Genomic DNA, 115,343 nt, shown 5'->3' with positions numbered 1-115,343 from the left:
CTTTTCCATTTTGCGGAACGAAATCCTCTTCGTGTTTGGTGAGGGAGTTATAGAGGCGGAGCGGGTTTGAGGAAGGCATGTTTGTAGTATGAATGGAGAATGAGGAATTGAGAATGGAGAATTGAAAAGGGTATTGGTGTATTGGTAATTGGTTATTGGTAATTGGTTATTGGTGTATTGGCTCCTGCAATGAGCGTTTCTGGTGCTTATAATCCTGTTTATTTACATATTTAGTAAATTATTGTATAATATTTATGTAAGGATGATCTTTCAAAACATACAGATACAAACAATGACCTGCGTTCTGTCCATAGCGGTGGATAGAAGATGCAGGGAAAAAGTGTCAGCCTAATGGAGAATTGGCCATGACAGTACTACTCCCCGCCCATCCGAATCGTTCACATGCTTCGCATCTTCCAGGATGTCAACGCCGTGAGCAGCAGTCGGAATTGCCCCCGCGAGGCCCCGCACGTTTGCCCGGTGAAGAGCGCCACATTCAACACGGTCGTGTTCATGTTGTGCTGAAAGGCATGTCATTCGCTTCGGCCGGTGGTCGACGCTGACATCGTCCGGCGTTTCTTTTTTTAGAAACGCCGGACCACTTTGAATGCAGATCATTGTTCGTAAAGATGCCGCTCGCAACTTCCAGAGGGAAGTTGGAGCGGCGGGATCAATTCAGGCGACAATCGCCATGCGACTGAGGCCAGGACGGCGCGAGATTTTTTTTCCTCACGCCATAGAGGTGTATCTGCTCCTGAATAATCAACTTGTAGTCATCGGGCTTCAGGCTGTCTGCATACGGGCCAAGACACGCGTTGATCATTGCAATAAGCAATCGATAATCCATGAGAGATCCTCCATGAAGAGACCCATTCCACTGATACCAATGACCCCATGTCACTGGCCGGGAACTGGGGGGATGATAAGAATATTTAACAGCCTGTCCAGTGTTTTAAGTCTTTTTAGAGCCATTTTTCAAGAAATATTGACAACACCATAACCCGGCGTAGCATCGCCGCAATGACTCACCGCTTCGCCATCATCGTCATTTGCAAGGATACCTGCGATTGCGGGGGCCTTGAGTGATGCGCGGACGCTGTAAACCGCACTTCAAAAAGCCCCCCTCCACAAGACCGGGGCTTTTTTTGAGCCAACTTGATCCTTTCACACCATCACTCAGCAGTAACCGATCCGCATTCATGCCATAACCGATAGCTGGAACTATCGGGCATGCGTGCAGAGTCAGAAAGGAGGGTCAACATGCATGAACGTATAAAAGTAAAAGACATGCGTGGTGGCGTTCGAGGCACATCCATTCCCATCGTAAGGAAGTGATTTCTGACAAAGGGCTCCAGATCAAAAAGGATGATCTGGAGCCCATCCTTTGAATGCGGATCAGTCTCTGTTGATCATTGAAATCACCGTTTGAGTAAAAACCGACCTGCTTTTCGTAGGGTGTGCACGGAGCACACCCATAGTGAAAAGTAGTTCCGTCAACGCAAAGGAAAAATGCGCTATGTGTGAAAATCCGAACAACGAACATGGATTCGATCCAAACGTGCCCGAACCCACAACTCCACAAGTTCCGAAAGGACCACCGAAATCGGACGCCAATGATGACCAAGATACGACTGGCTTTGGAGAATAAGGAGCAATGCGCATGGATGCGCTGACGGTCTTTCCGGAATCCCATCATTGGGGTTCCGGAAAATTTTGAAGAAAGCAGATCGGTTTTTGTTCCTCCCCTTTTTTGTATGCAGAACCGTCTTCAGGAATTCTTCCCGGATGTAAGTGACCCTCAATGTTGTGCTGTCGTGGTGATGGCGCAGACCGTTGTGTCGGATGGAGGATCTCTCCCCTACTACGAACCCGCGATTCACATTGCAGAATCCCGCGCAGACTGCCGCAGGCTTGTTGCTGATGCACTGGCAGGCGGATATCTGCTCCGGGTGGTAACGGATCTGACACTATGGGATGCACGAAAGCTTTCGGAGAGAATAGACATGGATCTGGGGGACCAACACATCTATACGGCACAAAGCGGCATAGCCAGAAACCTGCGTTCTTTGCCTGTATTCAGCCAAAAAACCTGAATTGTCAGATTCTCTTTGCACCGTCCGAAAAAGGACTAAAATGCCCGCAATCTTGTAACGGTACGGAGAAGGTTGGTCCTTCAAAACATCAGAGAATAGAAAATGATGTGCTCTCTGCGTTTTACGTATGGTCATGGAGACTCTACCCGCGGAAGCACATTTGGGTTGAAAGGGAAGTGATGAATCAACGACGTGGTTTGGCACTGGCTGCAAGCGCGGCATTCGCGGAAAAGAAACATCGTTCACCCGCCACCGGCACGGAATTTCAGAAGTTTCTGAAAAAGTTCCAGCCGGGACAGACAGAGCAGACGGAAAACAATACTCCTGAAAGCTCTGCTCCGCCGAAGGGTAAAACGAGGAAGTCTGCAAAGACTACGCGAACCCGCAAAGGCCGCCGCCAAACAGCAATCATTGGTCGCTAGTCCCTCCCGCATTTAGGCATCTCGTTGATGCCTCCCACCCAATTTTTCCGGAGAGCGCTGTATCTACTTACAGTGCTCTCCGGATCCTCTTGTAGAAAGCACATCAGTTTCTATTTAAAAAAAACCGTCTGGAGGAAAACTCCTCAAGACGGTGTCGACACAGTATGCGCGCTGGGCTCTGGCTCTAGGCCATTTTTAGAGCAGTTCGGACTTGATCCTGTGTCAGTCCTTCCCGAACGACTGCTCGTGCAACGGGCCGTGATGCGCCTTCCGGATAGATTGTCACTTCGATGTCTCCACCCTTCAAGACAGCATCGACAAGATGATTGTCCCACACGCCTTTGCCTTTGGGACAATCCACTCTGACATTATTCATGTTCAGAATGATCTTGCTGGTGGCAACGACTTCGATAGTGAGTCCATCTTCGACGTACGGCTCGCGGCGTTGTACAAGAACAGTGCGCTTCTCTGTGATCATGGTGCGATTCCTTTTTTCTATGCACCTTTGCTCTTCTGCGTCCGTATGCCTCTGCATATGTTCCACCGCTGAAAAGCCGCGGCATTATCTGCGGCTACCACAAATTGTCAATCATTCTTAGCATATCTACACCGGTATTTCGCTTTGAGGGGCAATCTGCTAGCCTTTGGCGTGATCCTTTTCCCCCGCACTCATGCTGCAATACACTGACATCGAATCCCTCCTTGGAGACAAGAAAAGCCTCCTCACCCATGTGTCCACGACATTTGCCAAAGAGAAACTCCACATCCCGAGCATGCAGACCGTGCAGGAAGTGTTTGAAATCTCTGACCGCCCGAATAAGGTCATCAACAATCTCCTCGCGTTATACGGCCACGGAAGGCTGGCAAACACAGGATATTTGAGCATCCTGCCCGTCGACCAGGGCATTGAGCATGCGGGGGGTGCGAGTTTTGCGAAGAACCCGGATTATTTTGATCCGGAGAATCTTGTGAAGCTGGCAATCGATGGAGGCTGCAACGCGTTTGCATCCACGCTCGGCGGCATGGGAATCATTGCGAAGAAATACGCAGACAAGATTCCGTTTATCGTCAAAATCAACCACAACGAACTCCTCACCTACCCGAACATCGCCAACCAGGTGATGTTTGCCGACGTGCAGCAGGCAAAAGACATGGGTGCACTCGGCGTTGGTGCGACGATCTACTTTGGCTCCCCGGAATCCGGACGCCAGATTGTGGAGGTGTCGAAGGCCTTCGCGGAGGCCCACAGACTCGGTATGTTTACGGTGCTGTGGTGCTACCTCCGAAACTCCGCCTTTAAAAAAGACGGTGTGGACTATCACCTCGCAGCGGATTTGACCGGACAAGCCAATCACTTGGGCGTCACGATTGAAGCAGACATCATCAAGCAGAAGTTGCCGGAAACAAACGGCGGTTACACAGTGCTCAATCAGGAAAGCAGCTACGGCAAAACCGACAAGCGCATTTACGAAAACCTCACGACAGATAATCCGATTGATCTCACCCGTTACCAGGTGGCGAACTGTTACATGGGACGCATCGGCCTGATCAACTCCGGTGGAGCCTCCGGCGAGAACGATCTGCAGCAGGCAGTGATGACCGCAGTTATCAACAAGCGCGCAGGTGGAGCTGGTCTCATCTCCGGCCGCAAAGCATTCCAGAAGCCGATGGATCAGGGAATTGAGATTCTGAATGCCATTCAGGATGTGTATCTCTGTCCAGAGGTCACGGTCGCCTAATCATGAAACTTCTCCATATCCGCAGCCGCAAAGCGTGTGATGTCATCATGCGCAAAGGCTCTGTGTGGAAAGGAAAAACGATGATTGTGCGCTGGTTACCGGGAGCGCCGAAGAAAGAAGGTCCCCAGCCTGCCGGGTTGTATCTGGGGACATACGCATCCGCGAAGCTGGATAAATCTGCCGTGAAGCGCAACCGCATGCGCAGACGGTGCCGCGAAGCGTTTCGCAGGCTCGTGAAAAATCAGGACGATCTGGTGACCGCACAGTTGTTGGTTACGCCAAAAATCGGTACGCTGGTGACTCCTTTTGAACAGATAGAATCCGACGTTCGGACATTCCTTTCCGCAACCAACACATGGCAGAATCCAAAAAGCGTTCCTCCCGCCTCCTCGACTTCGCGATAGCATTTGCTCTCGTGTACGCCATTGTGCAGCTGGTGATGTACCAGTTCTTTCCTGCAAACAAAGAAGGTGCTCCAACGGGCGTGCAATTGCAGGCATCGAACGTCCGCTTGGGTGCAGGTGGCGTGATTGTCACAATCAAAAACGATACCGATCAGACTTTCACACTCCCCTCCCGCTGTCCGCAGCTCCCGTTTGATGTCTTCACAGTATCCGGCGACACAGGAAACAGTACGACGACACCTGTAAGTGCGAGTGGTACCGCAATCCCCTGCGCAGATATTCCGGTTGTGGAGCCTATTGCTCCGGGCGACTCAGCAAAAGTGGATCTGAATCCGTGGAAATATTCCGCATTCTCAAAAACAGGTATCTATGAAATCAGACTCCCGGAGGGCTCCATGCTTGGAGATGCAGAGATGACGAATGGTTCTGGCAGTGCGATTATGGCTCGTTTCTCCGTGAATGAACCGAACATGTTCATCAAACTCTTCCGCTCGCTCATCACAAAGCCATTCCTGAATTTCCTCATCCTGACGGCGTCTGTTATTCCAGGGCATAACCTGGGGCTCGGCATTATTATCCTGACACTCATTGTGAAACTCCTGCTCTTTATCCCCACGCAGCATGCACTGGAAGGTCAGAAGAAAATGCAGCTCCTGCAGCCGAAACTGGAGGCCGTGAAGAAGCAGTACAAAGACAACCCCGAACAGATGCAGAAGGAAACCATGCGCCTCTGGAAAGAGCACGGCGTGAATCCCCTGCAGTCCTGCCTGCCGATTCTGGTGCAGTTTCCGGTCCTGATCGGTCTCTTCTATGTGATCCGTGATGGATCGAACCTTGCACTCTCCAAAGACCTCATTTACCCGGTGTACCAACACCTGGACTGGAACTTCAGCACGAACTTCCTGGGACTCGATCTCACCCAGCCGCACATGTGGATCTTCCCGCCATTGCTGGTGGTACTGCAGTTCCTGCAGATGTGGCTGAGCTTCAAAATTGCAGACAAGAAAAAGGCGAAGCAGATTGAGAAAGCCGAAGCGGCGACCGGTATGGAACTCCAGCAAAAGGTTATGCTCTACGCATTGCCACTGATGATCGGATACTTTGCCCTGCAATTCCCATCCGCCGTGTCGCTCTATTGGGGTATTTCGACCCTGTTTGCAATTGGTCAGCAGATCATTGTGAACCGCGAGCACATCAAGGCGTAAGCGGTTTCCTTGGACTCTTTCGGAACATCTTAGTATCCTGCGTCCCAACATGGCTTCCCTGACACCAGAACAGGTCCGGCATATCGCAAAACTCGCACGGCTCCAGCTGACAGACAGCGAAGCTGAGCGGTACACAGGCGAGCTCACGAAGATTATTGGCTATATCGATCTCCTGAGCGAAGTCGATACCACAGGCGTCGAGCCTACGGAGCAGGTAACAGGACTCACAAACAGCCTCCGACCTGACACCATCACGGAACAGATCGCCACGCCTGATGCATTACTTGCAACAAGTCCTCTGCCAATTGTCGATCATCAAATCGAAACTCCTTCTGCCCACGGATAATCTTTCTACGGTGATCCCATAACCCATAACCGATAACTCATAACCCGTCGATGTTAAACGCCCTCACCATCACCGAAGCTCATAAGAAGCTAGCCTCCAAAGAGATCAGCGCGGAGGACATCGTGAAGGACTCCATTGCACGCATTGAGGCAGTCGATGAAAAGATCAACGCAGTGGTATACCGGAATTTCGAGAGAGCCCTTGATGAAGCCAAAAAAGTGGATGCAAGCGGCGACTTTTCGCATCCCCTCTCGGGTATTCCCTATCTGGCGAAAGATGTGTACTGCGAAGAGGGTGTTCCAACCACGGCTTGCAGCAACGTGCTGCGGAATAAGACGTACACTCCCCCCTTCGACTCCACCACCACCAAGCGCCTGAAGGCCGTCGGTGCCATCAGTCTGGGAAAAGTGAATACCGATGAGTTCACCATGGGAGCCTCCACGGAGACCTCCTGCTACGGTGTGACCAGAAACCCATTCGATACATCACGCGTTGCCGGTGGATCGTCCGGCGGATCAGCAGCTGCGGTGAGTGCGGATGAATGTATCTTTGCACTGGGAACAGACACAGGAGGATCGATCCGTCAGCCTGCGGGATACTGCGGTATCGCAGGTATTCGCACGACCTACGGCCGCACCAGCCGCTTTGGCGTGATGAGCATGGCGAGCTCACTGGATACAATCGGCCCGATGGCCAAGAGCGTGGAGGATCTCGCGATCATTCTGCAGGCGATTGCCGGCAAAGATCCGATGGATGGCACAACAGGCGATGTGGCGGTCCCCGACTACCGTGCCGCGCTCACAGGCGATGTGAAAGGCATGAAGATCGGACTCCCCCGCGAATACTTTGCGGACGGTATTGATCCGGAAGTGGAAAAGGCTGTGCGCGAGGCGGCAAAGCAGTATGAATCGATGGGCGCAGAGATTGTCGACATCAGCCTCCCCTACACCAAGTACGCTGTTGCTACCTACTACGTGATTACCCCGTGCGAAGTGAGCTCCAATATGGCCCGCTACGACGGCATCCGGTACGGACATACTACTGACAACCCTGCATCCCTGATTGATTACTACGAGAAGACCCGCAGCGAAGGATTTGGAGCCGAGGTGAAGCGTCGCATCATGATCGGCACCTACGCGCTCTCTGCAGGCTATTTTGACGCGTATTACCGCCAGGCACAGAAAGTCCGCACGCTCATCAAGCAGGACTTCGCGGAGGCCTTCAAGAAGGTGGATGTCATCCTCTCACCTGTCTCCCCCACTCCTGCCTTCGCCGTCGGCGCCCATGCGAACGATCCCGTGGCAATGTACCTGGAAGACATATACCTCTGCGCCCAGCCGATGGCAGGAATCCCCTGTCTCTCCGTTCCGTGCGGCTTCAGCTCAAACAATCTCCCGATCGGTCTCCAGCTGATGGGTCCGCACTGGGGAGAAGCGACGATCCTGAAAGTGGCGGATGCGTATGAGAAAGCGACGGAGTGGCACACAAGGAAGCCTGTTTTATAAGATGAGACCCTGAGTGTGGAAGACGGGAAAGCTGGATTAAACAAAGCCTGAAGCCTTCTTGGAGGACTTAATTCTAATTTTCTTGGCATTTCTATAATTTTCATTATTATGCCCGCGCCCCTATTTCCCGTCCCTTTCTCACATTATGGCGTACTCCCTCCTCCGCCGCTTGTATCTCTTCTCAGATACCTACGGCCGCAGCAAGAACCCGTTTTTGCAGGATGACGCCGACGCACTCATTTCCACGGACTTCCGCAGCACTCCGCTCGAAACAGTCCGCCGTGAGTTCGACATTTACGGACGCGAAAGCATTGTGGAGCACATTCTCCGCATGACCCTCAGCCTTAACGAGAAAACCAAGAACTCTCCGTATCTGCCGCAGGCTGTGAAAGACGAATTCGCACAGACCACGACCGGTATTTTCATCAACTCCGCCCCCCGCCTCACCCGCGAGAACGGTAGCCCCTTCTACCTGGCGACGGTTGATAACATCCGCATCGTGACCACCAGCCTCACCTGCCTCTCGACCATCAAGGATAAAATTCAGAGCCTGAGCCACCTCGATAACGACAAGAACATTGTCTACGGAAACACTGAACAGTTCCGCTCCAGCTACACGCCGTTCCTGCTCCACCCGGATCACGGAATCGATATGGTGGAGGACTCCATCGATATCATCCCTGACTACCCGGAGGACAAGTGGGAACTCGCGTACGTCGACCGTTTCGGAAACATGGTGACCTACACGAAGGATGTCGAGAAGAAGTGGAAGGAAATCACCTCCCGTGCCGATGCCAATAACACCCTGAAGCTGATTGTTGGAAACGTCAGCCAGACTGTCTTCCTCGGAACCAGCCTGAAAGACGCAGATCCAGGAGCACTCGTGGTCTACAAGAACCATGACATCGATATCCTCCGCAAGTGGATGGCAGACGAAGACAGCTACACACGTCTGTACCGCAGCAGCTACCTGCAATTCAGCAAGCCGGATGTCGGTGCAACGATTAAGATTGCAGACTAATCCTCCTCTTTGATTCCAGAAAAGAGCTCCTGAAACGGGGCTCTTTTTATGTGTCCTCTTCAGCTCCGCTCAGAGTGACACAAGAGATGCGGTATATGCGGGAATATCCAAAGCCTTCCGTGCAACGCCGCTCTCCATGGAGGCCTGTGCGACAGCGGGCGATAAGACGCTAAGGAGGCGCGGATCGAAGGGCTTTGGCAGAATGTACTCAGAACCAAAGCTCAGGCTCTGGAGGCCGTAGGTTGCGAGAACAGAAGCCGGCACCTCCTCACGGACCAGTCCTGCAAGTGCATGGGCAGCAGCAACCTTCATTGCCTCGTTAATGGCCGTGGCACGCGTATCGAGGGCTCCACGGAAGAGGAAGGGGAAACAGAGGACGTTATTGATCTGATTCGGGTTATCACTCCGTCCGGTGGCCATAATCACATCCGGGCGCGCAGCCTTGGCAGTGTGATAGGGGATTTCAGGATCGGGATTCGCGAGCGCAAAGACAATCGGCTTCTCCGCCATACTGAGGAGCATGTCTTCTGTTAGTGCGCCTGCTTTTGAGACGCCGATAAAGACATCCGTGCCTTTCAGTGCATCGGCGAGACTGCGGGCACCTGTTTGACGGGCAAACGGTGCTTTGTATTCGTTGATGCCCTCCTGGCGGCCTTCATAAATCACGCCCTGTGAATCACAGAGTGTAATGCGATCCTTCGGGGAGCCCAGCGCCAAGAGCATTTCTGCAATCGCGATGCCGGCGGCACCGGCTCCATTAATGACAATGGAGGTCTCCTGGATGCTCCGGTTGGTCAGGTGGAGGGCATTGAGGAGGCCGGCACTGGCTACGACGGCGGTCCCGTGCTGGTCGTCGTGAAAGACAGGGATGTTCATCCGCTTTTTCAATTCACGTTCAATGATGAAGCACTCCGGTGCCTTGATGTCCTCCAGGTTGATGCCTCCAAAACTCGGCTCCAGTAATTCGACTGCATTGATAAATGCCTGCGGATCTTCGGTCTTCAGCTCAAGATCGATGCTATCAATGCCGGAAAAGCGCTTGAAGAGTACAGCCTTGCCCTCCATGACGGGCTTCGATGCGAGGGCTCCCAGATTGCCGAGGCCAAGAATCGCAGTACCGTTGCTGATAACAGCGACAAGATTGCCTTTGGCGGTATATTCATACGCAGCATCTGGATCGGCCGCTATCTCGCGACAAGGCTGCGCGACTCCGGGGCTGTAGGCGAGTGATAAATCACGCTGAGTGAGGAGTGGCTTCGTTGCGACAATCTCCAATTTTCCGGGCTTTCCAGTCTTATGAAACACCAATGAATCCTGATAAACGTCAGACATACAAAGAAAGTAAGAAACCTAAAATACCTAAAGAATCTAATGACCTTTATTTACGTCGCCACCCAAAGAGGCGACGCTTCTTGGTGGAGGACACCGTGGCGGGCTCCTTCGCGTCTGTGGTGGAGACATCAACAGGCTGCTCAATAGGGGATTCTGCTGGCGGGGGACCCAGACGCTGCTGCAGAGAGCCCATCAGGATATTTCCTTCGCGCAGACGGTCGTTCAGAGCGTGGATGACTTCCCACTGCTTCTCAATCTGCTGGTTTTTGAGCGAGAGCTCGTTCTGGAGAATATCGAGAATATTTGCACCCACCTGTGGTGCCGACTTTTTGTCTTGCACTGGGGCTGAACTGAAATGCTTGGTGATGATGTCTTCGCGCACCTTCCAGGTGAAGTTTTCCCCTTTTTTCTTGAAGGCAGCTACTTTCTTTGCATCTGGTTCAATGCCTTCACGATCAACGTGATTCTCTGTTTCCGTAATCGTGCGGATGAGACGGCGAATGGTGGATGCAGAGCGGCCCGTCTTCTCTGTCGCTTCTGCAATTGTGATGAAAGGGGTATCCATGGAGGGCACCATAGTACAAATGGAGGACTTCGTGAAGGAGTCTCTGGAGGACATGTATTGACCGCTTTATGAAAAAGGCGAATAGTATTTTTGTTGCAGGCTTTTCTGCACCATGAATAAACCGATCATTCAAAAGGAGAAACATCGTGGACGCTGCGGAACTGCGGGAATTCGATCTGGAAATGGAAAATAATGTCACAGTCCTTACCTTTCGCTCAAAGCAAATTCTGGATTCAGTATTAATTGGCCGGATCAAAACAGAGTTGTTGGGCTTGATTCAAGACGGCATCAAAATTGTGCTGGATTATAAGGGGGTCACCTATCAATCCAGCGAGATGCTCCAAGGTCTTATCCGAACAGATACTGCAATCAAGAAAGCAAAAGGCAAATGGAGGTTCTGCAACATGCATCCCGATATTTACGAAGTGCTGGCCGTTACCCGTCTTAACAAGCTCTTCGATATTAAGGCTACACGATACGACGCTCTGTTAGACTTCTGACTTACTGTTCTCTCCTGATCATTATTCTAGCCGATCTCATTTTTGGGATCGGCGATTTTTGATTGAAAAAGAAAAGATTCACAGAAAAAGTCTGCAAACAAAAGTTTGATGACTCATTGTGCCTGCTTACTGCTTTGCAGCCGCCAGTGCCTGCGCCTCCGCAGCCTCCATACCGGCCTTGATACGCATGGTAGCGATGATGCCCGCGCGCTCGGATTCATCCAGACGCATTTTGATGTACTTCACGGTCTGCTTCATGTCGGGAATGATCTTGTGCTCCAGTCCGTTCACACGGCGGCGGGTGGTCTCCAGTTCGATGGCCATGTTTTCCGCCTGCTTTTCAATCTGCGCGAGTTCAATGAGCAGCGCGAAGACGGAGTCGAACGAATCGATAGCAGTATCCAGCAGGGTATTGGTATGAGCGTATCCGTAGTTGCGGACGATTCCTTCTTTTTTCAGTTTGAAGAAGGGAATCTTCACACCCATCACGCTCTTGGTCTCCACATCCAGTTCTATGGTCGCCTGAGGGCTGCTGAGAGCGTTTTCGACCTCGGCATCGGATAACCAGGCTGAGGCCATCAAAAAGCTCATGAAGGCGTCTCCCAGTTCGTTTTCCACGCGCGTGCGCAGGTCCTTGGCCGTGCGGATGATCAGCAGGAACTGCTGCATGAGTCCGTCCTGCTTGTCTTTCAGCAGTTTGTGGCCGCGTTCAGCGGACTTCGTGGACCGTTTAAGGTCCATGAGTGCCATGCGCGTTGGGTTGACCTGGAGGATAGCCATGTGAGGTCGAGGTTAGGGGTTCGGATTATTATTCGGCGGACTTCAGATACTTCTCGATGTGTGCGCCCTTCACACGCTTGAGTTCGGACTTCGGCACAAGTGCGAGCAGTTTCCAGCCGATGTTCAGAGAATCGAAGATGGAACGGTTCTCGTGTTCGCCCTGCGCGATAAATTCTTTTTCGAAGGCTGTGGCAAATGTCAGGTACGCCTTGTCTGTATCATTCAAAGACGATTCACCGAGAATAACCGCGAGTTCGCGGACTTCGACACCGCGTGCGTAGCAGGCAGTGAGCTGAGCATCCATGCCGGAGTGATCTTCGCGTGTTCTGTCGCCCTGCGCCTTTCCTTTCAGACGGGAGAGGGAACCCATCGGGATGACGGATGGATACATTCCTTTCTGGTTGAGACCGCGATCCAGACGGATCTGACCTTCGGTAATATATCCGGTAAGGTCGGGGATCGGGTGGGTCACGTCATCTTCCGGCATCGTGAGGATCGGAATCTGGGTGATGGAACCCTTGCGTCCGCGGATGCGTCCTGCGCGCTCGTAAATGGTGGCAAGGTCGGTGTACATGTATCCAGGGTAACCGCGGCGTCCCGGCACTTCTTTGCGTGCAGCGGAGACTTCACGGAGGGCTTCACAGTAGTTGGTCATGTCGGTGAGGATCACGGTGACGTGGTAGTCCTTTTCGTAAGCGAGGTATTCCGCAACAGTCAGGGCCAGACGCGGTGTGGCAATACGTTCAACCACAGGGTCTCCAGCGGTGTTCAGGAAGAGCACAGCGCGGCTGAGGGCTCCTGTCTTTTCAAATTCCTGCTGGAAGAAGCGCGCCTCTTCGAACGTGACACCCATGGCAGCAAAGACGACAGCAAACTTTCCTTCTTCCTCTTCACCCATTTCCGCGCCCTGTGTATCCACTTCTTTCTGGGTGAGCACACGTGCCTGGCGGGCAATCTGTGCAGCAAGCTTGGAGTGTGGCAGACCGGCACCGGAGAAGATCGGAAGCTTCTGTCCGCGCACAAGCGTGTTGAGCACGTCGATGGTGGAAATTCCTGTCTGGATAAAGTCATCCGGGAATTCGCGGGAAGCAGGGTTGATCGGGTAACCGTTGATATCAATGCGCTTTTCCGGAAGCACAGCAGGTCCTCCATCAATCGGGTTTCCTGATCCGTTGAAAATGCGTCCAAGCATGTCTTCTGACACACCGAACTGGAACGTGCGTCCGAGGAAGCGGACAGTCGTGTCTTCCGTCTGCAGGCCCTGTGTCGCTTCGAAGAGCTGCACAACAGCCAGACCCTTGCGGGACTCGAGCACTTTACCAAGGCGCTTTTCGCCGTTCACGAGGGTGACTTCGCAGAGCTCATCGTAGGCGATGCCGTCGATGCCTTCCACCATCAGGAGGGGGCCGGCAACGCTCTTAACGGTCTTGTAAGCGGAGAGTGACATGGGATTGCGGGGGAGTTGTAGGAAGAGGAGAAAAGAATGCTTAGATTATCATGGAGCGCAGTTCGGTCTGGATAGCTGTCTCGAGCGCATCGAACTTATCGAGCTCTGTTTCTGCATAGAGGTGTGCCTTGGCCATTTCATCTTTGACTGCAACGGTGCGCAGTTTGCTGAACTCAAAGTCCTCCTGCTCGACCACCGGCAATGCTTCATCCATAAAGCCGAGAATAGCGCGGAGAATGCGGTACTGCTTCTTGATGGAGGTGTAGGCGTCGTTCGGGTCAAACGCGTTCTGGAAGAGGAAGTCTTCGCGGATCATGCGGGCGGTTTCGAGGGTGAGCTGCTCCTTTGGGGAGAGGGCGTCCGTTCCGACAAGGCGCACGATTTCCTCGAGCTTGCTTTCCTGCTGCAGAATCGTGAGAGCGCGTTCGCGGTTTTCCATGAAGTCCTGTGCAAACTGTGCATTGAATGTGTCTGCAAGGTTTTCGGTGTAGAGCGTGTAGCTCTGCAGCCAGTTGATGGCAGGGAAGTGGCGCTTGTACGCAAGCTTTGCATCCAGAGCCCAGAAGACTTTGGTCACGCGGAGGGTGTTTTGCGTGACAGGCTCCGAGAAGTCTCCACCGGGAGGGGACACCGCACCAATGACGGAGAGGGTTCCTTTGCGGTCATCAGCTCCCAGACAGTTCACAGCACCGGCACGCTCGTAGAATCCTGCCGTGCGGGAACCGAGGTACGCCGGATATCCTTCTTCACCAGGCATTTCTTCCAAGCGTCCGGACATTTCGCGCATAGCCTCCGCCCAGCGTGAGGTGGAGTCCGCCATGAGAGCCACGTCGTAGCCCATGTCGCGGTAGTATTCGGCGATGGTGATACCCGTGTAGACAGATGCTTCGCGGGCGGCGACCGGCATGTTCGATGTATTGGCAATCAGCACGGTGCGCTTCATGAGAGTTTCCCCCGTGTTCGGGTCAATGAGGTGCGGGAATTCCGTGAGCACTTCTGTCATTTCGTTTCCACGCTCTCCACAACCGATATACACAATCACCTGCGCGTTGCAGTACTTGGCGAGTGACTGCTGCGTCACTGTCTTTCCGGCTCCGAACGGTCCCGGGATTGCGCCGGCACCTCCTTTGGCCATCGGGAAGAGTGTGTCCAGAATGCGCATTCCTGTTGCCAGAATATCGGTCGGCACAGTCTTTCCTTTCACAGGGCGGGGGATACGGATCGGCCACTTCTGCAGCATGATCACTTTCTCCACCTTGCCGTCCGCAGATTCAATTTCTGCAATCGTTTCTTCAATCGTGAACTTGCCGGAAGAAATAGATTTGATAGTTCCGGAGACTCCGACCGGCACCATCACGCGGTGCTCGATGAGGGTTGTTTCCTGCACGGTTCCGAGGATATCGCCTTCGTTCACCACGTCCCCTTTGGAGGCCTTCGCAACGAAGTCCCACTTCGTAGAACGGTTCAAACTCGGCACTTCAATACCACGGGTGATGAACGGGCTGCCTGCCTTCTGTTCGATAAGCTCCAGCGGACGCTGAATACCGTCGAAGATGGAGGTCAGGAGACCCGGAGCAAGCTCTACAGACAGTGTCTGTCCCGTGAGCTCCACAGGCTCTCCCGGTTTCACACCGGATGTTTCTTCATAGACCTGGATGGAGGCGGTGTCGCCGTGCAGTTCAATAACTTCTCCGACGAGTTTTTCATTCGCCACGCGGACAACTTCGTACATTTTTGCCTGCTGCATACCGGAGGCAACAACGAGCGGTCCTGCGACTTTGGTGATGACTGCTTTGGACATAGAAGGATTGGGATTGATAATGAAGAATTGATAATTACTTGAGGATGTCTGAGCCAACAGCGCGTTCGACGATGGACTTCAGACGTGCGAGTCCATAGCCGGAGGAACCGTGATGACTGGGAAGGGGAATGACAGCAGGGAGAGCACCTTTGCTCAAACGCTTCATGTCTTCTGCGGGAAGTGACTGCAGCAGCTCTTCGGATACGAAGACAATACCGTAGGTGTTGCGCTCCTTACCGTTTTCCATGCGCAGAGACTTCTTGAGCCTGAAGAGTTCGGCAGGGACGTCGGTGTTGTCAGTGACAGCAACAACGTCCACACCGAGGAGTGCGAAGCCAGCAACGGCATCACGGGACCCGACAATGGCAATGCGGTAGGACATTTAGGCAACGAAAGGAGAGGCGGACAGGAAGGGCGGCAGCAGTCTCTGGAGTTCGTCCTTGGACAGATGTGCCGATTTGCCAACCAGAATGGTGCGCAGCAGTTTCATTTGGGATTGCGCAATGGCTGCAAACGCAAAGATAGGATCGAGTGTAAGGATCTTGGAGCGCATGCGGGCAATATCGACTGCAATCGCCTTTGCAAGACCGCGCTCAAGAATGATGGTTGAATCAGCGGCGGTCTGGATATTGTCTGCAAGTTCCGCACCCAAATGGGAAGCCCGCACCAGATCAGCAAGTTTTGCAGGATCGAGACTGAAGCGCGCGATATCAATTTCCCCACCGGAGATTAGATGCTCTGCAGGATTTTCGTCATTGCGCAAACGTCGCGCTGTACGGATGTTCTGCAGATCAATGTGATGCGCAACGTATAGGCGGATGGCTTCGCTTGATTTTTTTGCAAGAGCCAGCTGCTCATGTGCATTAAACTGCGCAACACGCGTATCAATCTGCTGGGGCGTAAGCGCTGCGTCCTCGCGCATTGTATCAATGAACTCAGTCAGAGATGCCGGCGCAGTAGAGACGTCACCGCCTTTCACAAGTAAACGGAGGTCTGCGGGATCGTAAGCTGTAGCTCCTACATGCGGCTCAGCACTGATATCAGATGTAAAACCATGCTGCTTTTTTAACAGGTAAGACAGAAGTGCAGCGTCATCTTTCAGCCAGAGAATATTGAATATCTCTTTTTCAGAATCTTTCACCATCGACTCTACTTCCTGCTTCAACCAGTGTTCGAGGTTATTGATAAAGCGGTGCGGGTTACTGTTGTACTCCACATGTGAACTAAGCTTCAGCTCGGTCAGGAGTCGGGCGAGTTCTGCGGTATCGCGTGCAGCAACCAATCTCTCAACATCCATCTGTGTCAGAAGATATTCCTGCAAGACACCCATGCGGCCATGGCCGTAGGCATGTGTCTGCCGTGACTGGAGGAAAGAAGAGGACATGTATTACGCGAAGAGTTGTGCAGCAATGGAAATTTCAGTTTCAGGACGCAGAACTTCCTGCACAATGAATTCAAATGTGCAGTCTCTGTTCTCTTTCTTGCCGACGTAGCGGAAGCCGCCTGTAGCAAGGATCGGATCTCCGAGTTCATACTTGCTGCCGCAGAGCTTTTTGAGAAGTGCTGCATGCGGCTTTGCCGGAAGGATGGTCCCTCCTTCAGGCAGGGTATCAATCCAGTTGCGCAGCATTTTTTCGAGGTCTGCCTCAGGCTGCTTTGCGAGCGATTCGGCAACGGATGTATAGAGATCGTTCAGGATCTCCTGCTTGCGTTGCAGAACAGCATGGCGTGTCAGCATGCCTGCATGTCCTTCAGCGCGTGAGCGCATCTGGTGCAGCTTCTGTGTTTTCTGCTGGAGCAGGGATGTACGCAGTGCCTGGAGACTCTGCTTGTGAGCGTCGTTGAGAGACTGAACAGCTGCGGCATGATCCGCTGCGAGCCTCTTGATAGTGGCATCTGCTTCGGATGTGATTGCCTGGCGGATGTGCGTGAGTGCCATGGGAGGTGAGGGTGGGAGATTAGCTCAGGAGAGAATCCTTGAGGGCGTTGAGCATGAAGAAGGAGATCAGGAATCCGAGAAGTGCGTATGTTTCCACAAGAGCGGCGAGTGTGATCACACGACCAGCAAGGCGGGAGTCACGTGCAAGCATGTGCATACCGGCAGCACAGACTTTTCCCTGTGCAGGAGCAGACATAGCAGCAGCGATCGTCACGGGCATGAATGCTGCGAAGAGAGCGATGCCAGCAGGCAGATCGAGGTTAATGTCTCCGGAGAGGAGCGGACCACCGAAGCTGAAGAGGAAGAGCAGGGAGATCACCATTCCGTACAGACCCTGGGAACCAGGAAGAACGGCGAGGGTAATGACCTTACCAGCCAACTCCGGCTTTTCTGTGAGCAGTCCGGAACCAGCCTGTCCTACAGTGGACACACCGATAGAGGAACCGATACACGGGAGGCTTGTTGCGAGCGCAGCACCGAGCAGGGCGAATGCCAGACCCCAGTAGTTGACAGTCTCAGTTGCAAGAACTGCATCCTGTGCAAAAGCGGCAACAGGCATGAGTGCGACTGCAGCAGCTGCGAAGGGAAGGAATTTCTTCATAGAAATATGGGGAAAAGAGAATAGGAGAATATTACAAAGATTTAGAACGTTTGAAAGGCGTGAACGGACGTCCGCCGCCTTCAAAGAACTGGCTGAAGAACTCGACGAACTGCAGACGACCAGAGTGAATGAAGGCTCCGAGTACGTTGAGGGCAATGTTAAGGGTATGTCCGCCGATATAGATAATAATAGCGATCGGAATACCGAGGATCGGCGGGAAGAATCCTCCGATCTGCTGGGCCACAAGGTTCACCGCGAGAGCGAGTGCACCGGTTACAAGACCAAGCGCAAGGAGGCGCAGATAGCTGAGGACGTTGCTCATCATGCCCATCACAAGGTTCAGCAGACCAAGCAATCCGAAAACCGGGCGGAGATACCATTTGGATCCGTAACCCTTACCCCAGATCACGAGTGCGAGGGAGGCATAGATGCCGATAAGCGCCATCTGCTGGAATTCGGCAGGAACAAAGAAATACGCAATGGCTGTCCCGATCAGGAAGAGGGGGGTCCAATCCATCCAGAAGCCTTCAATCCAACTGCCGCGCAATCCTTTGGAGACACCTCCAAGGAACATACCGAAGGAGAGGTGAATGAGACCGAGGACGAGTGAGAGATTTTGCAGGAAGGTGATACCCGGTGTTGCACCGAGGTTCCAGATCTGCCCCTTGAACCACATTAAGCCGTCTGCTCGGGTTTCCGTCATAAATGCAGGAGCCTGATCCGGTGTCATACCAAACCATCCTCCGAACGGAATAGAGACGAAGAATGTCAGGACTCCACCAATCATCAGGAGCCACCAGAGGGGTGAATCCTGTAGTTTGATTTTCTTTTTCCAGATAAAGAGCGCCATTACAATGGCGAGCACGAGTCCGTACCCCGCATCTGTGAGACACAATGCAAAGAAGAGAATGAAGAAGGGCGCCAGGAGCGGCGTCGGGTCGAGTTCACCGGACTGCGGCAAACCATAGAGCAGCGTAACGCTTTCAAACGGCTTGAGCCAGGCTGGGTTCTTGATGAGGATCGGCGCCTGTTCCCCTTCATCCGGCTGCACTTTCAACACAGCGGTTGCCGGGGAAATGGCGGCGAGCTTACGCTCCAGCGGTTCGAAGAGACTTTTTGCAATCCATCCGAAGAGCGTGACGGTGGAGTGTGTCACTTTGGTTGCTCTGCGCGCAGCCTCGATTTCATTCATCCAGCGGACAAACTGGCGTGCACGGGAAAGGAGAGGCAATTCAGCGGAGAGTTGAGCCAGTTCCTTGTGAAGCTTCTCCATCATTGTGTGCACTTCAGCAGAGCGAGCTGCAACAACCTGAGCAGATGCGGGAGCGGGAGCAGCATCTCCTCCGAATTTCGACAAATCTCCTTTTATTTTTGGTGAGGTGAAGTACGTTCCTTCATCTGCAGACGCAGCGAGCTTGGATGTGTCTTCCGGCAAACGTCCATGGTCAAGTTCGCTCAACTGCTGCTTCAATTCACTGTCCTGCTGTTCGATAGTGTGGATGCGGTCGATGATCGTGCGGACTTTGTCGCTCTTTCCCGCCTTGGCGATTTCTGCAGGCGTTGCAGGGTCGTTCAGAACGGCAATCGTCTCTTTCGCTGCGTGTGGCATTAAAAGCGCAATGACATGATCGAGCTCTGCAGTGTGATACGGCAGGGCATCGGTGTTGATCTGCGCGCTGTCGGGCAGTTCCGAAATTTCCATCACCCCTTCCTGGTGGAGAAGCTCCAGCAGTTCTGCCTCATGTGCCTTGTGGGCGACGACGGCAACTTTTTGCATTGGTACAATAGCCATAAGTAGAAAGAGAAAAAATTACTGAATAAGGGCGCCTGAGACTGCTTTGTCCAGAAGGGTGTTCAGCGCTTTGGGAAGCGCTTTCTTTGCATGTGACTCCACGTGGTTCAATGCCTCTGCGCGTGCGGCAGCAGACGCTTCGCCGATCTTCGAAAGCTCTTCATCCATAAAAGACTGCAGTTCTGCCTGCGCTTTTGCACGCTCGTCCTGCTCCAACTTCTTTTTCTCTTCATGCTGCATGTCGTGCAATGCGCTCATCTCCTGTGCATTCTTTGCCTCTGCCTGTTCGATACGATTGCGCTCGGCCGTTTCGTGGTTAAGAAGCGCAGAAACACTCTCTTCGTGCGACGAATGGGTCTGTGTGGACATAAAAAGATAGTAAAATGTAAGTGAAAATGAACTTGTTAGGCGCGTTAGTACCTTCTTTTCGGATAAAAATCAAGACTGTAAGGGGTGCCTTCCAAATGAATTATCATCCTCGTACAAAAAGGCAAATACCTGTTTTGGCTGAAATATTATTGCCTAAAAAGGCAAATGAAGTATGATACAGACTTCCCTTTTTCTTTTTTTCCCATGAGTTCTCATCACACCTGCGGAGCCTGCGGACTTGCGATTGAAACCTGTCCCGACTGCGGCGGACTTATTTGTTCAGACGGTTGTCCGGACAGGGCGGAAGACGGATGCGTCTGTATGATTGATACGGATAGCGATCCTGCTGAAGGCTAAAATAGCTGCACTGTATCAGTAGTATTGGTATTGTTGATCCACATTGACAACCCAAAACCGGAGGCGGATATTTTCGGAAGTGCAGAATTGTCTGCTTTACGAATTTTGTCTGATCATTGAAAGGATTGAACTCATGCAATCTGTTGCCGCCGCCCCAACAGTATTCGCTTTGCGAATGCAGGGGAAAATCGCCATTCTCACGATTCAGTTGAGAACGCTGGTCAGTGGTCGAACGGCAGGAAAGATGGATGAATTTCTGTCATCTTGCTTCATGGAGGACAATGTGACCCGCTTCATTGTGGACTTCACAGAAGTACAGCAGGTCAACCAGGAATGTTTTGCGCCTTTCTGTCGGCTCAAGACACATCTTGATCAGGTGTCGACAGGAAAAATGGTGCTGTGCGCCATAAGTCCTGACATCCTCGAGACGTTCACGTCACACGGTCTCCATACGCAATTCACAATCAAGGAGACGGTGGAGAAGGCGCTTGCAGACTTCTAGAGCCGCATCACGGAAGATACACCGATCAGACAAACTAGCCGGCCTCCCTCGTGGAGGCTGGCGCTTTTCTATTCTCTCTTCAGCGCACAACGGATCGTGCGGGCACAGACGACTTGCTGCTTTTGCGGACTGTTTTACGAAGCAAAACACGACTCGGTTTTGCAGACGAGGAGGAACGCTTGCGGAGAACAGGAGTAGGCATCGATCCATACATCGGCGTGGCCTGACCCTGGAGTGGCAGCATCTGGAAACGCTCAACGGCAAAGAGCGCTCCGACAAGCAGAACAGCGGTGGCAATCAGAAGAGCGGTTGCGTATTTCTCTGTAAAAGAAGGCTTCATGGAGTGGGTGTGGATGTTGTGTTTAGTATACTCTATTCCTGGCAATTTTTCTACGAGAAAAGGCAGTGCCACGTGATTGCACGGCGATTGTATATGGCGGTCCCGACGGGACTCGAACCCGCGACCTCTTCCGTGACAGGGAAGCGCTCTAACCAATTGAGCTACGGAACCATGATGTGAACGTTTCAAGGTGCTGTCCGGACGACAAAAACCGCGTCACCTGCTTTGTCAGAGCCCGGAAACAGTATCAGCAGCGTCAGGCTGCCGCAATATCAAATCATCACTTATAGGCTTCCTGCTGCCCACGCATTCGCCGCAAAAACACACAGGGCGCCAAGCATAACCCATACAATGCTTGCAACAAGCATTTCACGCTCAAGAGTGCGAATAGGGATCAGTTTCTGGGGTGTTTGTGTGGACATAGGTTCTTTATTATAATAACATATTTCTATATTTTTAGCAAATACTGAAAAGCTTCCGGCTTTCAGGAATGTTTGTTGTTGTTTTTTTGCCTCACCCCAGCCTCTCTCCAAACCACCCACTTGCCGCGGGAGAGGGGAGTTTTGTTTGTTCTCATAAAAATGAGCTGACAGAATACATAGTCTAAGAGGCACGAGGGGGGTTCCCGTCGCCAAGGAGGGGTGTTGCGGCAGGTGGAGAGGCGTTTGGCGACGGTGCGTTTCTTTGGTTCTTTCTTGTCGGGGAGACAAGAAAGAACAATCCCCGAGGGGGGGCAGATCAACAAACAAAACAACCACAAACAGCACACCCTTCGACGGGCTCAGGGTGACAACTACTTTAAATAGAGAAGCGGATTCTTCTTCTCTCCTTTCACCTGTACCTCAAAGTGCACGTGAATACCCGTCACACCATACACACGTCCACTATTTCCCATAGCACCAACGTTCTGGCCGCGGGTGACGGCGTCGCCCTTCTTCACGTACAGCTCTTTGTTATGTCCATAGAGCGTGACCAGGCCATTGCCGTGATCGATTTCAATCACGTTTCCGTAGCCTCCGTTCCAGCCGTAGTCCGCACGGATAACGGTTCCTGCTTCTGCAGCGTAGATAGGACCACCGCCTTTTTCCTGAATGTCGACCGCGTAGTGTCCCGGGCGGAAGTACTGCGTGAAGGAACACTTCTCACACGGCATCTGGAGGATGGTTCCTGTAGGCACTGCAGCATCTCCGGCCTTGGATGGCTTTGCGGGCTTTGTTGTGGTTGCAGGCTTTGTGGGGGTCCCGGGCTTCGGTGTCTGCGCAACGGTTGTCGGCTTGGCAACGATCGGTTTGCCGCCGGGGATAATCAGTTCCTGACCGGCAAGAATGAATCCGCCTTCAATGTTGTTCTGACTTGCAATCTCTGCAGATGCGATACTGTAGAGTTCTGCAATACGTCCGAGTGTCTGTCCGCGTGTGACCGTGTGCAGCACGCCATCCACAGGAAGAATCACGAGTTCCTGTCCGGGCTTAAGCTGTGCATTGTCTCCGAGATTATTCGCGAAGCGAATGGTTTCAGCTTTGATGTGATACTGCGCCGCAATCTTCTCCAGACTGTCGTTGTTCTGCACGGTGTAGAGGAGCCCCTGGGCGTACGCGCGGCGGGAGCCCTGTTCGGTGAGCGAACTGGATTTCATCAGGAATCCGTCTTCCACCAGCAGATACTGCGGTACGTCTCCCGTAAGATCCACGCCGGTCTGCGCGAGTGCTTCTTTGGGGATATACGGCGGCAGGAGTGCGCTGACCACAAAGATAAGAACACATGCCAAACGCACACGCAGAGACAGCCAATGGCGAAGGGGCGTATGGAGCACGGATTACTGTGAGGCAATAACAGAGCGGAGACCGGAGAGCACGCTGCGCATGTCAGCGTAACGGTCGCGTGAATGGAGCAGGACGACGACATAGCGGCGGCCTTCGACTTCGACGATGGAAAGAAGGCACTGGCCCGCCTCATCGGTTGTGCCGGTTTTTCCGGCGATGATAAAGCGGTCTTCGTGCAGAAGTTCGTGGGTATGGCTGAGGATCATCGAAAATCCGCTGATGCTTTTGATCTGCGTCTGGGCAATGCCCATTCTTGCACGGATGTCCGGATAGCGAAGCACGTACATTGCGAGCCACGCAAGATCCTGCGGCGTGGAATCCTGGAGTGGCGCATCGAAGCCGATCGGGTTTTCGTAGGATGTGTGGAGCAATCCGAGTGATGCGGCGCGGTCGTTCATCACGGTTGCGAAGTCTGCGATGGTACCGCTGTGGAATTTTGCGAGCGTCACGGCAGCATCATTCGATGAATTGATGAGCATGGCAGAGAGCAGATCACCGACGGTGAAGGTGTCTCCCGGGGGAAGATGTTCATAGTCATTGCCTGCCGTTTTTAAAATATCCATCGGCACTTTTACCAGCGTATCCAGCGGATGATTTTCGACGATGATGAGTGCCGTCATCAGCTTGGTCAGACTGGCCATCGGGCGGGAGATATCCGCGTTACGTTCAAACAGCACCTGACCGCTTTCGAGGTCCGTAATAATGACCCCCGAAGCGGAGAGCGATTGACCGATGGTCTGAAGGGCGATTCTGGCATCCGCAGAGAGTGCGGGCGGAGCGACGGACAATTCACGGGTGAGAGGGCGGACACTTGCCTGCAGCCCCCACACGGGAACCATCCCCATCAGCAGAACCGAAAGGAGTGGACCGTACATTGTTAGAGTTTACCAAGACCGGGAAGAGCTGGAAACCGGTTGCGGCAAATTAGATTTCATAAAAATTTTGTAGCTGCAAGGGGTTTAGGTCATAAAACTCTAAATTCGACATACTAAATTCTCGTCTTATTTGAGTATGTATTAGAGTTTCGAGTTTTCCGTCTCTTATCTATAAATCAGTTTTCCGGTGATCCTCAGGTCCACGTACTGCTTCGCCGTTCCTGCCGGCACCGTGTCCAAAAACAGACGATAGCGGGCGAGCTGTTCTTCAATCGGGCTCTTCATATCGAACCACAGCATGAGAGACTCTGTCTGCAAATGATACTCGCGTGCGCGCAGATACACGGTGCGGCTGCGGACGGTCTGCGTGAAATCTGTTGCGAGGGCGGCTTCTGTCTTTTGCATTGCACTCAGCACATCGGCGCCGACAAGCGGTTTCCAGGGATCAGGTTTTACACCCCAGTCCACAATCGTGAGCTGCGGCAACATCGTGCCACTTCCGGCCTGTGCTGCAGTGTAGGACACATAGAGTCCATCCTTCGTGAGGAAATCTGATCCACTCGCAGCAGACGGCGTGACGGGCGCCGTTGTCTGACCTGTGGTTTCGATGGACAGGCGATAGGCAAGCGGGCGTAGTGTCAGACGGATCTGCAGCGATGACGGATAATCTTTGCGGATGGTGACCGTTGCCAGATCGGGAACTGCACTTCTGTGCATATCCGGCAATTCCGTCGTGAGCAGCGAAGGAATTTCTTCGACAGACAGAAGTGGCAGGCGGCGGCCGAAGAGCGGACGGATGGCATCCTGAATGAGCACACTGTTGAGTCGCGGATCAGAACGTGCAACAACAATTTCGCGCACATCAAGAATGGGAGAGAAGAGCGCGAGACAGACAATGAGAATGAGGACCGCAACAACACAGCCGGCAAGAATACGTGTCAGAAACGGACGGAGCCGCGCGAGTTTTCGTTGCCACTGCTGCATCGCCCGTTTCCACCGCTGCCATTTATACTTGCGTCGCTCGGTATGTCTGCGCTGCACCAAACGGCGCGTTTGCGGCGTCACAGTACGATTAAACCGCTGAGGAAGAGGCTTTGGTTTGCGGAGCATCGGAGGGAATCATACTGTATCCTCTCCCTATGCGCATTGCACTTGTCGCAGATTGGCTCACTACATTCGGTGGAGCGGAACACGTCATCGCCGAATTCCACGCGATGTTTCCGCAGGCGCCGATTTTTACGACAGTCGCACGGCACGGCTCACTCGGCTTGCTGAATGACGCCGATATCCGCACGACATATTTGCAGCGCCTCTATACGCTCACACATCAGTACCAGATTTTACTGCCCTGGATGCCGCGCGCGATTGAGACGATTGATCTGCGCGGATACGACATTGTCCTGAGTTCGTCGCACGCCGTTGCAAAAGGAGTGATTGTCGATGCATCCACGCTGCACCTTTGTTACTGCCACACGCCCGTCCGCTACGCTTGGGAAATGGAAGATGAGTACCTGCGTGATTTCCGTGTGCCGCACTGGATACAGAAGCGCGTACGCAAAGAACTGAGCAAAATCCGCCGCTGGGATCTCACAAGCGCCAAGCGCGTTGATGCATATATTGCAAACTCAACAACAACACAGGAGCGCATCAAGAGGATTTACAACAGAGAGAGCGACGTGATTCCTCCTCCAGTTAGCGACAGATTTTTCAAAACTGAAAGCCGAACACTGAAAGCTGAACACTACTATCTTGCTGTCGGCCGTATGGTTCCATACAAGAGGTTCGATCTTCTTATCCAGGTTGCAAATGAATTGCAGCTCCCCTTAAAAATTGCAGGTAGAGGGCAGGATGAAAAGCGTCTCCGCGCCCTGGCCGGACCCACGGTGGAATTCCTCGGATTTGTGCCGGAAGCGGATCTGCCGGGACTGTACGCAAATGCGACTGCACTCTTTTTTCCGCAGTACGAAGACGCTGGCATCGTGCTGCTGGAAGCCCAGGCAACAGGCACTCCCGTCATCGCGTATAACGCGGGCGGTGCGAAAGATATGATTCACGACGGAAAGACCGGTATCTTTTTTGATGCGCAGACCACAGACAGCGTGCGTGATGCCGTCACACGTTTTTCGAATCACACCTGGAACCGCGAACTGATTCGCTCACACGCGATGCAGTTTTCCGAAGACCGCTTCCGTCGCGATATCCGTCAGATAGTAGAAACACAGTATCGTGCATTTTGTGATGGCTCGTTCCGCCGCCTATAGCTGATTGCAGACAGATACAGAGAGCGGTAGCATCCACCCCGTGCTTACAGATGCTTTTACACGCGCAAAAAAAGCCATACAGGCGAATCTGCTTTTTTCCGTTCTCTGTGTGGCATGGGCGGTTGCAACGTTCGCATTTCTGACACATGCACTCGAAAAAAATCCGCAGTACGACACGCAGGGTATCCGGTATGCCGGAGAATTTCTCGATGCCCTCGCGGAGAATAAAGCAGCAAAATGGCTGACGGATATGCCGCCACGCAAGTATCCGATGGGATACATTGCACCGTTTGCAGGTGTATACAAAGGATTGGAAATTGTGTTGAGAGGAGCAGATAACGTCACGTTGCCCATGTATCACCTTGCAGCACGCATCGTGACACTGCTGTATACACTTGGCACTATTCTGTTGCTGATACTGACTGCACGGTATGTGAAGCTGCGGCAGACCGATGTCCTGCTTCTGCTTTTTTCGAGCCTGCTCTTTTTTCTTTTTGCAACAGCAGTCCGTCCGCATGGCGCTGTGATGTTCTGGACTATCCTTTCGTACTACTGTTCGTTGCGGTTGCGTGACAGACTGTCGGTTGCACGGATTATTTTTTCATTCGCCGCAGCAGCTTGTGCTTTCATGACACTGCAAAGCGGTATTTTTGCCTTTCTCTTTCCGGTTTGGGCGGTGCTGCAGCACGGGTTCACAAAGAAAAACAGTGCAATCATTCTCTGTGCAGGGGCATTCTTTTTTCTGGTGGGCGCAATCGGCGGCTATCCGTTTTTACTTCATGGCATTTTGCACACACAGAGCGGTGCGCTCGATACCAGCCTGGGGCACGACATCGGATTTGCTTTTACGCCGGCACTGATTCCTGTGAAGCTCTGGTCGCTGTTTATATCCGAACTTGTGCTCGGTGTGTTTGTAGTGATGGGAAGCATACAACTTTTCAGACAACAGGCATTTCGCAGTCATCCGCTTTTTCCAGCAGTCTGTTACAGCGCTGTTTTCCTGTTGGCCTTCATTGCGCAGCCCATCACCGCGACGCGTTTCTTTCTTCCGCTTTTTCCGCTGTGGGCGCTCATCGGCAGCATGGCGTTTATCAGACTTCCCACATACGTGCGTCCAGCACTCACGGTGTGTTTTATTCTGGTCTACACACAGTGTGCGTACCTTGGATTCATGCCCGATACGTTTGATCGTGCGAGTGATTTCATGCGCGACAAAACCGGCATGATTGCGGTCACCATTCCGGGATATTTCCTCACACTGCCTGTAGAACGTTTTATCCAGTCAGATACACAGCTGCCGGATGCAACGTTTATTGTCAGTAATCAGGAAGAAAATCTTCCGGGTATTCCGCTCTGCGCATCGTTCATCTCTTCACGCTACGCCTATTATTTTGCGGAAAACAAAAGCCCCTTCCTCTGGAACGCCGTCGAGTGGCCGCTGGCCTTTGTCTTTGAAACCCGTATGCTCGGACCGAATCTCTATATTTATTGCAGATAATGCGCTCTCCATCCTCCCACAAAGGCGAAAACGGCAAAGTTGCAGTCATCGGCGGATCTCGCCGGATGCATGGTGCACCGATTTTTTCCGCGCTGGCTGCGGAGGCGAGCGGGGTGGATCTTGTATACATCGCGCTGCCCACTGCCCATGAGAATGTCGCCAAAAACGCATCCCTGAATTTTCAGGTATTCACGTTTGATGGCGAGGAACTTCTGAAAAAAGACGTGGGACCAATGCTCCAGATATTGGCGATTATGGACTGTGCAGTTGTCGGTCCGGGTTTGTCGCGTCATCCGGATACACTGAACGCCATCGAACAGGTGATAGGCGGCGCGCCGTGTCCGCTCGTGATTGATGCTACCGCTCTCCAGACATCCACACTCGCATCGGTTGCCGGCAGAGGCTCTGTGCTCACGCCGCACCTGGGCGAACTCGAACGCATGGGTCTGTTGCCGGAAGACATTGTGCAGCGTGCAAAAGTTGCAAACTCCACCTTCCTGCTGAAAGGTGTCACCGATCTGATCACGGGACCCGATGGTGAAACACATGAGAGTAAAGGCGGGAACGCCGGACTGACAGTCGGCGGAACAGGCGACGCACTTGCAGGACTGACTGCAGGGCTCATTGCACAACGGATGCAGCCGACTGATGCCGCGATTCTTGCGAGTAAAGTGATGAAAGCCGCGGGCGACAGACTGTTTGAGGAACAGGGCTTCCGCTATACGACGATGGATGTAATCGAACAGATTCCATTCCTCCTGCAGGAGTTCAGTCCGGATAGTCTATAATGCAAGTGTGATCCATCAGCCGTTCCCCCTCTTCGCCCCCTTCAGTGACCGCCTGCAGATTGATTTCCTGACGCGCAGAGACGGTATTAAAAGTGATGACGACGCTGCACGTATACTTGGTGTTGATTCTTTTGCATCCGCAGAACAGACACACAGCAATCACACGGCGATTGTCCGTGAACCACAGAGACGCGTGGCCGGCGCGGATGGGCTCATTACTGATACAAGTAATCTCACGCTGATGATCCGCATCGCAGATTGTCAGGCATTGGTCCTCTACGACGCGAAAAAGAATGTGGTGGGGAATCTGCATGCCGGATGGCGCGGCGTGCTCTGCGGGGCAATTCCTGCGTTTTTTGAAGTACTGAGAAAAGAATGGGGGAGCGATCCTGCTGATATTTTTGTGGGAGCGGCTCCATCACTCTGTAAAAACTGTGCACAGTTCAGAGATCCGATTGAAGAATTACCAGGGATTGATCCAACGTTTTTTGAGGGTCGACATGTGGATCTGTGCGGTATTGCAGATCAGCAACTTGCAGATGCAGGCGTCCTGCGCGAACACATCGAGCGCTCTCCCGACTGCACGAAATGCAGGCCTGATCTGTACTGGAGTTACCGCGAAGGGAATCCGGAAGCTGTGAGAGAGGGATACCGGAACGTACTGGCGTGCAGAATCCTCTGACATACGTAAAACTGATCTTGTTCCGGCAATAGCACCGGAACAAGATCGTAAGCCATACACATCACAACTTTGACTCAGTCCTTTTTCGTAAAGGTGATCAGGACACTCGTGGGATGACACTTTTCCAATTCAGTCATGACGATGCGCATGAACGCATCTTTGTCGGTAGCCGCCCCGGTCGCCCGCAGCAGGATGACGCCATCCTGAATGTAGAGAACCGGAGCAAGGTGCTCTGCCACAAAGTCTCCGCTCTGCAGCCGATTCATCAGGGAATTCTCGACCAGGCCGATTTGCCTCAGAATCTGAGCCGCAACTCCCTCTTTTTCCTGCATAAGGCCGAGAAGCAGATGTTCGGTGCCCACGTAGTTGTGGTGCAATGCCCTTGAGGCCTGCATCGCATTTTCCAGGACTGTTTTTGCGCGGGGCGTCATAGGCAATTTTTCGTCAGCTATTGGATCCGGACCCGGCAGCACGATCTTCATCGTTTCACCTTTCACCCGATCAGGCTCGACATCAAAGTACGAGAGGATGGAGACCACGTGTGCATCGGTGAGGATGCTGAGCAAAATGTGCTCCGTCCCGATGAATCCATGCTGCAGCCTGATTGCTTCCCGATTCGCACCCTGCATGACAGCACGGGCACCCTCTGTAAAACGTTCATACATGCTTCGAACTCCTTCTCCTTGGTTCAGTGAACTGAAATGCTGTGAAAGGCCAAATGGCTTAGTAGCTTTTTAGGCCTTTTTATAGGATATGTCAATTATTCTACACATCACTCTCCCAAGAGCTTTTTAATATTCGCCAGATGTTCCGCCGCCTTTTCGTACCGCGGATTGATGCGGACCAGCCGCTCCAGAAGTTCTGCTGCCTGCGGCAACTTTCCGGTCTGTGCGTAGACGGATGCGAGGTGATAAAGCGTGTCCGGCGTGTCGCCGCCGAGTTCGCGCGCGCGTTCCAGCGCCGGTGCCGCCTGGTCGAGCATGCCGTACTTCTCGAACTTCACGCCGAGGTTGTACTGCGCTGCTGCAAAAGACGGATCAAGGGCGATCGCTTTCTGCAGCTGCTCAAACATCAGTGCACGGTTTCCCTGCTCATCCAACAATTCTGCGTATTCAAACAAAAGCGCGATATCGTCTTCCGACGGATTCTTTTTTGCAGACAGGATCGGTAGTGCTTCCTGATAGATGGCCTGTTGCTTCACGGTGTCATGAACCTTCGCATGCAGCGCGGCAATGTTGCGGTAGGCAAGGAGAAACTCCGGATCGAGGGCGATTGCTTTGCGGAAATACATGATGGCTTCTGCGGGATCGGTTATGTCATTTGCGTAGTTGTTATAGGCAATCACAGCGCCGGGCTGACGTGCGATGACATTGCCAAAGAGTGATTTGGAATTCTGCCAGACATCAACCTGCTGGTGAGTCAGGAATACAAAAATGATGGTGATGATGACGCCAAGGATCGCGAGCGGGATACGGCTGACCCGCCAGCGCTGCCACAGGACATATGCGGCGAGCGCGACGATCAGAAATAATCCGATGGATGGGAGATATGCGTAACGCGCAGAGGCGAAATACAGATAGCCGTTTTTATTGAATGTGCTGAAACTTGGCAGCAGTAAGAGGAAATACCAGAGGATGCCCCCAGTGATCATCCGCGCGCGACTGCGTGCAAAAAAGGCGGTGATGAGTAGAGCGATCACGATAAAAATGGATGCGATGATGAGTGGGTCTTGCAGAGAGACTGCGGTGGTCTGCGGATACAGAATGGACAGATCCATCGGCCAGACAAGTTTCAGAACGTAGAACGCGGACGCCTTGAAGGAAAGCAGCAGCATCGTGATGGCGCTGATTCCTCCGAGCGCTGTGCTTTTTCCTGCAAGCGCGATAATGATGAAGACAATCGAGAGCAGATACAGCGGCCATTTGGTGATGATGGCTTTGCGATCGAGCGGTTTTTCCTGCATGTAATCAACAAGCACGAACAGCAGCGGGAACAAGACGATGGATACTTTTGCAAGCAGGCCAAGTGCGAATGTGACACTGCACCAGATCCAGAATCGGCGATCACCCGTGTCACGGAAACGTATGTAGAGCGCGAGCGAGAGAAGTCCGAGCGCTGTGGAGAGCACGTCTTTCATGGCAGCAGCCCACAGGACAACTTCCGAATGCAGCGGATGCAGTGCAAACAGTGCGGCAACAATCAGTGCAACAGACCGTTTCTTTGTGAGCGACCAGATGACAGATGCGACGAGCAAAGCGTTGATGCAGTGCAACAACAAACTTGCCATGTGGTACGCAGCGGGCTCCAGTCCGGCCACTGTATGAATCATCTGATATGTCAGAAATGTAAGCGGGATATACAGCTCAGGATCAAAATGCGTGAAAATAAACCACAGATTCTGGAACGAGAGATGGGTGATTGCGGGATTCTGGTAAATCAGGACGTTATCGTCGAAGCGGACAAATGCATTATTGAAACTGGCCGCATACGTGAAGAATGTCAGCAGGAGGAGGCCTGCCAGCCACGGTGCCCATATTTTCGTGAGGAAAACTCTGGTCATGATGCGAGTATAGAGGATAAACTGCGTCTCAGTCTCGGTCACGCGTCAGTGCATTGACGTTTCTTCTCTAATCGCATTATTGGGTAGCTTAATCTCCTTGGGCTGTGGTCCAGGGATGCGGTCACCCACCTGGAGCTTCCGGGATGCGACGTCTCTGACACAACGGTTTCTGGGATTTATCTAGCTTTCTGGTCTTGGCTTTTAGGCCTTTTTTACGTGCTCCTCACAGCTAAAAGCTATAAGCTATCGTCTAATTATGTTTTCCCTTACAGAGCGCATCAACGAGGCAAACAAACTTCTTTCCCCGCACGCTGTGCGGCACGAGGGCAGACTCGGACGCGTGTTTCCGGAGCAGGAAGACGACACCCGCTTCCCGTTCCAGCGTGACCGTGACCGCATTATTCACAGTTACGCCTTCCTGAGACTCCAGGCAAAGACACAGGTGTTTGCTGTTGGTGAAATGGGAGATCATGTCCGCACGCGCCTCACGCATACCATGGTCGTCGCGCAGATCAGCAGAGATCTGGCACGCATGCTGCAGCTGAATGAAGACCTCGCAGAATGCATCGCACTCGCACATGATATCGGGCATCCGCCGTTCGGACATGCAGGGGAAGAGGCGATTGATGCATGGATGAAAGAGCACGGAGCGCGGTTTGAACACAATGAACAGAGCTACAGAATTGTTACGCTCATCGAGAAGCATTCGTCGCAGTACACAGGGCTGAACCTGAATCGTGAAGTGCTCGAAGGACTCCAGAAGCACTCCATGACTATTGCGCATTCACTCGAGGCAAAACTTGTGAATATCGCCGATGAAATTGCCTACCACGCGCACGACTGTGATGACGGATTGAACGCCGGACTCTTTTCTCGCACGGAATTGCTTAGCGTGCCCCTGGCAGCAGAAGCGTATGAACGGACACGCGAACGCGGCACGTATATTCGCGGAGCCCTCCAGCACATGATGGTGCATGACCTCCTGGAGCACTCCACACTGAACCCTTTGGATACCCACCCGATCGCATTTTCTTCCGCCATGCGTCACGGCATTACAGAGCTTCGTCAGTTTCTGTGGGACCATATGTACACACATCCGCAGGTTGTTGCGCAGACAACTATCGGACAGACAGTGGTGGATGCACTGTGCCGCAAGCTCTATGAACATCCCACACAGAAAATCACGGATTTGCAGGAACGCACGGGTTCCGGCCTTGTTGAGGCAGTGAAGGATTATGTAGCCGGTATGAGTGATACCTATGCAAAAGGGATGATGGAAACCATTTAAAGCCCTTCTTTTCCTTATTCTCCGCGGGAAGGTTGGTCTATACTGGTTTCTATGGACATGCCTCGTTCCGAGCGCCGGGCAAAAAACCGCAGAGATCTCTGGGCAGTACTGCACGATGGCAGAGGCCGCAGCGGACAGATTCTACATTTTGTGATGGTCGTATTGATTCTGGTATCCGTCGCGATTCTGCCGATTAAATTTCTTCCGGGGTACGCAACATTCAACACGGTCATTGATGGCATGGAAGCATTTATTGTTGCCGTGTTCACTGTGGAATATTTTCTGCGCATTTATGCAGCACCCAATCGTATCCGCTATCTTTTTTCGTTCTACGGCATTGTGGATGCGCTCTCGATTGCACCGTTCTACACCGGAATATTCCAGACCGAATACATTCGCATTCTGCGCTTCATCCGGTTCTTCAAACTGGGGGAAATGCAGGCCGGTGCAGCTGCTGACCGCGACGAGGTGACAGAGAAAAATGTAGGACTGGTGGAAGGGGAATCTGTGGAGTTTGTCGTCAGCAAGCATCCATTGTTTTTATTCCTGCACTGTATTCCGCCGGCAGTTGCCATCAGCTTCAGTCTTGCTATTTTCCTTCTTGCAGACGGTAATCCCATCGGGCTCGGGATTGGCTTCACGCTCGTCCTTTTTGCCCTTCTCTTCCTCCTGAAAGGCTGGCTGGATTTTAACTACGACGTGATTTATCTCACGAACTTCCGACTCATTTTCCATAACCAGCATTTGTTCGGGCGGAGCATCAATCAGGTGAATTATTTTTCCATTACAAACGTGAAGCCGTCGTTCAGCAGCATGTTCAGCTTTCTCTTCCGGTACGGGACACTGGATATCGACACCGCCGCTGACACACCGGGACAGATTCACATCACAATGGTCCGCAAGCACGAGAAAGCTGCGCACATCATCATGCACAAGTCCTTTGAAATGCAGAACGGTCAGAGATCGACGCCGTCTGTCGGCAACCAGTCGAGTGGATCAACTGCAGCACCGTCTTTGTAAAATGCGACGTGGAGATGCGCACCGGTTGTCAGGAGTCCAGCTCCTTTTGTTCCCGGCGTGCCTCCGCTGAGAGCAATCGGATCACCCGCTTCGACGGTGTCGCCTTCTGCAACCAGGAAGCCGCTCACATGTCCGTACATGGTTGCCATGCCGTTTTTGTGGCTGATGACAATAGAGCTGAAGCCCATGCCCTGGTCTGAGACTTTGGTGACAATACCGTCTGCAGCTGCAGTAATCACAGTGCCCTGTGCGGTGGGAATATCGAGTGCATGGTGCGGCATACCAAAGCGCTTCTCATATCCGCTGTCCTCAAAGCGTGCGGAAATGCCGAGTTCCGGTTCGACCGGCCACAGGAAGCGAACCGCAGAACCATCATCAGACTGATAGCGTGATGCATCGAATGCGTACCCGTCCGCCGCCCAGAATTCATGCAGAGCCTCGACGAGTTTCTGTTCAGCTGCAACTTTGTCTTTGAGAAGATTCACCAGTTCATCACGTGTTTCAATGTAGACATCAATATCCACAAACGCACCGTTTGCCATCGCATCATCGAGTGCTGCGAGCTGCTCACGGAGAATTTCTTCGCGCTTGGAAAGAACCAACTGCTCATCACGAACCTTTGCCATATCTGCTTCGGCAGTCGTGGCAATGACGACCGGGTTACTCATCTGCTCCGCGTCCATGTCTCCACCCATAGGCGATTCGGCCTGTGTTCCACTGTTTCCATAGATGGTACCCGCAACAATCACACCGACGAGAGCGAGTGTCATGTAGGGACGGTCGATCTGGATATCGATTTGAGGCATCAGATTATTGTATCAGAAATACATCACCGATGCCATCCGGTTCTGAATACTGATCGTTGTTTGTCCATGAATGGAGTGGCAGGCGCGGCAGGGATCGAACCTGCGACCCCAGGTTTTGGAGACCTGTGCTCTACCAACTGAGCTACACGCCTATGTTTCGGAAGTATAATGGAAAGAACGATTTCAAACCGAGCTTTTTGTTTTCTTACTGCCTTCGGCAGTGCAACTGAGCTACACGCCTAGAGTGACAGCAGTGTACTGATTCTTTGTGGTGTAGGGAACCTTCTCTTTGGGCGTAGAAGTCTGTTTTAATGCTTTTCAGAGTAAAAATGATTCTTACATACTATTTTATACATTTCGCAAGTCCTCCCAAGCGGCGCAAAAAGTGTTTTCATGCTATAATCAGAAGATTCACATGACACAAAAATTCACAAACATACACGGCACATTTAGGGCTCTGAGACGCCATGTGGAGGTTGTTGTGAGTGCTGTGTTGATTGTGATTATTTTTGCAGGACCCGTTGATGCTGCATCCACCTGGAATCCAACTGCTTTGGTGAACACTGAAGCGTTCCAGTCGATTGATGATACAGACAGCACTGCAAATATTGTGCTGAAGTTCGGTGAGACGCTTTCCAAAACCCTCACGTACAACCGCATCCTCACACGCTTTGAATTCAATGATGCTCTGTATGCGACGGGGGATATCGGTGCGAGCGGAACATTGTCCGGAGCCTACGTGCGTGCGCAAAAACTCCTTACGTCTTCCGGATCGGTAGCAGTGGAATCCGGTGCGTACATTGGAGGAGATCTGCGCTTTGGCAATACTCTTTCGCATGTTCTGAAAGTACAGGAAACAACCGCAGCCACCGGTAAAAATCTCACGGTGAGTGCCGGTGATGCTGCAACAATTGGTGGAGAACTGATTCTCCAGGGAGGTGCAAATGCAGATAACCGCTCAAAAATTACGATTGGGGGCAGCGGTGATGACAGTGGAAACATCAGTATTGATGCAGGTGACAGCGGTGCCGGATCCGCTGGAGGAGATATCACTATCAGTGCGGGTGACGGCATCGTGACTGATGCAGGAACCGTGGAAATCTCCGGTGGATCGAATGGCTTCTTTGGAGATGGTGGATCTGTCTATATCCACGGTGGAGCAAAAGTAACGGACTACGTTGATGGAGATACGCTGCTGGCTATCACTCCGGGCGGGACTCCATTGGGAAAAGTCGGTATCAGAACACTTAATCCCAGTGTGGAATTGGAGGTCGCAGGCACAATCAGCGGATCCACCGTGTACGGGAAAAACAGTCTGCGCTCCAGCGGCTCACTTGTGTTTGAAGGCGCTGCATCCGGATCGTCTTTGTACCTCGGCACATCGCTCCAGGGTGCAGGGCTCTCCAGTTGTAGCAATACCACCAATGATAAACTTCTCTACAACTCCACGACAGGACGGTTCAGTTGCGGTACCGACCAGTCTGGAGGAGGGCCGGGAGGAGGAATGAGCCAAACAGCAGCCGATGAACGGTACGTTAAAAAACAGGGTGATACGATGACGGGCGCACTGACTCTCAACATTACCACGGCGCAGTCGACAAGCGGCGCACTGACCATTCTCCAGAGATCGCACTCCACAGGTGCATTCATTGATTCCGATACCGACCGCGAAGCAGCCGTTGCCATTGATGCGGCAGGCACATCCGTTGCTCCGCATCTCCTGTTTGGATACCAAGGCACATTTGATACAAATCTCTTCCGTTCCGGTGCAAATACTCTGAAAACCAATGATGCACTGGAGGTCGACGGCAATCTGACCTTCGGCGATGCCATCAGCGATGCCATTACGGTCAATGCAAGCACCTGGACGTTTGCCAATGACACCAACTTTGCACTGAGCGGTGGCGTGAACGGACTGTCGTTCGATACCGATACACTCTCCGTCGATGCACTGAATAATCGTATTGGTATTAACACCACTGCTCCAAAAACACGACTGGAAGTGGTCGGTACTATTTCCGGTTCACTCATCCGGGCCAGCAATATGACGGTGTCCGGTGCCATCGTGTACTCAAGCGGCAATACGCTGATGCAGAATGCAAAGGGCCAGTCCGGGCAACTGCTGATTGCGCAGGGAACCAATGCGCCGCAGTGGAAAGATCCAGGTGGCGGCATGATCTGGTACTTCGACGGTACCCAGGCAGTGACAACAATGAAAGGCCCGCAGATCACTATGCCGATGGCTCTCACGCTCAGCGGTATCAGCCTGAAGGCAAAAGGGGCACCGACAGGGGCTGCACTGATTTATGACATCAACAAAGACGGCGTCAGCATTTTCAGCACACGCCCGCAGATAGATGCGGCGGCGATAACAGGAGGGTCCAATGCTGTTTTTTCAACGACAGTTCTCCCCGCCGACTCGGTCCTGACTATTGATATTGATCAAGTGGGAAGCACGTTTGCAGGAAGCGGCGTGACGATTATTCTCAAAGGCATACGAAGATACTGAGGTTACTGAGGGGATCGGAACGCTTGTTTTTCATGAATTCCATTCATTCCTCCTAGCTGCAATTCACACTTCGATATTCGGATTTCCCCCTGTAGAATAGGCGGATCAGCCGATCAACTTCTTCCGCCGGCTTCGTCCTGATGTTAGTGACCTTCGGGTTGCTGCTAATTTTTGGGACAATAGCCTGTGCGTTCAAGGTGATGGATCTGGACATCTGGTGGCATCTGAAGGCGGGGGAGATGATGTGGAGTACCAGGCAGATTATTGCGATTGACCCCTTTGCCTACACGCGTGAGGGGCTGCCCTACATCGCACGGCATGAGTGGCTGGCGCAGATTCTTTTCTCCCTTGTTCACAATACAGGCGGCGCAACAGGGCTGATTCTTCTACGAACAGTCCTTGCAATTCTCGCAGTCAGTCTGCCGTTTCTCATTCGTCCATCACGCACATTTGTAGCACTACCGCTTGCTGCATGGGTCATCCTCAGCAATCGATCGCTCCTGATGATACGTCCACAGCTCTTCACGTTTGTGATCATGGCGGCACTCCTTGTAAGCTGCCTTTTTTACCTGCGCTCCGATGATGAAAACGCGCCACAGGTGCGATGGGGGATCACAACAATGCAGCTGTGGTGCCTGGGGCTCTTTCTCGTGCTGCAGTTTTTATGGGTGAATATGCATGGAGCAGTGAGTATTTTCGGACTCGCGATTGTCGGTGCTCTTTTGACGTATCAGTGGTTTTCCGGGCGTGCATGGCTACCAATCCTTGGATGTCTGGCGGGAATGGTTCTTGTCTCGCTCCTCTCACCAAACGGCTTTGAAAATATCACACTGCTGGTGGATTTTCTGGGACAGAAGCCGACGGAATTTATTCGCGAGTGGCAGCCGCGCTCACCAGCATCACATATCCAGGATCTTGGTCCGCTCTGGCTTGCATCCGCTGCAGTGTTACTCCTTCGACGACGACATGTTCTTTTCAGCGCACTTCTGCTTCTTGGGTTTGGCGGACTGACATTTTTTGGCTTCCGACATGGTTTCCTGTTTTGTATTGCAGCACTTGCAGTCATTGCCGATCAACTTTCCGGGTGGGAACAGATAGATCGATGGCTCGAAAAAAGGCTGTCTGCAAGCATGCTCACAGTGATGCTTCTGCTCTGTTTCGGCGGACTCGGGATAGCGCTTCATAGAGGGTTCAACGCAGAGCTGCGCCGGGAAAATGTGCTGGGGTACGGAGTGTCTGCTGCTGCAAAGGGTGCTGCAGATTTTCTGGAACGCGAGAAGGTGAGCGGCAACATGTTTAACTCATACAACATTGGCGCGTATCTGCTCTATCGCGGGTATCCGGACCGAAAGGTATTTGTCGACGGACGGTATGTGGATTATGGTCTGCCGTTTATGGAACAGACTATCAAAGCAGGGAAGGATCCCGCACTCTGGAAAAAAATAACGGACGAATACGACATCACCTATGCCGTTATCGACTTCCGCGCATCCCCGTTACAACTGCCGTTCCCATACATCTCTCACCTGGCGGCTGATCCCGCATGGAAGCTGGTGTACATTGATGATCGGGCTGCGGTCTATGTACGGGACATTCCAGACAATAAGGATCTCATTGCGCGTAAGGCCTACACGCTGCTGACAGTCGACGGATTTGCGTACGGATCGGTGCTGGATACCACTGCAACCACAGACATTCCTGCACTGGAAGCAGAGCTTCGCAGGCAGATTGAGAAATCGACAGGCGTGACCGGCCATATTCTCCTGGCACAACTGCTGCTTTCACAAAGAAGGCCTGCGGAAGCGGTTGAGATTCTGAAGCAGGCGAGCATGCGTGATCCCTATAGAATCCAGGTGCAGGAATTACTCGCGGAAGCCTATGCTAACAGTGAAGAGTGGATGTATGCAGCTCAGACGCTCGAACATGTCTTGTCGCTTTCACAACTGGAACGGGTCCCTCCACGCATCAACAGACAGGCAATTGCGGAATTCTATACAATGGCAGGCGTTCCGTGGAAAGCCGCTCCCTATACTCATTGATACCATGCCTCCCCGCCGCCCGCCCCGCACCGATGCTGACTACACCGCGTATGTGAAAGATTTTTATAAGACAATTGAGGATTATGACTGGAACGATGTGACGGACAACATGCGCGGCCCCGAGGCGATTCTTCACCGGTACCGGGAGCACAGGATGATTTCCCTGCTCAAACGTTTTGCTCCCGACAGTCCAGGGCTTGATGTCGGCTGTGGCACCGGGCTCATTCTGCGGCATCTGCCCACAGGGTCTGTCGGAGTGGATGTGAATCCCCGTCACCTTGCGCGGGCGGCCATCTACGCACCGCAGGCTCGGGTTTTAGAGGCGGATGCAGAGCATCTTCCCGCCAGTCTCGCACTATTCCGCCTGATTGTCTGCACCGAAGTCATAGAGCATCTGGTGCATCCACGGCAGGCCCTTCTGTCTATGCAACAGCATCTCACATCTGACGGCGTCCTGATTGGTTCTACCCCAAGACGCTCTCTCTTCTGGCGTTTCCGGTTCTTAAGCTCGACACACTTCCACAATGAACCGTTTCACAATGAATTTACGGAGAAAGAACTACGGGAACTTTTTTTAGACTTTGACATTGTGCTTCTGAAAAAAGGATTCTGCCGGTCAATGTTTTTCTTTGTGCTGAAAAAGAAAACTGCGGCTTAGAAACCGAAGAAATGGAACTCATCCCCGCCGCCCGATGGTGCATCACTGGGTGGATTGATGGTGTAGATAACAACACGGTGATTGCCGGACTCGGACACAAACAGTTGCCCGGAGACAGTGTCGTAATCAATCTGCCTAGGACCGGAGAGACCAGTCTGTGTCGTTGTGGCAGTGGATACTATAAAACTGGACTGCCCGATGAGATCAACGGCATTTTCCCCGTCGACAACACTGGCGGTGTCGTAGACAATAATACGATTACCCGAGAAGTCCGCTACGTACAATTCGTTATGCACAGGATCGAAAGCAAGTGACACGGGAGCACTCAATCCGGTTTGTGTGACACCTGCAGCATTGCTCCAGAAAGCAGGCTGCCCCAGGACAGCATCCGGCTGTGTATCGATGAGAACATTGCCAGCCGTCAGATTGTACAGAAGGACACGGTTATTGTTGGTATCTGCTACAAACAATCGGTGATTGGTTCTATCCAGAGCAACGCCCTGCGGCGCACTCAACCCCATTTTGTACGCGGCATTGTTGGCAGTTCCTTTTGTGTAGATAGGCCCCGGAGGATTAAGGTCATTGTCACTTTGCCCGAGGACATCAACCGCTGCTTCCCCGTTTGTAATAGTGGCGATATCAAAGACAGAGACGCGGTGGGCACCGGACTGCAGGACATACAGCTTGTTATTGGTGGTGTCGATAGAGAGACCGTTGGGAGCACTGAGACCCGGCTGGGTGACTAATGCAGAAATAACTATGAAGCTGGGCTGACCAAGAACATTCACAGCATTTTCTCCATCGGTAATGCCGTCACCAAGATTGTAGGTGGTAATACGGTTTCCTGTTGTTTGGGACACAAAAAGTGTCTTGGTGACAGGGTTATAGGCAATGCCGCGGGGGGCGTTCATACCGACCTGCGTATTGCCGAGTGCGGTGGCGGTGAAGGTTGCCTGTCCGAGAACTTTGATGGCGTTTTCTCCGTTTGTAATACCGTCACCAATGTTGTAGGCAGTCACACGATTTCCCGTTCCCTGAGAAACAAACAGAGTGGTACTGCCGCTGAGGGTGACATCGTACGGAATGTTCATACCCGCCTGTGTGGTGGCAGCAGTCGTTGTCGTAAAGTCTGACTGCCCCAGCACACTCACGGCATTTTCGCCGTTACCAATGCCGACTTGTGTGTTGTAAGAAAGGACACGGTTAATTGTGGCATCTACGACATACAATCTGTTGTGAGCGCCATCAATTTCGATACCGGACGGGCTTGTGAGTCCGTGCTGATCTGCAAGCGGTGTTATAGTGGTGAAGGAAGGCTGTCCTATGACATTCACCGCATTTTCACCGTCTGTAACGGTTGCAACATCATAGACAGTCACGCGTGCTGTATCTTGGGCTACATAGAGCCTTTTATTGATACCATCGTACGCGACATTACGGGGAACGTTCATACCGGCTTGCGTCGATGCCGCAGTGGTTGCAGTAAAATTCGCCTGTCCCAATGTATTGATCGCATTTTCTCCATTGGTAATACTCGCAATGTCATACAAATTGACGCGATTGGATCCGGTTATTGCAACGAAAAGCGTGCTTCCGCTGAGTGCAACATCGTAGGGGCCTGACATGGCAGCCTGCGTTGTTCCTGCTGATGTTCCTGTGAAAGTTGTCTGCCCCAGAACTGCAACGGCATTTTCTCCATCGGTAATAGATGCAACGTCATACACAGTGACTCGGTTGGCAAAATCCTGAGCCACGAACAACTGACTGGTTGCACTGTTGTACTCAATACCAAGTGGAAGGTTCATGCCCGCCTGTGTTGTGGCTGCAGTGGCCGATGTGAAATTCGCCTGCCCGAGCACATTGATGGCATTTTCGCCGTTTGTGATGGACGTAACGTCATAAGCAACAACGCGGTGATTTCCGTTTCTTTCTCCCACAAACAATCGGTTATTCGCACTATCGAACGCGAGTCCGTGTGGCAGACTTAATCCGGATTGGGTGGTTGCTGCAGTGTTCGTATAGAAGTTCGCCTGCCCCAGCACGCCATCCGGGAGATTGTCGAGAAGCTGGTCGTCACTATCTAGGTTATACATAAGAACACGGTTATTGCCGGTATCACTTAGAAACAACCGATGATTTGTGGAATCCAGTTCCACTGCTCCATAAGAGGCGATGGAAAGACTGAGGCCATGGATATTGGGTCCATTATGCGCAACGGATTTTGTGTAGATGGGGCCGGGTGTCACCAGATCATCGTCATACTGACCAAGGAGGTCCACGGCATTTTCACCATTGGTAATGGACGCAACATCGAAGATGGAGACCCGGTTTCCTGTTGATTGGGACACATAGAGTCTGCTGTTTGCGCTATCAATCAGAATTCCATACGGCACGTTCAGGCCGGGCTGCGTGCTTGCTGCAGTAAGAGTGGTGAACAGCGATTGACCCAGCACATTCACCGCATTTTCTCCGTCGGTTATGCCATTGCCCAGGTCATAGGTTGTAACGCGGTTCCCCGAGAATTGGGCGACGTAAAGCGTTTTGGTAGCAGAATCATAGGAGACGCCGCGCGGCGCTCTCATACCGGACTGGGTATCAGCCACCGCGGTACCCGTAAAGTTTGCCTGACCTAGTACATTCACGGCGTTTTCTCCATTCGTAATGCCATCGGCAAGATTGTAGGCGGTCACACGATTGCCCGACGTCTGCGTCACAAACAAAGTACTGCCACTGAGCGCGATGCCGTACGGAAGGTTCATACCCGCCTGCGTGGTGGCTGCTGTTGTGGCTGTAAATGTCGACTGACCCAACACTCCTGTTGCACTCTCACCATTCGAAATGCCATCGGCAAAGTTATAAACGGTTACTCTGTTGGCGCCGGTCGCTTGCGAGACGAAGAGCCTGCTGTTGGCACTGTCGTATGCAACATCAACCGGCTGGTTCAATCCCACCTGCGTGGTGGCGGCGGCGTTGGTCGTAAATGTCGCCTGACCAAGAAGATTGATGGCATTTTCGCCGTTAGTAATGGATGTTGCATCAAAGACCATTACGCGGGCATTGCTTTGATCCGCAACAAAGAGCCTGTTCTGCGCATCATCGTAGGCAAGACCCATAGGCCCCTGGAATCCCGCCTGTGTAATAGCAACTGTACCGGTGTAAAAATTTAACTGGCCCAGCACATTGTCGGGAATCCGGTCAATAAGCGTGTTACCGGAATCAAGATTGTAAACAAGTACGCGGTTATTCGATGTATCAGAAATAAATAAGCGGTGATCGGTGGTATCCATTGCAATGCCCAGAGAAGGGGCGCTCATGCCAAGCTTGTTCGGCCCGTTATGCGCAGTGGATTTTGTGTAGATGGGGCCGGGAGCACTCAGTGAATCATCATATTGCCCAAGCAGATTCTCTGCATTCATGTAGTCGGCGTATCCGGCGGACAGATCGTAGACAGTCACACGGTTTCCGGTGGTTTGCGAGACATAGAGCTTGTCCGTCGCATCGTCGTACGCAATGCCGTTTGGCACGTTCATGCCTGCCTGGGTTGTCAGAGGATTTTGCACTGTAAAACTTGTCTGCCCCAGCACATTCACAGCTTCTTCACCGTTCACGATGGTTGCCACGTCGTAGACCGTCACGCGGTTACTTATTTCTGCTACAAAAAGACGCTTCCCTGTAAAATCGTACGCCAGCCCCGCTGGCGATCGCGTGATTGCGCGCGTGTTGGTGGTGGCATTCGAGTAAAAATTCGGCTGCCCGATCACACTATCCGGCGTCCGGTCCAAAAGGACATTGTTGCTGTCCATGTTATACACAAGCACGCGACTATTGCCTGTGTCCGCTACAAACAGTCTGTGGTCCACTGTGTCCACGACCATCGACACAGCCGTGGGCGAGCTAAGACCCAATTTGTGAGGACCGTTATTGATAGTTCCCTTGGTATAGATCGGTTCGGGTGCACTGACAGTTCCATCATCCTGTCCGATAATATTCATGGCATGTTCTCCATCTGTAATCGTGGTGGCATCGTAGATAACCACGCGGTTATTGCTCTGATCCGCAACAAACAGCTGACCCGATGTAGTATCGTAGACAGGCTGTCGCGGCGCCGACAGATTGGCTTGTGACGAACCGCTGGTGGCAGTGGTGTAGTTCGCCTGTCCCAATACGCCTACAGCGTTTTCTCCGTCGGTAATGCTGGCGGTATCGAATACCAGAATTCGGTTATTGGTACCATCCGACACGAATAATCTGTTCCCAGCCGGATCAAAACCTGCTGCATTAGGAGCGCTGAGCGTTGACTGCGTGACCCCTGTTGCATTGGTATAGAAAAATGCCTGCCCCAATACATTGTCGGGCACGGTATCCTCCAGAATATTGTCTGCAGTCAGGTTGTACACAAGCACACGGTTGTTGCTGGAATCCACCACGAATAACCGGTGATACGTACTATCCACCGTCAGACCAAAGGGAGCGCTCAGCCCCATTTTATAGGACGCGTTATTCGCAGTGCTTTTGGTATAGATAGGCGACGGAGCGGTAAGACTGTCGTCAGTCTGACCCAGAAGGTCGACGGCATTTTCACCATTTGTGATGGAGGCAACATCAAAAATAGACAGGCGGTTTGATCCCGCTTGCAGTACATAGAGTTTGCTGTTGGCCCTATCCACATACAGACCGGCAGGAGAGCTTAATCCTGCCTGAGTAGTAGCAGCAGTAATGACCGTGAACACCGATTGCCCAAGGACGCTCACCGCATTTTCTCCATCGGTAATACCGTCTCCGAGGTTATAGACAGTCACGCGGTTTCCTGTTGTCTGGGAGACGTAGAGCATTTTATTGACGGAGTTGTATGCAAGACCGCGGGGAGCATTCATACCAACCTGCGTATTGCCGAGTGCAGTGGCGGTGAAGTTCGCCTGGCCAAGGACTTTGATGGCATTTTCGCCGTCGGTAATACCGTCGCCGATGTTATAGGCAGTGACGCGGTGTCCCGTTCCCTGCGACACGAAGAGCGTGGTGCTGCCACTCAGCGCTACATCGTACGGAACGTTCATGCCCGCCTGTGTGGTGGCGGCGGTTGCAGTGGTGAAATTCGCCTGGCCAAGAACGCTTACAGCGGGCTCCCCGTCATAAATCGCCGTTATGTCGAAAACAGACACGCGGTTACCGGTGGTTTGTGCCACAAACAAACGGTTATTGGTACTGTCATACGCCAGACTTACCGGAGCATTCAAACCCTCCTGCGTGGTGGCAGCTGAACTGGTGGTAAAGGACGGCTGACCAAGGACGTTGATTGCGTTTTCACCATCAGTGATAGATGTAACATCGTATACCGTCACGCGGTTGGCTGCGCTTCCCACAACAAACAAACGGTTATTTGTATCGTCATATTCAAGACCCAACGGCAGGCTGAGCGTGGATTGCGTCTGCCCCGTGCTGTTGGCATAAAAATTCAACTGACCGATGACATTATCCGGAATGCGATCCACCAGAGCATTCCCTGCATCAAGGCCATACACCAGGACACGGTGATTGCCTGTGTCTGTCACAAACAACCGGTGATCGGTTGTGTCCATCACAATCCCGCCCGCAGTCAAGGATGCCAAGCTCAGTCCCAATTTATGCGCAGCATTCTGCGCTGTTCCTTTTGTATAGATCGGAAGCGGCGCACTCACCGTCCCATCGTCCTGCCCGATGACATAGCTTGCAGCAAGGGCAAAGGCATCCGGGATACCTGTCGTACAAAGCAACACTGTCAAAATAACAGCAGTCGTACGGCGAAGAGCCAATGGGAAGGAGGGCTTGTGAATATGAGTATTGTACTATGGAAGGCTGAATATCGAAGTATGAAATGAGGGGAATATCTCTTCATATCCTATACAACATTCAGCAGATCACTTACCACATACATCAATCACCATCACCATCCGAAGAAATGGAAAATATCCCCTCCACCTGCAGCTGGTTCTACTACCTCTGTAGGCGGATTCACTGTGTAAATAATAACGCGGTTATTTCCACTATCCCCCACAAATAACTGGCCGGATGTACTGTCGTAGGCAAGTTGTTTGGGGGCGGACAATCCGAATTGGGTTGTTCCGGCGGTAGCAACTATATAGCTCGCCTGCCCCTGCACAGCGACTGCGTTCTCCCCATCGGTAATACTGGCAGTGTCATACGTCACCACACGGTTGTTTGTTCCATCTGCGACATACAACAAATTATTAGTGGAATCAAAAACAAGTCCGATAGGACCGCTGAGGCCTGCTTGCGTAGTGGCGATGGCATTATCGTAGAAATTCGCCTGCCCCAGGACATTATCCGGCTGTGTATCAATGAGCACATTCCCGACAGACAGGTTATACACAAGCACGCGGTTGTTGGTGGTATCCGAGACAAAGAGCCGGTGATTCACTGCATCAACAGCGAGCCCCTGCGGCGCACTCAACCCCATTTTGTACGCTGCATTGTTGGCAGTTCCTTTTGTATAGACAGGCCCGGGTGGGTTGAGATCATTGTCTGTCTGTCCAAGAAGATTCACCGCCGGTTCCCCGTTTGTAATAGTGGCAATATCAAAGACAGAGACACGGTTGGCAGCCGACTGCGGGGCGTAGAGTTTGCTATTGGCAGAATCAATATAGACACCGGTGGGACCGCTGAGACCCCCCTGCGTCACGGCAGCGGCAATGGTGGTGAATCCGGCCTGACCAAGAACATTCACAGCATTTTCTCCATCGGTAATACCGTCACCAAGATTGTAGGTGGTAATACGGTTGCCTGTTGTTTGGGATACAAAAAGTGTCTTGGTGACAGGGTTATAGGCAATGCCGCGGGGGGCGTTCATACCGACCTGCGTATTGCCGAGTGCGGTAGCGGTGAATGTTGCCTGTCCGAGAACTTTAATGGCGTTTTCTCCGTCCGTGATACCATCTCCGATATTATACGCAGTAACACGATTCCCCGTTCCCTGAGAAACAAACAGAGTGGTACTGCCGCTGAGGGCCGTGTCGTACGGGACGTTCATGCCCGCCTGTGTGGTGGCTGCGGTGGCAGTGGTGAAATTCGCCTGCCCCAGCACACTCACGGCATTTTCTCCGTTACCAATGCCCGGCCGGAGATGAAAGACCAAAACACGGTTTGCAGTAGAACCATCTATAACGTAGAGCCGGTTATGAGCGCTATCGACTAGAACGCCATTGGGAAGAGAGAGATTATTCTGGTCGGCACTGGAGGTGGCGGTTGTAAAGTTCGGCTGCCCGATGACGTTCACGGCGTTTTCCCCGTTTGTAATCCCATCGGCAAGATTGTAGGAGAGTACACTCCTTCCGGTATTCTGAACGACATACAGTATTTTATTTGTTTCGTCATAGGAAGCACCAACGGGGGCGTTCATGCCGACCTGCGTGGTAGCTGCCGTGGTTGCGGTAAAGTTCGCCTGACCAAGGACGTTGATCGCATTTTCCCCATCCGTAATGGCAGTAACATCATATACTGTCACGCGGTTGCCTGACCCCTCCGAGACAAACAGAGTGGTGCTGCCACTGAGAGCGAGGCCTCTAGGCACATTCATACCAGCCTGCGTGGTCGCAGCGGTTGTTGCAGTAAAGGTTGTCTGGCCCAGGACATTGATGGCATTTTCGCCATCCGTAATACTTGCCGTGTCATACACGGACACACGATTACCGTTACTCTGAGCTACAAACAAGCGGCTATTTGCATCGTCATAGACAAGGTCCTGAGGAGTATTCAGCCCTGCCTGCGTAGTGGCCTGTGTAAAACCAGTAAATGTTGTTTGACCCAGGACATTGACGGCATTTTCGCCATTGGTGATTGTTGCCGCATCAAATACGGTCACACGATTGCCCGAACCCTGCGACACAAAGAGGCGGTTATTTGCATCGTCATACGCAAGACCCATGGGGGAGTTGAGCCCTGCCTGTGACTGTACCTGAGTACCGGTATAAAAATTACTCTGCCCCAGTATGGCATCCGGAACGCGGTCAAGAAGAGCATCGTCAGTATCCAGATTATAGACAAGGACGCGGTTATTGGTGTTGTCCGACACAAACAACCGGTGATCAGTAGAGTCCAGTGCCAGACCGAGGTAGGGGTTACTGAGCCCGAGGATATTGGGACCATTGTGAATAGCACCCTTGGTATACACAGGACCGGGTGCCGCAAGGTTGTCGTCCGTCTGCCCCAGAAGATCAACAGCGTTTTCTCCATCGGTGATGGAGGCAATATCGAAGATGGAAACGCGGTTGGCGGTTGATTGCTGGACGTACAGCAGGTTATTGGCGACATCGGTATAGACGGCATACGGAAGATTCATGCCGGCCTGTGTTGTTGCTGCCGTGCCCACAGTGAAAGTCCCCTGACCAAGCACATTGATGGCATTTTCGCCATCCGTGATGGACGCAAGATCATACGCTGTTACACGATTTGCACCGGTTTGTGCCACGAAAAGAATCTGACTGCCGCTATGGTACGACACGCCGCGGGGGGAATTCATACCGCCTTGTGTGGTGCCTGCAGCATTGGCCACAAAGGTTGTCTGACCCAGAACATTGATGGCGTTTTCACCGTCGGTAATAGACGTCACATCGTAGACAGTCACGCGGTTGGGAGTGGATTGGGATACAAAAAGAAACTGCCGCGCCGGATCGAACGCAAGGCCCGCAGGTGCCCACATACGGGATTGAGTCACTGCAACTCCACCAGTGGTAAAGTCCACCTGCCCCAGAACATTGATGGCATTTTCTCCGTTTGAAATAGTAGCAACGTCGTACACGGTCACGCGTGCTCCGGTCACCTGAGAAACAAACAGCCTGTTATTTGCACTGTCATAGACAAGATCATCGGGGTTATTCATACCTGCCTGCGTCTGAGCTGCCGTAACGGTTGTAAAGTTCGTCTGCCCCAGAACATTGACAGCATTTTCTCCGTCCGTAATGGACGTGACATCATACACCGTCACACGGTTGCCCGTTTCCTGTGCCACAAATAAACGCTTCCCGTTACTGTCATACGCCAGACCCATGGGGGCGTTCATACCGTTCTGTGTCGAACCAAGCGTGCCGGCATAGAAATTCACCTGTCCAAGAACGTTATCCGGAATGCGGTCCAGCAGCAGATTATTGGTATCCAGATTGTAGACAAGGACCCGATGATTGCTCATATCGCTCACAAACAAGCGGTGGTCAACAGTATCCATGGTCAGGCCATAGGTCGGGCTGCTATATCCCAATCTGTTTGGTCCGTTATTTGCCACCGTTTTTGTGTACATCGGAACCGGCGCAGTCAGACTGGTTTCGTCGTACTGGCCGAGTAAATTTTCTGCGTTGGGATAATCCGTATACCCAGCTGCCAGATCGAATACAAGTACGCGGTTATTGGTGTTCTCCGCAACATAGAGACGGTCTGTTGCATCATCATAGCTGACTCCTGTGGGGACGTTCATGGTGGACTGCGTGGTTCCCTGGTTACTGCCTGTCCATAAGGTCTGACCGAGTACATTCAGAGCCTCCTCTCCATCAGTAATACTTGCGACATCAAAAATCTTGACGCGGTTACTGGATGCTTCCGCCACAAACAGCCGTTTTCCCGTGTGATCATAGGCCAGTCCGTTTGGGGTTCTTAATCCTATGCGCGTGTTTCCAAGAGCGTTGGCATAGAAATTCAATTGTCCGAGCACATTATCCGGTGTCCGGTCCAGAAGCTCATTATTCGCATCCAGATTATAGACAAGCACACGGTTGTTGGTGGTATCCGAGACAAACAGCCGGTGATCCACCGTGTCCATAACCACTCCAATGGTCGGCGTATCCAGCCCGAGTTTATGTGCAGCATTATTGGCTGTCGATTTTGAATAAATAGGCTGCGGGGAACCGACCGTTCCTTCGTCCTGACCAATCACATTAATGGCAAGCTCCCCGTTCACCACGGTCGTGGCATCGAACACAACAATTCTATTACTGAAAAAATCCGCCACATATAAGTGACCGGACGTGCTGTCGTATGCAAGCGCTCTCGGGAGGCGGGTACTATCCTGTGTAATAGCGACAGTGGCTAATGTGAAGTTGGCCTGCCCTATCACCCCCGTTGCATTTTCCCCGTCGGTAATGCTCGCTGTATCGAAGACAAGCACACGGTTGTTGGTGTTGTCCGCAACAAAAAGCCGGTTCCCTACTTCATCAAAACTGAGCGCAATAGGGAAGGTCATGCCTGCCTGTGTCGTGGCAGTAGCATTGCTGTAATAATTCGCCTGGCCAAGGACATTGTCCGGCGTCCGGTCAATCAAAATATTGTCTGTAGTAAGGTTATACACCAGCACTCTGTTATTGGTACCGTCGGTGACGAACAGGCGATGATTGATGCCATCTACGGCAACGCCCCAAGGTGCGTTCATACCTGTCCTGAGTGACGCGTTATTCGCGGTCCCTTTTGTATAGATAGGCAGGGGGGCCGTAAGACTGTCATCACTTTGCCCCAAAACATCTGCAGCATTTTCTCCGTTGGTGATAGCGGCAACATCGAACACCGACACACGGCTCGCTCCTGATTGTGGCACATAGAGTTTGCTGTTTGCCTTATCAATATAGACACCCATCGGACCGCTCAGACCAGCCTGTGTCACTCCTGCAGTTATGGTGGTAAAAAGCGTTTGCCCGAGTACATTGATGGCGTTTTCACCATCGGTAATACCGTCAGCCAGATTATACACCGTCACGCGGTTCCCGGTTGTCTGTGAGACGTACAATTTTTTTGCGACCGAATCATACGCAATGCCGCGGGGGGCGTTCATGCCGACCTGCGTATTGCCAAGTGCGGTGGCGGTGAAGTTCGCCTGTCCAAGAACCTTAATGGCGTTTTCGCCATCCGTGATACCGTCGCCGACGTTATACGCAGTGACGCGGTTTCCTGTTCCCTGAGACACGAACAAAGTAGTGCTGCCGCTCAGAGCAACATCAAACGGCACGTTCATGCCGGCCTGAGTGGTCGCAGCGGTAATAGTCGTAAAATCCGTTTGCCCCAGAACGTTGATGGCAGGTTCACCATCGCTGATGACTGTGGTATCGAAAACAGTCACGCGGTTCCCTGTATTTTGTGCAACAAAGAGACGATTATTCACGCTGTCGTACGCTACACCCGTAGGCAAACGCAGACCTTCCTGCGTACTGGCGGCGGCGTTTGCCGTAAAGCTTACCTGGCCCAACACATTGACTGCATTTTCTCCGTCCGTAATTGCCGTGACATCATAAACCGTGACACGAGCACTTGTGGTACTAACCCCCTGTGTGACAAACAGACGGTTATTATCATCATCAAAATCAATGCCGTTCGGCGTACTCATACCGGACTGTGTGGCGGCAGCAGTATTGCCCCAAAAATTCTCCTGTCCCAATACATTATCGGGAATACGGTCGATAAGATTGTTACTAACGTCGAGACCATAGACAAGCACGCGATGATTCGAGGTGTCGGACACAAAGAGTCTATGATCCGTTGTATCCATTACAATACCTCCGGCGGGAGCATTGAGTCCCAGTTTATGTGCAGCGTTGTTTGCCGTTCCCTTTGTATAAATCGGCTCCGGAGCGCTCACCGTCCCGTCATCCTGGCCAAGAACGTACGCTGCAGGCAGGAAACTTTCGATGGCATACGCATGCGGAACAGATGTAATACCCAGAGACACCACCATGCACACGGAGAGGCAGAGTCTGTAGTGTGCCGCTTTGGATGCAGGGGTTGCAGAAGACATGAAAATTAGGGTTTCATTTTCCGGATAAGCACAAGCAATGCGTCACTTTCTTCTTTTCGTCCGTGCTTCTTTGCGAGCAATGCCTCGGCCTCTGCATCTTTTTTTGATCCGCTCCAATAATACGCGAGTGCGAGATTGTAGTGCGCATCGCCGAATTTTTCGTCGATCTCCACCGCACGCTTACAGGCATCCGCTGCTTCCGGGTAACGCTTCAGGCTGATGAGCAATGCACAGAGATTATTCCATGTTGCCGGATTTCCCGGATTGATCATCAGCGATGTGCGGAAGGATTGTTCCGCTTCTATCAGCTGTCCGGAACCCGCCTGTGCCACGCCCAAATCCGCCAGTTCGAGTGCGTCTGCTGCAGGATTGACGGAGAGTCCTTTACTGTCTGCAGCGGGAATGCTGCTTCCCGACATCTGGGCCGGAACAACAGGAGCTTCCTTCGCAGATCCCAACCGGTAATACCATGCCGTCCACGGACGACCTGCTTTCTGGAAAATAGAGGCGATATAGGTGTAGTTGATGTTCGGATAGTTGTCACCGGCCAAGCGCAGAACCTCAGAGTAGGTATCGGCAGCCTGTTGCCATTGCTCCTGTCTGGTATAAATAACTGCAAGGATCGCAAGGGGTTCGGGATTATACGGCTGCATCTTCCGTGCTCTCTCCACCAGTGTTTTTGCCTCATCCAACTGACCATCGGTGAGGGCCATTTTCGCCAGAGCCATTGTGGCTTTTATGCCTTGTGGATTATCGGTCTGGACACGACGCAGTTCGGTCACAAGCTGCTCTCGAGCGATGCCCGTTGCCTCCGGGAAATCATCGTGAAATTGCAGGTTCGTCGGGTCCACGTACGTGTAGTGCAGGCGGTCGATGAGCGGTTGATTGTCGGGTGTCCTCTTCAGGTAGACCGCTGTCCAGTCATCCACATACACCGGTACCCACTCGGGATTGGTATCGAGGTGGAAACTGTATGGCAAACGATCCGCCTGTTTGATGGCATCGTAATCGACGATGGCATACGTGATGTTGTAGGTATCTGTCAGCTCCTTCCATCGCTCCGGATTCACACCTGCTGCATACGCACGCGCCATGTAGTCAAAACCATAGTCGACGTTGCGTCCGTCGATGAAGACTTTGCGATCGGGGTAGCCCCGGTAGATCAGGTATCCGCCGATGCCATAGGTGTTGAACATGTTGCCCGTGATTTTTTCGCGCTCGATGAAATCGTACGCACCGCGGGCGAGATCGAACTGACCGAACCCGAAGAGATTATCCTGGCGTTCAAAGCCGAAGGAGCGTGTGTACGCATGGCGGGCAAGCAGGAGCAGAACGATAGCTGCAATAATTCTGACACTCGTCCGTCTTGCGGCAATCCATTCCCATACACGCTCCATACGCTCACTTCTCTCAAGCTGATAGAAACAGGTAGCGATCGATGCAAAGATGAAGAGAATTTCGTGACGGAATGCCTGTCGGGACAGGTACGCGGTTGCCAGCAGAAGCAATGTATTAAAGACCCAATGCCTTCGCCCCATACAGAGCGCAAGAACACCCAGTACAAAAAACAGCCAGAGTTCACTCAGGTAGAGCCCCCAGTTGCGCGGCTGCCATTCGGCAATAAACGCGATGGTCTGGTCACTCATCAGCTGAATAATATAGTGAATAGTCCCGAATCCGTTTGGCGGCAGAACAAGTGCAATGGCCATCAGCACCAATGTCCCGATCAGCAGAAGTGCAGTGCGCAAAGACTCCCGCTGACGCAGCAGGAAGATATCCGTGGTGGTTTGTAACAATAAGAATGTGACAATGGCACATCCGAGTAATGCTGCTCCTCCATGCATATTGACCCACAGAATTTCCAGCGCAATGAATCCCGCGCAAATAGAGCGACGGATACGCTCAGACCCGGCATCCAGAAAGCGGAATGCAAGCAGAATAAATGCAGCAAACAACACGAAGGTAAACAGCTGCGGCCGCTCCAGAAAACTCCCTTTGGTAATAACAATCGCCCAAACGGCAAGAACCGTATACACAATGCGCGGCTTTTTTGCGAGCAACAGAAGCAACCCGACCGACACAGTGGCAATGACGGCGCGGAACAGAATAATCCCCGTGAATCCGCCGGATGCGTAGACTAAATAGAGCATGATCTGTGCCAGCCATTCATGCGTTGCCAGGTATGCCATGCCTTCGCGTGCATAGGCAAACGGATCGGTCACAATCATGCGGCCTGTCTGCAGGAAAATTTCTCCCGCTTTGATATGCCACCAGAAATCGCGATCCATGATTTTAAAGGTGCAGATCCAGCCAATAGCAAGCACACCTACAAACAACGCACCAACACGCAGTGTGCTGACGGAAAAAAGAAATGAACGGATACTTGCTGCACGCGTCATCATCGCGCCAAAGTGTACACGGAACCCTGTCTCTGACACCAGAAGGAAGCAAGATTCTACTGACAAAAAAGTGCCACCCCCTTTGGATGGCACCTGCATTACTTCTGACACTGTGAGTACTGCTTACGGCGTCGTCGTTTCGATATTCAGATTCAGGAATCCGGCAGCAGCATTGGCACCGGCCGTATTGTTGGCTGCGAGCTTGATGTAAATCGTGAAATATCCCTTCGGAGTCCAGGTGCCGCCTGCCTGCGGACCGGTAATACTGGCAGTCGTCCAGGATGTGTTGGCGAGGTTGCCACCGTTTGTGAGGTTCACAACCGCACCGGCTGTATCGCGCATTTTCACAGTCAGGTAGTTGTTTGCTGCAGAGGCAACACCCGTCTTATAGCGGAATTCAATCGGCTTTACAGCATCCCAGGTAGAGAAGTTATCCGGCAGTCTGACGCGGGTGGAGATCCAGTAATCATTGGCAGCAACCTTGCTGGAGGTCCAGACGTAGGCGTTCTCCAAAGAGCTTGTTCCGCCGGATGCAGTCAGCTGACCGATGTAGGTGGAGCCGGAGGAGAAGTACACGGCATTCGGATATTCCGGATGCAGGGACATAATGTTTCCGCTTCCGTTTCCGACAGCGGCATTGGCCCATGTCAGGTTGCCCGCACCGTCATTTTTCAGGAAGGTGTTGGCACCACCCTGTGTGGATGGGGCATTGTATGTCACGCCGTGCAGTGTCAGGTTTCCATCCACGGTCAACGTAGAACCGGAGAGGTTACCCTTGGTACGAATAGAACCGGTCGCGGTCAGTGCACCGCCGATATTGGCGTTGCCGTTCACCGTGAGCGCAGCACCGGAGAGTGTGCCTTTTACATTCAATCCTTTGCTGAATTCAAACTTCTGTGCACCGTTTAAGAACTTCAATGTCTGTGCCTGTGTCGCATTACCGAAGTTCAAGACCGCATCATTCGATGTGTTCTTGGAGTTAATGGTAATGTCTCCACCTGTACGGATAGCACCGGATGCAGTCAGTGTTCCATTTGTTCCTCCCTGAATATCTGCAGGACCGCTCAAGCGGAGTGTCGTACCTGTGAATCCACCTTCCGCTTTCACGGAGCCGGATGCACTGAGATTTCCCCAGATGTCTGCATTACGATCGACGCGCAAAGCGGAACCGGACATGGTACCAAGGACGCTGATTCCTTTGGAGAACTGGAACCGGTTCAGGGTGCGGTCGTATGTAATGGTTTCAAGGAGAGTCTGTCCGAAGCGGATGACAATGTTTGTTGATCCATCACCTTCATCAATAGTCTGGAATGATTCTGTGTTCACAAGCAGTGTCGGCGCCCATGAGGAGGCTGCCATGGCTGTCTGACTCGCAACAACTGCAACGGCTGATGCCGCGGCGAGTGCGCGTTTCCACGGAAGTGAGACAAAGCTACGCATAGAAGGTTTGTGTGTATGGATTTCCAGATACTATAACACAAAAACCATTTTTATGCTCATATGTCTTATTGACTCTTTCTATAATTAGGATGCAATAATAATTTGCTCCGATTAGTTGCCGGTGAGTTTCTTGTACGCGATTCCCAGGTCCCCAAGCATCATCTGGGCATTATCCTTTGTCGAAACACGGAAACGCACAACGGCAGTCCCTCCAGGTGTCCAGGTCGGAGCGCCGGTGAAGTCGAGTACCTGCGATGTCCACGACGTATTTGCAAGATTTGTCGATGTACCGCTGAGAGTCACTGCATTTCCAGCTGTGTCGAAGACCTGCACATCCATTTTGCTGACGGACGCATCTGCGGAGCTCGACTTGTAGGTGAAGGTCAGTGGCGATGTCTTCCAGCCGACAAACTGTGACGGCAGAGTGATGGGCAATACAATGTCATAATCCTGCAATGTAGAACGGGTGGATGTCCACATGTATGCGTTTTTGAGCGTCACAGCATCGTTGATGACAGAGAGCTGTCCGACGTTGTCTGTTCCATCTGCAGTATAGGATGAATCCGGATATTCCGGATGCAGTGTCTTTTCCACCAGCTCCTCACGGTCGTCCGTAAGCGGGGTGCGGCGGTCAACAATATAGTCGACAGCGCCGGCATTTGTGACGACTTCGGCAAGCGGAATGTAACTTTCGTCGGTCGGGAAGGTCATGGTGCGGATCGTGAGGCCGCCGGAACCGAAGAACACATAGTTCGTTGCATTCGCCGCAACTGCTGAGGTTGCCCCTGCGAAATTCACTGTTGAACCAGCCAGGCGGTAGTTACCGCCGGTCACAGTGATGTTCAGGCCTGCGCCCGATGAGACCTTGAGTGCATCAGCCGTGCCACCGGCAAGAGCTGTGATATCCACACCGTTAATAAGACCAAGCACCGTCAGGTTTCCCTGAATGCGCACAGAGTCATTGAAGTTGAAACGGTTATTGATAGTGTCGTAGCTGAGCGTCTTTGCGAGTGCCTGTCCGAACTGGAGCACAATCGATCCTGTGGCGCTGTTCGTACCATCGAGAATCAGACTGACGCCTTCCAGCGACGACGGAATAGCGGCAGACGGCAATTTGCCACCCGGGCCAAGAAGAGGAATAGATCCGCTTCCTGTGCCGATTTCACGCTGGTCGATTTTGTCTGCGTTCTGTGCAAACGGCACAGACAGGATAGGCGAGCGGTCGACTGCAGTATTGGCAGCATCCACATCGAGCACTTCATACGATGTATCCGGCGCTGCCTGCGCCTTCACTTCCACCTGCAGGAACAAGCTCTGCAGATCTGCATGAGAGTAACCGGTCAGGTCAGGAAGCGCATTGATGGCACCGAGTTGCACGGAGAAGTATCCGTTACTGTCAGGCGTCACGGTGGCGACTTCCTGCCAGCCTGCATAAGTCGCTGCACCTGTATTAAGTGATCCGGCACTGATGTCCGATCCATCGAGATCCGCACTCTTCCAGAAGCTGAAGCGGATGCTGTGCGCGCTGGTGATGGCCTGACCGCTGCTGTTCAACAGGTGACCGTTATAGACGTAGCGCTGGGGAACAGTCGTTTCAGCATTCACACCGTACGTGACCGCAATGCCGCCAGACATAGACGCAAGTGCAAGCAGCATGATGACATGTGCAGTCAGTCTGCTTTTCTTTTTCTTCTGCAGTGCAGTGAGGATCTTTTTCCGTGCAGGCGCTGCCTTCTTTTTTGCAAGCAGCAGACGGTAGCCAAGAATGCCGGTCAGAAGTCCGAGCAAGAAACCAAGAATGAAGAGCGTCCAGAGATCAAAGAATCCAAGCGCGGTTCCACCGATGACATTCGTCAGCAGGATGCGGCAAAGCTGCTCAGCAGAGGTATGCGTTACAGGACATTCTGCGGCAGGGTGGAGCGTATCGACTATCACAACTCCAGCCGCTGATGACACAGATGATGCATCCAGAGATGTACCAATGGACGATGCTGAGGATGAACGCGATGTTGTTACCGGAACCGATGCACGGGAACGGGGGACTGAACGTACGGATGATGCTGCAGGATGGAGCGATGAGACTACACCTACAGAGCTGTTGCTGCCGCGATGGCCACCAATCGGTGCGGATGGAGAGGGTGTAGTGGACGTGGCTGTTGATGCCTGTGCAGCAGATGATGTCTGTGCCTGCGGATTTTGCACAATCTGGAAACTGTTACTCGCGAGCGGTGCAGTCTGGCGCCATGTCATACCACCCGTCATCTGAAAACTCGGCGATGTTCCTGCAGCATGTTCGTCGTATGTGGGTGCGTCTGCGTCGATGTTGTAAGACGCGCTCTCCGCTGCAAAGGCTGAACCGCTACTGAAGGCACAACCAAGAACGGCGAGGAATGCCGCAAGGATCATGCCGGTAGTGTTTTTTGACGTATTCATTTTTTATTTGATTTTCATACCATTATAACATTTTTATTAGTATAAGTCTATAGTCCATCTGATGCACTACAACACGCCGTTTTGTCAAAAGGGCCAGTTGGCTTTTCTCATACCACTGTTAGAATCTCGATGTTTCCCTGCTTTTTCCATGATGCCTTCTCTTCGCTCCGGTCTCCTTCTCGCTTCGCTTCTGATTCCGACATCGCTCTTTGCGCAGAGCACCCCTTCTTTTACGGATCTCAAAACAGATCATCCTGCATTCGCTGCAGTGGAATATCTGAAGGCACAGGGAATTCTCTCTGGGTACAGCGATGGCACATTCCGTCCGAACCAGGCGGTCACCCGTGCGGAAGCAGTAAAAATTATTGTGGCTCCACTTGTCTCTGCTGTCGAACTTGCAGGTTATACCACCACTCCGTTCAACGACATTCCCGCTGGCACCTGGTATCTGCCCTTCACGCAGGCTGCACTCAAGCTGAAAGCTATTGATGGACCGCCCGCAAAGCCCGGCTTCAAGGGTGCAAACAATGTGACGCTCGCCGAATTCCTGAAAATTATGGAAACGGCAAACGGCATCAATCCTGCAACCGCCTACAGCGAAATCACCTCGCCTCTCTCTGTGGATGTCGCAAATAGCTCTGACTGGTACTACGCTCCCATGCGCTACGCGATCACATCTTCTATGGTGATTGTGAATGCGGATGGCACGCTGCTTCCCGGAAAGACACTCAACCGCGGCGATGTCGCGACACTGATGTACCGCTACATGATGTACAAAGAAGGCCGCCGCACGCAGGCTCTTTTGTCCGAAGTAGAAGGGGAGATTGTGAATGTGCTCCAGCTACTGGAAACCAAAGATATTCTGCAGGCCGATCTCGCCTCCACCCGCGCACTCCTCGCTGCACGTGGTGCACTAGCCAGCCGCCCCGATGAACCGATTGTGAAGGGCGCCATGAAAACCGCAGAAGGATTCCGTTCCCTCGTGAGTGCATTCATTGCCGGTTCAACCAACCAGTACCAGCAAGCAGTTGACCTTGCCGGAGCCGCATGGAACCTTGCAAACAAAGCCCGTGAATTCAGTCCGAACCTCGATTCTCTCGCCTCCCAGATGCAGGTGATTGCCAAGAGCATGGCGGATGAGGCACGTAAGAATTTGCAGTAAAAGCGCTTATTTGAATCAATGAGTGCAGTGTAAATACTTGCTAATTTTACATATTGTTTTATAATATATAATGTCACTATTCGGGTGACTGGAAGCTTACATCACTAGTGGAGAATAATAACGTGGACGTACTACAAATCGTGGTTGATGCCGAGGGTAACCTCATGCTCGACAGTCAAAGCATGAGACGCGACTTTAACCTCACCATTAACCTCGGAGAAAAGGGAACGATACAGTTCACAAAGCTGCAGTGCGCAAAGGCGCACTGCCTGGGTACGACCTTCCCGCCCAGCATACAGATCATCACTGACAAAGATGGCAATCTGAGCATTGTGCATCAAAGCAAAGGCGGCACTGATGTGCGTCTGACCTTTGAGCGCGGATTGGAGGCCATCTACTTCGATCTCGCATCCGGTACCACAATCGGCAAGATGACTATCACATAAAGCCGATTTCGATTCTCCACAGTTAGTGTCACCCGGCCTTCTCTGATTTCAGAGGAAGGCCGGCTTTTTCGTGTTTTATTTTTTCTTTCCCCTCCACACTTTCTTCGGCGCACTGCGCTTCTTCACGAGAAGTTCTGCAGCATCCGCAAGTGTAATGGTTTCGACAGTGAATTTTTTCGTGAGGGACGCGTTCGTTTTTCCGTCTGTCACGTATGGACCGAAGCGGCCGTCTTTCACATGAATGGTGGCACCTGTTTCCGGATCGGCACCCAATGTTTTGAGTGGCTCTGCAGCCTTCTTCTTTCGCTCTGCAGCACTCGTAAGGAGTTCCACCGCCTCTTTCAGTTGTACGAGCCCTGGATCGACATCGGAGGGCAATGCAGAGGTGACGTCACCGCACTTCATGTAGGGACCAAAGCGCCCGAGCACCACGAACATATCGTTGCCGTCATGCTTTCCAAGATTTCGTGGGAATGCGAGCAGGCTCATGGCCTGTTCCATGGTCGCGGCATCGATGCTGATGTGCTTTGGAAGCGATGCAGTTTTGGGACCTTCACCCTTCACTTTCTTCTTTCCTTTCTCCGGCGGATCCAACCGTCCAAGCTGCACGTAGGCACCGAAGCGTCCGGTGCGGACAATCACTTCGAGCTTGGTTTCCGGATCGATGCCGAGAATGCGTTCCTTGAGCACATCCTCTTTTTTGATCTCCTTCGTCTTGCTGTCGACAAGTGCCTTAAACGGATTGTAGAAATTTTTCAGGAACTTCGTGCTCTCGTTTGCGCCTTCCGCAATATCATCCAATGACTGCTCCATGCCGGCAGTGAATTTGAGATCGACGATGTCGGGGAAGTGCTCGGACAGGAGATCCGTGACGGTAAAAGCGATATCTTCCGGCAGCAGATTGCGGCCTTCTTTGCGGATGTACCCGCGCTGCTGGATGGTCGAGATAGTCGGTGCATACGTGGACGGACGACCGATGCCTTCCTCTTCGAGTTTCTTCACAAGACTCGCTTCCGTGTAGCGTGCAGGCGGTTTCGTGAAGTGCTGTTCGGGCTTGATGTCATGACAATCGAGGGATTCACCGACGCTCAATGGTGGCAGGAATTTTTCTCCTTCCTCCTCACCATCCTCTTTTTTATCCTCATCCGGTTCATCATCTTTTCCGGCGGAGTACGCGCGCAAGAATCCATCGAAAATCACACTCTGTCCGGTCGCACGGAAACTGTAGGCATCGACCTTGATGTCTGCGGCAATGCGCTTGAATTCTGCGGGCGGCATCTGTGTCGCCATCGTGCGGTTCCAGATGAGCGTGTAGAGCTTGAGCTGCTGATGATCGAGGACCGATGCAAGTGAAGCAGGTGTGCGCTCCATTTCCGTCGGGCGGATGGCTTCGTGTGCTTCCTGTGCACCCTTCGCTTTTGTCTTAAACAAGCGCGGAGACGCGAGCACATACTCACGTCCGAACTGATGTTCGATCGTCATTTTTGCATCGTCCAATGCTTTCTGGCTGAGGTTCACGGAGTCGGTACGCATGTAGGTAATAAGACCGACAGATCCTTCGCCTTTTCCAAGACTCACACCTTCGTAGAGCTGCTGCGCCACGACCATTGTCTGCTTCACAGAAAAACCGAGCTTGCGTGCCGCTTCCTGCTGCAGCGTGGATGTCGTGAATGGAGGAGCGGGATTGCGGGATACTTCTTTCTCTTCGACGTTGGTCACAGTAAACGGCTTGTCTTTAATATCGCTGAGCACGGCGTCCGTCTGCTCTTTATTTCCAAGTGCGATCTTCTCGCCGTTTTTCTTGTCGAGGAATGCAGAGAATGTCTGCTTCTTTCCGTTCTCAAGCTGTGCCTCTACAGACCAATATTCTTCGGCGATAAATTTCTGAATGAGCCGCTCGCGGTCGACAATAATGCGCACAGCAACAGACTGCACACGTCCTGCGGACAGTCCCGAGTACACTTTTTTCCAGAGGAACGGGGAGAGCGTGTATCCAACCAGGCGATCGAGAATGCGGCGCGCAGCCTGCGAATCAACCAGACGCATATCGAGCGTGCGCGGGTTCGCGATAGCAGCCTTGATGGCGCTTTCCGTAATTTCATGAAACACAATACGCTTCACATTCTCCGCATCTTTCACTTTGAGCGCTTGCGTCAGGTGCCAGCCGATTGCCTCTCCTTCGCGGTCTTCATCAGTCGCGATCCATACATCATCCGCTTCTTTCATGGCTGCGCGCAGTTTTTTGATGACGGTTTCTTTACCATCAGAAATTTCGTACGTCGGTTCAAAATTCTTCTCCACGTCAATTCCCAGTCCGCTCTTCGGCAGATCACGCACATGACCCATACTCGCTTCCACGATGTAATCCTTCCCCAAAAAACGCTTGATGGTTTTGGCTTTAGCGGGTGACTCTACTATAACTAAATGTGTCGGCACGGCTTTAATAGAGGAAGATGTATTGTTGGTGGAGACTACGGAGACAGGAGGGAGGTTGTCAAACAGGTCGGGAGTTTATGCGGTTTATGAGAGCGAATGAAGAAAGGAGATTGAGCCCTCTCCCCGCCCCTCTCCCGTTCCGGGAGAGGGAGTTTTCTTGGTTCCAATAAAACAAAGAGTTCCACCAGAAACATTTTCACGAAGTGAAAATGAAGTCTCGTTGCGAGGTGTCCGGCCACGGGGGGGGGTCAGCGGTCAGTGGCTCTGGCCGGACCGCACTTTTTGATTCTTTTTGCTGCACGGGCAAAAAGAATGCCCCCGCGGCAGCGGCCAGCGGAGGGGCACATACACTCCATCAAACCCCTCTTTTTATTGCAAAATTCCCATTTTCTGATCATCGTTTGTATTCAGATTTTTTGGCTTATATAAGCCATTGTAAATTATTTTTGGCTTAGAGAAGCCATTTATGGACTCTAAGATTCTTGCTTTGCCCCATAGAGGTCCTAGAATGACAGCTATTCACCTTCTTATCTTCTTCTCCACACTCCTATGTCCAAGCAGGACCTCATCACCAACATTGCCAACGCAGCTGGCATCACAAAGCGTGCTGCAGGTAGCGCCCTCGAGGCAATCACGACCATGATCACGAAAGAATTGAAGAAGGGCAACTCCGTGACCATCACGGGCTTCGGCACATTCCGTGTGTCCAAGCGTGCAGCTCGCACGGGCGTCAACCCGCGCAACCCGGCACAGAAAATTTCTATCCCGGCTATGAAGGTTCCGTCCTTCAAGGCAGGAAAGACGCTCAAGGACGCTGTCCGCTAAACGTCGTTTTAGAAACGAGAAAGAGCCTCCGTAAGGGGGCTTTTTCTTTACATTTTGGCTGGAGCTTCTTTCGAAACAGATATCTGGCCTATTGCGAATTCTTCGTGCTATAGTGCGGTCCACCCATGAATGCTACCTACATCCAGTCGGCCCTCGCACAGCTCCTCGACCTGCTCAATCTTCAGCACGGCGATATCCGTGTGACACAGGACGGCGACATGACACGCGTCGATATCGACTCCACCGAAGCGAGCAGAATCATCGGCTGGCACGGCGAGACACTGAACTCGGTGCAGCACGTTTTGAAATCGATGATCCGCACCGAAGAAAAACTCGAGCGCACCCCGCTCGTGATTGTGGATGTGGATGGGTATCGCAAAATGCAGGAAGAGAAAGTCATCAAAATTGCAGAGCAGAAAGCAGACTTCGTCCGCCGCACCGGAAGCCGCATTGCACTCAGCCCGATGTCCCCGTACTTCCGTCGCATCGTGCACCTCCACATTGCAAACACGCCGAGTCTCTCAGATCTCACAACAGAAAGCGTCGGAGAAGGAGACTACCGCCAGATTGTTTTACGGCTCAAAGAAGAGAAAAAGAACACCTCACAGGTGCAGGGTGGAGAAGAACTGTCTCCGGTGATTGCTGCGGATGATGGACTGGAGAATCTGGATATTTGATTCTAGTTTTTAGGGATTTTGAAATGGGCGGCGTATTGCTACGTCACCCGTTCCTTTCGACATGCCTCCTCATTGTGATTAATAGGGATGCTCGATAATCAGCTGCGCATCGAACCTGACAAAGGCGATGCAGCACACTTCAAGATCGTCATTAATCTGATAGGGGACCCCCTGGATATGATGAACATCCCAGCGCAGAATTATCACCTTCTCGGGGGTCAACACTGTGACCACTCTTGTCGCATCGAAGACAGGCCCGGCTTCCTCTTTGAAGATCTGTGACCACGTATGTCCCACATGTTCGAATGCCTGTTGCAGGATTTCAATTGTTGCAGGGACACTCGCTTGTTTCGCCCAGAGAGCAGTATTCGGTTTTTGTATCCGTAACTCTACAGTGACCGACTCAGCGTCTGCGTCGACAATCACCAGTCTGTTCCACTGTTCCGGGCTGCGAATCATCTCCCACAAATGTATTTCGGTCTCCATAAAGCACCACCTTTTGAATGAGAAAACATGCACCAAGAGGAAAACTGATTCCGCTCTGCATATTTTGAAGAATCAGATCACTCGCTGCGCGGGATGCTGTACAAAGAGCAAAGGTGAAAGAATACCGCTAAACCCGATATTCTCAAATTGCTTCTTACTTCTTTGCCTCCCTCCACTCCTCCAAAATCTTCTTCTCCGCTTTATTCAGTTTTTTCGGCACCTCCACATTCACAATCACATAATGATCCCCCACATGCGCCGTGCGTCCGAGTTCAGGGAGACCTTTTCCTTTCATGCGGAAAATCTGTCCGGGCTGTGTGCCGTCGGGAATAGTGAGCGTTGAGACGCCGTGCACGGTATCCACTTCCACAGTGCCACCAAGGATGGCATCGATAACGGGAATAGCTACTTCAGAACGGATGTCTGTTCCTTCTCGCGTAAAACGCGCATCACTCCGGACGCGAATGTGCACGAAAAGATCGCCACTGGCAGCACCTCTGCGCCCGCTGTCACCCTGATTACGAATGCGCAGTGTTTGACCATTATCAATACCGGCAGGAACGTCGATGACGACATTCACTTTATCCGGCAAACGTCCTTCGCCATGACAGTGGTGACATTTTTTCTCAGGAACAGACCCGGATCCGCTACAAGTTGAACAGACAGCGCGCTGCTGTATCTGGCCAAAAAATGACTGTGCGGTCCGCACCACTTCTCCCGTTCCGCCACATGTCTCACACTTTGTAATTTTTGCACCGGGTTCAGCACCATCACCTTTGCAGACATCACACACAGTAAGCCTGCGGATTTCTACCGGGTGCTGCACGCCGGTCACCACATCTTTCAGTGTGATAGTTAATTCGATCTCCCGGTTCTCTCCCTGGTTCATATCTGCCGCGCGGCGCTGTCCTCCGCCTCCTCCGAAAAAACTGCCGAAAAGATCACCGAAGTCGACGTTCTGGGCTCCGCCGTTTCCGAATCCGGAAAAATCGAAACCACCAAATCCCGCCCCTCCACCCCCGGGTCCGTTACCCGTTGTGCCGAATTGGTCGTAGCGCTGCTTCTTATCTGCATCGCCGAGCACTTCGTATGCTTCGTTGATTTCCTTAAATTTATCCTCAGCGCCTTTGTCCCCTTTATGCTTGTCGGGATGCCATTCTTTGCTCATTTTTCTGTACGCAGCCTTAATCTCGTCCGGACTTGCGCCCTTCGAAACACCCAAAATGCCATAGAGATCTTTGGCCATGGGGAAAGTATAGGGCTTGGGGCAGGGGCGTCGCTAGAGAGAATTGGCAATTTTCGGCGGAAAACCATCCTGTTTGCCTTAGGCATCCTCTGGCCATTTCGCCTCATTTCTGCTATACTATTTTGATGTCTGACATACAGTCCACCACCAAGCGATTCCGCTTCCTGCACAGGGTCATTGGGTTGTGCGTGGTGCTTTCTGGGCTCGTCACATTGAACATTCTCGTTCAGAACGATGAAATCCTCGCCCGCATTATCCGCAAGCCTGTAGCACCAGCCTGGTTAGTGCTGGAAGAAGACGACATTCTTTTGGGCGCCACGATCCCGCCGGACACCAATGTTGTGTTTCATCTTCCCTTTGATTTCACATCCATCAATCGCCAGGTTCTTCTTGGTCTGAAGGGGACAACCGCACGCTACTGGGGCTACTGCTTCCCGCAGAACTATGATCCGACTATTACCAGCAAGCGTGTCGGTTTCCCGGGACTGATGTTTTTATCTGAAAAAGAACGCGCGGTCCGCCGTGAGACGGAAGCCAGAAATAAGCCACAATACTCCCTGCAGAATCTGCCGACAAAGACAGAGGCAGAGACAATGAACGATCGCGTAGTCGGGAGTATCCGGCACCAGATTGAAACATTCCAGCCGGGTACCATGTGCTACATCATGGCTGATACGCCTATGGCCATTGGCCTTGATCCGGACCAGGATGGCGTGAATGACAAAATTGAAATCGAGATCGGCACCGATAAAAATAATCCTGATTCAGACGGAGACGGTGTGGTCGATGGAACCGAGTTCACCAGTGCCACCAGCCCGACGCTCCGCGATACGGATGGCGACGGTATTATTGACGGTATTGAGGACACAAACTGGAATGGACGCCCGGAAATGGATGAAACCGATCCGCGTATAAAAGACACAGACCGCGACGGACTCTGTGACGGAATGTGCCGCATACGTCTGAGCAACGGCCAGCAGCTCTACGCGGGAGAAGACAAAAACCTGGACGGAGAAGTTGATAGTGACGAAACCGATCCGCTGAAAGTCGATTCCAAAAACGACGGATACGGCGACTATCAGCGTTTCCTCAAGTGTATCTTTGACGGAAAATCCGAGTGCTGATATTGCTCAATTTGTCTCTTTAATGTATAATACTATGATGACTTCCACACACATCCTCCGCAGCCTCCTTCTCACGACACTCCTGGTGCCGTCCATGGCAATCGCCTATACAACGCCGGAGGAAGCCCTGAGCAACGAGGACAATCTGCAGTACTTCACGCCGCCCCCACGCTCACGCGATACCGAGGCGATTCAGGAAGCACAGCAGGCAAGCGCAGCCGCACGCCGTCAGCGTGAACAGGAAGCTCTCTTTGGAAAGTCATCGTCTTCCTCTGCAGCAAGTATTGCGGCAGCTTTGAGCTCTGCTCCTGCAGGCACAACGACCGAACCGGAATCCTCTCTCACACTTGAAGAGCAGCGCATTCTGGAACGTGTCCGTGGCCAGCAGATGGATGCAGACATTGAAGAGCGCGTCCGCGTGCTCATTTCCCAGCAGGGACTGCACAGCGGTGCTCCTCTCAGCGATACAGGTCCTGGAACCATCCTTGCCGGCTTTGTGCTTGCAGGAGCCGGACTCTGGACCGTCTGGAAGGCTAAACGACTGGAAGCCAAACAGTAAGCCCGAAACCGGATTGCGAGTTTCGGATTTCGAATTTCCCGTCAGGGTGTATGACCGTGCGCTTTTTTTCGCATGCTGCCGCGTCTTCTGGTAGCGTGGCTCCATGCAGACTGAGGTTTCTTTGCAGGGAAAACAATGGCACGTTACAGACTCAAAGCGTGACATAGAGACGTTCATTCTCGAACGTCTCACAGCACTCAATGATGTGGAGACACTGCACTGGGACGATGCCGGTGTCTTTCCGGATACAGCGAAAGCAATTGCCCGCGTGCACGCAGCGATTGATGCACGGGAAACCGTGGCAATTTTCGGAGATTATGATTGTGACGGCGTGACAGCCACAGCGCAGATGGTACGTTTTTTCCGGCGACATGGAATAGAGCCGATTGTGCGTCTGCCGCACCGCGTGCACGACGGATACGGCATGCGCGAGAAACATATTGCAGAATTTGCCGAGCAGAAAGTGTCACTCATTCTGACAGTGGACACAGGTGTCACCGCACACGATGCACTGAAGAATGCGACAGAAAAAAATATCGATGTAATCATTCTGGATCACCATCACATGCAGCAACCCCCCGATGCGTACGCGGTGCTGCATCCGGATCTTGCAACGAATTTCCCCGCACCGCACCCGTCTGCAGCCGGCGTTGTTTTTCTCTTCATCTCTGCATATGAAGGAGCACCGTGGGTGGAGCGGGATATCGATCTGAGCCTGGCGCTTTTCGGTACCGTTGCGGATCTTGTGCCGCTCGGCGGAAAAAACCGGAAGCTGGTGCAGGAAGGACTGCGCGCACTGCAGCGTCTGCCGGAAGGGCCGCTCAAGCATCTGGTCAATACCATCGGGAACGGAAAGCCGCTTGCCTCCACTGACATTGCATTCCGCATTGCGCCACGCATCAATGCCGCCGGTCGCATGGATGATCCGACGCTCGCACTCACGGCACTCTTGGATGGTGGCAATGCACTGTCGCATCTGGAAACACTCAACAGCAATCGACAGGATGAAACTGCGCGCTGTATTGAGCATGCACTGCACACTATCGGGGAGACGTTAGATGAAAACACGCCCGCGTTTTTGGCTGTCGCCGATGCGTCGTACACGCCGGGTATTGTCGGACTGATTTCCGGAAAACTGTCTGAGCGTTTTGGAAGACCATCGATGGCGGCGGCAGTGACAGGAGATACATGCGTCGCAAGTCTGCGCAGTTGTCCGTCGTATAACATTGTCGAAGGACTGGAACGCATTGCCCATCTCCTGATGGATTTCGGCGGACACGCACAGGCGGCGGGTTGTTCGTTTGCCCTCAGGAATTTCGATGCGATTGCAGCAGCATTGAATGCAGATGTCCGTGCGCACACCAATCCGGATGATTTACTCCCGGGTCTGCACATCGATGCCGTGATTGATGTGATGTCCATCAACACGCGCCTCGTCCTTTCACTCCAGCAACTCGAACCGTACGGTCAGGGCAATCAGGAGCCGCTCTTCCTGCTCCCCGCAGTCCAGCTCCAGAATGCACGACGTGTCGGAAGCGACGGCAAACATCTCTCCGCCACAGTCGGGCACTGTAAACTGATCGGCTTTGGAATGGGGGATCTGATTGGAGACGTGTTCCAGCCCCTCGATATTGTCTGTCGTATCGGGATGGATACGTGGAATGGCAAAATGACCCCGCAGCTGTTTTTGGTTGACGCGAGGATAAGGTAGCCAAGGTGACAAAAGGGACCGAAGGGACCGAGGTTATTTAGCCTACATCGGTCCCTTTTCCCACGTCGGACACCTCGGCAACCTCCCATCTATACATCACAGGAAAATATCCTATAATCCGCCACCGCCCCTTTACATCACCCATTCCTCCATCCACGCGCGCTTTTTCATACTCTGGACACCATGTCTCAGGGGAAAGCGTGCATGCCGTGGAGGACTATTATCATGACCCAAACTGCTGCACCCGCACTCTTGCAAACCATTACTCTCAAGCACGAACTCAGGTCACCGAAGAAGAGTTTCTACAGGAACCCCCCACCTGGCCACGGTATCCGCATTGCAGATATCGCATTCACGAAGACATTTTTCTTCGAGGTACAGAAAGGCAGACACCCTTTTGAAGTGACCTCCGTCGATGACCTGCTGACCGATGGCATGGATAAGATCACATTCAACCTCGCACCAGACGTCATCGTGCAAACCGGCCACAATTGGAAAACCCGCAGCGAGCCCCAGGGCTACGATTGCATTCCCGCTTTCCGGGACTACCGCTGGCTCCCGCTGACCAGCGCACATCTCTGTTTGCTTTTGCCCAAAGGATTGCATGAAGGCGATATGGAAAACGGGTTTGTGTGGAATAGCGGCGGACTGATCCTGCTGTGGCAGGAAAGCAAGTCTGGCAATCTCTGGATCAAGTACGAGAAGTAACATACTCGCACTGACCCTCTTCCAGTCCACGGCAAAAAAAGAACGATGACCCTGCGGTTATCGTTCTTTTGTTATTCGCGATGAGGCAGTGATTTATACCGGTGCCAGGCGTCCCTCCATATCAAACACGCTCGTGATGGGCACACTGAATGCTGCGGCGATTTTGTACGCAAGGAGAACGGACGGATTTGTCTGTCCGCGCTCGATGGACATGATGGTCTGACGGCTGACTCCGGTGCGGAGTGCCAGCTCTTCCTGCGTCATACCGTGTTCGAAGCGGAGCTTCCGGATGTAGTTGAGGAGTTGGACAGTAGACATGGAAGGTTGGGGGAGCGATGAATAGTACACTTAGCAAATTGAGAGCGCAATTCTACTGACCATCGTGAGCGGTGCAAGACTATTTCCCGCGATTTTTGCAGAGGCACAATACGTTCTTCATGTATGCCCGTACGATGAAACAAAAAATGTGTTCGCGAATGCATCAGCTCACAGTTTTCCATGTTCGCCACATCAGCTTTTTGCCGTTTGAATGAAGTCCGCGATAGAATAGGGTGAATAATGTCTTCTCAGTTCCCATTTCACGGCATCTTTTCATCGCTCGGACAGGAGCAGGAGACGCCGACCCCGGAGGAAAATATTTTTGCAGAGACGCCGGCACCTCTTCCTGCTTTTGGCCAGACAAAGCCGACAGGTCGCTCAGCGGGGCATGTGGCGGTCGATATTTACGAGTTTGATAACTACTACATCATCAAGGCACCGATTGCCGGTGTAAAGCTCTCAGACATTGATATTGAAGTGACGGATAACGTTATCACCATCCGTGGCAACCGCCAGCAGGGGGACAGCATTCCGACGGATCAGTATTACCTGCAGGAATGTTTCTGGGGCGAATTCAGCCGCAGCGTCACGCTGCCGTTTACGATTGATCCGAAGAAAATAAAAGCGACCTTCAACAAAGAATGCATTCTGAAGATTCTCATTCCGAAAGAGGAGCGTGTAAAGATTGTGAGAATCAATGAGGTCTGACCATTTCTTTGTAAGAGCAACACCCCATCGGTAGTCTTATGTGTATGCACACCCTCCGACTCCCTCTTTTGCTTGGCGCTGTTTTCCTTGCCGGCTGTACAGCCATGCCGCCTGCAAACAATGACACAGGTTCCGGTGATGACATTGCCTGCGCAATGGAAGCGAAACTCTGTCCGGACGGATCGTACGTCGGCAGACAAGGTCCTCGTTGTGAATTCGCCCCGTGCCCGGGTCAGACATCTTTATCCGGCTCCACACTCATCCAGACTGTATCTGACGGCACCATTACATTCTCTGTCCCGTCTGAGTTCGGTATTGCGGTGAAGCCCGAACAACTGGTTATCACGTCCTATATTCCACCGTGCGAGGAAGGATACGACTACTGTCTGTACTACAACGCTGCTGACTATGCAGGCACCAATTTTGCAAGTGCGGGTATCGGGATTGTAAAACGGACTGACCTGACAACCGGTACCGCCTGTCTGAACACACAGCCGAGCGGCTACAGCAATCTCACGCCTGTGGTGCGTGACAGCGAGGGATACACCACCAGCGTCTTTGCCTCACTTGGCGATGCTGCGATGGGTCACGTGGCACAGGACCGCGTCTACCGCCTTGCACTCAGCAATGCATGCTACGAATTCCGCACACGCATCGGGCAGTCACAGTTCTCAAATTATCCGGAAGGATCGATTGAAGAATTCACAGCGTCTGACGCCGCGGCTCTGCAAACAGAATTGCAGGCAGCACTGGAAACCGTCACCATCACAAACGGTGAGGCGATTTTGTTCCCGCAGGTGACAAGTCGCTAAAGCGTTGTGTTTACTTTACATTTTGCAATATCGTGTTATCGTAACCGTGTTACGTATCCGTCACCCGTTCTTTGAAGGACCCTTTCATGAAGCCCGGATTTAAAGTTTTTCTGACAGTACCAGACGACCCGCACTCCATGCGATTAACCTACTTCTATCCGGATCTGGATAAAGAGGATAAGCGCGGCACGCCTGTGCAGGTCGTCCCTCTCGAGCTCGATGGCGTACTGTCACAAATGCTGACAGGGCTGGCCCATCTGAATGGCTGCATGCCTGAGGATGAGATCGGTGAGCTGTTTGTCAGTATGTTCGAGGCCGGCAAAAATGCCGGCACGTAACACACCTGTTGTGCAGTTGCATAACGTGTCCGCCTATCCTGAATAAGGGTAGGCATTTTTTTGATATGCAAAAACACCCGACAAATCACACACAAAACAATCGTCCCAATAACCAATTACCAATACCCCAATAACCCATCACGCAACCAGCTTCTTCATCACCTCAGCATGGAATGCGCGCATGCTCTTCAACACCGCTGCATCACCGAAACAGTGTTCGATTGTTTTGGCAGCTTTCGGATCGTTGAGGAGGCGCTTGAAAAGCGTCGCGTCTTCCTTCGCTTTACGCTTCTGTTCTTTTTCCAATTTCTGTCCGCGCATTTTGAGCAGAGCCTGTTCGAGCTTCAACACTTCTTCAAGTGTCTTCCAATCTTTGGCCGTCATTTTAATAGCGACGTCGTCCGTAACAGCTGATCTCATAATGAGGGTGGGAATGTGTGTTCGTACCCCATTGTAGGGGAAATCGAATATTTTGTCAAAACAGACCTGTTTAGGGTACTCTATGGCAGATGCAGATTTCTCAAGCCATTCTACCGGTTGCGGGCCTTGGAACGCGTTTCCTGCCCTGGACAAAAGTCGTCCCCAAAGAACTCCTCCCAATCGGCAATCAGCCCGTGATTGCGCTGCTTGTGGACGAATGTCTGAGTGTGGGTATCCGCGATATCTGCTTTATCATCAGTCACGGAAAAGAGCAGATTCCGCAGTATTTTTACTCAAACCCGTCCCTCGAAGCGGAACTGAAAGCACGGGGCAAGCTGGATGCCCTCACAGAACTCCAGAAATACGACGAGGTGAATTTTCATGTGGTCTACCAGGAACAGCAGCTCGGCGACGGCCACGCGATTTTGCAGGCTGCAGATTGGGTAAAGAGCGACACGGTCGCAATTCTGTTTGGCGATGATCTGATTGCCGGCACAGAGAACGGACTGCAGCAACTGACGAAGGCATTCGATGCCGCTCCTCATACGCGCGAGGTGGCGATGCTGTGTCTGGAGAATGTCGCGCGCGAACGCGTGAGCAAGTACGGCATTGTGGATGTCGATATGTCCCAGTCAGAGGGGCGACTGAATAAAGTGAGGGCTCTTGTCGAAAAGCCACAACCGGATGATGCACCATCCACACTCGGTATTGTCGGAAAGTATCTGATCCCGCGTTCGATTTTCGATGTACTGCCCACCGTCGGCGCATCGCACGGAGGAGAAATCAGACTGATTGATGCACTGATCGCAAAGCTCACGGAGATGGATGTGTACGGCTATGAAGTGGAAGGGAAGCGGATTGATACGGGGACGCCGGAGGGGTATAGGGAGGCCGTGATGCTTTTGGGAGGGAATTAATGCAGTAGCCATCACACAAATATGCGCTACTCTCTTTTGACGCAGCACATCGTTGCGTCATCGATCAGCCTTCATTCAGGAGATTCACATGGGACGATCGAAACGTCTGGGTCCGACGCTCACCGCCCGCGAAAAACGTGCACTGGAAAAAGCGGCAGGCGTCCGGATCTTCACAATCGGCAGAGTGTGCCACGTGGCAATCCGTCGATGAGACACCGCAGCTTCCATACTCCACTGGAGGCTGCATTTTAGTGTTGTTTGTGATTTTAAAAACTGCCTCTTAGACCATTGACATTTTTCTTAAAATATTCTATTTGATGCCCGTCTTTCCTTGGTGGAGAGACGTGTGATCTTTGACATCACATGCAGAAAAACCGCCATGGTGGCGGTTTCATACCAGATACTGAAGGGAGAAATGCGATGATGGGTTGGGAAATGATGGCTCTGATTGTTGTGGGACTTTGTCTGTTTGAGATTGTCTCAAGCTTGGACAATGCAGTAGTGAATGCCGACATCCTGGTAACAATGAGTGACAAGGGGCGCAAGTGGTTCTTATTTTGGGGAATCATTTTCGCGGTCTTCGTTGTCCGGGGCCTGTTGCCGACAGTCATTGTGTGGATGGCAACGCCCGGACTTGGCCCAGTGGAAGCGATCAAGGCAACATTTCAGGGGGATGCTGCCGCAGCTCATGCAGTGAAAGAAGCGGCTCCACTTCTCCTCTGTGGCGGGGGTGTATTTCTTCTCCTCCTGTTCCTGGATTGGCTGTTCCGTGAAGAAAAGGCCTATGGCGTGTGGGGTGAGGCATTCCTGCTCCGGCAAGCAACATGGTTTTACCTCATTGCATCAGTCGCACTGACGGTTATCACGTGGCACGCAGTGCACCACAATCCTATGCTGGCGTTCAGCGCAATGGTGGGGTCGACTGCGTTCTTCCTGTCTCACGGTTTCAAAGAGCACGCAGAAAAGGTGGAGGAGGAGCTGAGGACAAGCAAGAGCAACCGATCGGATCTCTCCAAAATTCTCTATCTGGAAATTATCGACTTATGCTTCTCGATCGATGGCGTCGTGGGTGCATTCGCATTTACCATGAGCGTTCCCCTCATCCTGGTTGGAAACGGGATCGGTGCAGTTGTTGTGCGCCAGGTCACCGTTGCACTCGTCAAACGGCAACTGGAGAAGCAGAAACAGAATGGGGCGTCCGATAAAGCTTTTCAGAATCTGCCCTATTTGAAAAACGGGGCTATGTATGCAATCGGCACACTGGCAGCCGTCATGATTCTGGACAGCTTCCACATTCACGTTCCTATCTGGTTCACACCAGTAGCAACGATCAGCATCATCGGGTTTTTCCTGGGGATGTGTTTCTGGCGACCGGTTGTCTCAGAGACGAAAGAAGTGAAGGCAAACGAGCCAGCTGAAGAATGTTTAAACGTCTAATCTGCATGTGAGGTATCACAAACCCCGAGCTTCAGGTCTTCCTGAAGCTCATTTTTCTATGCTCATTTCTGCCGCCGCAATAACTCAATCTCATCACGCAGATCCGCAGCCTGCTCAAACTGCAGATTCTGGGACGCGAGTTCCATCTGCGCTTCGAGCTCTTCAATCAGGCGGTTGCGTTCGTCCTTCGGAATCTTCTGATGATCATGCTTCGGACGACGGAGTTCCAGCTTTTTGCCTTCTTCCGCAATGTCGTGGATGGCTTTGATGATGGTCTGCGGCGTGATGCCGTGCTTCTCGTTGTAGGCCTGCTGGATCGCGCGGCGGCGGGTGGTTTCGCCCATGGCTCCGCGCATGGCATCGGTCTCTTTGTCGGCGTAGAGCGTTACGTGTCCGTTGACGTTACGGGCAGCACGGCCGATGGTCTGAATGAGAGCGTCGCGGGAACGGAGGAAGCCCTGCTTGTCGGCATCGAGAATTGCAATGAAGCTCACTTCCGGAAGGTCGAGTCCTTCGCGCAGCAGGTTGATACCGACGAGGATGTCGATGTCACCGGTACGCAGCTGGCGGAGGATTTCGATACGGTCGAGCGTCTCCACGTCTGAGTGGATGTACTGCACGTTGTAGCCACCGTCTTTCAGGTACTTGGTGAGGTCTTCAGCGCTGCGCTTGGTGAGCGTTGTAATAAGCACGCGCTCGTTCCGCTTGAGAGTTTCCTGCACCTCTCTGGTGATGTCGTCGATCTGGTTCTTTGTGGGCTTTACAGTCACCACCGGATCGATGAGTCCTGTCGGGCGGATAATCTGCTCCGCGAAATTATCTTTCGGCGTGTTTGCAAATTCATATTTGCTCGGCGTTGCAGACACATAAATACGCTGATGCACGCGCTCTTCCCATTCATTCATTTTGAGCGGGCGGTTGTCGTGGCTGGATGGCAGGCGGAAGCCGTATTCGACGAGCGTGGATTTGCGGGAGTTGTTTCCTTCGTACATACCGCCGATCTGCGGGATGGTGATGTGCGACTCATCGGCAATCACGAGGTAATCATCCGGGAAGTAGTCGAGGAGAGTGGACGGCGGAACGCCGGGCGGTGTTCCTTCCAGGTAGCGCACATAGTTTTCAATACCTGTGCAGTAGCCGGTTTCACGCAGCATTTCGACGTCGTACTCCGTGCGCATGCGGATGCGTTCTGCTTTTACGAGTTCGCCGCGCTTCAGGAAATACGCTTCCTGCTCTTTCATCTCCGCGAGGATTCCTTCAATCGCACGATCAATTTTTTCTTTCGAGGTCACGTTGTGTGCTGCCGGGAAAATGGTCACATCCTGCAGTTCCTGAATGACTTCTCCGGTAAAGCTATCCACCTCCTGAATGACATCAATTTCATCAAACGGCATTTCGATGCGGATGACCGTGTCTGCATTCGGCGGGAAAATTTCGACCGTGTCTCCCATTGCATGGAACATCCGCTGCTTGAACTCCATGTTCGAACGGCGATACTGAATGTCTGTCAGCTTGCGGAGGAGTTTGTCACGCTGGATGGTCTGTCCGCGTTCGAGTTTGATGGCGAGTGCTTCGTAGTCAGTCACGTTTCCAAGACCGTAGATACAGGAAACAGATGCAACAATCAGCACGTCGCGACGCGTGAGAAGATTGTACGTTGCAGCATGACGGTACTTGTCGATTTCTTCGTTGATGGACGCATCTTTCTCAATATACGTATCCGTGTGCGGCACGTACGCTTCGGGCTGGTAGTAGTCGTAGTAGGAGACGAAATACGACACCGCGTTGTCCGGAAAGAACATCTGGAACTCCGAACACAGCTGCGCCGCAAGGGTTTTGTTATGTGCGAGCACGAGCGTCGGACGCTGCGTTGCCTGCACAATATTCGCCATAGTAAAAGTCTTTCCTGTGCCCGTTGCCCCGAGAAGCGTCTGGTGTTTCTCACCTTTCTCAAGACCCTTGAGCAGTTTCTCAATAGCTGCCGGCTGGTCACCCTTGGGCTCAAAGGAGGATACGAGTCTGAAAGGCTTGTTTTTGGACATGTAACAGGAGAAAAGATTGTCGGAACAGCGTACAGGAAAAAGAGGCCTGATCCAATGGGAGGCAGCCAAAATAGGTAATTATTTGACCGTTTTTATAAGGAAATTGTTTGAATTTGCTCTATTTCACGGATTCTGTCTTGATACTATTACAAAAACGAGGAAAATGCGTGCGCTATGTCGGACGTACGCGATTTGCCTGACGACGAGAATCTTCCGGAGGACACACTGTTTCTTCCGCCTTTTCCTGATGACGATGCAATTGAATCAATGATGCTTACTCTGCATGAATTGTTTATCAGACGGATGAGTGAGAGTGCCAGTAAGCCTGAGCAAAAAGCCATCCTCGAATCACTGAGTGCGAAGGATCTGCGGTTACAACTCAAAAGCAGCGATGAGGATGATCTCCCCTCTACGCTAGCCTCTCGACAGAGCACCGGAACATACAAACCGGACAATCATCCGGACGCACCGGTGTTCGGCGTGGATGCATGGTATAAAAATCCAAACATGAATGTACAAACCGATCAGTGGAGACTAACCAATAATATCTTTATGGGGCTGGATCTTATCGGCGAGGTCATTGCATCCATGCAACAGGAAATGCGACAGACGCTCGTTGATTTTTTAGTGGCAACATATGCGGAAGATTGCGGGCTCGATGAGTTTCTGGAGGACATGGATGACGATGATTGTGAAACAGAAGACGGCGATATTGCCTACGCAGATGATGAGGAAGAGGAGAAAGACGCGCAGAAAACGATAGCAGAAGTGCGCGCACTGATGGATCTGCGCAAAGCTGTGACCAATGGATCATTTGGGCATATTCCGGACATTGATCTTTTCTATGAAACAGATCAGCTGGATAGAAGCTGGAACGAAAGTCTGATATCCTCTCTCCACTTGCTCAACAAACGATTCCGTTCCCTGCTATCCTCTCTCTACGAGAAGCTCAAAAACAGCTGATTCCCTCCTTCCTATGATCGACCTCCAGCACCTCCGGGATAACCCCGAACTCTACCAGGATGCTGCCACCAAAAAGCGCATCAAAGTTGATGTGCTCGCATTCCTGAAACTCGACGAGGAACGCCGCACGCTCATCCAGCACGCCGATGAAATGCGCGCGAACAAAAACGCCGTCAGCAAGGATATTCCGCAGATGCAGGGCGACGAGAAGGCAAAGGCGATCGCCGACATGAAAGAGGTAGGTGAGAAGCTCAAAACTGCTGAAGAAAAACTGGCGGTGATCGAAAAAGAATGGAATCACACTCTGCTCCTGATGCCGGGCATTCCATTGCCGCAGGTACCGGTCGGAAAAGATGACACGGAGAACGTGGAAGTCCGCACGCACGGAACCATCCCGACGTTTGATTTCCCGATGAAGGACCACGTCACGCTCGCGACAGACCTGGATATCCTCGATATTCCCCGCGCCGTGAAAATGGCCGGCAGCCGCAGCTACTTTTTGAAAGGGGACGGTGCACGTCTCGAACTCGCAATCCTGATGTTCACGCTCGATAGCCTTGCCAAGAAAGGCTACACCGCATTCCTCCCGCCCTTGATGGTGAACTATGAAGCGATGATGGGAACCAGCTATTTCCCGGGTGGCGAAGAACAGGCGTATGCCATCGGCGTGAAGACACCGGATGCTGCCATTGAAAGTGATGATGTGTGGCTGATTGGAACATCGGAAGTGGCTGTGACCAGCTACCACAGCGGCGAGACGCTCAAAGAGACAGATCTGCCGAAGCGCTACTGCGGTATCAGTAACTGCTTCCGTCGCGAGGCAGGAACCTACGGCAAAGACACGCACGGTCTGTACCGCATCCACCAGTTCCAGAAAGTCGAGCAGGTGATTCTGTGTAAGAATGATCCCGCAGAAAGCGAGAAGATGCACAAAGAAATTCTGCAGAACGCAGAAGACATTCTGCAGGCTCTGAAGTTGCCGTACAGAGTCGTCGACGTGTGTACAGGCGACATGGGCCGCGGACAGATCTACAAAAACGATATTGAAACCTGGATGCCAAGCCGCAACAGCTACGGCGAAACACACAGCTGTTCCACCTTCCACGAATTCCAGTCCCGCAGACTGAATATCAAATACGAAGACAGCGACGGCACGAAGAAATTTGTGCACACGCTGAATAACACCTGCATTGCTTCGCCCCGTATTCTCATCCCGATTCTCGAGATGTATCAGAATGCAGATGGAAGCGTGACGATTCCGGAAGTGCTGCGACCGTATATGGGTGGAAAAGAGGTCATTTCCAAGCCGCAATAATGTTGCCAGACACTCCTGAAGATCAGCCGGCAGAAGATGTTATTCCTGTTGCGCCCAAGCCTCAGTCAGAAGTATCGAGGATGATCAATTCACAGGTTGCTATGATGAATCTTTTTGGCATTGATATTTTTGCTCCTCGCCACGATACACGGGGTGGATGCAGTGATCGGCGGGAGTTTTAAATAGTCATCTCTATCTCTTTCCCCCAGCACTATGCTCAGTCGCAGTTCCATACGAAAGGTTTGGGAATTCAATAGCCAATATGGCCCGGGGGAAGACACATTCAGCCCCGACTGGCATCGGCAGAATCCTGTACCACAGGAAGGCGGTGTCTTACAGGCTGCTGCAGAAAAGACTGTTCAATTGAACGAAGAGGTTGTTCGTGTCGAGCTGCAGAATGTGTTGAAACCAAAAACAATTGAAGGCGTGACGATTGATCATGAAACCGGACAGATCAGCATGCAGACATTTGTGGGGGAAGATGACGATGTTGCGGCCGATGCGGATTGATCGGATATCAGAACCTCTTTGTGCCGGCCGTCCAATAGAGTAGAGTAACCCTTAATGGTTATTTTGCTGGACGGAACATCGGCGATGGGACGGACGACTATTGCAGAACAGATTACGGACATGATGCCGGCGTGGAAACATCTGTCCCTGGAAGTCATTCAGAGCGGTTCGCCCGGCGACAGCCCGGACTATCATGCGCAGCACGCGGAAATCGTGCATCGGTGTGCGGAAGAACTGGAGAAGGACGGCATGCATCTTATTTTATCCATGCCCGAATCGCCGGAACATTTTGCTCTTCTGCGCGAGAGCCTCGGCCGCAGCTGCATTGCCATTCATATTGGAGAAGGCGACGAAGAAGGCTACGACTTCACATTCGATTCCTCCGTCAGTTCGGTCAAAGACATTGTGACGTTTTTAGAAAAGCTGATCGATCGCCTTGCCGCAGAAAGCAATGACTAAACCGCTTCTCATTGCCGACGACAGTCCGGGAAAGATTGTCCTGCTGCAGCATCTTTTGAACAAGGTGCACTGGAACGGGCCGCTTCTTGTTGCAGAGACAGGCGAAGAGGCGATGGAACTGATGGACGAACATCCGGACATTGGATTCGGACTGATTGACTACTACATTCCAAGCAAAAACGGCCCGGCTATTATTCATCGTCTGAAAGAAATGAATCCGGCGGCGCGCATTGCACTGGTGAGTTCGAGTGATGCGAAGAAAAACTTTGATGAAGCCATCGCCGCGGGCGCGGACACGTGCATCTGCACCACCTATGCATCGGACACTGTGGAGAAAACGATTCTGGAATTACTGGAGGAATGGCAGCTGTACTAAAATGTCTTTAAAAATGCAGGATCGAAAGACTGCATTGGATAGAAAGTGGTATTCTCCCTGCCCATTCTTCGTTCATCAGAACTCATGAAAATTCTGTTCACCCGTTTCCCATTGGAGAGCGCCATCAAAGGCGGCGCGGAATTGCAGACTGTCAGTTTGATGAAAGGACTGATCGAGCGTGGACACGAGGTGGCTTTTACGGGCAGCTGTCCGGCTCTCCTCAGTCTTTGCAGAGAGATGGGCATTCCGACCGTCGAGTGGTACATCGGGCCGCCTCCGGTCACGAAATGGCATGCCATCAGTTTTTTCTGGAGAAAGCGGCATATGCGCCAGTCACTTAAAAAGTTGATGGGAGCATTTTTTACAGACAGCGCGGGTTTTGACGTGGTGGTGATGCTCAGCCTGACTGGAAAGTTACTGCTCACCGATATTGTCACGGACCTCGGAGCACGGGCTATATGGATTGAACACGACAGAGTGGGAAACTGGCTCCGAAAAAACCCCTGGCTCCCGACTCTCATCCGTCAGAGCCGGAAGGCAACAACCATTGTTGTCTCGGAACTCAGTCACAGAATCTACCGGAAGCTCGGCTGGCATGAAGATGATCTCCTTGTCATTCCGAACGGCGTTGATGTCACGCGCCTTGCCGGCGCCCTATCCAAAGAAAAGCCGGTTAACGGTGATCTGCGGATCGGATGTGTTGCACGCCTGTCGCCAGAGAAGGGCGTCGACCTTCTCGTTGAAGCAGTTGCCAGTCTGGCAGGTGTACATCTGGAGATTGTGGGGGAGGGCCGCGAGGCGGAGAAGTTAAAAATGCTCACTCGCATGTCGAATACCGCGGATATGGTTACGTTTACGCCGTTTGTAGAACAGGTCACCGATGTCTACCGGCGCATAGATGTCCTCGTCCTTCCGTCGCGCGATCACGATCCATTCGGCCTTGCCGCTGCAGAAGCAATGATGCTGGGCATTCCGGTGATTGTGACCGATCAGTGTGGTATCGCGAGCTATCTGACAAATGGGACAGACGCGATTGTCATCCCGGCAGATTCAGGATCAGCCCTGAGAGAAGCCATTGAACAGATGCAGAAGCAGACGTTGAGAGATGCAATCGGGGCAGCGGGGCAGAAAACAGCGGAGCGCGAGTTTTCTCTGAAGCGCATGATTGATGCCTATGAAAGCGCGCTTTCATAGGAAATTCTAAATTCTAAACTCGAAATCCGGGAGAAAATAAACAGTCATCTTTTACGAGAGTTTAGTATTTCGAATTTTTATTCAGAATCATCACCATACAATATTACCCAACTTTTTCTGTGTCATCATCGAACGTTCATGTTACCCTCAGTCCATGTGCCTCACCTGTCTTGCTGTTTCTCTCGTCCCGTTTTTCAGTGGTGCCACCCCGGCATCGCAACCAGTGCATTTCCAGCAACCGATTGATGCGGTAAGTATAGAAATGCAGAGTGAGAATCCTGCGTATGTGCGTGGATTGCAGAATGGGAAATGGACAGACTGGCAGACGCTGACAATAAACAATGAGCAAGACCCATCCCTTCGGGAAAGTGATTTGGTGCTTTTTGATGAGCCCGTATCCGACATTGAATTCCGCGGCGACGTGCCGGCTCCCGCTGTCCATCCTATCCGCATTTCAGATGCACCTCTCAGTTACAAAGTAGCCTCCACCGCAGCAGTCAGGGCTCCGCACATCCTCAGCCGCAGCGACTGGGGTGCAGATAACACCCTGCTCTACACAGACGGTTTATTTGCAGGAACAAATGACGTTGCACAGGACGCCCCTGTCACCGGCGGCACGCCGTCACAGCGCGAAACGGACTGCAAAGAAGCCCAGACAAACTGGCCGGACGAATTCAAGACCACAAATCCTGTCACCAAAGAAAACGGCAAGACACTGCGATGGACACGAAGCTACAGCAAAAAAATAAAACTCCTGACCGTACACCACACTGCTATTCAGGTCACAGGCGACAAGCGCAGCGGCGTGGAACGCATGCGTGCGCTGTACGAGTACCACAGCCAGAATCGTGGCTGGGGCGATATCGGGTATCACTATATTGTTGATGAAGACGGCAATATTTTTGAAGGTAAATCCGGCGGCCCGCTCGTCGTCGCGGGACACGCATACTGCAACAACGTCGGCACCATCGGTATTGCACTGCTTGGAAACTTTGAAGTGGAACAACCGGAGCAGGCGCAAATCAAAAGCCTCCAGTGGCTGCTGCAGGATCTTGCATCCACCTACGATATTGATGTCAGTAAAACCGTAACCTACCACGGCAAGAAAATGGAGCCGATCGTCGGCCACCGCGATCTCCTGCAGACGGATTGTCCGGGCTATTACGTGTACGGCGTTCTTGATCAGATCCGGGAAAACGTGCGGTCCGGGAATATTGATGGCTCTGTCACATTGCTGCCACTCAAAAATCCGCTGCCCGTTGTTCCTGTTGTAACAGATCCGGGCACACCACCGGAAGAAACATCGGAAGATGCACTTGGTCAGACCCCGAGTCGTGTCGCCAGATTGCAGCGGAAAATCCGCACCGCTGCGCGCCTCTCCACCAGAGTCGGAGGACGCGCCACACAGCTCGCACAGGCGCGCCGCACTACAAGCCCTGTGCAAACAACCAAAGTGCTTCCCGGCAGACCAACCCCTGCTCGCTCTTCGGCATCATCGTCACGATCATCATCAATGACGCAACGACGTGCCAACCAAGAACCAGCAACCAGCAACCAGCAACAAATAAAGATCCGCCTCGAATCCCGCGATAAAGACCTGTCATCCTGTGACAATGCCCCACTTGCAACACTCAGTGATCTGTACCGCGGAACGGTGACATGTACGACATATAACGGCAAAGCCGTGCTGATTAATACAGTAGGACTGGAGGACTACATGATGGGACTGGCGGAAGAACCGGATACCGAGCCGTACGAAAAACAGCGCGCATTCGCGATTGCCGCCCGCACGTACGCGAGCTGGTACACGCTGCCGGAAAACAGAAAATTCCCCGGCGCTCCGTATGACGGGTCCGATAGTCCGGCAAATTTCCAGAAATACGTGGGCAAAACCTTTGAAGCCAAAAATCCGCGCTGGGTCCAGTCTGTGGTGTCCACCGCAACAGGCATCCTGAAAAAAGATGGCAAGATTATCAAGCCACCCTACTTCAGTTCCGATACGGGCATAACGCGCACGCCCGCGGAAGCCGGCTGGAAGAACTTCCCCTTTGCGGAGATTTTCAGTGCAAAAGAGGATCCATGGTGCAAAGGCCTCCCGCTCGCCGGCCACGGCGTCGGCATGTCAGGATGCGGCGCCAAGGGGCAGGCAAAAGAGGGAAAGACGGGAGAAGAGATTTTGCAGTATTATTATCCGGGGACGACTGTGAGTTATTGGTGAATTGGTAATTGGTTATTGGGGTGGCTTTTTTGATTCATATCCCAATTACCAATAACCCATAACCAATTACCTATTTCGTCGCTTCAGCCTGGACCGATGCCGACACTCCCTGATCCCTGTACAGCCGCGCACCAAGACTCACCAGACTGACGATCAGCAGGGCGATCAAGACGGGCGTGCCGATGGCGGAGGCGGAGGTTTTCACGTGTCCTGACGGAAGAAAGAATAGAAAAGGTTTCTCATTATAACCCCTTTAACGGCTTTGCAACGTTTTTTGTTACATTTTTTCCGGAAAATCACGGACTTTTTCCTCTGCTTGTCTCCTTTCGCAGCTCTCTTGTATGGTCCTTACCATGCAAAAAAGGTCAGGATTCACCGGCTTGCTGCAGAAAACCGCCGCTCAAATCTATGCGTATCTTCAGCGCGCGCATGCAGACGTGCAGCGCGACTCTTTTCTGGGGCAGTACGACATTCACGACAGTGTCCGCTGGAATGATCAAACGTGGTTTTATGGAGATGGCGCTATTCATATCGGAGAAAACACGTACCTGGGCAAAGACTGTTTTGTATCTTCTCACCCGGCAACAGCGAGCATCACGGTCGGAAAAGGGTGTGCTATCGGGCACAACGTGCATATCCGGACTACCACCTTCCCGCGCGTTCCGCACTTTGAGAAGGCCAGAGATCTCCCTCCGGAATCGAAAGATATTGTGATCGGGGATTTTGTGTGGATTGGGAATCATGTGTATATCGGCCCGGGTATACGCATCGGTTCCAACAGTATTATTGGCGCCAACAGTGTCGTGACCAAAGATGTGCCTCCGGACACGGTGGTCGGGGGCGTACCGGCACAGGTGATCGGCACGAAAGACGGGTACATCGATGCAGTCGCATCGGAAGCAGAGCTTGAGCGCATCACCACGCTGCAAAATTCCTGAGAAACCGCAGACCGGCTTCCCGGCTTTTTTCCGGATGACACTGAATGCCCGCGATAGTGTTCGATGCAACCACGGATGGGAATGCTTCTCCGTACTCCGTTGTCGCCAGCACCAGCTCCGCGGGTACGGAGGAGAGGTGATACGAATGCATGAAATAGAAGGGATCGTCCTGGCTGATTCCTTCCAGAAGCGGATGTGCCTGCGTGTGCTTCAGGGTGTTCCACCCCATATGCGGAATTTTTCTGATCTTCCCCTCCACGCATACATCCGGTGCAAAACGAATGGTATCTGCAGGAATCCACCCGAGCCCGGGCAACGTTCCTTCCTCACTCCCGCGCGTCAGTAACTGCGCACCCAGGCACAGCCCCAGAAGCGGCGTGCCCTGAGCCCGTACCTTCTGTTCCAGCAGCGGAATAAGGCCGCGGGACTGTAATTGCGTCATCCCGTGATCAAATGCTCCCACACCTGCCAGAATAAGATGATCGGCCTCTGCAATAGCAGCAGGGTCTGCAGAAAAAACGAAGGGAATTCCGATGCGCTGCAAAGCATTTCCCACCGAACCGATATTGCCCATGCCATAATCCAGAACGAGCATCATACCGGTAGCGTGCGACGCGAGGCGATGCCCTGACCCTCTGACATAGCGTAGGAAGGGCGTGAGACAGGTGTATTGCGAAGGAGTGAGCGAATCTCCTCGCGCGACAGGAAAGGCCCCTCAGCGGACGAATATTGACGAATGGCATCCGGCCTGAGAGGAATACCGAATGACGACGGCAGTGTGCGGACCGAGGGCGTACGCACTATAAACATCGTGTCGGTTTCCGATGCAAAACGTGCTTCATCTTCCGTCATGAGTGTCTCGTGGAGTCTCTCACCCCACGTCGGACCGGTGATGACGCGCTGGATGTCTGCTGGTCGTTTGCCAAGGAGGGGCGCACGTTCTTCAATAAGGACATCGACCAGATCTCCGAGGAGCATGACGGGCATTTTTAAAATAAAGACTTCACCACCCTGCATTTCCTTCACTGCCTGCAGCACGCGTTCGACGGCATCGGGAATAGGAAGCGTGAAGCGCGTCATGGCCGGATCAGAAATGGTGAGCGGAACGCCGCGCGCCATCTGATCTGAAAGGAGCGGGACCACGGAGCCGCGCGACTGGAACATATTGCCAAAGCGGACAGAGGCACAGAGGGTTCTGTGGAGCGGGCTATAGCCCGCGCTGCCTATCAGACGTTCAGCCAAAAACTTGGTCGCGCCCATTGCACTCTGCGGCGCTGCCGCTTTGTCGGTGCTGATGAACAGTACTTTTTGGACTCCCGCCCTGACAGCGGCATCAATCACATTCTGCGTGCCCAGAATATTGGCCTGCACCGCCTCGAGCACATTGGCCTCACAAAAAGAAATATGCTTGTATGCGGCACAGTGGAACACAATGTCCACGCCTTCCATGGCACGCTGCAGACTGTCCAGATTGCGCACATCCCCAAGGACATATTCCACCTCCGCCCTTCCTGCCATCTCCTGTTTCAGAAGCAGCTGCTTATGTTCATCGCGCGAAAAAACGCGGATAGAACGCGGATGGTGCGGCAGGAGACTCCGGAGAATCTCAGAACCAATGGAGCCGGTCGCGCCCGTAATGAGGACGGTTTTTTGGGAGAAGTACGAATCCATAGGTTATGCGTGCAGAGAGCGAATAGCTGCATCCAGTGCTGTGCACACTGTAGCGACGTCCTCCTTTGAAAGACCAGGAAAAAACGGCAGTGCCAGCGTCCGGGCAGAGGCCGCTTCGGCCACCGGGAACATGCCCTCGCTATACCCAAAACGTTCGCGGTAGAGCGGCTGAAGATGAATACACGGGAAGTAATTGCTGCACCCGATGTGCTGCTCCCGCAGAAGACTGAGGAGTCTGTCGCGATCCGCAGAGGAGTACGTATCTGCCAGTCGCACGACATACACAAAGCGACTGATGTCTACCCCCTCCTGCACAGGCGGCACATGCAGATGGTGCCGGAGCGGCGACAGGCATTCTTCATACCATGCGGCCACCTCTGCACGGCGATGCATAAATTCCGGCAGGCGCGCAAGCTGGCTGATGCCGAGTGCGCACTGAATATCGCTGAGGCGGTAATTGTACCCGAGGGTTTCGTGGAGGAGAGCTGTATCGCCCGGCGCCCTGCCCTGGTTTGCGAGCGAACGGGCGACGTGTGCAATACGTTCGTTATTGGTCACGAGCATCCCGCCCTCTCCTGTGGTGATCTGCTTGTTTGGGTAAAAACCAAAGACGGCGCAGTCGGCAAACGATCCTGCCTGCCTGCCTTCTTTGGATGACCCGATGGCTTCGCAGCTGTCTTCAATGAGTGCGAGTCCGTGACGGTCGGCAATAGCGCGCAGCGCACTCCAGTCACACAGATACCCGAAAATATCGACGGCAAGAATGGCTTTTGTGCGGGGAGTGATGGCCGCTTCGACCAGTGTGGGATTGATGCAGAGAGTATCCGGGAGTACATCTACAAACCGCGGCACCGCCCGCTCAAACAACATGCAGTTTGCAGATGCAACAAAACTGAAAGGCGTGGTGATCACTTCATCTCCATCCTGAATATCGAGCGCGCGCATACACAAGTGCAACGCCGATGTACCGCTATTCACCCCGACCGCATGCGCCACCCCCACCTGTGCTGCCACACTCTGTTCAAAGGCAGGCAGGCGTGGCCCCAGTGACAGCTGCGGCCCGCGTAACACCTCCACGACTGCGGCAATATCTTCTTCAGAAATATCCGGGCGGGACAGGGGAATGCCCTCCGGCACAGGCTTTTCCAGTCGTGGTTTTGCAGGAACACCATACGCAGTGCACCCGTCCGGGAGCGATGCAAGCACGACAGATCCCGCACCGACCATTACATTACGACCGATGTGCACTCCTTCTTTCACAACACTCCCGATTCCAATATGCGCTGCCCGATCGATCGTGACTCCTCCGGCAAGATGCACACCCGGTGAAAGATGCATACCATCTTCCAGGACACAGTCATGATCTGCTGATGCACTGGTATTGATGATGCATGCACTGCCGATCCGGACATCCGGCCCGATCACTGCGCCAGGCATAATAACGGTTCCCGCACCGATCTCCGCCCCTCTGGCTATCTGCGCCGACGGATGCACAATGGTCATCGGCTGCATCCCTGCGGCAATCAACCGGTCCTGGAGATGTACGCGCGCCGCATTCTTCCCGATACTCACCACCACAGCATGAATGCCCTGTGCCATCAGTCCGGACACAACATCAAATCCTCCCAGAATCGGGTACCCGGCTACGCTTCCTGTCTGTGTGTCATCCAGAAATCCCGCGATGGCATACTGCCCGCTTTTTTCGATCATATCCGCAATAACTTTGCCGTGACCGCCTGCGCCGTAGAGAACAATGGATTGCATGGAAGAGCAAGAATACCCGCTCTACGCACCAAGAGGAAACTCCGAAAGAATCCGGACAATCCGAAGCGCACTCTGACCGTCACCATAGACATTCTGAGTCGTCCGCACACGCGCACGGAATGCGTCGTCGTACAAAGCGGTGTTTATAGCTGATACAATGGATGAGGCATTGTAAGGAACATCGAGCACATTGCCGGATCGTGTACGCCCCTGTTGCCGGCTGCCGATATTCACAACCGACACATGGAACGACGCGGCTTCAATAATCCCGCTACTACTATTCCCCACCAGCACGTCCGTATACCGCAACCACTGCAGGTAGGTTTCGTGCGGAAGATTCATCCGGAACTGACGGTAAGGCGCCTGTGTTGCAAACAAGCGGAGCATGTCATTGAAAACACTGCCTCCCGTATCTGCATTGGCACCAAGCACCAGACTATTTCCCGGAAACAGTGCGAGCGCCTCCAGACCGGGCTCCAGTTGTTCCTGCGGAGAAAGCGGACTCAGCGTATCGGGATGCTGCACAAAGAGAGCAAGCGGACGCGCAGGATCGAAACCCATCTGCGTAAAAAGCGCTTCTTTAGAGACGGGCTCCAGTGCAGCAATAACATCCAGCGCCGGAGCGCCGACCACATGCACATGCCGGTCACTCCCGATCATGCGCCGGATATGCGCGGCATGCTCTTCTGTAGACGCAAGATGCAACGATGCAAGCTGCGTGATGGCATGCCGCACCGCATTATCGATCCCTCCGCTCTGCTCGCCTCCGTGCAAATGGGCTACGGGAATACCCGCTTCCACTGCCGCAATAGCAGCCGCCAGTTGCTCTCCGCGATCGCCAAGCACCAGCAGCATATCCGGACGATCTTTCTGAAAGAGTGCGGCACACTCGGAGAGCGTCCGGCTGATGAATGCAGATTGTCCAACAGGTGAGTCGTCGTCTGTGAGGGAGTTGATGTCGGCGATGACAGGAAAGTGATCCTCATGAATACGATCCACCGTGTGTCCAAACGCCGGATGCAGATGCATGCCTGTCACGATGAGCGCAGGGGAGCAGGTGTCTGACGCCAGAAGCCGGCGGAGAACCGGACGATAGATACCGTAGTCCGCACGGGTGCCGGTCAGAACAAAAAGACGGCGCATGGTCAGAGCAGCATATCGGGAGTCAGAAGCGTGCCCGCGGACACAGGGCGTACGAGACGGGCTCCCACAATCTGCGACATCATCTGTGGTGCCATGCCGGTGCCCGGACGTTTGAGCGTGAGCATGTCTTCTGTGAGCTTCACTCCCGCAGACACATCGACGGCAAGTACAATACTGCGACGCACGACTGCGCGCGTCGGCTCTTCGCAGGGCTGACAGATTTTTTCTGTGGAGCCTTCTGCCGCTTCAATCATCCGGATGCCACGGACCATGGAGGCAAATGCGGAGGGCTCCAGAGAGGCAGCATGGTCCGGACCCGGAAGAGTTGCATCCAGTGTCAGATGTTTTTCCAGAATCTCCGCGCCATGTGCCACTGCGGCCAGCGCCACTTCCGTGCCCAGTGTGTGATCCGAGTATCCCACGGGAACAGAAAATTGCTGACGGATAGACTGCATCGCGCGCAAGTGAATCTGCTCTACAGGTGCAGGATACGCGCTCACACAATGCAGGAGCGCATACGGTGTTTTCGTCTGCAGGAAGGGCTCCACTGCTGCCGCGATCTCCTCCATGGAGGACATACCGGTCGAAAGAATGGTGGGAATGTGCAGAGCGGCAACCGCGCGCAGAAACGGAAGATTCGTGATTTCTCCGGAGCCGATTTTCAGCATTTCCACACCGATGCCTGCTAGAAATTGTGCAGAGTCCGCATCGAACGGTGTGACAATAAAAGCGATCTTTTTCTGCGCTGCATGTGTCTGCAGCATTCGATACTCCTCACGCGGGAGCGCCAGACGCTCAAGCATGTCGCGCTGATTTTTTTCTCCGCTCCGCTCCTGATACGCAGCAAGCGGTGCACCGGCCGCTACCAATTCGTCCGCATCAAACATCTGAAATTTGACCGCGTCTGCTCCGGCTTCTGCCGCAGCATCAATCAATGCGAGCGCCTGCTCCGTGTTTCCATCATGGTTCACTCCCGCTTCCGCAATGATAAACGCACGATGTGGATGCAGAGGGAACACCATAAGAAGAAGTGTAGCGTGTCATGGTATCATAGGAATTCCCATCTATGCAGAAAACCCGCCTCATCGCCCGGCTGGATATCAAAAGCCCGCACACGGTGAAAGGCATCCGCATGGAAGGATTCAGAATACAAGGAGACCCCTCCGTGCTTGCACAGACATACGACAAACAAGGAGCGGACGAAATTCTGATGGTCGATATGGTGGCGAGTCTGTACCAGCGCGATCCGGACTATGCATTGGTACGGGCGATTGCAAAAGATATAACAATTCCTCTGACTGTTGCAGGTGGTATTGCGTCTTTGGCGCATATTGAAACATTGCTCCACGCGGGTGCGGACAAAGTGGCGATCAATACCTACGCAATCCGCCATCCTTCTTTCCTGCGCGAGGCATCGGACCAATTCGGGAGCCAGTGCATCGTCCTCTCAGTGGAAGCGAAGAGGCGATCTGCAGGATCGTACGACGCCTATACCGATGCCGGCCGCGAACAGTCGGGCCGCAACGTACTCGACTGGATCCGCGAAGCGCAGACGCTGGGAATCGGGGAAATCCTGCTGACTGCCATCGACCGCGATGGAACGCGTACCGGATGCGATGTGGATCTTCTGCAGCAAGTGCAGGAAATTGCGACTGTTCCGGTTATTCTTTCCGGTGGCATTGCAGATGCACACTCTCTCCAGAATGCCGTACACGGCGGAGCGGATGCGGTGGCGATTGCCTCTGTCCTGCATGACGGAACATGGACGATCGGTTCGCTCAGAGATGCGCTAAATGGCGCTGCGTTTGCTGGCGCAGGGCACGCATGAATGGCACACTCCTTTCCCAATGACTGACACCCTTCCACTGTATGGCATGCCGCAGGACGTCGTCTTCTGCAAAAAGTGCGTCATGCCCAACACCCGTCCGTCTTCCACCAACGAATACAAACACCACACCCGCCATAGACATACCTATATTGATTTTGATGCAGACGGCGTCTGCGCTGCCTGTCGTTTTTGCGAGGCAAAATTTGACGGACGCATTGACTGGAAGGAACGCGAGCGCGAGCTCCGTGAACTTCTCGACCGGCACCGCAGAACAGATGGCCGATACGATGTTCTTGTTCCGGGAAGCGGCGGCAAAGACAGCTGCTATGCGGCACATGTCCTCAAATACAAATACGGCATGCACCCGCTGACCGTCACCTGGGCACCGCATATCTATACCGACATCGGCTGGAAAAATTTTCAGAGCTGGAACCGCACCTGTGGCGCAGACAACAGTCTCTTCACACCCAATCCCACTCTGCACAGGCTCCTCACCCGGAACGCATTTCTCCATCTGCTGCACCCGTTTCAACCCTTCATCATCGGACAGAAAATCCATGCCGTAAAAACAGCGCTGCAGTACGACATCCCCCTTATTTTCATGGGAGAAAATCCCGGAGAATACGGCGCCAATATTTCTATCGATCAGAAAACATTCACAGAAGACCCCCGCCAGAATGAAGGCTACCGCCTGCAGTATCTGCATGGGGAAAATCTGGATGAACTGTATCTGGGTGGCGTGCCAGTCGCTGCGTACGTCGAGCAGGGCATTCCGCTCGGACAGCTGGAACCATACTTTCCGGCAGACCCGGAAGCGATCCAAAAAACCGGTGTCGCGTTTCATTATCTGGGTGCCTATCTGCAATGGCATCCGCAGGGCGCATACTACTACGCTTCCGAACACTGCGGATTTGAAGCCGCACCCGAACGGACGCCGGGCACCTACAGCAAATACAACAGTCTGGACGACAAGACGGATGATTTTTTCTACTACACCTCGTACATCAAATTCGGATACGGACGCGCAACGCACGATGCATCGCAGGAAATCCGGCACCATGACATTACACGCGCAGAAGGCGTCTCACTGGTACAGCGTTTTGACGGCGAATTTCCGAATCGATACTTCAAAGATTTTCTGGAATACATTTCCATCTCCGAAGAGGAATTCCATGCGACAGTCGACTCCTTCCGCGACCCGCATCTCTGGACGCGTGAAAGCGGGAAGTGGACACTGCGCTATCACGTCTCCTGACGCGGCATATTACACAGAGACCGGCACGCGCTGCGTGTTCATCATCCACAACGGAAAATCCAGACGGTCTTCCTGCAGAAGGAATTCCATGAACGCAAAATCCTGCGGCGTATCGATATCGAAACAGATGTGCGGCGTTTCTAGCATCAGAGATTTATCGGACACAGAACTCCTGCATCCCTCTTCAAAAAACGCACGCCGGAACAGATAGCACGCGGCATTCATCTCAAAAGCAGGGGGCGCATCCTGGCGGGCGTACACTGTGTTATCCGGTTGTTTACAGACAGCAGCATAGCCAGACGGCAGGCGCTCCAGCATGTTGAAGTACGGATTTCTGCGGGACACACTCACAGAAAAAATATTGAGCGCCTCCGGCGCTGCCTCCAGTGCCGCAAACGCAGATTCAATATCCTGCTTTGTCCGCAGCGGAGAGGTGACATCCAGATCCAGCAAAAAATCATACATGCACCCGCGGCGTCCTTCTTCGTAGGCAAGCACATGCCGCATGGTATCAATTTTTCCTGCGCTATCGGTTGCCAGTTCTGCAGGACGTTTGTAGTCCGTCCGCAGACCGGCCTCTGCCGCAATACCCAAGATAAGGGGACTGTCTGTCGAGAGGGCAATGTCGGCATCAATCAACCGCGCATAATCCTGTGCCTGCCGGATGGAATGCACAAGCAGTGGCACACCCAGAAGCGGGTGAATATTTTTCCCTGTCATGCCTGTAGAGCCCCCACGGGCGCAAATGGTAATAAGTGTCTGCATGCACTGGAAGAAAAGTGAACAAACGCATCGTTCCATAGTCCAAGGTCCCGTACAATAGAGATGTAGAAGGCACTACACTTCTGACTCCGTCCGTCTCATGCATACCTCCTACGTCTTCGGCAATTCCCCGCATCTGCTGCAGCTGACTGCGCGCGAACGCACCCGTCTGGACCAGAGTCCGTCCGTTGCAGTGCTGAACGGCTTTCCGCCTCACTGGAGACTGGCCGGATTTCGTCCGACTGTCTGGATTGTCGGTGATTGTTATGATGCATTCTGCCGGGATCTTCTACAGGAAAGAATGACGGCTGCAGCAAAAGACCCTGCACTATTTGAGCGCCTGCACACACTCTTTCTTTGCCCCGAAACACTGGACGGAGGAGAGGATGATATGAAAGCACTGATCCACTCCATCCGGAGTGTAATGCCAACAGTAACCGTACGCCTCTACAATCGTGGGCACTGGGAAAATACGCACCAGACCATTGCGACCACCTTCGACGAGGCGATGGTCCACAGAGGTTCGTCACTCACAGATGCCATCAACATCATGGCCCTCCTCAATCCGGATCAGCCTGTACGCATTGCGGGGTGTCCGTACAAAGGTCCACAGGGATATTTTTACGAAACACCGGCATTCGAAACAACCGAAGACGCCCTCGCCCTCTCCGCCAAAAGCAGACTTCTGATGTGGGACGCATTTGTTGACATGCGGAGGCAGGGCATTGATATTCTCGACTGCAACATGCACCACGGTCAGCGCATTCCCCGTGCACTACGCCTGCCGCGCGCGCCGCTTGTTCCTCACGATTCATTCCTTGCCCGCTTCCTCAGACGTTCATGAAAATTGTATCGCTCACCATGGTCTACAACGAGGCAGACATTCTGGAACTGTTTGTGCGGCATCATGTGCGGTTTATTGATGAAATGATTCTCATTCTGCACGGCAAAAGTATCGACCAAACAGAACAGATCGCCCTGCAGCTCAGAGCGGAAGGGCTACCGGTTACTCTTGAGTATTCAGATGTGGCAGCCTACGAGCAATCATCCATTCTGACGGAAGCGGCACACCGTGCAATAGAGCTGCATCAACCAGATCTGCTGGTGCCGCTGGACTGTGATGAATTTCTTTGTGCAAGAGAGGGGGTTTCTTTGCGCACGGCCCTGGAATCCCTGCCCGCAGACCGCATTACCGCTCTTCCGTGGCGGACGTACATTCCAAAAACACCCACTGACTCCCTTGTGGAACGCATGTCCCACCGTCGCAGTAAGGAGATGCCGCAGTATTCCAAAGTACTCATTCCGCGCACTTTCCACAGATCCTCTCTCGTCATTCGTCAGGGGTCGCACAGTGTTGCGCTGCACGGACACGATATCCCATCCGACCCCTCGGATACGCTCTGGCTTGCACACCTCCCCATCCGTTCTGCCGAACAGGCACGGCAAAAAGCCATTCACGCCTGGCCACGGCAACGGGACAATCCGCACGGAAAAGCAGGAGACTGTTTCCAATGGCGCATTCTGTACGAAGCTGCCGGCAGGCAGGCCACATTCACACACAATGACGCTGTGACACTCGCGGAGCAATATGCCGCCGATGCCGCAGCAAGGACCCCAGACCTCATACACGACCCCCTCGGTTCGTATGTCGCAGTAAAGACACTGGCAGACCGCGCGGAGAGTGGTCTACAATAAAACTTCACATGACCCTCTCCGCCCCCCATCCTTTCAGCTTCATTCTCTTCGGTGCCTCCGGCAACCTCGCAAAGCTGAAGATTTATCCTGCCCTCTACGTGCTCGCACTCAAGAAGCGCCTGCCGGATAATTTTGCCATTGTGGGGTATGCGCGCAGTGAAATGACAGAGGAGGGCTTCCGCGCCCTGGTCAATGAATCCATCCGCACGGATATGATTGAGGTAAACGAGGACATTCTGCAAAACTTCCTCTCTCACGTGCATTATCAGCGCGGCAGTTACGACTCTCCTGATGATTTCAAAGCTTTGGGCGCGCGTCTGAATACCCTCGAAGCCAGTTGGGGCGAACATTCGCGCATCGCCTACCTCTCCGTGCCGCCGACCGCTTTCAGCAGCATTGTGGAGCAGCTCAATATCAGTGGCATGACCAAGCACCCGCAGACCGCCTTCCGCTGCATTGTCGAAAAGCCGATCGGGCATGACTTAAAAACCTTTGAGGACATCCGGAGCGCGCTCACAAAGAACATGACCGAGGAACAGATTTTCCTACTCGACCATTACCTCGGAAAAGACGCCTTCCGGAACATCTACTATCTTCGCTTTGCCAACCCTGTTCTCGAACGCCTCCTCAAAAATTCCATCATCCACCATGTCGAAATTTCCGCATCTGAAAGCCTCGGGCTGGAAGGGCGCGCCGGCTACTTCGAGCACACAGGCACGCTCCGCGACATGTTCCAGAGCCACTTGGTTCTGATGATGGGCCTCCTGACCATGCGCCTGCGGGAAGACGAAACACACTTCCGCGACAGCCGCCTGAACGCCGTCGAACAACTCTACCTTCCTCCTGCATCTGACCTGAACGACGTGATTTTGGCCGGCCAATACAAAGCAGGAAAAATCGGACGGGAACACGTTGTGGGGTACACCGAGGAAGACGAGATTGATCCGTCATCGCGCACAAATACGTTTATCGCGCTCAAACTCCTCACGCGCATGTCCCGTTGGGAAGGGGTGCCGTTCTACCTGAAATCCGGCAAGCGTCTCGACAAAAAAGAAACGCGCATCTCTATTCAGTTCCAGGAACCGCATGCCGTCGGAAAGGGAAGTGGCCCAAACCGCATCGATATTATTGTGCAGGGAGAAGCGGGCATGAAACTCTATCTCCAGACAAAAGTCGGAGGACCGGAACCCGAATTCCGCCCGCTGATTATGGAAGATCCGCTCGTCTGCTTTGGCGACTGTCTTCCCGAACACGCGCTGCTGCTTCTCGAAACCATCCACGGCCGCCAGCAGTGGTTCCTCACGTTTGACGAAGTGCGCGCAGCCTGGAGACTGATTGATCCACTGCAGACACACGTCGCAAAATCAGAGACGCCTTTGGTGCAGTATGCGGCAGGGTCGAAGGGTCCGAAGGAGGCAGAGGAGTGGATTGAGCGGGAGGGGGTTTCGTGGTTTTAAGAGGGTGACAAAAATACATAAAAGTATACAATATCAGTATGACCGATCACTGGAGGTTTACCGATGCGCAGGAAGACATGCTCTGGACACTGAAAGAAGGCCAGACCATTCATAAAACACAGAACATCCGTTTGGCACTCCTCACCAGAGAGGAAGTACAGGAAATGCAGACAGCGGGCGGGCACCCCATTGAAAATCAGGACCATTTTTTCCATGCAGTTGTGCATGCATTACGCAATACATCACGACGCAAACTTATGGCACTCGACCGGCAGCAGCATATGATTGTTGGTTCCGTGACACTGGCAGACAGATACGGAGACGGAAAAATCTATTACGGTCTGGATGTTCTTCCCGAGCACCGGAATAAGAAGTACGGGCAGGAAATAACGAAGGCAACTATTGAGTATGTGAGCAAAGACTATAGAGACCTGATTGACCGGTTGCATCTGGTGGTTGCGGTCAGCAATGCTCCGGCTATTCATATTTATGAAAAAGCGGGGTTTGCAGTCATACAGACCGGCACGGACACATCGCCTGACGGCATATCGCACGAGGTACATGTCATGGAGCGTTTGCTCCCTTGATGAAAAGCGGCGTCCAGGCACTTCTGTCGGGATCGAAGGGTGCGAAGGAGGCAGAGGAGTCGATCAAGCGGGAGGGGGTGGGGTGGTTTGCATAAAAATGGATGCTATTATTAACATATGTCTATACTGTCAATCAGCTGGGTCCGGAATGAAGCTGATATTATCGAGGACTTTGTGCGACACCATGCAGACATCATTGATCGAATGGTGATTATTGATAATGCCAGTACGGATGAAACCCCCCTTATTCTGCAACGCCTTGCCGAAGAAGGACTGCCTATCGACCTTCGGTATGATGAAAGCCCTGTCCACAGACAAGGAAAAGCCCTGACGGATGTCATGCACAATCTGCCTCATTCTGCACTTCCTGACTGGATTCTCCCGCTGGATGCTGATGAATTTCTCCTCAGTGATCTTGGATCCATTCAGGAAAGCATTGCGACACTCTCTCCAGACCATGTCGCCCTTCTGCCCTGGCGCACCTATGTTCCGACCCCCCATGACAATGCCGGAGAATTGTGCACTACTGCACGCATCCAAAACCGCCGGGAGCGGGAATCTCCACAATTCCATAAAATTCTCATTCCACGACGCTACCAGAATACTGCCTATCATATTCCTACAGGGAGTCATCAGTTAAAGGGCGACGATCCCATTCTCATGTACCCGTCTCCGCATCTTGCACTCGCACATTTTCCTGTACGCCACCCGGCACAAATTGTCCGGAAAATTGTAGAAAGCTGGGAACGCTACCAGGCAGATGAAACGCGACTGTGTTGCGATGGATTTCATTGGGAACAGCTGTACGCCGAACTAAAAAATGGCCCCCTCCCCACACGGGAGCGCCTGAAAGATATTGCCCTGTTCTATGCTGCAAACCCGAAAGAAGATAACAGCATCGTTCATGACCCTATCTGAAACAAATGACAGGGCTTATAGCCCTTGAAGCTACCAAAAAATATTTTCCCATAAAAAAATAATCCTCATTCCCCGGTATGCGCATACGTCGATTTTTCCACTCTTTTGCGGTATCATCCCTGTTATGCATTACGCCCACCTCCCCGCCACCTCCGATTCCGACTTCACACAGAAAGCTGTGGAGTGGATTAGCCACCGCATGAAGCGCGCAATTGCTGACCGCGGTCAGTGCATTATTGGACTGAGTGGAGGATCAACACCACGCCCCGTCTACTCGGCACTTGGTCGGGAAGATATTGATTGGTCAAAAGTCTTTGTTCATCTGGTGGATGAGCGGTATGTGCCCGCTACGCATCAGGACAGTAATCAAAGACTCGTTCGCGATACATTGTTGATGCATGCGCAGATTCCGGATGCCCAGCTGATCTTTCCGGATACCTCTTTGCCTATTGAAGAATGTGTACAGGATTACGAGGGACAGGTGCACGCTCTGTGGGCGGAAAACCTTACGGATGTCATGGTTCTCGGTATGGGAGACGACGGGCACATTGCCTCACTCTTCCCGCCGCTTCTGCCGCACATGATGGACGAGACACGTATCGTCATTCACACAACCACTGACAGATTCGTCATCCACGATCGCATTACCCTCACACTGAATCCCATTGCATCTGCACACTCTACCGTCTTCCTTCTGACGGGTGCCGACAAAAAGCGCACATGGACTGAGATGCTTGCAAGCACAGAAGACGAGACGCGCTGGCCGGTGAAAGAGTTATTCCAGGAAGACGAGGCGGATGTGGCGGCTATTACTTTGTGGTGACATCGATGAAGTGATCCACCACTTTGCCGTTCATCACACAGACAACGTCGAGTCTCCAGCCTATTTCTTCTTCAAACTGCGTCATAAATCGTCGTGCTGCACGCCGCATGCAACCCCGTTTGCGCCATGTAATGTTGATGTTTGGATGAAAGTCATCACTGATTGCCGTCCGTGTTTTTACTTCTGCAAAGACATAGACATGGTCAATGGGATCGAAGGCGACAATATCGATTTCATCTTTCCCAATGCGGATATTTCTGCCAGTAATGCGTAAGCCGAGGGAGCGAAGATGATGAGTTGCCGTCTCTTCACCGGACTGACCGACTTCCATATGAGGTGCTTTTGGAGATGGGTTTTGCATGTTGAAATTCTGTGATGTCTCAGGGCTCCACGCAACCTATTAGTGTACTTTCGTACACCTTTTACTCGCACTCTTTTTTGAAATGGATATGGTGTGAGAATGCTTACCAATCTCACATCATTTGCAAACATCGGACTCCATAGTGAACGCATCACCGTGGAGATCGGCGCGACGCCCGGCGAAGGCATGATCACGATTGTCGGGCTGGGGGATACGGCGGTGCAGGAAAGTAAATCGCGCGTGCGACTGGCGCTGCGCGCGAGCGGCTACAGACTCCCGACCGGCAAGAGTATCGTCATCAATCTGGCCCCCGCTGATGTCCGCAAAGTCGGCCCACGCTACGACCTGGCCGTTGCACTCGGGTTGCTGATGGTGAACGAACTTGTGACACTTCCTGATGATGTGACGAACAATACCGCGTTCCTGGGCGAGCTCGCACTGGATGGAACACTGCGACATGTGTCCGGCGTTTTGCCTGCCGCTCTTGCATGCAGAGAGAAGGGGATCAAAACGCTGGTTGTTCCTTTTATGAACGGCCCTGAAGCGGCGCTTGTGCCGGGTATAGACGTCATTGCACCCAAGACGTTACCTGAGCTGATTGCGGTGCTCAGCGGCACGAAAAAGCCGACTCCTATTGAAGCACCTGAGTTAAAGAATGCCCCTTCTATTCTCGTGGATTTTGCTGATATCCGCGGACAGGACCTCGCAAAGCGCGCGCTGGAGATTGCAGCGGCAGGCGGCCACAATGTTCTTCTGAGCGGCGCACCGGGTTCCGGGAAAACACTTCTGGCACAGGCCCTGCGCGGCATTCTCCCGCCGCTCTCGCGTGAGGAATCGCTGGAAGTGACACGCATTTATTCTGTCGCCAATCTCCTGCCTGCAGACCAGCCGCTTATCATGCATCGGCCCTTCCGTCTCATTCACCACACCGCGAGCGGCATTTCCATTGTGGGTGGTGGGCAGATTCCCGGGCCCGGAGAAATCAGCCTGGCACACAAGGGCGTCCTCTTTCTGGACGAACTCGCGGAGTTTCCGATGCAGGTTCTGGAAGTGCTCCGTCAGCCCCTGGAGGACCGCAAAATTACGATCACCCGTGCACAGGGATCTGTGACATTCCCCGCCGATGTTCTCCTGATTGGCGCTATGAACCCGCCACAGTACGCAACCGGCGGCAAAAGCCGCATGCAACGACGTATCAGTGCACCGTTTCTGGATCGCATGGATCTCACGATTGATGTGCAGCCTGTGCCGATTGAAGACCTCGGACAAAAGCCCCGCACAACCGGGGAGACGTCCCGCATGATTCTTGATCGTGTGGTCCGGGCGCGAGAGAGGCAGATAGTCCGCTTCAAACATCTTCCCATTTCCACCAACAAAGAAATGGGTGTCCGGGAGATCCGTGATTTCTGCGCAATGGATAGTGCATCGGAAACCCTGCTGAAACAGGCCGCCGAACGCCTGAATCTCTCCGCGCGCACGTATCACCGGACCATCAAGGTTGCCCGAACCATCGCGGATTTGGCGGGATGCCATGCAATTGAAGCTGCTCATATTGCCGAAGCTCTTCAGTATCGACAAAACCTGGGATTTGAATAGAATGCAGAGCAATGCATTTCACTGATCTCCTCACCGCCTCTGCCAAAGCCAAATCCCCGGTCTGTGTCGGACTGGACCCGTCGCTTGGAAAACTTCCCGACGGTATCAGCCGCGACGCTGCGGGCGTGCTGGCATTTAACAAAGGGATCATTGATGCGACGTTCGATATTGCCGCATGCGTGAAGCCACAGCTTGCGTATTACGAGCTGCTCGGCTGGGAGGGGATCAAGGTTTTCTGGGAGACATGCGAATATGCAAAATCAAAGAACCTGCTCGTGATTGCCGACGGAAAGCGCAATGATATCGGGTCCACCTGCGAAGCGTATGCCGATGCGTACCTTTTTAACGGGAGCCCTGTCGATGCACTGACCGTCACACCATACCTGGGTTCTGACGGCATTCTGCCGTTTATTGAACGCTGCGTGCAGAATGAGAAGGGAATCTTCGTGCTGGTAAAGACCAGCAATGAAAGCTCCGGAGATCTGCAGGATCTGCCGATTGGCGATGAAGTGGTGCACGAACACGTCGCACAGCTCACAGAAGGATGGGGAATGCACCACATCGGCCCGGAAACAAACTTGAGTTTTGTCGGTGCGGTTGTCGGCGCCACGTATCCGGAAGAGATGAAATATCTGCGCACAATCATGCCACACATCCCATTCCTCATTCCCGGTTACGGCGCACAGGGCGGCACAGCTGCCGACGTGAAGCACGGATTCCTCCCAGATGGCACAGGAGCCGTGGTGAATGCAGGTCGTAGCATTATCTATGCCTCAGACAAATCAGACTGGCAGGAAGCTGCGAGAAAGGCTGCTGTGGCCATGGCTGCAGAGCTTAAGTGACGCATGAAAGCTACCTGTTATCGGGGGTGGCATTCTCTTTAAGAAAAACTCATTTATAGTACCCCATTACCCATAACCAATAACCCGTCACGGCTTCACCGTCCACAGCGTCCCGCTTTCAAACGGCACGTCAGCTTCAATCCAGTTGTAACGACCGGAGCTGTCTTCCCATTTGAGTGCACCAACCTGTCCAATCTGTCCGCGACCGGGGAGCGTGATCCGGAGCGTGCCTTCCTGGAACCCTTCGTCGATGGTGACATCTGCAAACACAGAGAGAATCAGTGCACTGGCACCGACGGAGCGATACCCTTCAGGAATCACGCCACAGGTCACGCGATTACTTTGCGCATCAATCCCGCAATCTGCCTGTTCCACTTCTGCCGGACCGCCGATGCGGATGTTTGAGAGGGAAATGTGATTGGACTCTCTGACAAACGACAGTCCTGTCACGCGCAGTACGCCGCCTGTTGCCGTCTGGCCACTGATCGCAAACTTACCGATCAGGCGCTTTGTGCCAGGCGTCATCACATCAGTGGGTGATCCTGCATTGGAGAGACCTGTTATGCGTGCATCGCTTGTCTGGTGCTGAGGATAATGTGTATTTGCCGGCACAACCTGAATGGATGCATTGGTTGCCACCCCACTGAGGGTGATGGAGAACTTCTCCACGCCATCCACAAACTCATTCGGCACACCGCCGCTCGTGCGGTCGTAGAGCGTGTATTTCACACCAAGGAGCGTAGGCACACCACGCAGCAGTTTGTAGGTGCTGCTCTCCGGAAGAGATGCGCGCCACTTGCGACGATCTGCATTGTTATCTGTTCCGAGTGTGAGCGTTGCGATGTCTTTTCCCTGTTCATCCACGAGCGTCATGCTGGCAATGGATTTCACTTCCTGTCGCAGAGTGATATCGACAATACGCAGCAACCCGTCTTCGGACTGACTCGTGAAGATACCATCCATCACCACGGGCGTGCGCTTGCCTGTCAGCAGGAAATGGCTGGCTGCAGGGAATTCTTTGATGGCAGCACTGCTCGAGGAAGAGGAGGAAACGCTGACGGATGATGCAGATGAAGAGGAGGAGACCGATGACGAGGAACTTGATGATTGAGACGATACAGAGCTGCTGGATGAAGCCGGTGTCTTGCCGCGTTCAAAGTCGCGGTACTGAGCCAATTCACCATCGAACCATGCGCGGTATGATGCAGCGAGGCGCGCCACCTGTCCGCGTGTCAGAGGTGCAGCAATTGCCGGTCCACCAGGAATCATGAGACCTTCGGACACAGCCCAATCAGTGTATTGCTCATACCATGGGGCTCCGTCTTCGTATGTTTTGTATTGTGAACATTCGCCGCGTGCGCCTTCATCCAGACACACAACCGGGTACGGACTGTAGAGCTCGGACAGCATTTTCAGTGCTTCGGCATAGTTCACGGGGTTGGCTGGACGGAAGAATCCATCCGGATATCCGCCCACTACTTTCCTGGTTTTTGCGAGACATACGTAGCTGCTGAACCAGTCATTTTTGCGGACATCGGGAAAACAGGCGGAGGCGTCATTGTCCGTGACAAGAATATCGGGGTGGCTCTTGAAGAGGATCTTCAAAAACTCCGCACGGTTCACGATGCGGTTTGGCGCAAAGGTCCCATCCGGGTTACCAGTCACAGCCGTCAGATTGGTCAACACGCTGATGCCTGCAGTCTCCGCAGTGGAGAACGGTGCATCTTTGTACTGACTCGTTGCATTGGAAAAATCCAGTGCGAACGTCGTGACAGGAAGGGCGAGTAAACCAAGAAAGAGGGCGGTGCGTTTCATAGTGCTACACTCTACCAGAAACGGAAAGTCGGGGCGAAAAAATGCTTGAAGTTTTTACGGAAGACAGCTGTGGTATGCGAAGGATGCTGAACACAAAGAATCCATTTCGCGACGCATATTCCTGGAGTAGCGTTTCCTGTTGATGTCACCTGATACACAGTTACGGCTTCCGATGGCAGAAATGCTGGGAAGTGAAGCACATGAATTGGGCTCCGAGGTGATAGCTGCAAATATCCGCAGACGGGACGAGGAGATTTTTAACATGTGGACCAGGATTCATGATCAGGTGATTGCCGTTTCTGGCGTCAGTGGCTGCTCTTTCCCGACCCCCTGGGGACCATCCGGCAAAATCATTATTCAGATTGATTCCACTACACAACCAAATGCGCTTTCAGAAATACAGCAGGAGATTGATGCTATCTGTGGCACATTAATGAGCTACATGACATTTGAATACAACAGCCTGGGCCGTGCAGATGCAGACGATCCAGAGACTGCGATTTTGCCGATGAAAGCAGCGTAAAAAAGAGTTCCTGTCCGGGGGAGACTCTTTAATGTTAGTGCCAGGATCCTGGCATAGAGATCGGTCACGAGAGGTGTTCGAGATGCAATTCTATGACTAGTCATAGTTTTACTCTTGTAGCCCAAGGAACGATCCGAAACATTGTGGAATTCACGGCTCCCCGCATTGAAGGACAGGAACTCGTTAGCATGTTTATACCCCCTTCAAATAAGGCTGTCACTATCTCCTGTGCCGTTAGATCAGCATTTTCTCCACCGTATTCCAATTCCGCGTCGTCACGTTTTTCCCGTATTCCTTCTCCAGAATCCCCATCGCATCGGTCGTATTCTTTGTGTCGGTCACCGTTAGTACGCTGCAAATATGTGAATCGGTGACGGCAAGGATTTTGAAGAGCTTGTCCGGCGACTCGTACGGAATCTTCAGCTTGCCCGTCGGCTTATCGGTGAGAAAAGTGATGTAGAGACGCATTGCAGGTGTAACCCTGATACCCTTAAACGGATTCGACTGCACGAGTGCCTGCATCTCATCAAGCGTGCGGATGATGGTATGCGCACCAAAGCCGAATGTCTGTTCCATCTGTGCTTCAATCGCTTCTGCAAGAAGAGAGGCGGATGTTTCATCTGCATCGAAGAGGACATTGCCGCTATTGAGGAGTGTCCGGATATTCGTATATCCCATTGTCTCAAACATTATTTTTAGATCCGCCATCGGCACTTTCTTGTTGCCACCCACATTGATGCCGCGTAAGAATGCAATGAAGTGATTCACCACAGAAGTGTATCAGAGGAAATAACAACGTGCGGAGAGCGTCTTTTTCATTGAAATAAAGCCACATTCTATGGTTAAATCCCGATGATGTTTTCACGCGCACATTTTCAAAAAATTCTGTACGTATCCGGCGCGCTGTCTTTTGCCATTCCTTTCCTGTCCATTGCAGGAAATGCATCGGAGCTGTCCCCAACCTATCCGTCCGCATCAGTACTGAACCCCGCCGATTTCCATATGCCGGAGACCGCGCGGGAGGTGATCACCAAAAGAACGGAACGGTCGGCAACCTTCGAGGTATCGCCGGGAAAATATGCGAGTGTATCCGCCAGTGATGGCATTTTCACACGCGATATCTACGGACAACTCATTCCCACAGAACAGACCGGACGAAAAGAGGGTGACACCTTTGTCTTTGACCGACTGAGCAACAATGTGCGCATCCGTTTCGATCTCCTCCGTCCGCGCTACACCGTGTGGCAGGACGGCTACAGCTTTACCGTCTCCTTTGCGGGGAATGCAAAAGGAGTGATTGAAAATGACACCACCATTGCGTATCAATTGGGCGAAGGAACCATCCTCCGCTGGAATGTAACCGGGAACAGTGTGCAAAAAAATATCCATGTTTCCACCGCCCATCCCGCCGATCTCTCGTTCCGCATCGTTCCATCGAACGGGCTGACTGCATCGCTCGCTGATGATGTGTTTACCTTTGTGGACCCCAATGGGGAACAGGTCTTTTCCACGGAGAAACCGTTTCTGACTGATACAGAAAAAACACTGCTACCCACGCCTGTACACATCGTTCAGCAGGTAAACGGGTCTTACACGTATGTCTATAACGCAGCAGAACTGTCTCTTCCTTACATCATCGATCCCACAAGCGGCCCTCTGAGCGGCGGCACCTTTAGCAGCGGTGGAGGCGGCACTATTGCATGGTCCAACCCGAGCAACGCCGCATCGCAAAACGGTACATACGCTTCGGCAGCTGTCACAGGAGCAGACCGCCTGAGCCAGCTTCTGAATGCCACGAACTTTAGCTTTCCCATTGCAAGCAATGACACGATCGACGGTGTGATGGCCGAAATTTACTGGTCGGACAATAACGGAGGAGCTTGGAGCGAAGACACGATTATGCTGATTAAAAACGGATCTACAACAGGGACAGATAAGGGTATTGGTGCCACGCCAAGCATCAACACCTACACGACGTATGGTGGCGCCGCGGATCTGTGGGGGGCAACACTGGGAGGGGGCGATGTGAACGCATCGAACTTTGGGTTTGCAGCGGGCGTCTCGCAGGAATTCGGCACTCCCATTGTGCGCATCGACCACATGCGCATGACGGTGTATTACACTCTCTTCGTCGATGCTGACGCAAACGTCTCCGGCCCCACTGCGGTTCCGTTCTTCTCGTGGTGGTCTTTAAGCCTGCTCTTCATTGGCGGAGCCTTCATTCTCTCACGATACGATCTCGAGCGACTGTTCTGATTTTCTCCATGCCACGCCCTCTTCTGCAGCGGCTTACTCCTTCCGGCAGATCGCTTTTCTTTCGGTTGTGCGTGCTCTACGTCTGTATTCTGGGCTTCTTCTTTCTGTTTAACTCCACTCTCCTTGATCCTTTTTCTACCAATGGCTCCATTGGTCCGAGTGGCATCTCCTCGTTCCCGCTCGTTCTTCTAGCCTGTCTGCTTGGGATGTTCGGGGTTCTGAGCTATGACCACATCCGCGCTCTCAAAACACTTGCCCGACCGAGTGCACTAGAAGTAACCGGGGCGCTGGCAGGGCTGTGTGTGGCACTCATTATCGTCTGGGTCTGCACGCACCCATCCGATGACTCACTCAACCTCCTCGCGCAATTCATTGATCGCGACCCACTGGTCAATACAGCGATTGTGGTCACCAGCCTGTATGCCATTCTCCTGCTTCCGCTGGTTCCGCTTTTGTTTCTCTTTTTTCCATCTTCCTTCATCCGCAGACACGGGCTCACACTGGTGTTTTTGGCGGCAATCTTTCTTGCCTACCTCTTCGGTTCAGTGCCGGAAGCTGCGTACTATCATCACATCGGACCATGGACGGTCTCTGTCACGCAGTCGATTCTGAATATCCTTCCGGGCGGGGAATCTTTTATGAATCGATGGGCACTTTCGTACAATGGCTTCACTGCGGAGTTTGGCTACAGCTGTTCGGAATTTTCCGCGATTGTTCTGTTTCTCGGACTCTTCCTGTTTCTCTGCTGGAAGATCTCCAAAAAACGGACAATCTCTGTTCCGCATGCCGCTGCGGCAGCATTGCTCGGCTGTTTCCTGATCCTCCTTGTAAACATCCTGCGCATTGTCCTGATTATGATTGTCGGCTCTTTTGCTCCGGATATGGGACTCACCCTGTTCCACGGAGCTGCGGGTTCCCTGCTGCTCTTTGTGTTCTGCGTGCTCTATCTGCGCCTTATCCTGCCGCACGTCACCCTCCCAGCCCCTGCCCCAAAAAAGGCCCCATTGCGCAAACCACATATTAAAAAAGCCCCTGTACCACGCAAAAAGAAGGGGTAGGTCACGCGGGATTGCTGACAAGTAAAGAGCACGTCATACTTGCTTTACGTCAGGCAGTTGTCTGACGTATGCGTTTTTTTACACCCCCCGGCTAGGAGTACAAGATGTTTCAGAAGATCGCCATTGCGTCGTTCCTGCTAGTCATCAGCGTAGGATTTCCCATCCTCATCCTGTGTCGTCCGGCTCCTCCTCGCGAGCCTCTCACTGTCCATAACATCCAACGCGTAGGAGATCTGCGCTGGGAGGCCCACTTCAAAGCAAAACCCATTCGAAGTGAAATTGAGCCGTGGGCTGAGCTCATCAAAGAACAGCTAGGAACAACCGAGGAACCGACCATTCGCATCGAAGGGCCTGATGCAACGATTGAATTCAAAACGGCCATGAAAGGCACTCTCCTGATCGATTCCATCCTCCGAATTCGATCCGATGAGGAACAATCTGCATTTGGCGTAGTCACCACACCCTGGCGTGAATCTCCCGACGAACTTGCGTCGGTCGCAAGTAGCATTCGCGATATTGACCATATCCCCACTTTCAAAAAAGAAGGGATATCTGTTGTGGAGCATCCTCACAACCCAAAGGCACGATACGTACTGGTGTCATTTATCGCTCCTGCCGAGACGTACTAAACGCCCCCCCCTCTGTCATGGATGACAGGGGGTGTTTTATTGTATGCGATTCTCCGCGTGGCACGCAGCATTCTCAGCGCATACCATCCGGAAAACAGCGCAAAGAAGAGATTGAGCCAGAAGAAAATCAGGTCACCCTGGGCAAAGCTAAACAGGGAAATAAGGGCACTGCCGGTTGTCAGTGCTATTTCCCGTTTCAGAGTACCCATATCAAGTGCATACCCCAGTCCGATACCGGACAGTCCGATCACAAAAAACACCGTGTTGATGCCTTCAAACAACGCCAGAGACCAGAGGACCATGATAATGCCGATCCCCATAATAAGCGGCGTGTCGAATCGATCATGAGTATTCAGCATCATTAATACCGTGGTCAGCGCAATGAAGATCTGGAGAATAAGAAAAAATATAGTGTCGCCCGCCAAATAATTCAGCAGGGAATAGGCAAGCATCAAAAAACCGCCAGCCGCAAAGAGCCAGTTTTTTACAGATCGCGCGGGATGTGTAACTTTTTCGGGCGGATAGGCCGCACCACAAACGAGAATGATTGCGCCAATAAGGCCTGTGAGAACAGTCAGGGTCACGGATGCAGTGTATGGATGTTGTTATGAATCTTAAAGATTTTTTACCAGAGGGCGACCTGCACCCTAAAAAGCCTCTGCAATACATGCAGAGGCTGGGCTCTTTTCACCTATGTGCCGTCTTGCCACAAGCTATTCAGTGGTTGCCATATACTTTTCGCCATTAAAATAAATATGTGTATTGCTCAACCAGTGGCGCTGCTTTCTCAGTTCGCGCTTAATGGCTTTTCGCACGCGATTCACCTCCCTCAGTTGCTCTGAGAAATCATTTTCAGGAAAGTCGCACTTGCCCGGCTTACTCAGAAGATATGCAGAGATGCATGCGTCATTTATATTGTCCTTGGATCGATCGATGAGTTCAATAAGATTGTCGATTGTCTCTCCATTGATCCATCTTCTGCAGTACTGCGCTTTACACGATCTGCACTCGAAGAAGTCGCACCTATTCACGCCCAATTTTCCAGTGAGACATTTCACACAACGTATATTCACTTGTTCGCGCAGTTTCCTGACGTGACGGAATAGACGAGCGGCAACCTTCTCGGGACAATCCCAGTGACAGTGATGCATGACCCCTTCATCTTCTAGCACCATAGCTGCACCGCAGATGTCACACCGCATTTCCATGGCTTGCTGCTGAACGAGTCCGACCTGAGGGGACAGTGAGAGTGCGAACATGATTCACTTACTTTCTGAGTTTGGCACCTTGGTAATGAAAAGAACAAGCTGCTGTAACAGCTGTACATAGTATGCAAAGTATTATATTTTAAGTAAAATATACATTTGTAAAGTATTGATAAACCTCTCTGATTTATCTATTTAAATATAAATTTACTATCGCTTTTTCCGATAAAATAATCTACAATGGAGGGATGATCGAAAACGTCCTCGCTAATAATGGATTAAATGATAAAGAATCCAAAATCTATTTGGCTGCCCTCGAAAAAGGAGAGGCCACTGTCACGCAACTGGCAACAAAGACGCATCTAAAGCGCTCAACTGTCTACGATATTACGGTACAGCTAGCAAGAAGAGGAGTACTGTCGATCACGAAACGACAAGGTGTTCATCACATTTCCGCAACGTCTCCGCGTAATTTAATTGAGCGTTTTAAGTCTGCAGCCCGTGATGCCGAAAGTATTTTACCGGAACTCATGGATATCGCATTTGCATCACCTCTAAAGCCCCGTGTGCGATTTTATGAAGGAATGGAGGGTTTAAAAGAGGTCCTTCGTGATATGTCGCAATCCAGTGGGCAAACCGTTGGTTTTTCGGATTACGCAAAAATGCCAAAAGAACTTTTCCATTTTATTCAAAAAGACATTGTTCCCGAACGCAAGGCACGTAAGAATTTTATTCGACTCATTTGCCCGCGAAATCCCACCAATGAACAAATTCATAAGGATGATGCTCTGCATTTTCGCGAACATTGCTTGTTGGAATTTCCCGATCCACTCGACAACGACTTGGAGATCCTGATGTTCGATAGAAGCAAAGTAGGATTTCTTTGTTATGAAGAAAGTGCCCAATTTGGACTCATTATCGATTCAGAATCCATCTTTAAAATGATGACAAACGCTTTCTGGTTACTGTGGACCACGGCGGAAAAAATGAAGAAAAATTAAGTGAGCATCCGCTGCGGAGGCCCCGCAAGGCCGAAGTCGAATGGTGCCCCCGACTGGAATTGAACCAATATCTATCCCTTAGGACGGGACTGTTCTATCCGTTGAACTACAGGGGCATGGCAAAAGGATAGGTAATTCCTCTGAATGCGTCGATGCTTAATTACTGAAGACCACAACCTCACGTCCTTCAGCGCCAAAGGCTCCCTTCAGCTTGAATTCCTTTACATGCTCTTTGTCCGCTGCGCCGCAGGACTTGAGCATATCCGGATTCAGACTGCCGTCGCTGCCGGGCACAATGAACAGAACGCGCGGGTCCACTTCATCCAGGAGCGCCTGGCATTTCTTGGGGTCTTCTGCAGGAAGAACAAGCACATGGACCTCGCCCATGCGTTCGATGTCTTCATCGCGCCAGTCTTCGAGCGGAGACGCAGGGAAGGCAAAGCGGATATCGTCGATGTCGAGTACATACGATACTTTCTGACCTTCGTTCTGGCCAATACCGCGCACGGTGATGCCGGCAATATCGTACTCACCCGGCCAGGAAATGATTTCGCGGCTGGGACTTTCCTGCGGAGACGGCAAAAGATTCAGGACGCCGCTCTGGACTTTGTCCGGAAAGACGGTGAAGGGCATAGGACCACCGGAACACTTCAGGGTGGAGCCGCCAACGAGAGAGAAAGTCAGTTGTGCCATATGTATAGATTGTAGGGTGAGGGTGAGGGTTTGGGCTAGGGAAAATACGGGGGCTTACGACTGGGGCGGAGGTGCATCGACCACGACGCGATCGATTTTAGCCCCGACGCTGCGCAGCTTCTCGTCGAGCCTGTCGTGACCACGCTCAATGTAATGCACGTCTGTCACAATGGTGCGGCCTTCTGCGCAGAGCCCGGCAAGGACCATAGCGGCACCGGCACGGATATCATTGGATGCAACGGTGCGGCCTTTGAGAGGTGTAGGACCGATAATAAGCGCCTGATGGGCATTGAGGATTTCCATGTGCACACCCATCTTTTCCAGTTCGTACAGATACGCCATGCGCCCCTCAAAGATACATTCAAAAATACGGCTCACCCCCTTTGCCTGCGTCATCAACACTCCCATAGGGGCCTGTAAGTCCGTTGGGAAGCCGGGGTGAATACCGGTCTGCACTTTCATCGACTGGAGAATAGAGAGCTCGCCATCCACAAACAGCACACGCTCTGCGGGATCATATTTCCAGAGCCCCCCGGCGCGGCGGATAGTGTCGAGAAAGACAATCAGGTCATTGGCATCAACATCGCGGAGTCTCAGCTTTCCTTTTGTGACGAGAGCGGCAATAACGAACAATCCTGCTTCCAGATAATCAAACGGCACACGGAATTCAACCGCACGCAGGTGGCCGACTCCGTGGATGATAAGCGTGTTCGTGCCGATTCCCTCCACTCTTGCACCCATCTCCTGCGCCATACGGCAGACAGCCTGTACGTGGGGCTCAGCGGTGGCAATGTCGATGCGCGTCTCGCCGACCGTTGCGGCTGCAGCCCAAATCGCGATCTCTGTCGCGGTGACAGAAAAAGCGGGCATGATGATGCGGCTCGGCTGGAGTTTCCCCTGGAGGTGAATGACATCCGAGGTACTCATGTTCTCCGCACCCATCTGCATGAGAGCCAGCACATGCGCCTCAACCGGACGCTTGCCGAGCACACATCCACCCGGATAGGACATTTCAACAACACCGAAGCGTGCGAGGAGCGGACCCAGAAGCACAATGGCGCCGCGCAGCTTGGAGACAAGCTCGGACGGGATCGGTTTGCTTTCAAGTTTGGTGGTATCGATGGTGGCGGTACCGTTTTCAAAATGCGTCGTGGCACCGAGGAATTCGAGAATTTTCAGGAGGGTTTCTGTATCACGCAGACGTGGAACGTTGTGGAGCACAGTGATGCCACTCACGAGCACTGATCCGGCAATAAGCGGCAAGGCTGCATTTTTTGATCCACTGATCGTCACTTCGCCCTGCAAAGGAATACCGCCTGTGATGTGATACCGAATATCCATAGAGCGACGATTATAGGGGAAAATCTCCCAAAGATACTCAAAAATACGGGATTATTGGGCGATTTGGGTCGCAAAATGCTCTGTCATAAGCGGACGGCTCGCATTTGTCCGAAGTCCTTCCACAAGCTCATTTAACGCTTTTTGCTGTGCATGCGTGTACTCACCTTTCTCCCGGAGCGCGAGTGCGAGGTGAAACAGGAACCGTTCGGACTCTGCCCCACGTTCGTGCAGCGGTGTCAGCGCCATCATGCGATCGATGGGGGACGATGTATTCCAGAACGACATCGCCTGCTGATGGAACTGCTTCTCTTCACGCAGTGCATCGGGATCATTGGCCAGGCGGATCGCGCGGCCGGGGGCGCCCTGTGCGAGGTGCAGAATAAACCGGCGATCCTCTTCCTCTGTTTCTTCAAGCAGTGTTGCGACGTCCCGATCGGAGACGCGCTGGAATCGGATCACGCGGGATCGCGAGAGGATAGTGGGAAGTACGGTCTGGAGTGAGTCTGTCGTGAGCAGAAAAATGCGTCCGGGCGGCGGCTCTTCCAACGTCTTCAGGAGCGCATTCACCGCAGCGTCCTGCATACGTTCGATGCCGCGAATAAGACAGAAGCGATACTGACCGTTTCCCGTCTCCTGCAAGCGGCTCTGGATCTCGCGTACGTCGTCGATCCCAATGACATCCGTCCGCATGGCAGGTGCCTTTGCGCGATGCTGCTGGGGTACATTGCTTGAACGTGCGATGACATCCCAGTCTTCGCATTTGTCTTCAATCCACAGCTGATCCAGCACCATCAGATCCGGATGGATCATGTGCAGAATCTGGTGATCAATCTCCTCTTTTTCCTCGTGCGTTTTTCCCTCCGTCAAAAGCTCACGCGCAAACCACTGCGCCACCGTTGTCTTTCCGAGGTTCGGCGTTCCCGCAAACAAGTACGCGTGCGCGATATTCTTGCTTTCAATATCCGCTGCAAGTTCCGCAAGCTGGCGGGCATGGCCGATTATTTTTTGGGGAGACATGGGGGATAAGTCTAGCACAGACTTACATCCAAAACTCCGTAAAACGATACCCTAATTACCAACGGACAACGTAACACTCACTACCCTTGACTCTGCATGCGGCGCAGAAATAGTGACATATCCGGCGTTGTCACGGGAGATAAAGTAGAAAGTCTCTGCCTGACTTGTAATGAGCGGATCTTGAGGAATGGCAGGAAGATAGGTTCCAACCAGCACTTGAAGCTCCACAAAAGAAGAATCACATTCAGTATCGCTGCAAATTTCCAGGGATTCATTCAAAGGAATTCCTGATGGCAATGATCCATTGTGATCAAGAGCGTAGAAACGGATCGCGCTGAGAATACTGTTCACATCTGAACTTCGCTTATCATCTCTGCGAACACTGTCGTCTTCGCCGGATGTTTCCATTAATCCAAGGAGATAGTTATATGTCCGTGATGGCTTGTCGGTATTTTTCGTCTTCAAACGATAAATGATCTCCGCCATTTCCCCGCGGGTGATCGCCTGATTCAGACCGACAATAGAGAAAGGAATGGCATTTTCAGCAGCCAGAGCACGGACGTATTGCTCATACCACGGATGGTCCACTGTATCGACATCGGGGCAGAGCTTGCCGTTGCAGTGCTCTTCGCGATGAATCAGGTTATAGCCGTTTGCCAGAATTTTTGCTGCCTCTACAAAGTTAATATTCTGCGCGGGGCGGAAGGTATTGTCCGGATAACCACTCAAGAGCCAGCCATCACGCGCACGACAGACATGTTTCACGTACCATGCATCGCGCGGGACGTCGGAAAAAGGATAGAAAGATCCACATTGGTCGATCATTGCCTGCCCGTACAGCGCGACAGTGATGATTTTTGTGAACTCTGCGCGATTGATAGTCTGATCCGGCCGATACGTTCCATCAGCATAACCGGAGACAATACCTTCTGCCTTCACATACGCGATGGCATCTGCATTCGCATGAGTCGCTGATACATCGGTGAACCCAGACGCTTCTGCATCCCCGCCATGTGTCAGACACACTGGTGCAAAGTAATTGATGACGGTTCCATCTGCTGCACAACGCGCATGTGTAGTGCCGTCCTTACAGACATAAGGCTGGCATGTGTCGTCTGTTGATGCTGCGTTGAGAATCTTTTTCTCCTCCGCAGTCAGCGGCTTTTCGACCAGAGAGCGGCTCGTAAAGTCACAGAGGCCGTAAATAAATGTGTCAGGTATTTTACTGGCACGGAGGAAGAGGAGCATCGGCTCTTCCTCATGAAGAGCGGACTGATAATCCTTCGTGGAAGGCCAGACGCTTTCTATCACCTGCACTCTCGCACCAACCGTCACATCGCCTTTATACGTCTTCAGCACTTTTACATCCCAGTGGAACGATATCTCCTCTGTTGAAGCAAGCTGCAACGGCATCACTTCCAGAATGATTTCTGCTTGTGCAACGGCCTCTGTAAAGGGGGGAGCCTGCATACAGCTAAGTGCGCTTGCTTGTGTCGGCGGAAAGAAAGCGATGGCAGACAATACGAGACTTGCGATGGCAGATGAAGAGAGGAACATTTTCATGGGTAATGGGGAAGATAACGATCATTCTACATGGTATGACACTTCCTGGAATTCTTCCTTTCTTTATTGTCACATTTTGTTCAAAAGGGAGTCATAGAGAGGAAACTCTTCCCCCCATCATACTCATGGCCACCAAAAAACCAGAGCCTGTTCCACCCAAGAAAAAATCCTCCAGCATTGCCGGAGAAATTCTGGATGGAGTCGGATGGGTCGTCGCGGAAATTGCACTGCCCGTTCCGGATACACTTATCAATATGCTGAAGAAAAAGAAGAAGCCGGATGCGAAAGATCTGAAAAAGAAGAAGTGATCTTATTCGTCCTGTCCGTGACACTTCTTGTACTTCTTCCCGCTGCCGCACGGGCACAGATCATTGCGTCCGACTTTCTCCGATGACAAAGGCTTTGCCTGCGGAGTTGTGACGCGCTGCTGGCCACCGAGCTGCTGACGGACCGCCTGCCCGAGCATCGTGTTCTGGTTATTCTCATTCAGAACATTGAGCGCACCGACACCGGTCTGGTCGAGCTCTCCTTCAATCTGTGCTTCGTTCGTGGTGAGACCTGCAAGATCCTGTTCGGCCTGCTCAAGAATCTGGCGCGGCGCGAACTGGGCAAAATCAACCTGGAGAATGGCGCGCACAATTGCGCTTTCGATGTTATTCAGCAGACTCTGGAAGCGGCGGAAGCCCTGGTCCTGATACTCAATGACCGGATCACGCTGGGCGTAGCCGGCAAAGGCCACCTGTTCGCGCAGATGTGCCATGTCATCGATGTGATCCATCCAGTGCGTATCAATGGAACGCAGGGTGATGACGCGTTCTGCCTGCGCCACAATGTCTTCGCCACTCTCTTTGCACTTGATGTCGTAGAACGATCCGAGCGCCTGCTCGACGGCGTCTGCCATTTTTTCCTGCTCCACAAATGTCTTCAGTTTTGCTTCACTGAGAATCTCTCTGAACTGCGGATGCAGACCACTTAATTCATCGACAATTTTTTCAATAGCCCACTGATCCGGATCCTGTCCGACCGCATGTGTCATGACAATATTGCGTCCTTCTTTTTTGATAGAACGCAGAATATCTTCATGCAACGATCCATCAGCATTTTCGTTTCCCATAACCGATAACCCATCACCCATAACCTGTTCGTCGATCTTCTCGAGAATCTTCTGCCTCCGCTTATAAATAAGCGCACGATGCTTGTTCATGACGTCGTCGTACTGGAGCACGTGTTTACGGGTGTCGAAGTGATGTCCTTCCACGCGCTTCTGCGCACCTTCAATACTGCGGCTGACCATA

106 protein-coding genes and 3 tRNA genes (2 of these 109 cut by a window edge) are annotated in these 115,343 nt (G+C 52.5%); 58 read left to right on the top strand and 51 right to left on the bottom strand.

All coding sequences use genetic code 11. The annotated features are described in order from the left end of the window. Both cysS and K8942_00800 read right to left on the bottom strand, forming a co-directional pair. A protein-coding gene (gene cysS / locus K8942_00805; GenBank protein UPA22737.1) for a cysteine--tRNA ligase crosses the window boundary here: on the bottom strand, nucleotides 1-79 show its 5' portion. The gene continues 1,394 nt to the left of window position 1, outside the view; only the first 79 of its 1,473 coding nucleotides appear in the window; it begins with the start codon at nucleotides 77-79; the stop codon falls past the left edge of the window. 591 nt (nucleotides 80-670) lie between these two features. Further along, entirely contained in the window at nucleotides 671-823 is a 153-nt protein-coding gene (locus tag K8942_00800; GenBank protein ID UPA22736.1) for a hypothetical protein, read from the bottom strand. 931 nt (nucleotides 824-1,754) lie between these two features. Here K8942_00800 and K8942_00795 point away from each other — a divergent pair. Both K8942_00795 and K8942_00790 read left to right on the top strand, forming a co-directional pair. Continuing rightward, nucleotides 1,755-2,093 (top strand): hypothetical protein, encoded by a 339-nt coding sequence (locus tag K8942_00795; GenBank protein UPA22735.1) that lies wholly within the window; start codon nucleotides 1,755-1,757, stop codon nucleotides 2,091-2,093. A 179-nt stretch (nucleotides 2,094-2,272) separates the two neighbouring features. Continuing rightward, nucleotides 2,273-2,515: a hypothetical protein gene (locus K8942_00790; GenBank protein ID UPA22734.1), complete on the top strand. Its 243-nt coding sequence runs from the start codon at nucleotides 2,273-2,275 to the stop codon at nucleotides 2,513-2,515. A 184-nt stretch (nucleotides 2,516-2,699) separates the two neighbouring features. Here K8942_00790 and K8942_00785 read toward each other — a convergent pair whose 3' ends face one another. Then, on the bottom strand, nucleotides 2,700-2,993 hold the full coding sequence (locus K8942_00785) for a hypothetical protein (protein UPA22733.1): 294 nt from the start codon (nucleotides 2,991-2,993) through the stop codon (nucleotides 2,700-2,702). Nucleotides 2,994-3,186: 193 nt separating this feature from the next. Here K8942_00785 and K8942_00780 point away from each other — a divergent pair, with 193 nt between their 5' ends. The 6 genes from K8942_00780 to K8942_00755 all read left to right on the top strand — a co-directional run bounded on the left by K8942_00780 (nucleotide 3,187) and on the right by K8942_00755 (nucleotide 8,735). Then, on the top strand, nucleotides 3,187-4,254 hold the full coding sequence (locus K8942_00780; protein UPA22732.1) for a class I fructose-bisphosphate aldolase: 1,068 nt from the start codon (nucleotides 3,187-3,189) through the stop codon (nucleotides 4,252-4,254). Between the two features lie 2 nt (nucleotides 4,255-4,256). Beyond that, entirely contained in the window at nucleotides 4,257-4,658 is a 402-nt protein-coding gene (locus tag K8942_00775) for a ribonuclease P protein component (GenBank protein ID UPA22731.1), read from the top strand. Beyond that, nucleotides 4,610-5,863 (top strand): YidC/Oxa1 family membrane protein insertase, encoded by a 1,254-nt coding sequence (locus K8942_00770; protein ID UPA22730.1) that lies wholly within the window; start codon nucleotides 4,610-4,612, stop codon nucleotides 5,861-5,863. The genes K8942_00775 and K8942_00770 overlap by 49 nt, the downstream gene beginning before the upstream one ends. Before the next feature lie 49 nt (nucleotides 5,864-5,912). After that, nucleotides 5,913-6,209 carry an Asp-tRNA(Asn)/Glu-tRNA(Gln) amidotransferase subunit GatC gene (gene gatC, locus K8942_00765; protein ID UPA22729.1) on the top strand — a complete coding sequence of 99 codons (297 nt, stop codon included), beginning with the start codon at nucleotides 5,913-5,915 and terminating at the stop codon, nucleotides 6,207-6,209. 50 nt (nucleotides 6,210-6,259) lie between these two features. Next, nucleotides 6,260-7,714 (top strand): Asp-tRNA(Asn)/Glu-tRNA(Gln) amidotransferase subunit GatA, encoded by a 1,455-nt coding sequence (gene gatA / locus K8942_00760; GenBank protein ID UPA22728.1) that lies wholly within the window; start codon nucleotides 6,260-6,262, stop codon nucleotides 7,712-7,714. Nucleotides 7,715-7,859: 145 nt separating this feature from the next. Then, the gene (locus K8942_00755; protein UPA22727.1) at nucleotides 7,860-8,735 is read left to right on the top strand and encodes a hypothetical protein; all 876 of its coding nucleotides are present in this window, start codon (nucleotides 7,860-7,862) and stop codon (nucleotides 8,733-8,735) included. Between the two features lie 69 nt (nucleotides 8,736-8,804). On the opposite strand, the gene K8942_00750 is transcribed toward K8942_00755, so the two are convergent. Further along, entirely contained in the window at nucleotides 8,805-10,067 is a 1,263-nt protein-coding gene (locus K8942_00750; protein UPA22726.1) for a hypothetical protein, read from the bottom strand. A 46-nt stretch (nucleotides 10,068-10,113) separates the two neighbouring features. Then, nucleotides 10,114-10,632 (bottom strand): hypothetical protein, encoded by a 519-nt coding sequence (locus K8942_00745; protein UPA22725.1) that lies wholly within the window; start codon nucleotides 10,630-10,632, stop codon nucleotides 10,114-10,116. Nucleotides 10,633-10,814: 182 nt separating this feature from the next. Here K8942_00745 and K8942_00740 point away from each other — a divergent pair, with 182 nt between their 5' ends. Beyond that, a complete protein-coding gene (locus tag K8942_00740; GenBank protein ID UPA23136.1) occupies nucleotides 10,815-11,132 on the top strand; it encodes an STAS domain-containing protein in 318 nt (105 codons plus the stop codon). Between the two features lie 126 nt (nucleotides 11,133-11,258). Here K8942_00740 and K8942_00735 read toward each other — a convergent pair whose 3' ends face one another. The 9 genes from K8942_00735 to K8942_00695 form a co-directional block, all read right to left on the bottom strand. Then, a complete protein-coding gene (locus tag K8942_00735) occupies nucleotides 11,259-11,912 on the bottom strand; it encodes a V-type ATP synthase subunit D (protein UPA22724.1) in 654 nt (217 codons plus the stop codon). Between the two features lie 28 nt (nucleotides 11,913-11,940). Then, nucleotides 11,941-13,359 carry a V-type ATP synthase subunit B gene (locus tag K8942_00730; GenBank protein UPA22723.1) on the bottom strand — a complete coding sequence of 473 codons (1,419 nt, stop codon included), beginning with the start codon at nucleotides 13,357-13,359 and terminating at the stop codon, nucleotides 11,941-11,943. Nucleotides 13,360-13,399: 40 nt separating this feature from the next. Then, the gene (locus K8942_00725) at nucleotides 13,400-15,160 is read right to left on the bottom strand and encodes a V-type ATP synthase subunit A (protein ID UPA22722.1); all 1,761 of its coding nucleotides are present in this window, start codon (nucleotides 15,158-15,160) and stop codon (nucleotides 13,400-13,402) included. Nucleotides 15,161-15,194: 34 nt separating this feature from the next. Continuing rightward, nucleotides 15,195-15,542 (bottom strand): hypothetical protein, encoded by a 348-nt coding sequence (locus K8942_00720; GenBank protein UPA22721.1) that lies wholly within the window; start codon nucleotides 15,540-15,542, stop codon nucleotides 15,195-15,197. After that, the gene (locus K8942_00715; GenBank protein ID UPA22720.1) at nucleotides 15,543-16,544 is read right to left on the bottom strand and encodes a V-type ATPase subunit; all 1,002 of its coding nucleotides are present in this window, start codon (nucleotides 16,542-16,544) and stop codon (nucleotides 15,543-15,545) included. Between the two features lie 3 nt (nucleotides 16,545-16,547). Beyond that, the gene (locus tag K8942_00710; GenBank protein ID UPA22719.1) at nucleotides 16,548-17,099 is read right to left on the bottom strand and encodes a hypothetical protein; all 552 of its coding nucleotides are present in this window, start codon (nucleotides 17,097-17,099) and stop codon (nucleotides 16,548-16,550) included. Nucleotides 17,100-17,118: 19 nt separating this feature from the next. After that, nucleotides 17,119-17,658: a V-type ATP synthase subunit K gene (locus tag K8942_00705; protein UPA23135.1), complete on the bottom strand. Its 540-nt coding sequence runs from the start codon at nucleotides 17,656-17,658 to the stop codon at nucleotides 17,119-17,121. A 73-nt stretch (nucleotides 17,659-17,731) separates the two neighbouring features. After that, nucleotides 17,732-19,492: a hypothetical protein gene (locus tag K8942_00700; protein UPA22718.1), complete on the bottom strand. Its 1,761-nt coding sequence runs from the start codon at nucleotides 19,490-19,492 to the stop codon at nucleotides 17,732-17,734. Between the two features lie 18 nt (nucleotides 19,493-19,510). After that, the gene (locus K8942_00695; GenBank protein ID UPA22717.1) at nucleotides 19,511-19,861 is read right to left on the bottom strand and encodes a hypothetical protein; all 351 of its coding nucleotides are present in this window, start codon (nucleotides 19,859-19,861) and stop codon (nucleotides 19,511-19,513) included. A 204-nt stretch (nucleotides 19,862-20,065) separates the two neighbouring features. On the opposite strand from K8942_00695, the gene K8942_00690 reads away from it, so the two are divergent. Together K8942_00690 and K8942_00685 are read left to right on the top strand one after the other, a co-directional pair. Then, entirely contained in the window at nucleotides 20,066-20,218 is a 153-nt protein-coding gene (locus K8942_00690; protein UPA22716.1) for a hypothetical protein, read from the top strand. Nucleotides 20,219-20,351: 133 nt separating this feature from the next. Further along, the gene (locus tag K8942_00685; GenBank protein UPA22715.1) at nucleotides 20,352-20,720 is read left to right on the top strand and encodes a hypothetical protein; all 369 of its coding nucleotides are present in this window, start codon (nucleotides 20,352-20,354) and stop codon (nucleotides 20,718-20,720) included. A gap of 79 nt (nucleotides 20,721-20,799) precedes the next feature. On the opposite strand, the gene K8942_00680 is transcribed toward K8942_00685, so the two are convergent. From K8942_00680 to K8942_00660, 5 genes are all read right to left on the bottom strand, one after another. Then, nucleotides 20,800-21,060, bottom strand: coding sequence for a hypothetical protein (locus tag K8942_00680; protein UPA22714.1), 261 nt, complete (start codon nucleotides 21,058-21,060; stop codon nucleotides 20,800-20,802). A gap of 94 nt (nucleotides 21,061-21,154) precedes the next feature. Then, nucleotides 21,155-21,231: transfer RNA gene (locus K8942_00675), tRNA-Asp, on the bottom strand. 622 nt (nucleotides 21,232-21,853) lie between these two features. Beyond that, nucleotides 21,854-22,834, bottom strand: a complete 981-nt coding sequence (locus K8942_00670; GenBank protein ID UPA22713.1) for a peptidoglycan DD-metalloendopeptidase family protein — start codon at nucleotides 22,832-22,834, stop codon at nucleotides 21,854-21,856. Between the two features lie 42 nt (nucleotides 22,835-22,876). Then, a complete protein-coding gene (locus K8942_00665) occupies nucleotides 22,877-23,758 on the bottom strand; it encodes a serine hydrolase (protein UPA22712.1) in 882 nt (293 codons plus the stop codon). A gap of 165 nt (nucleotides 23,759-23,923) precedes the next feature. Then, on the bottom strand, nucleotides 23,924-24,868 hold the full coding sequence (locus tag K8942_00660; GenBank protein UPA22711.1) for a hypothetical protein: 945 nt from the start codon (nucleotides 24,866-24,868) through the stop codon (nucleotides 23,924-23,926). A gap of 29 nt (nucleotides 24,869-24,897) precedes the next feature. On the opposite strand from K8942_00660, the gene K8942_00655 reads away from it, so the two are divergent. Genes K8942_00655 through K8942_00640 form a run of 4 tightly spaced genes read left to right on the top strand, consistent with a single transcriptional unit; the run spans nucleotide 24,898 to nucleotide 28,987 of the window. Beyond that, nucleotides 24,898-26,019 carry a glycosyltransferase gene (locus K8942_00655; protein UPA22710.1) on the top strand — a complete coding sequence of 374 codons (1,122 nt, stop codon included), beginning with the start codon at nucleotides 24,898-24,900 and terminating at the stop codon, nucleotides 26,017-26,019. A gap of 40 nt (nucleotides 26,020-26,059) precedes the next feature. Beyond that, nucleotides 26,060-27,517 (top strand): hypothetical protein, encoded by a 1,458-nt coding sequence (locus K8942_00650; GenBank protein ID UPA22709.1) that lies wholly within the window; start codon nucleotides 26,060-26,062, stop codon nucleotides 27,515-27,517. After that, nucleotides 27,517-28,305, top strand: a complete 789-nt coding sequence (locus K8942_00645; protein ID UPA22708.1) for an NAD(P)H-hydrate dehydratase — start codon at nucleotides 27,517-27,519, stop codon at nucleotides 28,303-28,305. Before K8942_00650 ends, K8942_00645 begins: the two co-directional genes overlap by 1 nt. A gap of 7 nt (nucleotides 28,306-28,312) precedes the next feature. Next, nucleotides 28,313-28,987: a polyphenol oxidase family protein gene (locus K8942_00640; GenBank protein UPA22707.1), complete on the top strand. Its 675-nt coding sequence runs from the start codon at nucleotides 28,313-28,315 to the stop codon at nucleotides 28,985-28,987. A 74-nt stretch (nucleotides 28,988-29,061) separates the two neighbouring features. Here K8942_00640 and K8942_00635 read toward each other — a convergent pair whose 3' ends face one another. Then, entirely contained in the window at nucleotides 29,062-29,652 is a 591-nt protein-coding gene (locus K8942_00635) for a hypothetical protein (protein ID UPA22706.1), read from the bottom strand. 107 nt (nucleotides 29,653-29,759) lie between these two features. Continuing rightward, complete coding sequence (locus tag K8942_00630) at nucleotides 29,760-31,547, bottom strand: tetratricopeptide repeat protein (protein UPA22705.1); 1,788 nt, start codon at nucleotides 31,545-31,547, stop codon at nucleotides 29,760-29,762. A gap of 256 nt (nucleotides 31,548-31,803) precedes the next feature. Between K8942_00630 and dgt the strand changes: the two genes are divergently transcribed. Together dgt and K8942_00620 are read left to right on the top strand one after the other, a co-directional pair. Continuing rightward, the gene (gene dgt / locus K8942_00625) at nucleotides 31,804-32,835 is read left to right on the top strand and encodes a dNTP triphosphohydrolase (protein UPA22704.1); all 1,032 of its coding nucleotides are present in this window, start codon (nucleotides 31,804-31,806) and stop codon (nucleotides 32,833-32,835) included. Nucleotides 32,836-32,886: 51 nt separating this feature from the next. Further along, complete coding sequence (locus K8942_00620) at nucleotides 32,887-33,855, top strand: ion transporter (protein UPA22703.1); 969 nt, start codon at nucleotides 32,887-32,889, stop codon at nucleotides 33,853-33,855. Here K8942_00620 and K8942_00615 read toward each other — a convergent pair. Both K8942_00615 and K8942_00610 read right to left on the bottom strand, forming a co-directional pair. Further along, entirely contained in the window at nucleotides 33,792-34,661 is an 870-nt protein-coding gene (locus tag K8942_00615; GenBank protein ID UPA22702.1) for a M23 family metallopeptidase, read from the bottom strand. The two genes, K8942_00620 and K8942_00615, sit on opposite strands and share 64 nt — an antisense overlap. Before the next feature lie 76 nt (nucleotides 34,662-34,737). Beyond that, nucleotides 34,738-34,813: transfer RNA gene (locus K8942_00610), tRNA-Trp, on the bottom strand. 263 nt (nucleotides 34,814-35,076) lie between these two features. Here K8942_00610 and K8942_00605 point away from each other — a divergent pair. From K8942_00605 to K8942_00595, 3 genes are all read left to right on the top strand, one after another. After that, nucleotides 35,077-37,170 (top strand): hypothetical protein, encoded by a 2,094-nt coding sequence (locus tag K8942_00605; GenBank protein ID UPA22701.1) that lies wholly within the window; start codon nucleotides 35,077-35,079, stop codon nucleotides 37,168-37,170. 200 nt (nucleotides 37,171-37,370) lie between these two features. Next, nucleotides 37,371-39,209, top strand: coding sequence for a hypothetical protein (locus K8942_00600; protein ID UPA22700.1), 1,839 nt, complete (start codon nucleotides 37,371-37,373; stop codon nucleotides 39,207-39,209). A 4-nt stretch (nucleotides 39,210-39,213) separates the two neighbouring features. Then, a complete protein-coding gene (locus K8942_00595) occupies nucleotides 39,214-39,867 on the top strand; it encodes a class I SAM-dependent methyltransferase (GenBank protein ID UPA22699.1) in 654 nt (217 codons plus the stop codon). On the opposite strand, the gene K8942_00590 is transcribed toward K8942_00595, so the two are convergent. The 5 genes from K8942_00590 to K8942_00570 form a co-directional block, all read right to left on the bottom strand. Further along, on the bottom strand, nucleotides 39,864-45,656 hold the full coding sequence (locus K8942_00590; GenBank protein UPA22698.1) for a hypothetical protein: 5,793 nt from the start codon (nucleotides 45,654-45,656) through the stop codon (nucleotides 39,864-39,866). The genes K8942_00595 and K8942_00590 overlap by 4 nt on opposite strands. Before the next feature lie 131 nt (nucleotides 45,657-45,787). Beyond that, nucleotides 45,788-51,628, bottom strand: coding sequence for a hypothetical protein (locus tag K8942_00585; GenBank protein ID UPA22697.1), 5,841 nt, complete (start codon nucleotides 51,626-51,628; stop codon nucleotides 45,788-45,790). Nucleotides 51,629-51,633: 5 nt separating this feature from the next. After that, on the bottom strand, nucleotides 51,634-54,030 hold the full coding sequence (locus tag K8942_00580; protein UPA22696.1) for a tetratricopeptide repeat protein: 2,397 nt from the start codon (nucleotides 54,028-54,030) through the stop codon (nucleotides 51,634-51,636). Nucleotides 54,031-54,150: 120 nt separating this feature from the next. Then, nucleotides 54,151-55,467, bottom strand: coding sequence for a hypothetical protein (locus tag K8942_00575; protein ID UPA22695.1), 1,317 nt, complete (start codon nucleotides 55,465-55,467; stop codon nucleotides 54,151-54,153). A gap of 111 nt (nucleotides 55,468-55,578) precedes the next feature. Continuing rightward, the gene (locus K8942_00570; protein UPA22694.1) at nucleotides 55,579-57,900 is read right to left on the bottom strand and encodes a hypothetical protein; all 2,322 of its coding nucleotides are present in this window, start codon (nucleotides 57,898-57,900) and stop codon (nucleotides 55,579-55,581) included. Nucleotides 57,901-58,048: 148 nt separating this feature from the next. Between K8942_00570 and K8942_00565 the strand changes: the two genes are divergently transcribed. Beyond that, a complete protein-coding gene (locus K8942_00565; protein UPA22693.1) occupies nucleotides 58,049-59,062 on the top strand; it encodes an S-layer homology domain-containing protein in 1,014 nt (337 codons plus the stop codon). Between the two features lie 182 nt (nucleotides 59,063-59,244). Next, the gene (locus K8942_00560; GenBank protein UPA22692.1) at nucleotides 59,245-59,508 is read left to right on the top strand and encodes a hypothetical protein; all 264 of its coding nucleotides are present in this window, start codon (nucleotides 59,245-59,247) and stop codon (nucleotides 59,506-59,508) included. Between the two features lie 75 nt (nucleotides 59,509-59,583). Here K8942_00560 and topA read toward each other — a convergent pair whose 3' ends face one another. Further along, a complete protein-coding gene (gene topA / locus K8942_00555; protein ID UPA22691.1) occupies nucleotides 59,584-61,944 on the bottom strand; it encodes a type I DNA topoisomerase in 2,361 nt (786 codons plus the stop codon). A gap of 549 nt (nucleotides 61,945-62,493) precedes the next feature. On the opposite strand from topA, the gene K8942_00550 reads away from it, so the two are divergent. Continuing rightward, nucleotides 62,494-62,769 carry an HU family DNA-binding protein gene (locus K8942_00550; protein ID UPA22690.1) on the top strand — a complete coding sequence of 92 codons (276 nt, stop codon included), beginning with the start codon at nucleotides 62,494-62,496 and terminating at the stop codon, nucleotides 62,767-62,769. 125 nt (nucleotides 62,770-62,894) lie between these two features. After that, entirely contained in the window at nucleotides 62,895-63,446 is a 552-nt protein-coding gene (locus tag K8942_00545; GenBank protein ID UPA22689.1) for a hypothetical protein, read from the top strand. A gap of 78 nt (nucleotides 63,447-63,524) precedes the next feature. On the opposite strand, the gene K8942_00540 is transcribed toward K8942_00545, so the two are convergent. Both K8942_00540 and dnaJ read right to left on the bottom strand, forming a co-directional pair. Further along, entirely contained in the window at nucleotides 63,525-63,905 is a 381-nt protein-coding gene (locus tag K8942_00540; protein UPA22688.1) for a hypothetical protein, read from the bottom strand. A gap of 181 nt (nucleotides 63,906-64,086) precedes the next feature. Continuing rightward, nucleotides 64,087-65,178 carry a molecular chaperone DnaJ gene (gene dnaJ / locus K8942_00535; GenBank protein ID UPA22687.1) on the bottom strand — a complete coding sequence of 364 codons (1,092 nt, stop codon included), beginning with the start codon at nucleotides 65,176-65,178 and terminating at the stop codon, nucleotides 64,087-64,089. 125 nt (nucleotides 65,179-65,303) lie between these two features. Between dnaJ and K8942_00530 the strand changes: the two genes are divergently transcribed. From K8942_00530 to K8942_00515, 4 genes are all read left to right on the top strand, one after another. After that, nucleotides 65,304-66,302 carry a hypothetical protein gene (locus tag K8942_00530; protein ID UPA22686.1) on the top strand — a complete coding sequence of 333 codons (999 nt, stop codon included), beginning with the start codon at nucleotides 65,304-65,306 and terminating at the stop codon, nucleotides 66,300-66,302. 37 nt (nucleotides 66,303-66,339) lie between these two features. Then, nucleotides 66,340-66,861, top strand: coding sequence for a hypothetical protein (locus K8942_00525; GenBank protein ID UPA22685.1), 522 nt, complete (start codon nucleotides 66,340-66,342; stop codon nucleotides 66,859-66,861). Between the two features lie 103 nt (nucleotides 66,862-66,964). Beyond that, nucleotides 66,965-68,572 carry a DHH family phosphoesterase gene (locus K8942_00520; GenBank protein ID UPA22684.1) on the top strand — a complete coding sequence of 536 codons (1,608 nt, stop codon included), beginning with the start codon at nucleotides 66,965-66,967 and terminating at the stop codon, nucleotides 68,570-68,572. 183 nt (nucleotides 68,573-68,755) lie between these two features. After that, nucleotides 68,756-69,280, top strand: coding sequence for a hypothetical protein (locus tag K8942_00515; protein UPA22683.1), 525 nt, complete (start codon nucleotides 68,756-68,758; stop codon nucleotides 69,278-69,280). Between the two features lie 93 nt (nucleotides 69,281-69,373). Here K8942_00515 and K8942_00510 read toward each other — a convergent pair whose 3' ends face one another. Then, the gene (locus K8942_00510; protein ID UPA22682.1) at nucleotides 69,374-69,598 is read right to left on the bottom strand and encodes a helix-turn-helix transcriptional regulator; all 225 of its coding nucleotides are present in this window, start codon (nucleotides 69,596-69,598) and stop codon (nucleotides 69,374-69,376) included. A gap of 240 nt (nucleotides 69,599-69,838) precedes the next feature. Here K8942_00510 and K8942_00505 point away from each other — a divergent pair, with 240 nt between their 5' ends. From K8942_00505 to K8942_00495, 3 genes are all read left to right on the top strand, one after another. Continuing rightward, nucleotides 69,839-70,306, top strand: coding sequence for an Hsp20/alpha crystallin family protein (locus K8942_00505; protein ID UPA22681.1), 468 nt, complete (start codon nucleotides 69,839-69,841; stop codon nucleotides 70,304-70,306). Nucleotides 70,307-70,350: 44 nt separating this feature from the next. Beyond that, nucleotides 70,351-71,118, top strand: a complete 768-nt coding sequence (locus K8942_00500) for a hypothetical protein (protein UPA22680.1) — start codon at nucleotides 70,351-70,353, stop codon at nucleotides 71,116-71,118. Between the two features lie 137 nt (nucleotides 71,119-71,255). After that, entirely contained in the window at nucleotides 71,256-71,456 is a 201-nt protein-coding gene (locus K8942_00495; protein UPA22679.1) for a hypothetical protein, read from the top strand. A 138-nt stretch (nucleotides 71,457-71,594) separates the two neighbouring features. On the opposite strand, the gene K8942_00490 is transcribed toward K8942_00495, so the two are convergent. Next, nucleotides 71,595-71,876 carry a hypothetical protein gene (locus K8942_00490; GenBank protein UPA22678.1) on the bottom strand — a complete coding sequence of 94 codons (282 nt, stop codon included), beginning with the start codon at nucleotides 71,874-71,876 and terminating at the stop codon, nucleotides 71,595-71,597. An 89-nt stretch (nucleotides 71,877-71,965) separates the two neighbouring features. On the opposite strand from K8942_00490, the gene K8942_00485 reads away from it, so the two are divergent. Continuing rightward, nucleotides 71,966-72,793: an NTP transferase domain-containing protein gene (locus tag K8942_00485; protein UPA22677.1), complete on the top strand. Its 828-nt coding sequence runs from the start codon at nucleotides 71,966-71,968 to the stop codon at nucleotides 72,791-72,793. A gap of 423 nt (nucleotides 72,794-73,216) precedes the next feature. Then, the gene (locus K8942_00480; protein ID UPA23134.1) at nucleotides 73,217-74,230 is read left to right on the top strand and encodes a DUF475 domain-containing protein; all 1,014 of its coding nucleotides are present in this window, start codon (nucleotides 73,217-73,219) and stop codon (nucleotides 74,228-74,230) included. Between the two features lie 62 nt (nucleotides 74,231-74,292). Here K8942_00480 and uvrB read toward each other — a convergent pair whose 3' ends face one another. Beyond that, a complete protein-coding gene (gene uvrB, locus K8942_00475) occupies nucleotides 74,293-76,272 on the bottom strand; it encodes an excinuclease ABC subunit UvrB (protein ID UPA22676.1) in 1,980 nt (659 codons plus the stop codon). A 174-nt stretch (nucleotides 76,273-76,446) separates the two neighbouring features. Here uvrB and K8942_00470 point away from each other — a divergent pair, with 174 nt between their 5' ends. The 9 genes from K8942_00470 to K8942_00430 all read left to right on the top strand — a co-directional run bounded on the left by K8942_00470 (nucleotide 76,447) and on the right by K8942_00430 (nucleotide 84,245). Further along, nucleotides 76,447-77,235: a hypothetical protein gene (locus tag K8942_00470; protein UPA22675.1), complete on the top strand. Its 789-nt coding sequence runs from the start codon at nucleotides 76,447-76,449 to the stop codon at nucleotides 77,233-77,235. A 13-nt stretch (nucleotides 77,236-77,248) separates the two neighbouring features. Continuing rightward, nucleotides 77,249-78,550, top strand: coding sequence for a serine--tRNA ligase (gene serS / locus K8942_00465; GenBank protein ID UPA22674.1), 1,302 nt, complete (start codon nucleotides 77,249-77,251; stop codon nucleotides 78,548-78,550). Next, nucleotides 78,550-78,732 carry a hypothetical protein gene (locus K8942_00460; GenBank protein ID UPA22673.1) on the top strand — a complete coding sequence of 61 codons (183 nt, stop codon included), beginning with the start codon at nucleotides 78,550-78,552 and terminating at the stop codon, nucleotides 78,730-78,732. The genes serS and K8942_00460 overlap by 1 nt, the downstream gene beginning before the upstream one ends. A gap of 31 nt (nucleotides 78,733-78,763) precedes the next feature. After that, on the top strand, nucleotides 78,764-79,060 hold the full coding sequence (locus K8942_00455; protein UPA22672.1) for a hypothetical protein: 297 nt from the start codon (nucleotides 78,764-78,766) through the stop codon (nucleotides 79,058-79,060). Nucleotides 79,061-79,114: 54 nt separating this feature from the next. Next, the gene (locus tag K8942_00450; protein ID UPA22671.1) at nucleotides 79,115-79,519 is read left to right on the top strand and encodes a hypothetical protein; all 405 of its coding nucleotides are present in this window, start codon (nucleotides 79,115-79,117) and stop codon (nucleotides 79,517-79,519) included. After that, a complete protein-coding gene (locus tag K8942_00445; GenBank protein ID UPA22670.1) occupies nucleotides 79,512-79,895 on the top strand; it encodes a response regulator in 384 nt (127 codons plus the stop codon). The genes K8942_00450 and K8942_00445 overlap by 8 nt, the downstream gene beginning before the upstream one ends. Before the next feature lie 84 nt (nucleotides 79,896-79,979). Then, the gene (locus tag K8942_00440) at nucleotides 79,980-81,089 is read left to right on the top strand and encodes a glycosyltransferase family 4 protein (GenBank protein UPA22669.1); all 1,110 of its coding nucleotides are present in this window, start codon (nucleotides 79,980-79,982) and stop codon (nucleotides 81,087-81,089) included. 154 nt (nucleotides 81,090-81,243) lie between these two features. Next, nucleotides 81,244-83,307: an N-acetylmuramoyl-L-alanine amidase gene (locus K8942_00435; GenBank protein ID UPA22668.1), complete on the top strand. Its 2,064-nt coding sequence runs from the start codon at nucleotides 81,244-81,246 to the stop codon at nucleotides 83,305-83,307. A 353-nt stretch (nucleotides 83,308-83,660) separates the two neighbouring features. Continuing rightward, complete coding sequence (locus K8942_00430) at nucleotides 83,661-84,245, top strand: acyltransferase (protein ID UPA22667.1); 585 nt, start codon at nucleotides 83,661-83,663, stop codon at nucleotides 84,243-84,245. Here K8942_00430 and hisH read toward each other — a convergent pair. The 5 genes from hisH to neuB all read right to left on the bottom strand — a co-directional run bounded on the left by hisH (nucleotide 84,223) and on the right by neuB (nucleotide 89,845). Further along, a complete protein-coding gene (gene hisH, locus K8942_00425; GenBank protein ID UPA22666.1) occupies nucleotides 84,223-84,843 on the bottom strand; it encodes an imidazole glycerol phosphate synthase subunit HisH in 621 nt (206 codons plus the stop codon). The genes K8942_00430 and hisH overlap by 23 nt on opposite strands. Continuing rightward, nucleotides 84,840-85,916 carry a polysaccharide biosynthesis protein gene (locus K8942_00420; protein ID UPA22665.1) on the bottom strand — a complete coding sequence of 359 codons (1,077 nt, stop codon included), beginning with the start codon at nucleotides 85,914-85,916 and terminating at the stop codon, nucleotides 84,840-84,842. The genes hisH and K8942_00420 overlap by 4 nt, the downstream gene beginning before the upstream one ends. 3 nt (nucleotides 85,917-85,919) lie before the next feature. Continuing rightward, entirely contained in the window at nucleotides 85,920-87,143 is a 1,224-nt protein-coding gene (locus K8942_00415; GenBank protein ID UPA23133.1) for a DegT/DnrJ/EryC1/StrS family aminotransferase, read from the bottom strand. A gap of 558 nt (nucleotides 87,144-87,701) precedes the next feature. Further along, on the bottom strand, nucleotides 87,702-88,823 hold the full coding sequence (neuC, locus tag K8942_00410; GenBank protein UPA22664.1) for a UDP-N-acetylglucosamine 2-epimerase: 1,122 nt from the start codon (nucleotides 88,821-88,823) through the stop codon (nucleotides 87,702-87,704). 2 nt (nucleotides 88,824-88,825) lie between these two features. Then, nucleotides 88,826-89,845, bottom strand: a complete 1,020-nt coding sequence (gene neuB / locus K8942_00405; protein ID UPA22663.1) for an N-acetylneuraminate synthase — start codon at nucleotides 89,843-89,845, stop codon at nucleotides 88,826-88,828. A 44-nt stretch (nucleotides 89,846-89,889) separates the two neighbouring features. Here neuB and K8942_00400 point away from each other — a divergent pair, with 44 nt between their 5' ends. Continuing rightward, nucleotides 89,890-90,651 carry an imidazole glycerol phosphate synthase cyclase subunit gene (locus K8942_00400; protein ID UPA22662.1) on the top strand — a complete coding sequence of 254 codons (762 nt, stop codon included), beginning with the start codon at nucleotides 89,890-89,892 and terminating at the stop codon, nucleotides 90,649-90,651. A 19-nt stretch (nucleotides 90,652-90,670) separates the two neighbouring features. Next, a complete protein-coding gene (locus tag K8942_00395) occupies nucleotides 90,671-91,906 on the top strand; it encodes an N-acetyl sugar amidotransferase (protein UPA22661.1) in 1,236 nt (411 codons plus the stop codon). Between the two features lie 9 nt (nucleotides 91,907-91,915). On the opposite strand, the gene K8942_00390 is transcribed toward K8942_00395, so the two are convergent. Next, nucleotides 91,916-92,671, bottom strand: coding sequence for an acylneuraminate cytidylyltransferase family protein (locus K8942_00390; protein UPA22660.1), 756 nt, complete (start codon nucleotides 92,669-92,671; stop codon nucleotides 91,916-91,918). Nucleotides 92,672-92,768: 97 nt separating this feature from the next. On the opposite strand from K8942_00390, the gene K8942_00385 reads away from it, so the two are divergent. The 6 genes from K8942_00385 (at nucleotide 92,769) to pgl (ending at nucleotide 98,148) form a co-directional block, all read left to right on the top strand. Continuing rightward, nucleotides 92,769-93,512 carry a hypothetical protein gene (locus K8942_00385; GenBank protein UPA22659.1) on the top strand — a complete coding sequence of 248 codons (744 nt, stop codon included), beginning with the start codon at nucleotides 92,769-92,771 and terminating at the stop codon, nucleotides 93,510-93,512. Continuing rightward, on the top strand, nucleotides 93,509-94,363 hold the full coding sequence (locus K8942_00380; protein ID UPA22658.1) for a glycosyltransferase family 2 protein: 855 nt from the start codon (nucleotides 93,509-93,511) through the stop codon (nucleotides 94,361-94,363). Before K8942_00385 ends, K8942_00380 begins: the two co-directional genes overlap by 4 nt. A gap of 8 nt (nucleotides 94,364-94,371) precedes the next feature. Continuing rightward, nucleotides 94,372-95,820, top strand: a complete 1,449-nt coding sequence (gene zwf, locus K8942_00375) for a glucose-6-phosphate dehydrogenase (GenBank protein UPA22657.1) — start codon at nucleotides 94,372-94,374, stop codon at nucleotides 95,818-95,820. 38 nt (nucleotides 95,821-95,858) lie between these two features. After that, nucleotides 95,859-96,407, top strand: coding sequence for a GNAT family N-acetyltransferase (locus tag K8942_00370; GenBank protein UPA22656.1), 549 nt, complete (start codon nucleotides 95,859-95,861; stop codon nucleotides 96,405-96,407). A gap of 117 nt (nucleotides 96,408-96,524) precedes the next feature. Then, the gene (locus tag K8942_00365; GenBank protein UPA22655.1) at nucleotides 96,525-97,325 is read left to right on the top strand and encodes a glycosyltransferase family 2 protein; all 801 of its coding nucleotides are present in this window, start codon (nucleotides 96,525-96,527) and stop codon (nucleotides 97,323-97,325) included. A 124-nt stretch (nucleotides 97,326-97,449) separates the two neighbouring features. Continuing rightward, nucleotides 97,450-98,148, top strand: coding sequence for a 6-phosphogluconolactonase (pgl, locus tag K8942_00360; protein UPA22654.1), 699 nt, complete (start codon nucleotides 97,450-97,452; stop codon nucleotides 98,146-98,148). Here the strand turns inward: pgl and K8942_00355 are convergent. Further along, entirely contained in the window at nucleotides 98,135-98,509 is a 375-nt protein-coding gene (locus K8942_00355) for a YraN family protein (GenBank protein UPA22653.1), read from the bottom strand. The two genes, pgl and K8942_00355, sit on opposite strands and share 14 nt — an antisense overlap. A gap of 99 nt (nucleotides 98,510-98,608) precedes the next feature. Here K8942_00355 and K8942_00350 point away from each other — a divergent pair, with 99 nt between their 5' ends. Continuing rightward, a complete protein-coding gene (locus K8942_00350; GenBank protein ID UPA22652.1) occupies nucleotides 98,609-100,105 on the top strand; it encodes a YifB family Mg chelatase-like AAA ATPase in 1,497 nt (498 codons plus the stop codon). Nucleotides 100,106-100,116: 11 nt separating this feature from the next. Further along, nucleotides 100,117-100,947 (top strand): orotidine-5'-phosphate decarboxylase, encoded by an 831-nt coding sequence (pyrF, locus tag K8942_00345; GenBank protein ID UPA22651.1) that lies wholly within the window; start codon nucleotides 100,117-100,119, stop codon nucleotides 100,945-100,947. A gap of 87 nt (nucleotides 100,948-101,034) precedes the next feature. On the opposite strand, the gene K8942_00340 is transcribed toward pyrF, so the two are convergent. Further along, entirely contained in the window at nucleotides 101,035-102,762 is a 1,728-nt protein-coding gene (locus K8942_00340) for an S-layer homology domain-containing protein (GenBank protein UPA22650.1), read from the bottom strand. A 142-nt stretch (nucleotides 102,763-102,904) separates the two neighbouring features. Between K8942_00340 and K8942_00335 the strand changes: the two genes are divergently transcribed. Further along, nucleotides 102,905-103,285 carry a hypothetical protein gene (locus tag K8942_00335; protein UPA22649.1) on the top strand — a complete coding sequence of 127 codons (381 nt, stop codon included), beginning with the start codon at nucleotides 102,905-102,907 and terminating at the stop codon, nucleotides 103,283-103,285. 234 nt (nucleotides 103,286-103,519) lie between these two features. Here K8942_00335 and K8942_00330 read toward each other — a convergent pair whose 3' ends face one another. Then, a complete protein-coding gene (locus tag K8942_00330; GenBank protein ID UPA22648.1) occupies nucleotides 103,520-104,053 on the bottom strand; it encodes a DUF1697 domain-containing protein in 534 nt (177 codons plus the stop codon). An 84-nt stretch (nucleotides 104,054-104,137) separates the two neighbouring features. On the opposite strand from K8942_00330, the gene K8942_00325 reads away from it, so the two are divergent. The 3 genes from K8942_00325 (at nucleotide 104,138) to K8942_00315 (ending at nucleotide 107,228) form a co-directional block, all read left to right on the top strand. After that, on the top strand, nucleotides 104,138-105,541 hold the full coding sequence (locus tag K8942_00325; protein UPA22647.1) for a hypothetical protein: 1,404 nt from the start codon (nucleotides 104,138-104,140) through the stop codon (nucleotides 105,539-105,541). A gap of 8 nt (nucleotides 105,542-105,549) precedes the next feature. Beyond that, the gene (locus K8942_00320) at nucleotides 105,550-106,599 is read left to right on the top strand and encodes an exosortase/archaeosortase family protein (GenBank protein ID UPA22646.1); all 1,050 of its coding nucleotides are present in this window, start codon (nucleotides 105,550-105,552) and stop codon (nucleotides 106,597-106,599) included. A 104-nt stretch (nucleotides 106,600-106,703) separates the two neighbouring features. Next, nucleotides 106,704-107,228 carry a hypothetical protein gene (locus K8942_00315; protein UPA22645.1) on the top strand — a complete coding sequence of 175 codons (525 nt, stop codon included), beginning with the start codon at nucleotides 106,704-106,706 and terminating at the stop codon, nucleotides 107,226-107,228. On the opposite strand, the gene K8942_00310 is transcribed toward K8942_00315, so the two are convergent. Both K8942_00310 and K8942_00305 read right to left on the bottom strand, forming a co-directional pair. Continuing rightward, nucleotides 107,225-107,812: a hypothetical protein gene (locus K8942_00310; protein ID UPA22644.1), complete on the bottom strand. Its 588-nt coding sequence runs from the start codon at nucleotides 107,810-107,812 to the stop codon at nucleotides 107,225-107,227. The genes K8942_00315 and K8942_00310 overlap by 4 nt on opposite strands. A 129-nt stretch (nucleotides 107,813-107,941) precedes the next feature. Then, nucleotides 107,942-108,487, bottom strand: a complete 546-nt coding sequence (locus tag K8942_00305; GenBank protein UPA22643.1) for a hypothetical protein — start codon at nucleotides 108,485-108,487, stop codon at nucleotides 107,942-107,944. 194 nt (nucleotides 108,488-108,681) lie between these two features. Here K8942_00305 and K8942_00300 point away from each other — a divergent pair, with 194 nt between their 5' ends. Further along, a complete protein-coding gene (locus K8942_00300) occupies nucleotides 108,682-109,434 on the top strand; it encodes a hypothetical protein (GenBank protein ID UPA22642.1) in 753 nt (250 codons plus the stop codon). A 41-nt stretch (nucleotides 109,435-109,475) separates the two neighbouring features. Here K8942_00300 and K8942_00295 read toward each other — a convergent pair. The 5 genes from K8942_00295 to K8942_00275 all read right to left on the bottom strand — a co-directional run bounded on the left by K8942_00295 (nucleotide 109,476) and on the right by K8942_00275 (nucleotide 114,048). Further along, nucleotides 109,476-109,550: transfer RNA gene (locus K8942_00295), tRNA-Arg, on the bottom strand. A 40-nt stretch (nucleotides 109,551-109,590) separates the two neighbouring features. Further along, a complete protein-coding gene (locus K8942_00290; protein ID UPA22641.1) occupies nucleotides 109,591-110,127 on the bottom strand; it encodes a hypothetical protein in 537 nt (178 codons plus the stop codon). A gap of 54 nt (nucleotides 110,128-110,181) precedes the next feature. Continuing rightward, nucleotides 110,182-111,468 carry a UDP-N-acetylglucosamine 1-carboxyvinyltransferase gene (gene murA, locus K8942_00285; protein UPA22640.1) on the bottom strand — a complete coding sequence of 429 codons (1,287 nt, stop codon included), beginning with the start codon at nucleotides 111,466-111,468 and terminating at the stop codon, nucleotides 110,182-110,184. 51 nt (nucleotides 111,469-111,519) lie between these two features. After that, nucleotides 111,520-112,485, bottom strand: a complete 966-nt coding sequence (locus K8942_00280) for an AAA family ATPase (protein ID UPA22639.1) — start codon at nucleotides 112,483-112,485, stop codon at nucleotides 111,520-111,522. A 51-nt stretch (nucleotides 112,486-112,536) separates the two neighbouring features. Continuing rightward, nucleotides 112,537-114,048, bottom strand: coding sequence for an S-layer homology domain-containing protein (locus K8942_00275; protein UPA22638.1), 1,512 nt, complete (start codon nucleotides 114,046-114,048; stop codon nucleotides 112,537-112,539). Between the two features lie 125 nt (nucleotides 114,049-114,173). Here K8942_00275 and K8942_00270 point away from each other — a divergent pair, with 125 nt between their 5' ends. Continuing rightward, on the top strand, nucleotides 114,174-114,356 hold the full coding sequence (locus tag K8942_00270) for a hypothetical protein (GenBank protein UPA22637.1): 183 nt from the start codon (nucleotides 114,174-114,176) through the stop codon (nucleotides 114,354-114,356). 2 nt (nucleotides 114,357-114,358) lie between these two features. On the opposite strand, the gene secA is transcribed toward K8942_00270, so the two are convergent. Continuing rightward, a protein-coding gene (gene secA / locus K8942_00265) for a preprotein translocase subunit SecA (protein UPA22636.1) crosses the window boundary here: on the bottom strand, nucleotides 114,359-115,343 show its 3' portion. 1,772 nt of this gene lie beyond the right edge of the window; 985 of the gene's 2,757 nt are visible here — the last part of the coding sequence; the start codon falls outside the window, past its right edge; it ends in the stop codon at nucleotides 114,359-114,361.

This window comes from Candidatus Peribacteria bacterium, from assembly GCA_023038255.1.
Lineage (GTDB): Bacteria > Patescibacteriota > Gracilibacteria > Peribacterales > Peribacteraceae > CALREJ01.
Note: the sequence above shows the minus strand (reverse complement) of the source record. Positions and strands in the feature narration are given on the sequence as shown.

What these genes read in the sequence shown, in the direction of transcription:
- K8942_00800 (UPA22736.1), bottom strand. Translation starts at nt 823, where the DNA reads ATGATCAACGCGTGTCTTGGCCCGTATGCAGACAGCCTGAAGCCCGAT.
- K8942_00795 (UPA22735.1), top strand. Translation starts at nt 1,755, where the DNA reads ATGCAGAACCGTCTTCAGGAATTCTTCCCGGATGTAAGTGACCCTCAA.
- K8942_00790 (UPA22734.1), top strand. Translation starts at nt 2,273, where the DNA reads ATGAATCAACGACGTGGTTTGGCACTGGCTGCAAGCGCGGCATTCGCG.
- K8942_00785 (UPA22733.1), bottom strand. Translation starts at nt 2,993, where the DNA reads ATGATCACAGAGAAGCGCACTGTTCTTGTACAACGCCGCGAGCCGTAC.
- K8942_00780 (UPA22732.1), top strand. Translation starts at nt 3,187, where the DNA reads ATGCTGCAATACACTGACATCGAATCCCTCCTTGGAGACAAGAAAAGC.
- K8942_00775 (UPA22731.1), top strand. Translation starts at nt 4,257, where the DNA reads ATGAAACTTCTCCATATCCGCAGCCGCAAAGCGTGTGATGTCATCATG.
- K8942_00770 (UPA22730.1), top strand. Translation starts at nt 4,610, where the DNA reads ATGGCAGAATCCAAAAAGCGTTCCTCCCGCCTCCTCGACTTCGCGATA.
- gatC (UPA22729.1), top strand. Translation starts at nt 5,913, where the DNA reads ATGGCTTCCCTGACACCAGAACAGGTCCGGCATATCGCAAAACTCGCA.
- gatA (UPA22728.1), top strand. Translation starts at nt 6,260, where the DNA reads ATGTTAAACGCCCTCACCATCACCGAAGCTCATAAGAAGCTAGCCTCC.
- K8942_00755 (UPA22727.1), top strand. Translation starts at nt 7,860, where the DNA reads ATGGCGTACTCCCTCCTCCGCCGCTTGTATCTCTTCTCAGATACCTAC.
- K8942_00750 (UPA22726.1), bottom strand. Translation starts at nt 10,067, where the DNA reads ATGTCTGACGTTTATCAGGATTCATTGGTGTTTCATAAGACTGGAAAG.
- K8942_00745 (UPA22725.1), bottom strand. Translation starts at nt 10,632, where the DNA reads ATGGATACCCCTTTCATCACAATTGCAGAAGCGACAGAGAAGACGGGC.
- K8942_00740 (UPA23136.1), top strand. Translation starts at nt 10,815, where the DNA reads ATGGAAAATAATGTCACAGTCCTTACCTTTCGCTCAAAGCAAATTCTG.
- K8942_00735 (UPA22724.1), bottom strand. Translation starts at nt 11,912, where the DNA reads ATGGCTATCCTCCAGGTCAACCCAACGCGCATGGCACTCATGGACCTT.
- K8942_00730 (UPA22723.1), bottom strand. Translation starts at nt 13,359, where the DNA reads ATGTCACTCTCCGCTTACAAGACCGTTAAGAGCGTTGCCGGCCCCCTC.
- K8942_00725 (UPA22722.1), bottom strand. Translation starts at nt 15,160, where the DNA reads ATGTCCAAAGCAGTCATCACCAAAGTCGCAGGACCGCTCGTTGTTGCC.
- K8942_00720 (UPA22721.1), bottom strand. Translation starts at nt 15,542, where the DNA reads ATGTCCTACCGCATTGCCATTGTCGGGTCCCGTGATGCCGTTGCTGGC.
- K8942_00715 (UPA22720.1), bottom strand. Translation starts at nt 16,544, where the DNA reads ATGTCCTCTTCTTTCCTCCAGTCACGGCAGACACATGCCTACGGCCAT.
- K8942_00710 (UPA22719.1), bottom strand. Translation starts at nt 17,099, where the DNA reads ATGGCACTCACGCACATCCGCCAGGCAATCACATCCGAAGCAGATGCC.
- K8942_00705 (UPA23135.1), bottom strand. Translation starts at nt 17,658, where the DNA reads ATGCCTGTTGCCGCTTTTGCACAGGATGCAGTTCTTGCAACTGAGACT.
- K8942_00700 (UPA22718.1), bottom strand. Translation starts at nt 19,492, where the DNA reads ATGGCTATTGTACCAATGCAAAAAGTTGCCGTCGTCGCCCACAAGGCA.
- K8942_00695 (UPA22717.1), bottom strand. Translation starts at nt 19,861, where the DNA reads ATGTCCACACAGACCCATTCGTCGCACGAAGAGAGTGTTTCTGCGCTT.
- K8942_00690 (UPA22716.1), top strand. Translation starts at nt 20,066, where the DNA reads ATGAGTTCTCATCACACCTGCGGAGCCTGCGGACTTGCGATTGAAACC.
- K8942_00685 (UPA22715.1), top strand. Translation starts at nt 20,352, where the DNA reads ATGCAATCTGTTGCCGCCGCCCCAACAGTATTCGCTTTGCGAATGCAG.
- K8942_00680 (UPA22714.1), bottom strand. Translation starts at nt 21,060, where the DNA reads ATGAAGCCTTCTTTTACAGAGAAATACGCAACCGCTCTTCTGATTGCC.
- K8942_00665 (UPA22712.1), bottom strand. Translation starts at nt 23,758, where the DNA reads ATGTACGGTCCACTCCTTTCGGTTCTGCTGATGGGGATGGTTCCCGTG.
- K8942_00660 (UPA22711.1), bottom strand. Translation starts at nt 24,868, where the DNA reads ATGCTCCGCAAACCAAAGCCTCTTCCTCAGCGGTTTAATCGTACTGTG.
- K8942_00655 (UPA22710.1), top strand. Translation starts at nt 24,898, where the DNA reads ATGCGCATTGCACTTGTCGCAGATTGGCTCACTACATTCGGTGGAGCG.
- K8942_00645 (UPA22708.1), top strand. Translation starts at nt 27,517, where the DNA reads ATGCGCTCTCCATCCTCCCACAAAGGCGAAAACGGCAAAGTTGCAGTC.
- K8942_00635 (UPA22706.1), bottom strand. Translation starts at nt 29,652, where the DNA reads ATGTATGAACGTTTTACAGAGGGTGCCCGTGCTGTCATGCAGGGTGCG.
- K8942_00630 (UPA22705.1), bottom strand. Translation starts at nt 31,547, where the DNA reads ATGACCAGAGTTTTCCTCACGAAAATATGGGCACCGTGGCTGGCAGGC.
- dgt (UPA22704.1), top strand. Translation starts at nt 31,804, where the DNA reads ATGTTTTCCCTTACAGAGCGCATCAACGAGGCAAACAAACTTCTTTCC.
- K8942_00620 (UPA22703.1), top strand. Translation starts at nt 32,887, where the DNA reads ATGGACATGCCTCGTTCCGAGCGCCGGGCAAAAAACCGCAGAGATCTC.
- K8942_00615 (UPA22702.1), bottom strand. Translation starts at nt 34,661, where the DNA reads ATGCCTCAAATCGATATCCAGATCGACCGTCCCTACATGACACTCGCT.
- K8942_00605 (UPA22701.1), top strand. Translation starts at nt 35,077, where the DNA reads ATGACACAAAAATTCACAAACATACACGGCACATTTAGGGCTCTGAGA.
- K8942_00600 (UPA22700.1), top strand. Translation starts at nt 37,371, where the DNA reads ATGGATCTGGACATCTGGTGGCATCTGAAGGCGGGGGAGATGATGTGG.
- K8942_00595 (UPA22699.1), top strand. Translation starts at nt 39,214, where the DNA reads ATGCCTCCCCGCCGCCCGCCCCGCACCGATGCTGACTACACCGCGTAT.
- K8942_00585 (UPA22697.1), bottom strand. Translation starts at nt 51,628, where the DNA reads ATGTCTTCTGCAACCCCTGCATCCAAAGCGGCACACTACAGACTCTGC.
- K8942_00580 (UPA22696.1), bottom strand. Translation starts at nt 54,030, where the DNA reads ATGATGACGCGTGCAGCAAGTATCCGTTCATTTCTTTTTTCCGTCAGC.
- K8942_00575 (UPA22695.1), bottom strand. Translation starts at nt 55,467, where the DNA reads ATGCGTAGCTTTGTCTCACTTCCGTGGAAACGCGCACTCGCCGCGGCA.
- K8942_00570 (UPA22694.1), bottom strand. Translation starts at nt 57,900, where the DNA reads ATGAATACGTCAAAAAACACTACCGGCATGATCCTTGCGGCATTCCTC.
- K8942_00565 (UPA22693.1), top strand. Translation starts at nt 58,049, where the DNA reads ATGATGCCTTCTCTTCGCTCCGGTCTCCTTCTCGCTTCGCTTCTGATT.
- K8942_00560 (UPA22692.1), top strand. Translation starts at nt 59,245, where the DNA reads ATGAGACGCGACTTTAACCTCACCATTAACCTCGGAGAAAAGGGAACG.
- K8942_00550 (UPA22690.1), top strand. Translation starts at nt 62,494, where the DNA reads ATGTCCAAGCAGGACCTCATCACCAACATTGCCAACGCAGCTGGCATC.
- K8942_00545 (UPA22689.1), top strand. Translation starts at nt 62,895, where the DNA reads ATGAATGCTACCTACATCCAGTCGGCCCTCGCACAGCTCCTCGACCTG.
- K8942_00540 (UPA22688.1), bottom strand. Translation starts at nt 63,905, where the DNA reads ATGATTCGCAGCCCGGAACAGTGGAACAGACTGGTGATTGTCGACGCA.
- dnaJ (UPA22687.1), bottom strand. Translation starts at nt 65,178, where the DNA reads ATGGCCAAAGATCTCTATGGCATTTTGGGTGTTTCGAAGGGCGCAAGT.
- K8942_00530 (UPA22686.1), top strand. Translation starts at nt 65,304, where the DNA reads ATGTCTGACATACAGTCCACCACCAAGCGATTCCGCTTCCTGCACAGG.
- K8942_00525 (UPA22685.1), top strand. Translation starts at nt 66,340, where the DNA reads ATGACTTCCACACACATCCTCCGCAGCCTCCTTCTCACGACACTCCTG.
- K8942_00520 (UPA22684.1), top strand. Translation starts at nt 66,965, where the DNA reads ATGCAGACTGAGGTTTCTTTGCAGGGAAAACAATGGCACGTTACAGAC.
- K8942_00515 (UPA22683.1), top strand. Translation starts at nt 68,756, where the DNA reads ATGTCTCAGGGGAAAGCGTGCATGCCGTGGAGGACTATTATCATGACC.
- K8942_00510 (UPA22682.1), bottom strand. Translation starts at nt 69,598, where the DNA reads ATGTCTACTGTCCAACTCCTCAACTACATCCGGAAGCTCCGCTTCGAA.
- K8942_00505 (UPA22681.1), top strand. Translation starts at nt 69,839, where the DNA reads ATGTCTTCTCAGTTCCCATTTCACGGCATCTTTTCATCGCTCGGACAG.
- K8942_00500 (UPA22680.1), top strand. Translation starts at nt 70,351, where the DNA reads ATGCACACCCTCCGACTCCCTCTTTTGCTTGGCGCTGTTTTCCTTGCC.
- K8942_00495 (UPA22679.1), top strand. Translation starts at nt 71,256, where the DNA reads ATGCGATTAACCTACTTCTATCCGGATCTGGATAAAGAGGATAAGCGC.
- K8942_00490 (UPA22678.1), bottom strand. Translation starts at nt 71,876, where the DNA reads ATGAGATCAGCTGTTACGGACGACGTCGCTATTAAAATGACGGCCAAA.
- K8942_00485 (UPA22677.1), top strand. Translation starts at nt 71,966, where the DNA reads ATGCAGATTTCTCAAGCCATTCTACCGGTTGCGGGCCTTGGAACGCGT.
- K8942_00480 (UPA23134.1), top strand. Translation starts at nt 73,217, where the DNA reads ATGGGTTGGGAAATGATGGCTCTGATTGTTGTGGGACTTTGTCTGTTT.
- uvrB (UPA22676.1), bottom strand. Translation starts at nt 76,272, where the DNA reads ATGTCCAAAAACAAGCCTTTCAGACTCGTATCCTCCTTTGAGCCCAAG.
- K8942_00470 (UPA22675.1), top strand. Translation starts at nt 76,447, where the DNA reads ATGTCGGACGTACGCGATTTGCCTGACGACGAGAATCTTCCGGAGGAC.
- serS (UPA22674.1), top strand. Translation starts at nt 77,249, where the DNA reads ATGATCGACCTCCAGCACCTCCGGGATAACCCCGAACTCTACCAGGAT.
- K8942_00460 (UPA22673.1), top strand. Translation starts at nt 78,550, where the DNA reads ATGTTGCCAGACACTCCTGAAGATCAGCCGGCAGAAGATGTTATTCCT.
- K8942_00455 (UPA22672.1), top strand. Translation starts at nt 78,764, where the DNA reads ATGCTCAGTCGCAGTTCCATACGAAAGGTTTGGGAATTCAATAGCCAA.
- K8942_00450 (UPA22671.1), top strand. Translation starts at nt 79,115, where the DNA reads ATGGTTATTTTGCTGGACGGAACATCGGCGATGGGACGGACGACTATT.
- K8942_00445 (UPA22670.1), top strand. Translation starts at nt 79,512, where the DNA reads ATGACTAAACCGCTTCTCATTGCCGACGACAGTCCGGGAAAGATTGTC.
- K8942_00440 (UPA22669.1), top strand. Translation starts at nt 79,980, where the DNA reads ATGAAAATTCTGTTCACCCGTTTCCCATTGGAGAGCGCCATCAAAGGC.
- K8942_00435 (UPA22668.1), top strand. Translation starts at nt 81,244, where the DNA reads ATGTGCCTCACCTGTCTTGCTGTTTCTCTCGTCCCGTTTTTCAGTGGT.
- K8942_00430 (UPA22667.1), top strand. Translation starts at nt 83,661, where the DNA reads ATGCAAAAAAGGTCAGGATTCACCGGCTTGCTGCAGAAAACCGCCGCT.
- hisH (UPA22666.1), bottom strand. Translation starts at nt 84,843, where the DNA reads ATGATGCTCGTTCTGGATTATGGCATGGGCAATATCGGTTCGGTGGGA.
- K8942_00420 (UPA22665.1), bottom strand. Translation starts at nt 85,916, where the DNA reads ATGGATTCGTACTTCTCCCAAAAAACCGTCCTCATTACGGGCGCGACC.
- K8942_00415 (UPA23133.1), bottom strand. Translation starts at nt 87,143, where the DNA reads ATGGTCGGTGCGGGATCTGTCGTGCTTGCATCGCTCCCGGACGGGTGC.
- neuC (UPA22664.1), bottom strand. Translation starts at nt 88,823, where the DNA reads ATGCGCCGTCTTTTTGTTCTGACCGGCACCCGTGCGGACTACGGTATC.
- neuB (UPA22663.1), bottom strand. Translation starts at nt 89,845, where the DNA reads ATGGTGTTCCCTCTGCATCCACATCGTGCGTTTATCATTGCGGAAGCG.
- K8942_00400 (UPA22662.1), top strand. Translation starts at nt 89,890, where the DNA reads ATGCAGAAAACCCGCCTCATCGCCCGGCTGGATATCAAAAGCCCGCAC.
- K8942_00395 (UPA22661.1), top strand. Translation starts at nt 90,671, where the DNA reads ATGACTGACACCCTTCCACTGTATGGCATGCCGCAGGACGTCGTCTTC.
- K8942_00390 (UPA22660.1), bottom strand. Translation starts at nt 92,671, where the DNA reads ATGCAGACACTTATTACCATTTGCGCCCGTGGGGGCTCTACAGGCATG.
- K8942_00385 (UPA22659.1), top strand. Translation starts at nt 92,769, where the DNA reads ATGCATACCTCCTACGTCTTCGGCAATTCCCCGCATCTGCTGCAGCTG.
- K8942_00380 (UPA22658.1), top strand. Translation starts at nt 93,509, where the DNA reads ATGAAAATTGTATCGCTCACCATGGTCTACAACGAGGCAGACATTCTG.
- zwf (UPA22657.1), top strand. Translation starts at nt 94,372, where the DNA reads ATGACCCTCTCCGCCCCCCATCCTTTCAGCTTCATTCTCTTCGGTGCC.
- K8942_00370 (UPA22656.1), top strand. Translation starts at nt 95,859, where the DNA reads ATGACCGATCACTGGAGGTTTACCGATGCGCAGGAAGACATGCTCTGG.
- K8942_00365 (UPA22655.1), top strand. Translation starts at nt 96,525, where the DNA reads ATGTCTATACTGTCAATCAGCTGGGTCCGGAATGAAGCTGATATTATC.
- pgl (UPA22654.1), top strand. Translation starts at nt 97,450, where the DNA reads ATGCATTACGCCCACCTCCCCGCCACCTCCGATTCCGACTTCACACAG.
- K8942_00355 (UPA22653.1), bottom strand. Translation starts at nt 98,509, where the DNA reads ATGCAAAACCCATCTCCAAAAGCACCTCATATGGAAGTCGGTCAGTCC.
- K8942_00350 (UPA22652.1), top strand. Translation starts at nt 98,609, where the DNA reads ATGCTTACCAATCTCACATCATTTGCAAACATCGGACTCCATAGTGAA.
- pyrF (UPA22651.1), top strand. Translation starts at nt 100,117, where the DNA reads ATGCATTTCACTGATCTCCTCACCGCCTCTGCCAAAGCCAAATCCCCG.
- K8942_00340 (UPA22650.1), bottom strand. Translation starts at nt 102,762, where the DNA reads ATGAAACGCACCGCCCTCTTTCTTGGTTTACTCGCCCTTCCTGTCACG.
- K8942_00335 (UPA22649.1), top strand. Translation starts at nt 102,905, where the DNA reads ATGTCACCTGATACACAGTTACGGCTTCCGATGGCAGAAATGCTGGGA.
- K8942_00325 (UPA22647.1), top strand. Translation starts at nt 104,138, where the DNA reads ATGATGTTTTCACGCGCACATTTTCAAAAAATTCTGTACGTATCCGGC.
- K8942_00320 (UPA22646.1), top strand. Translation starts at nt 105,550, where the DNA reads ATGCCACGCCCTCTTCTGCAGCGGCTTACTCCTTCCGGCAGATCGCTT.
- K8942_00315 (UPA22645.1), top strand. Translation starts at nt 106,704, where the DNA reads ATGTTTCAGAAGATCGCCATTGCGTCGTTCCTGCTAGTCATCAGCGTA.
- K8942_00305 (UPA22643.1), bottom strand. Translation starts at nt 108,487, where the DNA reads ATGTTCGCACTCTCACTGTCCCCTCAGGTCGGACTCGTTCAGCAGCAA.
- K8942_00300 (UPA22642.1), top strand. Translation starts at nt 108,682, where the DNA reads ATGATCGAAAACGTCCTCGCTAATAATGGATTAAATGATAAAGAATCC.
- K8942_00290 (UPA22641.1), bottom strand. Translation starts at nt 110,127, where the DNA reads ATGGCACAACTGACTTTCTCTCTCGTTGGCGGCTCCACCCTGAAGTGT.
- murA (UPA22640.1), bottom strand. Translation starts at nt 111,468, where the DNA reads ATGGATATTCGGTATCACATCACAGGCGGTATTCCTTTGCAGGGCGAA.
- K8942_00280 (UPA22639.1), bottom strand. Translation starts at nt 112,485, where the DNA reads ATGTCTCCCCAAAAAATAATCGGCCATGCCCGCCAGCTTGCGGAACTT.
- K8942_00275 (UPA22638.1), bottom strand. Translation starts at nt 114,048, where the DNA reads ATGAAAATGTTCCTCTCTTCATCTGCCATCGCAAGTCTCGTATTGTCT.
- K8942_00270 (UPA22637.1), top strand. Translation starts at nt 114,174, where the DNA reads ATGGCCACCAAAAAACCAGAGCCTGTTCCACCCAAGAAAAAATCCTCC.